The organism is Ruegeria sp. K11 (assembly GCF_056531905.1).
The window spans coordinates 168285-275358 of record NZ_JBQFMP010000006.1; the positions used below are offsets into that span (position 1 = coordinate 168285).

General features: G+C 56.5%; 135 protein-coding genes and 3 tRNA genes (1 of these 138 running past the window's edge). 58 read left to right on the top strand and 80 right to left on the bottom strand.

Features of this window, described 5'->3' with window-relative positions; genetic code table 11:
* Positions 1–251, bottom strand: the 5' portion of a protein-coding gene (locus ACR0K4_RS11535) for a lysophospholipid acyltransferase family protein (protein WP_480854058.1). 628 nt of this gene lie to the left of the window's left edge; 251 of the gene's 879 nt are visible here — the first part of the coding sequence; it begins with the start codon at positions 249–251; its stop codon lies beyond the left edge, outside the window.
* A 75-nt stretch (positions 252–326) separates the two neighbouring features.
* A complete protein-coding gene (locus ACR0K4_RS11540; RefSeq protein ID WP_480854059.1) occupies positions 327–3746 on the bottom strand; it encodes an indolepyruvate ferredoxin oxidoreductase family protein in 3420 nt (1139 codons plus the stop codon).
* Between the two features lie 169 nt (positions 3747–3915).
* Between ACR0K4_RS11540 and ACR0K4_RS11545 the strand changes: the two genes are divergently transcribed.
* From ACR0K4_RS11545 to grxD, 5 genes are all read left to right on the top strand, one after another.
* Positions 3916–4824, top strand: a complete 909-nt coding sequence (locus tag ACR0K4_RS11545; protein ID WP_480520229.1) for a LysR family transcriptional regulator — start codon at positions 3916–3918, stop codon at positions 4822–4824.
* A 271-nt stretch (positions 4825–5095) separates the two neighbouring features.
* A complete protein-coding gene (locus ACR0K4_RS11550) occupies positions 5096–7336 on the top strand; it encodes a mechanosensitive ion channel family protein (RefSeq protein ID WP_480854061.1) in 2241 nt (746 codons plus the stop codon).
* 174 nt (positions 7337–7510) lie between these two features.
* Positions 7511–9670, top strand: coding sequence for a phosphoribosylformylglycinamidine synthase subunit PurL (purL, locus tag ACR0K4_RS11555; protein ID WP_480854062.1), 2160 nt, complete (start codon positions 7511–7513; stop codon positions 9668–9670).
* A 125-nt stretch (positions 9671–9795) separates the two neighbouring features.
* Positions 9796–10032, top strand: coding sequence for a BolA/IbaG family iron-sulfur metabolism protein (locus ACR0K4_RS11560; RefSeq protein WP_170354080.1), 237 nt, complete (start codon positions 9796–9798; stop codon positions 10030–10032).
* Between the two features lie 252 nt (positions 10033–10284).
* Positions 10285–10647 carry a Grx4 family monothiol glutaredoxin gene (gene grxD / locus ACR0K4_RS11565; RefSeq protein ID WP_480854063.1) on the top strand — a complete coding sequence of 121 codons (363 nt, stop codon included), beginning with the start codon at positions 10285–10287 and terminating at the stop codon, positions 10645–10647.
* On the opposite strand, the gene ACR0K4_RS11570 is transcribed toward grxD, so the two are convergent.
* From ACR0K4_RS11570 to ACR0K4_RS11580, 3 genes are read right to left on the bottom strand one after another with little or no spacing between them, the layout of a single operon-like run.
* A complete protein-coding gene (locus tag ACR0K4_RS11570; protein WP_480854064.1) occupies positions 10648–10998 on the bottom strand; it encodes an MliC family protein in 351 nt (116 codons plus the stop codon).
* Positions 10995–11390 carry a cell division protein ZapA gene (locus tag ACR0K4_RS11575; RefSeq protein ID WP_480520221.1) on the bottom strand — a complete coding sequence of 132 codons (396 nt, stop codon included), beginning with the start codon at positions 11388–11390 and terminating at the stop codon, positions 10995–10997. Before ACR0K4_RS11575 ends, ACR0K4_RS11570 begins: the two co-directional genes overlap by 4 nt.
* A complete protein-coding gene (locus ACR0K4_RS11580; RefSeq protein ID WP_480854065.1) occupies positions 11390–12187 on the bottom strand; it encodes a hypothetical protein in 798 nt (265 codons plus the stop codon). The genes ACR0K4_RS11575 and ACR0K4_RS11580 overlap by 1 nt, the downstream gene beginning before the upstream one ends.
* Positions 12188–12422: 235 nt before the next feature.
* Between ACR0K4_RS11580 and tkt the strand changes: the two genes are divergently transcribed.
* Together tkt and ACR0K4_RS11590 are read left to right on the top strand one after the other, a co-directional pair.
* On the top strand, positions 12423–14444 hold the full coding sequence (tkt, locus tag ACR0K4_RS11585; protein ID WP_480854066.1) for a transketolase: 2022 nt from the start codon (positions 12423–12425) through the stop codon (positions 14442–14444).
* Positions 14445–14600: 156 nt separating this feature from the next.
* The gene (locus tag ACR0K4_RS11590) at positions 14601–14951 is read left to right on the top strand and encodes a hypothetical protein (protein WP_480854068.1); all 351 of its coding nucleotides are present in this window, start codon (positions 14601–14603) and stop codon (positions 14949–14951) included.
* 18 nt (positions 14952–14969) lie between these two features.
* Here ACR0K4_RS11590 and ACR0K4_RS11595 read toward each other — a convergent pair whose 3' ends face one another.
* Together ACR0K4_RS11595 and ACR0K4_RS11600 are read right to left on the bottom strand one after the other, a co-directional pair.
* Positions 14970–15257, bottom strand: coding sequence for a hypothetical protein (locus ACR0K4_RS11595; RefSeq protein ID WP_480854069.1), 288 nt, complete (start codon positions 15255–15257; stop codon positions 14970–14972).
* Positions 15258–15396: 139 nt separating this feature from the next.
* Positions 15397–16368: a DUF808 domain-containing protein gene (locus ACR0K4_RS11600; RefSeq protein ID WP_480854070.1), complete on the bottom strand. Its 972-nt coding sequence runs from the start codon at positions 16366–16368 to the stop codon at positions 15397–15399.
* Positions 16369–16550: 182 nt separating this feature from the next.
* Here ACR0K4_RS11600 and gap (ACR0K4_RS11605) point away from each other — a divergent pair, with 182 nt between their 5' ends.
* The 3 genes from gap (ACR0K4_RS11605) to gap (ACR0K4_RS11615) all read left to right on the top strand — a co-directional run bounded on the left by gap (ACR0K4_RS11605) (position 16551) and on the right by gap (ACR0K4_RS11615) (position 18855).
* The gene (gene gap / locus ACR0K4_RS11605; RefSeq protein ID WP_480854071.1) at positions 16551–17552 is read left to right on the top strand and encodes a type I glyceraldehyde-3-phosphate dehydrogenase; all 1002 of its coding nucleotides are present in this window, start codon (positions 16551–16553) and stop codon (positions 17550–17552) included.
* A 73-nt stretch (positions 17553–17625) separates the two neighbouring features.
* A complete protein-coding gene (locus tag ACR0K4_RS11610) occupies positions 17626–17769 on the top strand; it encodes a hypothetical protein (protein WP_480854072.1) in 144 nt (47 codons plus the stop codon).
* Between the two features lie 81 nt (positions 17770–17850).
* Positions 17851–18855 carry a type I glyceraldehyde-3-phosphate dehydrogenase gene (gene gap, locus ACR0K4_RS11615; protein WP_480854073.1) on the top strand — a complete coding sequence of 335 codons (1005 nt, stop codon included), beginning with the start codon at positions 17851–17853 and terminating at the stop codon, positions 18853–18855.
* Here gap (ACR0K4_RS11615) and coaD read toward each other — a convergent pair.
* The 3 genes from coaD to ACR0K4_RS11630 form a co-directional block, all read right to left on the bottom strand.
* Positions 18847–19338 (bottom strand): pantetheine-phosphate adenylyltransferase, encoded by a 492-nt coding sequence (gene coaD / locus ACR0K4_RS11620; protein WP_480520203.1) that lies wholly within the window; start codon positions 19336–19338, stop codon positions 18847–18849. The two genes, gap (ACR0K4_RS11615) and coaD, sit on opposite strands and share 9 nt — an antisense overlap.
* Before the next feature lie 85 nt (positions 19339–19423).
* Positions 19424–19861 carry a CBS domain-containing protein gene (locus ACR0K4_RS11625; RefSeq protein WP_480520201.1) on the bottom strand — a complete coding sequence of 146 codons (438 nt, stop codon included), beginning with the start codon at positions 19859–19861 and terminating at the stop codon, positions 19424–19426.
* A 60-nt stretch (positions 19862–19921) separates the two neighbouring features.
* Positions 19922–20824, bottom strand: a complete 903-nt coding sequence (locus tag ACR0K4_RS11630; protein ID WP_480854074.1) for a LysR family transcriptional regulator — start codon at positions 20822–20824, stop codon at positions 19922–19924.
* 104 nt (positions 20825–20928) lie between these two features.
* Here ACR0K4_RS11630 and ACR0K4_RS11635 point away from each other — a divergent pair, with 104 nt between their 5' ends.
* A complete protein-coding gene (locus ACR0K4_RS11635) occupies positions 20929–22428 on the top strand; it encodes a CoA-acylating methylmalonate-semialdehyde dehydrogenase (RefSeq protein WP_480854075.1) in 1500 nt (499 codons plus the stop codon).
* Positions 22429–22620: 192 nt separating this feature from the next.
* Complete coding sequence (locus ACR0K4_RS11640; protein ID WP_480520582.1) at positions 22621–23205, top strand: L,D-transpeptidase; 585 nt, start codon at positions 22621–22623, stop codon at positions 23203–23205.
* A 72-nt stretch (positions 23206–23277) separates the two neighbouring features.
* On the opposite strand, the gene ACR0K4_RS11645 is transcribed toward ACR0K4_RS11640, so the two are convergent.
* Positions 23278–23754 carry a fasciclin domain-containing protein gene (locus tag ACR0K4_RS11645; protein ID WP_480520195.1) on the bottom strand — a complete coding sequence of 159 codons (477 nt, stop codon included), beginning with the start codon at positions 23752–23754 and terminating at the stop codon, positions 23278–23280.
* 77 nt (positions 23755–23831) lie between these two features.
* Positions 23832–24677 (bottom strand): class I SAM-dependent methyltransferase, encoded by an 846-nt coding sequence (locus tag ACR0K4_RS11650; protein ID WP_480854076.1) that lies wholly within the window; start codon positions 24675–24677, stop codon positions 23832–23834.
* A gap of 136 nt (positions 24678–24813) precedes the next feature.
* Between ACR0K4_RS11650 and ACR0K4_RS11655 the strand changes: the two genes are divergently transcribed.
* The 5 genes from ACR0K4_RS11655 to ACR0K4_RS11675 all read left to right on the top strand — a co-directional run bounded on the left by ACR0K4_RS11655 (position 24814) and on the right by ACR0K4_RS11675 (position 29609).
* Positions 24814–25929: a carboxylate-amine ligase gene (locus ACR0K4_RS11655; protein WP_480520191.1), complete on the top strand. Its 1116-nt coding sequence runs from the start codon at positions 24814–24816 to the stop codon at positions 25927–25929.
* A gap of 107 nt (positions 25930–26036) precedes the next feature.
* A complete protein-coding gene (locus ACR0K4_RS11660) occupies positions 26037–27179 on the top strand; it encodes an acyl-CoA dehydrogenase family protein (protein ID WP_480854077.1) in 1143 nt (380 codons plus the stop codon).
* Between the two features lie 7 nt (positions 27180–27186).
* Positions 27187–28227, top strand: coding sequence for an enoyl-CoA hydratase/isomerase family protein (locus ACR0K4_RS11665; RefSeq protein ID WP_480854079.1), 1041 nt, complete (start codon positions 27187–27189; stop codon positions 28225–28227).
* A gap of 2 nt (positions 28228–28229) precedes the next feature.
* Positions 28230–29102, top strand: coding sequence for a 3-hydroxyisobutyrate dehydrogenase (gene mmsB, locus ACR0K4_RS11670; protein ID WP_480854080.1), 873 nt, complete (start codon positions 28230–28232; stop codon positions 29100–29102).
* Positions 29103–29210: 108 nt separating this feature from the next.
* The gene (locus ACR0K4_RS11675) at positions 29211–29609 is read left to right on the top strand and encodes a hypothetical protein (RefSeq protein WP_480854081.1); all 399 of its coding nucleotides are present in this window, start codon (positions 29211–29213) and stop codon (positions 29607–29609) included.
* 6 nt (positions 29610–29615) lie between these two features.
* On the opposite strand, the gene uvrA is transcribed toward ACR0K4_RS11675, so the two are convergent.
* From uvrA to ACR0K4_RS11695, 4 genes are all read right to left on the bottom strand, one after another.
* Complete coding sequence (gene uvrA / locus ACR0K4_RS11680) at positions 29616–32474, bottom strand: excinuclease ABC subunit UvrA (RefSeq protein WP_480854082.1); 2859 nt, start codon at positions 32472–32474, stop codon at positions 29616–29618.
* Between the two features lie 107 nt (positions 32475–32581).
* Positions 32582–33148, bottom strand: a complete 567-nt coding sequence (locus ACR0K4_RS11685; RefSeq protein ID WP_480854083.1) for a methyltransferase domain-containing protein — start codon at positions 33146–33148, stop codon at positions 32582–32584.
* Between the two features lie 101 nt (positions 33149–33249).
* Positions 33250–33326 (bottom strand) — tRNA-Asp (locus ACR0K4_RS11690).
* 52 nt (positions 33327–33378) lie between these two features.
* Positions 33379–33455 (bottom strand) — tRNA-Asp (locus tag ACR0K4_RS11695).
* A 339-nt stretch (positions 33456–33794) separates the two neighbouring features.
* Here ACR0K4_RS11695 and ACR0K4_RS11700 point away from each other — a divergent pair.
* Together ACR0K4_RS11700 and ACR0K4_RS11705 are read left to right on the top strand one after the other, a co-directional pair.
* Entirely contained in the window at positions 33795–34523 is a 729-nt protein-coding gene (locus ACR0K4_RS11700) for a hypothetical protein (protein ID WP_480854084.1), read from the top strand.
* Between the two features lie 109 nt (positions 34524–34632).
* Positions 34633–34707: transfer RNA gene (locus ACR0K4_RS11705), tRNA-Val, on the top strand.
* Positions 34708–35053: 346 nt separating this feature from the next.
* Here the strand turns inward: ACR0K4_RS11705 and ACR0K4_RS11710 are convergent.
* From ACR0K4_RS11710 to ACR0K4_RS11790, 17 genes are all read right to left on the bottom strand, one after another.
* Complete coding sequence (locus ACR0K4_RS11710; RefSeq protein ID WP_480854085.1) at positions 35054–35557, bottom strand: hypothetical protein; 504 nt, start codon at positions 35555–35557, stop codon at positions 35054–35056.
* 587 nt (positions 35558–36144) lie between these two features.
* Positions 36145–36417 carry a phage fiber-tail adaptor protein gene (locus ACR0K4_RS11715; RefSeq protein ID WP_480854086.1) on the bottom strand — a complete coding sequence of 91 codons (273 nt, stop codon included), beginning with the start codon at positions 36415–36417 and terminating at the stop codon, positions 36145–36147.
* Positions 36417–37973, bottom strand: coding sequence for a hypothetical protein (locus tag ACR0K4_RS11720; protein ID WP_480854087.1), 1557 nt, complete (start codon positions 37971–37973; stop codon positions 36417–36419). Before ACR0K4_RS11720 ends, ACR0K4_RS11715 begins: the two co-directional genes overlap by 1 nt.
* 1 nt (position 37974) lies before the next feature.
* A complete protein-coding gene (locus ACR0K4_RS11725) occupies positions 37975–38460 on the bottom strand; it encodes a hypothetical protein (protein ID WP_480854088.1) in 486 nt (161 codons plus the stop codon).
* Positions 38461–38462: 2 nt separating this feature from the next.
* Positions 38463–39785, bottom strand: a complete 1323-nt coding sequence (locus tag ACR0K4_RS11730; protein WP_480854089.1) for a right-handed parallel beta-helix repeat-containing protein — start codon at positions 39783–39785, stop codon at positions 38463–38465.
* Positions 39786–39827: 42 nt separating this feature from the next.
* A complete protein-coding gene (locus ACR0K4_RS11735) occupies positions 39828–40235 on the bottom strand; it encodes a hypothetical protein (RefSeq protein ID WP_480854090.1) in 408 nt (135 codons plus the stop codon).
* Positions 40236–40286: 51 nt separating this feature from the next.
* On the bottom strand, positions 40287–40427 hold the full coding sequence (locus tag ACR0K4_RS11740) for a hypothetical protein (protein ID WP_480854091.1): 141 nt from the start codon (positions 40425–40427) through the stop codon (positions 40287–40289).
* Positions 40428–40451: 24 nt separating this feature from the next.
* Entirely contained in the window at positions 40452–40586 is a 135-nt protein-coding gene (locus ACR0K4_RS11745) for a hypothetical protein (protein ID WP_480854092.1), read from the bottom strand.
* Complete coding sequence (locus ACR0K4_RS11750) at positions 40583–40786, bottom strand: hypothetical protein (RefSeq protein ID WP_480854093.1); 204 nt, start codon at positions 40784–40786, stop codon at positions 40583–40585. The genes ACR0K4_RS11745 and ACR0K4_RS11750 overlap by 4 nt, the downstream gene beginning before the upstream one ends.
* A complete protein-coding gene (locus tag ACR0K4_RS11755) occupies positions 40783–41043 on the bottom strand; it encodes a hypothetical protein (RefSeq protein ID WP_480854094.1) in 261 nt (86 codons plus the stop codon). Before ACR0K4_RS11755 ends, ACR0K4_RS11750 begins: the two co-directional genes overlap by 4 nt.
* An 11-nt stretch (positions 41044–41054) precedes the next feature.
* Positions 41055–41552: an N-acetylmuramoyl-L-alanine amidase gene (locus ACR0K4_RS11760; protein ID WP_480854095.1), complete on the bottom strand. Its 498-nt coding sequence runs from the start codon at positions 41550–41552 to the stop codon at positions 41055–41057.
* Between the two features lie 61 nt (positions 41553–41613).
* Complete coding sequence (locus tag ACR0K4_RS11765; protein ID WP_480854096.1) at positions 41614–42210, bottom strand: hypothetical protein; 597 nt, start codon at positions 42208–42210, stop codon at positions 41614–41616.
* A gap of 13 nt (positions 42211–42223) precedes the next feature.
* Complete coding sequence (locus tag ACR0K4_RS11770) at positions 42224–42571, bottom strand: thermonuclease family protein (protein WP_480854097.1); 348 nt, start codon at positions 42569–42571, stop codon at positions 42224–42226.
* A gap of 17 nt (positions 42572–42588) precedes the next feature.
* Positions 42589–42966, bottom strand: coding sequence for a hypothetical protein (locus ACR0K4_RS11775; RefSeq protein WP_480854098.1), 378 nt, complete (start codon positions 42964–42966; stop codon positions 42589–42591).
* Positions 42966–43955 (bottom strand): pyocin knob domain-containing protein, encoded by a 990-nt coding sequence (locus ACR0K4_RS11780; protein ID WP_480854099.1) that lies wholly within the window; start codon positions 43953–43955, stop codon positions 42966–42968. The genes ACR0K4_RS11775 and ACR0K4_RS11780 overlap by 1 nt, the downstream gene beginning before the upstream one ends.
* Positions 43955–44872, bottom strand: coding sequence for a hypothetical protein (locus ACR0K4_RS11785; RefSeq protein WP_480854100.1), 918 nt, complete (start codon positions 44870–44872; stop codon positions 43955–43957). The genes ACR0K4_RS11780 and ACR0K4_RS11785 overlap by 1 nt, the downstream gene beginning before the upstream one ends.
* Positions 44872–47973, bottom strand: coding sequence for a hypothetical protein (locus ACR0K4_RS11790; RefSeq protein ID WP_480854101.1), 3102 nt, complete (start codon positions 47971–47973; stop codon positions 44872–44874). Before ACR0K4_RS11790 ends, ACR0K4_RS11785 begins: the two co-directional genes overlap by 1 nt.
* On the opposite strand from ACR0K4_RS11790, the gene ACR0K4_RS11795 reads away from it, so the two are divergent.
* Complete coding sequence (locus ACR0K4_RS11795; RefSeq protein WP_480854102.1) at positions 47950–48693, top strand: hypothetical protein; 744 nt, start codon at positions 47950–47952, stop codon at positions 48691–48693. The two genes, ACR0K4_RS11790 and ACR0K4_RS11795, sit on opposite strands and share 24 nt — an antisense overlap.
* Before the next feature lie 4 nt (positions 48694–48697).
* Complete coding sequence (locus ACR0K4_RS11800) at positions 48698–49417, top strand: hypothetical protein (RefSeq protein ID WP_480854103.1); 720 nt, start codon at positions 48698–48700, stop codon at positions 49415–49417.
* 231 nt (positions 49418–49648) lie between these two features.
* Here the strand turns inward: ACR0K4_RS11800 and ACR0K4_RS11805 are convergent, their stop codons facing one another.
* The 6 genes from ACR0K4_RS11805 to ACR0K4_RS11830 form a co-directional block, all read right to left on the bottom strand.
* Positions 49649–50710: a hypothetical protein gene (locus ACR0K4_RS11805; protein ID WP_480854104.1), complete on the bottom strand. Its 1062-nt coding sequence runs from the start codon at positions 50708–50710 to the stop codon at positions 49649–49651.
* Entirely contained in the window at positions 50707–51072 is a 366-nt protein-coding gene (locus ACR0K4_RS11810) for a hypothetical protein (RefSeq protein ID WP_480854105.1), read from the bottom strand. Before ACR0K4_RS11810 ends, ACR0K4_RS11805 begins: the two co-directional genes overlap by 4 nt.
* A 218-nt stretch (positions 51073–51290) precedes the next feature.
* The gene (locus ACR0K4_RS11815) at positions 51291–51500 is read right to left on the bottom strand and encodes a hypothetical protein (RefSeq protein ID WP_480854106.1); all 210 of its coding nucleotides are present in this window, start codon (positions 51498–51500) and stop codon (positions 51291–51293) included.
* Complete coding sequence (locus tag ACR0K4_RS11820) at positions 51500–51886, bottom strand: hypothetical protein (RefSeq protein WP_480854107.1); 387 nt, start codon at positions 51884–51886, stop codon at positions 51500–51502. Before ACR0K4_RS11820 ends, ACR0K4_RS11815 begins: the two co-directional genes overlap by 1 nt.
* An 86-nt stretch (positions 51887–51972) precedes the next feature.
* A complete protein-coding gene (locus ACR0K4_RS11825; protein WP_480854108.1) occupies positions 51973–52725 on the bottom strand; it encodes a phage antirepressor KilAC domain-containing protein in 753 nt (250 codons plus the stop codon).
* A 66-nt stretch (positions 52726–52791) separates the two neighbouring features.
* Entirely contained in the window at positions 52792–52965 is a 174-nt protein-coding gene (locus ACR0K4_RS11830) for an Arc family DNA-binding protein (protein ID WP_480854109.1), read from the bottom strand.
* Positions 52966–53067: 102 nt separating this feature from the next.
* On the opposite strand from ACR0K4_RS11830, the gene ACR0K4_RS11835 reads away from it, so the two are divergent.
* Together ACR0K4_RS11835 and ACR0K4_RS11840 are read left to right on the top strand one after the other, a co-directional pair.
* Positions 53068–53457 carry an Arc family DNA-binding protein gene (locus ACR0K4_RS11835; RefSeq protein ID WP_480854111.1) on the top strand — a complete coding sequence of 130 codons (390 nt, stop codon included), beginning with the start codon at positions 53068–53070 and terminating at the stop codon, positions 53455–53457.
* 340 nt (positions 53458–53797) lie between these two features.
* Positions 53798–54496 carry a hypothetical protein gene (locus ACR0K4_RS11840; RefSeq protein WP_480854112.1) on the top strand — a complete coding sequence of 233 codons (699 nt, stop codon included), beginning with the start codon at positions 53798–53800 and terminating at the stop codon, positions 54494–54496.
* Positions 54497–54549: 53 nt separating this feature from the next.
* Here ACR0K4_RS11840 and ACR0K4_RS11845 read toward each other — a convergent pair whose 3' ends face one another.
* Positions 54550–54723 (bottom strand): hypothetical protein, encoded by a 174-nt coding sequence (locus ACR0K4_RS11845; protein WP_480854113.1) that lies wholly within the window; start codon positions 54721–54723, stop codon positions 54550–54552.
* On the opposite strand from ACR0K4_RS11845, the gene ACR0K4_RS11850 reads away from it, so the two are divergent.
* The 3 genes from ACR0K4_RS11850 to ACR0K4_RS11860 all read left to right on the top strand — a co-directional run bounded on the left by ACR0K4_RS11850 (position 54722) and on the right by ACR0K4_RS11860 (position 56079).
* Positions 54722–55354, top strand: coding sequence for a DUF4145 domain-containing protein (locus ACR0K4_RS11850; RefSeq protein WP_480854114.1), 633 nt, complete (start codon positions 54722–54724; stop codon positions 55352–55354). The two genes, ACR0K4_RS11845 and ACR0K4_RS11850, sit on opposite strands and share 2 nt — an antisense overlap.
* 56 nt (positions 55355–55410) lie before the next feature.
* Complete coding sequence (locus ACR0K4_RS11855; protein WP_480854115.1) at positions 55411–55713, top strand: hypothetical protein; 303 nt, start codon at positions 55411–55413, stop codon at positions 55711–55713.
* Between the two features lie 111 nt (positions 55714–55824).
* Positions 55825–56079, top strand: a complete 255-nt coding sequence (locus ACR0K4_RS11860; RefSeq protein WP_480854116.1) for a hypothetical protein — start codon at positions 55825–55827, stop codon at positions 56077–56079.
* 98 nt (positions 56080–56177) lie between these two features.
* Here the strand turns inward: ACR0K4_RS11860 and ACR0K4_RS11865 are convergent, their stop codons facing one another.
* From ACR0K4_RS11865 to ACR0K4_RS11945, 17 genes are all read right to left on the bottom strand, one after another.
* Positions 56178–56474 (bottom strand): hypothetical protein, encoded by a 297-nt coding sequence (locus ACR0K4_RS11865; protein ID WP_480854117.1) that lies wholly within the window; start codon positions 56472–56474, stop codon positions 56178–56180.
* 137 nt (positions 56475–56611) lie between these two features.
* Complete coding sequence (locus ACR0K4_RS11870) at positions 56612–57073, bottom strand: hypothetical protein (RefSeq protein ID WP_480854118.1); 462 nt, start codon at positions 57071–57073, stop codon at positions 56612–56614.
* An 85-nt stretch (positions 57074–57158) separates the two neighbouring features.
* Complete coding sequence (locus ACR0K4_RS11875) at positions 57159–57608, bottom strand: hypothetical protein (RefSeq protein ID WP_480854119.1); 450 nt, start codon at positions 57606–57608, stop codon at positions 57159–57161.
* A 58-nt stretch (positions 57609–57666) separates the two neighbouring features.
* On the bottom strand, positions 57667–57975 hold the full coding sequence (locus ACR0K4_RS11880; protein WP_480854121.1) for a hypothetical protein: 309 nt from the start codon (positions 57973–57975) through the stop codon (positions 57667–57669).
* A gap of 15 nt (positions 57976–57990) precedes the next feature.
* Positions 57991–58404, bottom strand: coding sequence for a phage tail terminator-like protein (locus ACR0K4_RS11885; RefSeq protein ID WP_480854122.1), 414 nt, complete (start codon positions 58402–58404; stop codon positions 57991–57993).
* Positions 58401–58847: a hypothetical protein gene (locus ACR0K4_RS11890; RefSeq protein ID WP_480854123.1), complete on the bottom strand. Its 447-nt coding sequence runs from the start codon at positions 58845–58847 to the stop codon at positions 58401–58403. The genes ACR0K4_RS11885 and ACR0K4_RS11890 overlap by 4 nt, the downstream gene beginning before the upstream one ends.
* Positions 58847–59848, bottom strand: a complete 1002-nt coding sequence (locus ACR0K4_RS11895; RefSeq protein WP_480854124.1) for a hypothetical protein — start codon at positions 59846–59848, stop codon at positions 58847–58849. Before ACR0K4_RS11895 ends, ACR0K4_RS11890 begins: the two co-directional genes overlap by 1 nt.
* Positions 59849–59892: 44 nt before the next feature.
* Positions 59893–60282, bottom strand: a complete 390-nt coding sequence (locus tag ACR0K4_RS11900) for a hypothetical protein (RefSeq protein ID WP_480854125.1) — start codon at positions 60280–60282, stop codon at positions 59893–59895.
* Complete coding sequence (locus ACR0K4_RS11905; protein WP_480854126.1) at positions 60279–60545, bottom strand: hypothetical protein; 267 nt, start codon at positions 60543–60545, stop codon at positions 60279–60281. Before ACR0K4_RS11905 ends, ACR0K4_RS11900 begins: the two co-directional genes overlap by 4 nt.
* On the bottom strand, positions 60542–61054 hold the full coding sequence (locus ACR0K4_RS11910; protein WP_480854127.1) for a DnaT-like ssDNA-binding protein: 513 nt from the start codon (positions 61052–61054) through the stop codon (positions 60542–60544). Before ACR0K4_RS11910 ends, ACR0K4_RS11905 begins: the two co-directional genes overlap by 4 nt.
* Position 61055: 1 nt before the next feature.
* On the bottom strand, positions 61056–61349 hold the full coding sequence (locus tag ACR0K4_RS11915) for a hypothetical protein (RefSeq protein WP_480854128.1): 294 nt from the start codon (positions 61347–61349) through the stop codon (positions 61056–61058).
* A gap of 68 nt (positions 61350–61417) precedes the next feature.
* Positions 61418–62374 (bottom strand): major capsid protein, encoded by a 957-nt coding sequence (locus ACR0K4_RS11920; RefSeq protein WP_480854129.1) that lies wholly within the window; start codon positions 62372–62374, stop codon positions 61418–61420.
* Positions 62375–62391: 17 nt separating this feature from the next.
* Entirely contained in the window at positions 62392–63093 is a 702-nt protein-coding gene (locus ACR0K4_RS11925) for a hypothetical protein (protein WP_480854130.1), read from the bottom strand.
* A gap of 43 nt (positions 63094–63136) precedes the next feature.
* Positions 63137–64477 (bottom strand): DUF4055 domain-containing protein, encoded by a 1341-nt coding sequence (locus ACR0K4_RS11930; RefSeq protein ID WP_480854131.1) that lies wholly within the window; start codon positions 64475–64477, stop codon positions 63137–63139.
* Entirely contained in the window at positions 64474–65748 is a 1275-nt protein-coding gene (locus ACR0K4_RS11935; RefSeq protein ID WP_480854132.1) for a phage terminase large subunit, read from the bottom strand. The genes ACR0K4_RS11930 and ACR0K4_RS11935 overlap by 4 nt, the downstream gene beginning before the upstream one ends.
* A 65-nt stretch (positions 65749–65813) precedes the next feature.
* The gene (locus ACR0K4_RS11940) at positions 65814–66341 is read right to left on the bottom strand and encodes a terminase small subunit (RefSeq protein ID WP_480854133.1); all 528 of its coding nucleotides are present in this window, start codon (positions 66339–66341) and stop codon (positions 65814–65816) included.
* A gap of 189 nt (positions 66342–66530) precedes the next feature.
* Entirely contained in the window at positions 66531–67292 is a 762-nt protein-coding gene (locus ACR0K4_RS11945) for a class I SAM-dependent methyltransferase (protein WP_480854134.1), read from the bottom strand.
* A 396-nt stretch (positions 67293–67688) separates the two neighbouring features.
* Here ACR0K4_RS11945 and ACR0K4_RS11950 point away from each other — a divergent pair, with 396 nt between their 5' ends.
* The gene (locus ACR0K4_RS11950) at positions 67689–67853 is read left to right on the top strand and encodes a hypothetical protein (RefSeq protein ID WP_480854135.1); all 165 of its coding nucleotides are present in this window, start codon (positions 67689–67691) and stop codon (positions 67851–67853) included.
* A gap of 270 nt (positions 67854–68123) precedes the next feature.
* Here ACR0K4_RS11950 and ACR0K4_RS11955 read toward each other — a convergent pair whose 3' ends face one another.
* The 9 genes from ACR0K4_RS11955 to ACR0K4_RS11995 all read right to left on the bottom strand — a co-directional run bounded on the left by ACR0K4_RS11955 (position 68124) and on the right by ACR0K4_RS11995 (position 73581).
* On the bottom strand, positions 68124–68813 hold the full coding sequence (locus tag ACR0K4_RS11955; protein WP_480854136.1) for a VPLPA-CTERM sorting domain-containing protein: 690 nt from the start codon (positions 68811–68813) through the stop codon (positions 68124–68126).
* Positions 68814–69196: 383 nt separating this feature from the next.
* On the bottom strand, positions 69197–69733 hold the full coding sequence (locus ACR0K4_RS11960; protein ID WP_480854137.1) for a transcription termination/antitermination NusG family protein: 537 nt from the start codon (positions 69731–69733) through the stop codon (positions 69197–69199).
* A 357-nt stretch (positions 69734–70090) separates the two neighbouring features.
* Positions 70091–70642 (bottom strand): hypothetical protein, encoded by a 552-nt coding sequence (locus ACR0K4_RS11965; protein WP_480854138.1) that lies wholly within the window; start codon positions 70640–70642, stop codon positions 70091–70093.
* Positions 70639–71205: a hypothetical protein gene (locus ACR0K4_RS11970; protein ID WP_480854139.1), complete on the bottom strand. Its 567-nt coding sequence runs from the start codon at positions 71203–71205 to the stop codon at positions 70639–70641. The genes ACR0K4_RS11965 and ACR0K4_RS11970 overlap by 4 nt, the downstream gene beginning before the upstream one ends.
* Positions 71202–71588, bottom strand: coding sequence for a hypothetical protein (locus tag ACR0K4_RS11975; protein ID WP_480854140.1), 387 nt, complete (start codon positions 71586–71588; stop codon positions 71202–71204). The genes ACR0K4_RS11970 and ACR0K4_RS11975 overlap by 4 nt, the downstream gene beginning before the upstream one ends.
* The gene (locus ACR0K4_RS11980) at positions 71585–71839 is read right to left on the bottom strand and encodes a hypothetical protein (RefSeq protein ID WP_480854141.1); all 255 of its coding nucleotides are present in this window, start codon (positions 71837–71839) and stop codon (positions 71585–71587) included. The genes ACR0K4_RS11975 and ACR0K4_RS11980 overlap by 4 nt, the downstream gene beginning before the upstream one ends.
* Positions 71840–72375: 536 nt before the next feature.
* Positions 72376–72924, bottom strand: coding sequence for an HNH endonuclease (locus tag ACR0K4_RS11985; RefSeq protein ID WP_480854142.1), 549 nt, complete (start codon positions 72922–72924; stop codon positions 72376–72378).
* A 118-nt stretch (positions 72925–73042) separates the two neighbouring features.
* Positions 73043–73366 carry a hypothetical protein gene (locus tag ACR0K4_RS11990; RefSeq protein WP_480854143.1) on the bottom strand — a complete coding sequence of 108 codons (324 nt, stop codon included), beginning with the start codon at positions 73364–73366 and terminating at the stop codon, positions 73043–73045.
* Positions 73363–73581: a carph-isopro domain-containing protein gene (locus ACR0K4_RS11995; RefSeq protein ID WP_480854144.1), complete on the bottom strand. Its 219-nt coding sequence runs from the start codon at positions 73579–73581 to the stop codon at positions 73363–73365. Before ACR0K4_RS11995 ends, ACR0K4_RS11990 begins: the two co-directional genes overlap by 4 nt.
* An 85-nt stretch (positions 73582–73666) precedes the next feature.
* On the opposite strand from ACR0K4_RS11995, the gene ACR0K4_RS12000 reads away from it, so the two are divergent.
* The 25 genes from ACR0K4_RS12000 (at position 73667) to ACR0K4_RS12120 (ending at position 86985) form a co-directional block, all read left to right on the top strand.
* On the top strand, positions 73667–74392 hold the full coding sequence (locus tag ACR0K4_RS12000) for a S24 family peptidase (RefSeq protein ID WP_480854145.1): 726 nt from the start codon (positions 73667–73669) through the stop codon (positions 74390–74392).
* Between the two features lie 90 nt (positions 74393–74482).
* Positions 74483–75271, top strand: coding sequence for a hypothetical protein (locus tag ACR0K4_RS12005; RefSeq protein WP_480854146.1), 789 nt, complete (start codon positions 74483–74485; stop codon positions 75269–75271).
* 363 nt (positions 75272–75634) lie between these two features.
* Positions 75635–75925 (top strand): hypothetical protein, encoded by a 291-nt coding sequence (locus tag ACR0K4_RS12010; protein ID WP_480854148.1) that lies wholly within the window; start codon positions 75635–75637, stop codon positions 75923–75925.
* Between the two features lie 286 nt (positions 75926–76211).
* Positions 76212–76529, top strand: coding sequence for a hypothetical protein (locus tag ACR0K4_RS12015; protein ID WP_480854149.1), 318 nt, complete (start codon positions 76212–76214; stop codon positions 76527–76529).
* Positions 76526–76726, top strand: a complete 201-nt coding sequence (locus ACR0K4_RS12020) for a hypothetical protein (RefSeq protein ID WP_480854150.1) — start codon at positions 76526–76528, stop codon at positions 76724–76726. The genes ACR0K4_RS12015 and ACR0K4_RS12020 overlap by 4 nt, the downstream gene beginning before the upstream one ends.
* Entirely contained in the window at positions 76723–77016 is a 294-nt protein-coding gene (locus ACR0K4_RS12025; protein WP_480854151.1) for a hypothetical protein, read from the top strand. Before ACR0K4_RS12020 ends, ACR0K4_RS12025 begins: the two co-directional genes overlap by 4 nt.
* 428 nt (positions 77017–77444) lie before the next feature.
* The gene (locus ACR0K4_RS12030; RefSeq protein ID WP_480854152.1) at positions 77445–77600 is read left to right on the top strand and encodes a hypothetical protein; all 156 of its coding nucleotides are present in this window, start codon (positions 77445–77447) and stop codon (positions 77598–77600) included.
* Between the two features lie 278 nt (positions 77601–77878).
* Entirely contained in the window at positions 77879–78028 is a 150-nt protein-coding gene (locus ACR0K4_RS12035; RefSeq protein ID WP_480854154.1) for a hypothetical protein, read from the top strand.
* 13 nt (positions 78029–78041) lie between these two features.
* Positions 78042–78791 (top strand): ERF family protein, encoded by a 750-nt coding sequence (locus tag ACR0K4_RS12040; RefSeq protein WP_480854155.1) that lies wholly within the window; start codon positions 78042–78044, stop codon positions 78789–78791.
* Positions 78784–79398 carry a lambda exonuclease family protein gene (locus ACR0K4_RS12045; RefSeq protein WP_480854156.1) on the top strand — a complete coding sequence of 205 codons (615 nt, stop codon included), beginning with the start codon at positions 78784–78786 and terminating at the stop codon, positions 79396–79398. The genes ACR0K4_RS12040 and ACR0K4_RS12045 overlap by 8 nt, the downstream gene beginning before the upstream one ends.
* A gap of 246 nt (positions 79399–79644) precedes the next feature.
* Positions 79645–79983: a hypothetical protein gene (locus tag ACR0K4_RS12050; RefSeq protein WP_480854157.1), complete on the top strand. Its 339-nt coding sequence runs from the start codon at positions 79645–79647 to the stop codon at positions 79981–79983.
* A gap of 38 nt (positions 79984–80021) precedes the next feature.
* Positions 80022–80297, top strand: a complete 276-nt coding sequence (locus ACR0K4_RS12055) for a nuclease domain-containing protein (protein ID WP_480854197.1) — start codon at positions 80022–80024, stop codon at positions 80295–80297.
* Positions 80298–80355: 58 nt separating this feature from the next.
* The gene (locus tag ACR0K4_RS12060) at positions 80356–80895 is read left to right on the top strand and encodes an ASCH domain-containing protein (protein ID WP_480854158.1); all 540 of its coding nucleotides are present in this window, start codon (positions 80356–80358) and stop codon (positions 80893–80895) included.
* Positions 80892–81617, top strand: coding sequence for a DNA cytosine methyltransferase (locus ACR0K4_RS12065; RefSeq protein WP_480854160.1), 726 nt, complete (start codon positions 80892–80894; stop codon positions 81615–81617). The genes ACR0K4_RS12060 and ACR0K4_RS12065 overlap by 4 nt, the downstream gene beginning before the upstream one ends.
* Positions 81614–82360 carry a hypothetical protein gene (locus ACR0K4_RS12070; RefSeq protein WP_480854161.1) on the top strand — a complete coding sequence of 249 codons (747 nt, stop codon included), beginning with the start codon at positions 81614–81616 and terminating at the stop codon, positions 82358–82360. Before ACR0K4_RS12065 ends, ACR0K4_RS12070 begins: the two co-directional genes overlap by 4 nt.
* Positions 82361–82382: 22 nt before the next feature.
* A complete protein-coding gene (locus tag ACR0K4_RS12075; protein ID WP_480854162.1) occupies positions 82383–82847 on the top strand; it encodes a hypothetical protein in 465 nt (154 codons plus the stop codon).
* On the top strand, positions 82844–83911 hold the full coding sequence (locus ACR0K4_RS12080; RefSeq protein ID WP_480854163.1) for a hypothetical protein: 1068 nt from the start codon (positions 82844–82846) through the stop codon (positions 83909–83911). Before ACR0K4_RS12075 ends, ACR0K4_RS12080 begins: the two co-directional genes overlap by 4 nt.
* Entirely contained in the window at positions 83911–84153 is a 243-nt protein-coding gene (locus ACR0K4_RS12085) for a hypothetical protein (protein WP_480854164.1), read from the top strand. The genes ACR0K4_RS12080 and ACR0K4_RS12085 overlap by 1 nt, the downstream gene beginning before the upstream one ends.
* Positions 84150–84392, top strand: coding sequence for a hypothetical protein (locus ACR0K4_RS12090; RefSeq protein ID WP_480854165.1), 243 nt, complete (start codon positions 84150–84152; stop codon positions 84390–84392). The genes ACR0K4_RS12085 and ACR0K4_RS12090 overlap by 4 nt, the downstream gene beginning before the upstream one ends.
* 1 nt (position 84393) lies before the next feature.
* Positions 84394–84567 carry a hypothetical protein gene (locus ACR0K4_RS12095; protein WP_480854166.1) on the top strand — a complete coding sequence of 58 codons (174 nt, stop codon included), beginning with the start codon at positions 84394–84396 and terminating at the stop codon, positions 84565–84567.
* A 12-nt stretch (positions 84568–84579) separates the two neighbouring features.
* Positions 84580–84912 (top strand): hypothetical protein, encoded by a 333-nt coding sequence (locus tag ACR0K4_RS12100; protein ID WP_480854167.1) that lies wholly within the window; start codon positions 84580–84582, stop codon positions 84910–84912.
* A 236-nt stretch (positions 84913–85148) separates the two neighbouring features.
* Positions 85149–85463 (top strand): hypothetical protein, encoded by a 315-nt coding sequence (locus ACR0K4_RS12105; RefSeq protein WP_480854168.1) that lies wholly within the window; start codon positions 85149–85151, stop codon positions 85461–85463.
* A complete protein-coding gene (locus tag ACR0K4_RS12110; RefSeq protein WP_480854169.1) occupies positions 85460–85822 on the top strand; it encodes a hypothetical protein in 363 nt (120 codons plus the stop codon). Before ACR0K4_RS12105 ends, ACR0K4_RS12110 begins: the two co-directional genes overlap by 4 nt.
* A complete protein-coding gene (locus tag ACR0K4_RS12115; RefSeq protein WP_480854170.1) occupies positions 85823–86107 on the top strand; it encodes a helix-turn-helix domain-containing protein in 285 nt (94 codons plus the stop codon).
* A gap of 101 nt (positions 86108–86208) precedes the next feature.
* Positions 86209–86985, top strand: coding sequence for a tyrosine-type recombinase/integrase (locus ACR0K4_RS12120; RefSeq protein ID WP_480854171.1), 777 nt, complete (start codon positions 86209–86211; stop codon positions 86983–86985).
* Between the two features lie 315 nt (positions 86986–87300).
* Here the strand turns inward: ACR0K4_RS12120 and ACR0K4_RS12125 are convergent, their stop codons facing one another.
* From ACR0K4_RS12125 to ACR0K4_RS12145, 5 genes are all read right to left on the bottom strand, one after another.
* The gene (locus tag ACR0K4_RS12125) at positions 87301–87951 is read right to left on the bottom strand and encodes a hypothetical protein (protein WP_480854173.1); all 651 of its coding nucleotides are present in this window, start codon (positions 87949–87951) and stop codon (positions 87301–87303) included.
* Between the two features lie 84 nt (positions 87952–88035).
* Positions 88036–88539, bottom strand: coding sequence for a hypothetical protein (locus ACR0K4_RS12130; protein WP_480520174.1), 504 nt, complete (start codon positions 88537–88539; stop codon positions 88036–88038).
* A 32-nt stretch (positions 88540–88571) separates the two neighbouring features.
* Positions 88572–90980 carry an endopeptidase La gene (gene lon, locus ACR0K4_RS12135; RefSeq protein ID WP_480520172.1) on the bottom strand — a complete coding sequence of 803 codons (2409 nt, stop codon included), beginning with the start codon at positions 90978–90980 and terminating at the stop codon, positions 88572–88574.
* A 213-nt stretch (positions 90981–91193) separates the two neighbouring features.
* Positions 91194–92324, bottom strand: a complete 1131-nt coding sequence (gene tgt / locus ACR0K4_RS12140; protein ID WP_480854174.1) for a tRNA guanosine(34) transglycosylase Tgt — start codon at positions 92322–92324, stop codon at positions 91194–91196.
* Positions 92325–92386: 62 nt separating this feature from the next.
* Complete coding sequence (locus tag ACR0K4_RS12145) at positions 92387–93298, bottom strand: nucleoside hydrolase (protein WP_480854175.1); 912 nt, start codon at positions 93296–93298, stop codon at positions 92387–92389.
* Between the two features lie 175 nt (positions 93299–93473).
* On the opposite strand from ACR0K4_RS12145, the gene ACR0K4_RS12150 reads away from it, so the two are divergent.
* The 3 genes from ACR0K4_RS12150 (at position 93474) to ACR0K4_RS12160 (ending at position 95100) form a co-directional block, all read left to right on the top strand.
* A complete protein-coding gene (locus ACR0K4_RS12150; RefSeq protein ID WP_480520166.1) occupies positions 93474–94364 on the top strand; it encodes an SPFH domain-containing protein in 891 nt (296 codons plus the stop codon).
* Positions 94364–94642 carry an NfeD family protein gene (locus ACR0K4_RS12155; protein ID WP_480854176.1) on the top strand — a complete coding sequence of 93 codons (279 nt, stop codon included), beginning with the start codon at positions 94364–94366 and terminating at the stop codon, positions 94640–94642. The genes ACR0K4_RS12150 and ACR0K4_RS12155 overlap by 1 nt, the downstream gene beginning before the upstream one ends.
* A 95-nt stretch (positions 94643–94737) precedes the next feature.
* On the top strand, positions 94738–95100 hold the full coding sequence (locus ACR0K4_RS12160; RefSeq protein WP_480520162.1) for an SUF system Fe-S cluster assembly protein: 363 nt from the start codon (positions 94738–94740) through the stop codon (positions 95098–95100).
* 410 nt (positions 95101–95510) lie between these two features.
* Here ACR0K4_RS12160 and ACR0K4_RS12165 read toward each other — a convergent pair whose 3' ends face one another.
* Positions 95511–95840 carry a hypothetical protein gene (locus ACR0K4_RS12165; protein ID WP_480854178.1) on the bottom strand — a complete coding sequence of 110 codons (330 nt, stop codon included), beginning with the start codon at positions 95838–95840 and terminating at the stop codon, positions 95511–95513.
* Positions 95841–96047: 207 nt separating this feature from the next.
* Between ACR0K4_RS12165 and ACR0K4_RS12170 the strand changes: the two genes are divergently transcribed.
* Positions 96048–96413: a HesB/IscA family protein gene (locus tag ACR0K4_RS12170; protein WP_480520158.1), complete on the top strand. Its 366-nt coding sequence runs from the start codon at positions 96048–96050 to the stop codon at positions 96411–96413.
* Here the strand turns inward: ACR0K4_RS12170 and ACR0K4_RS12175 are convergent.
* A complete protein-coding gene (locus ACR0K4_RS12175; protein ID WP_480854179.1) occupies positions 96410–97324 on the bottom strand; it encodes an isopenicillin N synthase family dioxygenase in 915 nt (304 codons plus the stop codon). The genes ACR0K4_RS12170 and ACR0K4_RS12175 overlap by 4 nt on opposite strands.
* A gap of 120 nt (positions 97325–97444) precedes the next feature.
* Between ACR0K4_RS12175 and tpiA the strand changes: the two genes are divergently transcribed.
* Positions 97445–98194 carry a triose-phosphate isomerase gene (gene tpiA / locus ACR0K4_RS12180; protein ID WP_480520155.1) on the top strand — a complete coding sequence of 250 codons (750 nt, stop codon included), beginning with the start codon at positions 97445–97447 and terminating at the stop codon, positions 98192–98194.
* A gap of 9 nt (positions 98195–98203) precedes the next feature.
* Here the strand turns inward: tpiA and ACR0K4_RS12185 are convergent, their stop codons facing one another.
* From ACR0K4_RS12185 to ACR0K4_RS12210, 6 genes are all read right to left on the bottom strand, one after another.
* Positions 98204–98515 carry a DMT family transporter gene (locus tag ACR0K4_RS12185; RefSeq protein WP_480520153.1) on the bottom strand — a complete coding sequence of 104 codons (312 nt, stop codon included), beginning with the start codon at positions 98513–98515 and terminating at the stop codon, positions 98204–98206.
* Between the two features lie 160 nt (positions 98516–98675).
* Positions 98676–100052 (bottom strand): TRAP transporter large permease, encoded by a 1377-nt coding sequence (locus tag ACR0K4_RS12190; protein ID WP_480854180.1) that lies wholly within the window; start codon positions 100050–100052, stop codon positions 98676–98678.
* Positions 100052–100729 carry a TRAP transporter small permease gene (locus ACR0K4_RS12195; protein ID WP_480520149.1) on the bottom strand — a complete coding sequence of 226 codons (678 nt, stop codon included), beginning with the start codon at positions 100727–100729 and terminating at the stop codon, positions 100052–100054. The genes ACR0K4_RS12190 and ACR0K4_RS12195 overlap by 1 nt, the downstream gene beginning before the upstream one ends.
* Before the next feature lie 115 nt (positions 100730–100844).
* Entirely contained in the window at positions 100845–101846 is a 1002-nt protein-coding gene (locus tag ACR0K4_RS12200) for a DctP family TRAP transporter solute-binding subunit (RefSeq protein ID WP_480854181.1), read from the bottom strand.
* Positions 101847–102203: 357 nt separating this feature from the next.
* Positions 102204–103433: a sigma-54-dependent transcriptional regulator gene (locus ACR0K4_RS12205; protein WP_480520145.1), complete on the bottom strand. Its 1230-nt coding sequence runs from the start codon at positions 103431–103433 to the stop codon at positions 102204–102206.
* Entirely contained in the window at positions 103430–105163 is a 1734-nt protein-coding gene (locus ACR0K4_RS12210) for a sensor histidine kinase (protein ID WP_480854183.1), read from the bottom strand. The genes ACR0K4_RS12205 and ACR0K4_RS12210 overlap by 4 nt, the downstream gene beginning before the upstream one ends.
* 47 nt (positions 105164–105210) lie before the next feature.
* On the opposite strand from ACR0K4_RS12210, the gene ACR0K4_RS12215 reads away from it, so the two are divergent.
* The gene (locus tag ACR0K4_RS12215) at positions 105211–106392 is read left to right on the top strand and encodes a cytochrome P450 (protein ID WP_480854198.1); all 1182 of its coding nucleotides are present in this window, start codon (positions 105211–105213) and stop codon (positions 106390–106392) included.
* 12 nt (positions 106393–106404) lie between these two features.
* On the opposite strand, the gene ACR0K4_RS12220 is transcribed toward ACR0K4_RS12215, so the two are convergent.
* A complete protein-coding gene (locus ACR0K4_RS12220) occupies positions 106405–106872 on the bottom strand; it encodes an Lrp/AsnC family transcriptional regulator (RefSeq protein ID WP_480520141.1) in 468 nt (155 codons plus the stop codon).
* Positions 106873–107074: the final 202 nt, after the last annotated feature.

The window sequence follows — 107074 nt, forward strand, 5'->3', positions numbered from 1 at the left end:
ATGATCGGGCCCTCTTTGGGAATATTGCTGAGCGCGCCACCCACCACGTCCAGAGTCAGCCCATACCGTTCGACCATAACCGCCCAGAAATCCCGACCCCGCGCCACATCCCGCTCGTACCCGTCCGCGCGCTTGATCAACCGCAGGCGACCTGTGGTATTTTCCATCAACTTGATCACCATGCGACCGCCTTTGGTTTCGGCGGAATACGCATATGAGATGTCACGGGCGACATGGTGGCGCGAGGGCATTTTGGTCTCCGAAAACTTGCCTGTCTTTTTATAGGCGAATTTCCTGCCCAAGAAACGTGACAAGCCTGTGAAACGTCATTCAGCCGCAGCTTGCAGCTGAGGTCCGCCATCGCGGATGACGGCCAGCAATTCTTCCCGTCGCTTTGCCGCCTTGGCCTCGCTTTCCACAAGGACGGGTCCGAATCCCCGGATGTCCAGCGGCAACCGGGCCAGCGCGGCTATCGCGTCGCGGGTCTGTGGTGTCAGTTTTGGAAGGACCTCTTTCATGTCCTTTTCATATTGCCGGATCAGCGCGCGTTCCATCCGGCGCTCGACGCTGTAGCCAAACACATCCAGCGGCGTGCCGCGGATCGCTTTCAGCTTTGCAAGCACCTTCAGGGGACCAAGGAACCATTCGCCAAAAGCGCGCTTTCTTGGCCGGCCATTGTCACCCTTGGTGCCCAAAGCAGGCGGGGCGAGATGGAAGGTCATCTTGAAATCGCCGTCAAACTCGGCCGCAGCCTTCTCGCGACTGCTGAGCAATAGCCGGGCGACCTCGTATTCATCCTTGTAGGACAAGAGTTTATGATAGCCTCTTGCCGCAGCCTCGCGGGTCTTTTCATCTTCGATATTTTCAACCAGCTTGCGATAGCGTTTTGCCAGTCGGGCGTTCTGATAATCTGTCAGATGCCCCGCCCGGAAGTCGATGATCTGATCCAGCGTCTTCGGCAAATCGGCCACCTTGTCTGACAAAAGCCCCGCCGCATCTTCAGGGTACAGGACAGCCCACCGACCGACGTCAAACGCGCGCTTGTTGCGCTCGACCGCGGTGCCATTCAACTCGATCGCTTGCATGATCGCATCATAGCTGATGGGCAGCAAACCGCGTTGCCAGCCTGCGCCAAACACCATCATGTTTGAATAGATCGAATCCCCCATCACCACACGTGCCAGATCGCTGGCGTCGAACAGACTGACACCGTCTTTCAACCGCGCCTGCAGCGCCAGTTCCAGCTGATCGCTGGGGATCTGGAATTCCGTATCGCGCGTGAAATCACCGGTGATGATTTCGTGATTGTTGACCACAGCACCGGTTTGACCTTCCCGCGTCAGCCCCAGCGTCTTGGCCCCGGCCGAGACCACCAGATCACCGCCGATCAGGGCATGGGCCTCACCTGTTGCGACCCGAATGGCGCTGATGTCCTCGGGCCTGTTGGCAATCCGGCAGTGAATATGAACCGCTCCGCCTTTTTGCGCGAGACCCGCCATTTCCATCATTCCGGCACCCTTGCCGTCGATCTGTGCGGCTTGCGCCAGAACTGCACCAATGGTGACAACACCGGTGCCGCCAACGCCGGTGATCACCACATTATGCGTGCCTTCGATCCCTGGCAGGTCGGGTTCCGGCATGTCGGGAAGTTCAAGTTCAATCGCGGCCTCTTTGCGGACTTTGGCACCTTCCAGCGTCACGAATGAGGGGCAAAAGCCGTTCACACAGGAAAAATCCTTGTTGCAGCTGGATTGATCGATTGTGCGCTTGCGTCCCAGTTCCGTCTGTTTCGGCACGATGGATACGCAGTTCGACTGCACACCGCAATCTCCACAGCCTTCGCAGATGTCGGTGTTGATGAACACGCGTTTATCCGGGTCAGGAAACGTACCGCGCTTGCGGCGCCGGCGTTTCTCGGCTGCGCAGGTCTGGACGTAGACAATGACCGAGACACCCTCGATGTCGCGGAATTTTTCCTGAACCTTCATCAGTTCGGCGCGTTCATGCGCCTCGACACCCTCGGGCATCGCCTTCAGGTTCACGTCTTCTTTTTCGTCATAGACGAGGGCGACGTGCTGAACACCCATGGCCTTGACCTCGCGAATAATACGTTCGGCGCTCAGACCACCTTCGTTACCCTGTCCGCCCGTCATCGCGACCGCGTCGTTGAACAGGATTTTGTAGGTGATATTGGTGCCCGCAGCCAGCGCTGCGCGGATCGCCTGAACTCCGGAATGGTTATAGGTGCCGTCACCCAGATTCTGGAACACATGCTTTGTGTTCGAGAACGGTGCTTCCCCGATCCAATTCGCGCCTTCACCGCCCATATGGGTAAAGCCTGTCGTCTCGCGGTCCATCCACTGAACCATATAGTGACACCCGATCCCGGCATAAGCCCGGCTGCCATCGGGTAACCGGGTCGAACTATTATGCGGGCAACCCGAACAGAAATACGGAAGACGCTCTGCGATTTCCTGCGCGTTATCGGCCCGGCGTGCGTCTGACAGGCTGGCCAGACCGGCGCGAACACCATCGGTATCGCGCCCCTCTTCGATCAGGATATCGCCCAGCTTCTCGGCAATCATGATCGGATCAAGCGCACCTCGGGTCGGGAACAACTCTTCACGATGCAAGGTGCCTGCCCCACCTTTGTACCAGCCATAAACACGCCGCCCACGCCGGTCGTCAAAGATCGCTTCTTTGACCTGAACTTCAATCAATTTGCGCTTTTCCTCGACGATGACGATCAGATCCAGACCTTCTGCCCAGTCGTGGAAACCCTTCATATCCAACGGGAATGTCTGACCAACCTTGTAGGTCGTGATCCCCAGACGCTCGGCCTCGGCCTCGTCAATGTTCAACAGTGACAGCGCATGCGTCAGATCCAGCCAGTTTTTACCGGCAGCTACCAGTCCGATCTTGGCCCCCGGTTTACCCCAAATCCGTTTGTCCATCCGATTGGCATGCGAAAACGTCTCGGCAGCGAAACGCTTGTAATCGATGACCCGCGCCTCTTGCAGATGAGGGGTATCGACCAAACGGATGTTCAGGCCGCCCTCGGGCATTTCGAATTTGGGAGTGACGATCTTCATGCGATCCGGGCTGCTATCCACGACCGAAGTGACCTCGATCGTGTCTTTCATCGTTTTCAACCCAACCCAGACACCCGCGAAGCGACTGAGCGCGAACCCGTAAAGCCCATAGTCCAGGATTTCCTGAACGCCCGCCGGGCTGACGACTGGCATATAAGCATCCACCAACGACCATTCCGACTGATGCAGCACAGTCGAGCTTTCACCGGTATGGTCATCCCCCATAGCCATCAACACGCCGCCATGTTCTGCCGTTCCGGCCATGTTGGCGTGGCGCATCACGTCGCCCGATCGGTCAACGCCGGGGCCCTTGCCATACCAAAGGCCGAACACACCATCGAACCTGCCCTCGCCGCGCAAACCGGCTTGCTGGCTACCCCACAACGCGGTGGCGGCCAGATCTTCGTTCAGACCGTATTGGAAAGTGACATCACTTTCCGCCAGTTGCTTCTCGGCCCGAGACATCTGCAAATCGACTGCGCCCAAGGGCGAGCCGCGATATCCGGTTACCAGACCCGCCGTATTCAGGCCCGCCGCCCGGTCGCGCGCCTTTTGCATCAGCATAAGCCGCACCAGCGCCTGTGTTCCATTCAACAGAACCGGGCTTTTGGACAGATCGAAACGGTCGTTCAGAGTGATTTTTGGCTGACTCATCAGACGCCTCCCCACGTCGGATTAGTGTGCTCTACTTTTCACCATTTTAGGTCAAAAATACTGACCTGCATAGTAATTTTCCTCGTTTACGCAACGATTTCCGGGTTCGAATGTAGAATTTGTTACGTGTTTCATATAGGGCTGCGATTGGATAACGAAAGTTGCGACAATGGATTGGGACAAGCTCAGAATATTTCACGCGGTTGCGGATGCAGGCAGCCTCACGCATGCGGGGGACAAGCTCAATTTGTCTCAATCCGCTGTGAGCCGTCAGATTCGCGCGCTGGAAGAATCGCTGGATGCGACCCTGTTTCATCGTCATGCACGTGGGCTGATTCTTACGGAACAGGGCGAGTTTTTGTTTGATGCCACGTCAGCCATGTCCAAACGCCTTGACGCCGCCGCAGCGCGCATCCGCGACAGCGAAGACGAGGTGTTTGGCGTATTGCGTGTCACCACCACCTTCGGCTTTGGAACATTGTGGCTGGCCCCGCGCCTGCCCAAGCTGTACGAGCAATATCCCGATCTGAACATCGACCTGATGCTTGAGGAGCGGGTTCTTGACCTGCCCATGCGCGAAGCCGACGTTGCCATTCGCATGAAAGAGCCCAGCCAGGCCGATCTGGTGCGCAAACGCTTGATGACAGTGCAGATGCAGCTATACGCCACCCGAAAATATCTTGATACACATGGTGGCGCGCCGCAAACGCTGGACCAGATTTCCAAACACCGATTGATCTGCCAGACCCCGTCCGCCCCGCAAGTCGGCGCCGGTGCCGCGATGGTGCGGCACCTGATGACCCACAATCCCGCATCGCTCTTGACGGTGAACAATTATTTCGGCGTTTTGCAGGGTGTGCTGCATGATCTCGGTATCGGTGTTCTTCCCGATTACGTGACCGAGGACTTTTCTCACCTTGTGCCAGTTCTGGCCAATACGGAAAGCGCAGATGTTCCCGTCTACCTGGCTTTCCCGGAAGAATTGCGTCATTCCAAGAGGATAGCGGCGTTTCGCGACTTTGTGCAGGATGAAATCATTGCCCATCGCAAGCAATTGCGACAATTGGGTAAACTCTAGCCATGCACTGTCCGCATAGCGGCCATGACATAGTTAAGCTGTAAAACACCTTGATCGTTCACAAACTGATCCCTAAATGAGCACTCGAAGGCGATGATGCTGTAACGCTCATCATCTTCATACCTCCCTGTTGGACTACGGCCGAGCTTAGTGCTCGGCCTTTTTTTTGGCTGCAGTGTCTCATCAATGGGGCGAAAGCGCTGGGAAAACCACGCGCATGCGCCTATGATCCCGAAAAAGCGATTAAAATTTCGTGATCGAGGGCAAATTCATGTATCATCCACTCCGCCTTTTGGTGGCGCTGGTCGCTGCACTATTCCTTGCAGGACCACTTCATGCGCAAGACTCTGGCACCGCATCCACCGTAACCATCCCCGAGGATTTGACACCTGAACAGGTCGACGATCTGGTTGCCCGGATGTCGGATGATCAGGTGCGGTCCATCTTGTTGGAGCGTCTGGATGCTGTGGCCGAGAAGAATGCGGCTGAAGCGGAGGAACGTGAAGATCCGATCACCGAGATCAATGAAATCTGGGCTGAGATGGTGGCCTCGTGGACGCAGGTCATCACCACCTTGCCCAATATCTTCACGGCACAGGCCAAGGCGGTTTCGAATTTCGTAACCAAGTTCGACGGCACGGGCGCTCTGGTCCTGATCGGGCTTGTGCTCAGCGTTCTGGTCGTGGGCTTCATCGCAGAAAAGCTGTTCGGCCTGCTGACCCGTAAATGGCACAACAAGACCGAGGTCGCGGATGAGAACGACCTGTGGGGCGCGGTGCGGTATCTGTTTGTCCGCTTTTGCCACGAGATCGCCGGTCTGGTCGTGTTTTACGTGGTCATTCGCGCTGTGGGCCGGGGGCTTCTGACACCCGAGCAGATCGTTTACGCGGCGCCCTTTGTCTTCTACCTGATCTGGATTCCGCGCCTGGGTGCGGCGGCCTCGCGCTTTGTTCTGGCCCCAAACAAGTCCCATTACCGTCTGGTCAATGTGGATGATCACTGGGCCAAATACCTGCACCGCAACCTGATCGGCCTGCTGATCCTGATCGGCTTCACCTTGTTCCTGCTGCATTTCAACCGCCTGAACGGCATCACCGGCGGCGAGACGCGCATCGGGTTCTGGCTGAACGCAGGCATCCATATTTATATCGGCGTGATCGCCTGGAAAGCGCGCGATGGCCTATCGCAGATGATGCTGGGATCAGACCCTGACCACACCAAGTTCGACGAAGAGGTGGCGCATTATTATCCCTATTTCGCCATTGGCGTTTCGGCGGTGATCTGGTTACTGGTCGAGTTCATCGTGGCGCAGCGGAACCCCACTTCGCTGGCGCTGCTGGTTCAGGGCGCGCATTTCACCACCATGTTCTGGCTGCTGATCGCGCCCGCGCTGGATACGCTGATCCGGGGGCTGGTGCGGCACCTGCAACCTCCGATGCAGGGGGATGGTGCGGTGGCCGAGCGGGCCTATAGGTCGGCCAAACGCAGCTATATCCGCATCGGGCGCGTTCTGGCGGGCATTCTGGTCATCCTGATGATCGCCAACGCCTGGAACCTGAACCTGCAGGAAATCGCCGGCGGCGACGAGGAATCGGGCAGCAAGCTGGTCCAGTTCTTCCTGATCATCGCCGTGGGCTATATTCTGAACGAGGTCGTCTCGCTGTGGATCAACCGCCGACTGGCGAAAGAGATGACCGCGTCCGAGCAAAGCCCCGATGAAGAGGCAGGCGAAGGTGGCGGCGCGGGCGGATCGCGGCTGGCCACTGTGCTACCCTTGTTGCGGGCCACGGCGCAGATCACTATCGCCGTGATCTTTGGATTGCTGGCGCTTGGGGCTTTGGGCATCAACATCACACCGCTTTTGGCCGGTGCCGGTGTTCTGGGTCTGGCCATCGGCTTTGGCGCGCAGAAACTGGTGGCGGATATCGTCGGCGGCATCTTCTTCCTGATCGATGACGCATTCCGGGTCGGTGAATATGTCGATGTGGGCGGCACCATGGGCACGGTCGAGAAAATCTCGATCCGTTCCATGCAGCTCCGCCATCACCGCGGACCGGTGCACACCATTCCTTACGGCGAGATTCAGAAGTTGACCAATTTCAGCCGCGATTGGGTGATCATGAAGCTGAAGTTCACTGTGCCGTTCGATACCGATCCCAACAAGGTCAAGAAAATCTTTAAAAAGATCGGGGCCGAGATGATGGCGGACGAGGTCCACAAGGATGGCTTCCTTCAGCCCTTCAAATCGCAGGGTGTGTTCGACTTTGACGACGTCGGCATGATTATTCGCGGCAAGTTCATGGCCAAGCCTGGCAAGCAATTCACCTTGCGCAAGGAAATCTTCAACCGGGTGAAAGCAGCCTTTAACGAGAACGGTATCGACTTTGCCCGCCGCGAAGTGCGTGTGGCCATTCCCGGACTGGACGAGGTCGAGAACCTGACCGAAGAACAGAAAACAGCTGTCGGGGCCGCCGCCGCGGACGCAGTTAACAAGGGCGAGGCCCCGGCTTAACCCGACTGAGGTGCCTCCGGTTTGAGGCAAAACAAGCCATACAAACGGAATCGGCCCTGTGCCGGTTCCGTTTTTCTTTGCCCAAAAGGCCCTGCGCTGACTTGGCCCTTCCCACGGACGCGCCCTTGCCCTAAAAGGCGCGCAATCTCGGCCACCCTTGGACAAGGACAGACGATGCAAGAGCCCGCCATCACACCCGATCTGATCGCCGCACATGGGCTCAAGCCCGAAGAATACGACATGATCCTCGAGATCATCGGGCGCGAGCCGACCTTTACCGAGCTTGGCATCTTCTCGGCCATGTGGAACGAGCATTGCTCCTACAAATCTTCGAAGAAATGGCTACGCACCCTGCCCACCTCTGGCCCTCAGGTCATCTGCGGCCCCGGTGAGAATGCGGGTGTAGTCGATATCGGCGACGGTCAGGCGGTGGTCTTCAAGATGGAAAGCCATAACCACCCATCGTATATCGAACCCTATCAGGGTGCTGCGACCGGCGTGGGCGGTATCCTGCGCGACGTCTTCACCATGGGCGCGCGCCCCATCGCGTCGATGAACGCGCTGTCCTTTGGCGAACCCGGCCACCACAAAACGCGCCAACTGGTCAACGGCGTGGTCGAAGGCATCGGCGGGTACGGCAACTGCTTCGGCGTGCCTTGTGTGGGTGGTGAAGTGCGTTTTCACCCCGCCTATAACGGCAACTGCCTTGTGAATGCCTTTGCTGCAGGTCTGGCCGACAGTAACAAGATTTTCTATTCCGCCGCGTCTGGCGTCGGTATGCCAGTCGTCTATCTGGGTGCCAAAACCGGCCGCGACGGTGTGGGCGGTGCGACCATGGCCTCGGCCGAGTTCGACGACACCATTGAGGAAAAGCGCCCCACCGTACAGGTCGGCGACCCCTTCACCGAAAAACGCCTTATGGAAGCCACGCTAGAGCTGATGCAAACCGGGGCCGTGATCTCAATTCAAGACATGGGCGCAGCAGGTCTGACCTGCTCGGCTGTTGAAATGGGAGACAAAGGCGGTCTGGGTGTGCGTCTGGACCTCGAAAACGTACCCCAGCGCGAAGAGAACATGACGGCCTATGAGATGATGCTGTCTGAATCTCAGGAGCGCATGCTGATGGTTCTCAAACCCGAGCTTGAAGCCGAAGCCCGCGCCGTGTTCGAGAAATGGGATCTGGATTTCGCAATCGTCGGCGAGACAATCGCCGAAGACCGCTTCCTGATCATGCACAATGGCGAGGTCAAAGCCGATCTGGTCCTGTCCAAACTTTCATCAACCGCGCCGGAATATGACCGCCCGTGGGAACCGACACCGGAAGCCGAGGCGCTGGAAGATGTGCCTCAGATCGACCCAATCGATGGTCTGCGTGCCCTGCTCTCTTCGCCCAACTATGCGGGCAAGCAATGGGTCTACGAGCAATACGACACCATGGTTATGGCTGACAGCGCCCGCACACCGGGTCTGGGTGCCGGTATGGTGCGCGTCCACGGCACTGACAAGGTGCTGGCCTTTACCAGCGATGTGACCCCGCGCTATGTCCGCGCCAACCCGGTCGAAGGCGGCAAGCAAGCGGTGGCCGAGGCCTATCGCAACCTGACCGCCGTGGGTGCGACACCGCTGGCGACGACCGACAACCTGAACTTCGGCAACCCCGAAAAGCCTGAGATCATGGGCCAGTTCGTCGGGGCCATCCAGGGTATCGGTGCAGCCGTCGACGCGTTGGACATGCCCATCGTTTCGGGCAACGTCTCGCTTTACAATGAAACCGACGGTCAGGCGATCTTGCCGACGCCGACCATCGGCGCGGTTGGCCTGCTGTCGCACTCGGATGAGATCATCGGCAACGAGGTCCGCGAAGGCCATGTTGCGCTGGTCATCGGCGAAACCACAGGCCATCTGGGTCAATCTGCCCTTCTGGCCGAGGTGTTCAACCGCGAAGACGGCGACGCCCCCCATGTTGATCTGGATGCCGAGAATCGCAACGGCAATTTCATCCGCGCCAACCGCGAGATGATCAAGGCCTGTACCGACCTGGGTGACGGTGGCCTTGCACTCGCTGCGTTCGAACTGGCCGAAGCTGCAGGCGTCGGCGTTTGCCTCGACGATGCCTCGACAGAATTCCTGTTCGGCGAAGATCAGGCCCGCTATCTGGTTGCCTGCAACTTTGATCAGGCCGAAGCATTGATGATCGCTGCTGGTCAGGCCGGGGTCCCGCTGGTCTCGGTCGGTCGCTTCACCGGCGAAGCGGTAAAAATCGGCGGCTCTGAGGCTGCACTGGAGGATCTGACTGCAACGTTCCGTAGCAGCTTTGCCGAGGCAGTTGCCTGAATTCAACCTCGCCCATGACATCAAAGCCCGCGCCTTGATCGGCGCGGGTTTTGTCGTCTCAGGACCACTTGCGCGCCCCGCTTTGGCGCTCTACATCTTTGGAAAGACCTTCAGGAGTAACCTACATGCCGATGAGCGCCCACGAAATCGAACACCTGCTGCGCGAAGCCTTTCCCGATGCGGAGATTCAGGTCGGCGGCAGCGATGGCGTGCATATGTCCGCCATGGTCGTGGACGAAAGCTTTCGCGGCAAAAACCGGGTTCAACAGCAGCGTGCGGTCTACGCGGCCTTGAAAGGCAAGATGGACGGCCCAGATGGAGAGCTGCACGCGCTTGCGTTGACGACGAAAGTACCGGAGTGACATGGATCTTGGAATTGGCGTTTTTGTTGGCATTGCGGCCGTAATCATCTTGACGGCCCTGTTGGCGCGAAGCCGATCCAAAGATGACACTCAATCCAGACGAGGAACCCTTCCCGGATTAGGATATCGAACGATTTTTACAATCTATGATTCCGGCGGGTCCGGAGGTGGACATTCCACGCAATATCGTGTCCCGAAAGATCCTCAAGACTACGCCAAAGCGATGATGCCGAAGAGCAAAGGAAACGCGAAATGACTGACGTGAAAACCCAGATCGACGAAACCGTAAAAGCCAACGACGTTGTGCTGTATATGAAAGGCACCAAGGAAATGCCTCAGTGCGGGTTTTCCTCGCGCGTGGCTGGTGTGCTGAATTATATGGGCGTCGAATATGCCGACGTGAACGTTCTGGCCGATGAAGAGGTTCGTCAGGGCATCAAGGATTATTCCGACTGGCCGACCGTGCCGCAGCTGTATGTCAAAGGCGAATTCGTCGGTGGGTGTGACATCATCACCGAGATGACGCTCTCGGGTGAGCTTGACACTTTGTTCGATGACAACGGCGTTGGCTACAACAAAGACGCAGCCGACAAGATCCGCGAAGCAAACGCCTGATCAACGGCTGAAACAATCCCGGAACAGAATACGTTCCGGGGCTGTGTTGCCAGCGCCCTGGAAAGTGATCGAAGCTTCCCAACCTTTCGAGCGGAGGGTGTATGACCCTTCTCCCCCAACAGACTCGTAGCGAATACCCGACCCGCTTGGCGCTTGCTTGAGTGCGATCAATTGACCGTCGATAAGCATGGCAGCCGCGCCGGATCCGTCGGTGGCATTGAAGTAAGACACAGGAATTGTCACACCGTTTTCACAGTTGAACGTGACCGACAGAACATCGATTTCCGCAGCCGCCGCGCCGCTCATCACGGTCAGCGCCACAGTCAGAGCGACGGGCGCGCGCAGCCTCATGCGCCCGACTTTTCTTCGACCACCGCCGCAAGCGCCTCGGCCCGCGCGGCCATTTCGGCCAGCGTGTCCGTCACCGATGGCGGCACAATCGCAACCTCAACGCGTTCGGGTTCGGGCGGCGGCGCGTTGCGCAACCTGTTCAACTCAGCCTGAGTCTCGGCCAGTCTGGCCTCGGCGGTCTTAACCCGGTCTTCTTGCGCGGCAGCTTTGTCGGCCAGCATCAGTCCGGCCATCAACAGCATACGCGCCTCGGGCATACGCCCGATCTGATCTGACAGAACCTGCGCCTCATCATCCAGCAGTTTGGCGGCAGCATGGAGAAACTGTTCTTCCCCATCCTGGCATGAGACATCAAAGCCACGGCCACCGATATGGATTGTCACTTCGGGCATTATTCCACCTCTCCTTCGGCCAGATTGGCGTGGTTCAGCAACGGCTCTAGCCGGGCCAGTACCGCATGCGCTTCGGCGGCATCAGATGCCCGCGCGGCCCGCGTCGCCTCAAGTTCGGCGGCGGTGGCGCGGTTCAGCAAGTCCGCATCCGACACACCCTTTTCCGCCGCAGCCCGCAGTTCGTCCACAGCACCGCGCAGCTGTTCATTGGCCTTTCGAAGGCGCTGCAGATCATCCTCGAGCCGGGACATGGCAGCCCCATGGCTTGTGCGTTCGGCCCGTAGCATCTCAAGTTCCGAACTCAGATCGGCCAGCTTTTCGCTGTCGGCCAGTTCTGCACGCAGTCGCCCAATCTCGGCCCGCATGGCTTCGGCGGCAGTTGCAGAGGCCCGCAGCGTTTCAATCTCGTCTTTCAGCGCCGAGACTTCGTCGCTGTTCTCCAACGCCGCTTTAGCTTCGGCCAGCTCGGACCGCGCTGCCTCGACGGTTGCCAGCTGCGCTGTTGCCTCGGCCAGTTTCTCACGCAGGTCAGTGGTCTCGGCCTCTTGCACAGGCTGTGAGCGCAAAGCATCGAGATCACCGCGCATGGCGTCAACCTCGGTCTCGTGCCGCTGCTTCAGGGTTTTCAGACGTTCTTCCAGCTGCGCATTTGCCAGACGCTCTTCTGCGAGGGCCGCGCGCAGGCTCTGATCTTCGCCACTGGCCGCCGGGGTTGCATCGCTCAGCGCGTCAACGCCAGCATCAATCCGCTCCATCGCGGCGATGATACGTCTTTGCAGGTCTTCGATTTGGCTCATGCCCCTGTCACCTCTTTATCAAGGTTCTTTGCTGTTCTGTGCCCACCGAATCAATCCGGGCAGCTCTCAGGCTTAGTCTAACGGAATGTCGCAGAAAATACCCACTCTTTGCTTTCAAGTACTTGGGCCGCGCTCTTGAACCGGTTCGGTTGCCGACCGCCGGGTTCTGCTTGCACTTTGACGGACGGATGGTATTCAGCGGCCCATCTGCCTGTAATCCAAAGGAACAATGCCCGTGGACCTGACTGCGCTGCGCAATGCCAACCCCGAACACTGGGACAAAGCTGCGGCCATCCGCACCCTGACCCTGGACGCCGTCGCCGCCGCCAATTCCGGCCATTCCGGTATGCCGATGGGCATGGCCGACGTTGCGACCGTTCTGTTCGAAAAGCATCTGAAATTCGATGCCACCGCCCCGAACTGGCCGGACCGTGACCGGTTCATTCTGTCCGCGGGTCACGGGTCGATGCTGATCTACTCGCTGCTGTATCTGACAGGCCATGCTGATGTAACGCTGGATGAGATTAAGAACTTCCGCCAGTTGGGTGCCAAGACCGCCGGTCATCCGGAAAACTTCCTGATCCAGGGCGTCGAGACCACAACCGGTCCTTTGGGCCAGGGCATCGCCAACGCCGTCGGGTTCACCATGGCCGAGGAAATCCAGCGCGCGCAGTACGGTAAGAAGGTCGTCGATCACTATACTTACGTGATCGCAGGCGACGGCTGCCTAATGGAAGGCGTCAGTCAGGAAGCCATCACGCTGGCAGGCCGTCATGAGCTGAGCAAGCTGATCGTCTTCTGGGACAACAACAATATCACCATCGACGGCACCGTCGATATGGCCGACCGAACCGATCAAGTGCGCCGCTTCGCAGCCTCGGGCTGGCATGTCATCGAAGTCGACGGCCATGATCCGCAGGCAATTGACGCTGCTATCGTCGACGCGAAAAAGTCGAACAAGCCGACCATGATTGCTTGTGAAAGTCATATCGCCTTGGGCCATGCGGCGCAGGACACCTCGAAAGGTCATGGCGCGCTGACGGATCAGGAACAGTTGAAAGCCGCCAAGGAAGGTTACGGCTGGCCGCATGGGGCGTTTGAAGTCCCCGCTGACGTGAAATCCGCATGGGAAGCCATCGGTGCACGCGGAGCTGCCGAACGTGCCGCCTGGGAAGGCCGTTTCGCACAACTGTCCGAGCGCAAACAGGCCGAATTCAACCGTGCCTATGCCTTTGAAACGCCCAAAAAGCTGGCGGGTGCGATCCGGGCCTTCAAGAAACAGATGTCCGAGGACCAGCCCAAACTGGCCACCCGCGCCTCGTCGGAAAAAGTTCTGAACGTCGTCAACCCGATCATGACCGAGACCATCGGCGGTTCGGCGGACCTGACAGGCTCGAACAACACCAAATCCGCCGATATGGGCGTGTTCCTGCCGGAGAACCGCAAGGGTCGTTATATCCATTACGGTATCCGCGAACACGGCATGGCGGCTGCGATGAACGGCATGGCGCTGCACGGCGGCATTCGCCCCTATGGCGGCACGTTCATGGCCTTCACCGACTATGCCCGCCCGTCCATGCGTCTGGCTGCGTTGATGAAGGTGCCAACGGTCTTCGTGATGACCCACGACTCGATCGGTCTGGGTGAAGACGGCCCGACCCACCAGCCGGTCGAGCATCTGGCAATCTCGCGCGCGACGCCCAACACCTATGTGTTCCGCCCCGCCGACACGATTGAGACGGCAGAGGCGTGGGAACTGGCGCTGACCTTCAAGGACAGCCCCTCGGTTCTGTCGCTGACCCGTCAGGGCGTTCCGACCGTGCGCAAGGATCACAAGACCAAGAACCTTGTCGCACAGGGTGCATATGTCTTGGCCGAAGCCGAGGGCAAACGTCAGGCGATCCTGATCGCCACCGGGTCCGAGGTGTCGCTGGCCATGGAGGCCAAGGCGCAGCTTGAGGCCGAAGGGATCGGCACCCGCGTCGTCTCCATGCCCTGCATGGAACTGTTCGCACAACAGGACGAGGCTTATCGCAAGCGCGTCCTGCCGGGCGGCGCTGTCCGCGTCGGCATCGAAGCCGCCGTCCGTGCCGGAGGCTGGGATCGCTGGCTTTTGGGCGAACGTGGCCGCGAATCCAAAGCCGGTTTCATCGGCATGTCCAGCTTTGGTGCATCGGCCCCCGCTGGTGAGCTATACAAGCATTTCGGCATCACCGCCGACGCTGCCGTTGCGAAGGTCAAGGAACTGCTAGGTTAACCGCACCAAAAATGCACAGACAAAGGCGGCCATATTGGTCGCCTTTTTGCCCCGGGCCTCTCACAGACTGGTGAGCAGTTGTGAGGTCGCCCGCCCTATTCGCGATTTCCATTCGATTTACCTGCAGCGCGATCCAATCACAAAGGGAAGTCACCCATGAAAATCCGCGCCGCAGTCGTTCTTGCCGCACTCAGCATGGCCACCTCGGCCACAGGGGCTGAGTTCGCCAGCAAACAAGACATCCAAAACGCCATGAGCGATCACACCTATCAGGGCGGCATGTTGTCGGGCGCGTTCACCGAGTATTATGCACCTGACGGGACGATTAAAGGCGACGGCTACACCGGGAACTGGAAGGCGACGGATAATGGCATGTGCTTCCAGTATGGCACCGATCCTGAAAACTGCTGGGACCTGAAAATCGAAGGGGCCGCCGTAACGCTGTTCAAGGACGGCAAAGTTGACGGGTCCGGCGTTGTGGTCAAAGGCAACACGAACAACTACTGACGGGCACCAGGGCTGCACTCAAGGCGCCTTGGCCAGTTGACCTTGCACCTTGGAAAACGCCCGTTTTGCATAGTCTAGTCGCAGTTCATAGTCACCGCGCGGTTCAATACCCTCGGGTATCTGGCCCAACACAAGGGCCAGACACTGACGCAAATGGGTTCCATACAACGGAACATACTGGGCGGATTCACCGGACAGAGCGTTGTACAGACGTCCTCCTACCCAGTTGCCTCGCTTGCCGGCGTCGTCTGCGGTTTGGATACGAAACTGCAGAAACCTGCTGAGATCGCGCGGCGAAAGTGGCATTTCTTCCGCACCGATGTTCAAACTACTCAGGACGCGGGCTTTTCGCGCCTTCGCCCGCCCGTACAATTGGCTCTTAAAGCGTTTCACTACTGGTCGATAGATCGGCAAATCTGAGTTCGTCATGCTTTGTTTATGCGTCTCAATGTGTCGATGGCTTGCCTGATCGTCGCGCCAAAAGCGGAGCGATGAGTTTCGTTGCAACAGGGATCAGGACCAGACCCCAACCAAGCCCGAATACCCCGTCCATCGTGGCCTTGGCGATCCACTCGACTGCTGCCGCCCACTGGTCCGAGACCATGTGGCCCACAGCATAAGCCCAATCGTGAATGTGATGGCCTAACCAGCCAAAGCCCAGAACTTCAAGCCCGTGTATGATGATCGAGCCACCGACCCAAAGCATCGCCGCCGTACCAACGGTGGACAGTATTTTCAGAACATAGGGCATCGCCTGCACCAAACCGCGTCCTACGCCGCGGCCAATGGGCGTCGGTGCATTACGGGCCAGAAACAAGCCTACGTCATCCATCTTCACGATCAGCGCGACCGAGCCATAGACGGCCACCGTCACGCCGATACCGACCACCGCCAGCGTCGCAGCCTGCATCCACACGTTCGGAGCCTCAATGGCTGCCAGAGCAATCGTCATGATTTCAGCGGACAATATAAAATCGGTTTTGATCGCGCCCTTGACCTTCTGTTCCTCCAGATGACCCGGGTCACGGTTCTTCATGTCCTCATCAATCACCTTGCTCCCATGCGGAAACAAGACATGAAAGATCTTCTCGGCCCCTTCAAAGCACAAATAAGAACCGCCGAGCATAAGCAGCGGCGTAATCAGCCACGGCGCAAAATTGGCCAGTAGCAAGGCAACCGGCAACAATAGAATGATCTTGTTGAAAATGGACCCACGCGCGATGCGCCAGATGATCGGCAGTTCCCGCGCGGGCGCGAAACCCTGCACGTATTTCGGCGTCACCGCCGCGTCGTCAATGATCACGCCTGCCGTCTTGGCCCCGGCCTTGCCCGCGGCCGCCACCACGTCATCAACCGAAGACGCCGCGACCTTCGCTATGCCTGCCACGTCGTCCAGCAGGGCCAACAGACCACTCATCGCGTTTCCTTTCCATTCATCTGCCCCGACCGGACCCTACCTGATCCAACGGCTAGCGCAAGCGTTAGCGCAATCGGCTCAGGTTTGCGCTAACACCTTAAAAATATGCCATTTTTGCCCTTTTGAGATTCCACTTTCGCGGCTATATGCCCTCCAACACAAGCGCAGTTTGGAGACGTCGGATGACCATTAAGGTCGGTATCAATGGTTTTGGCCGCATTGGCCGCTGTACCCTGTCGCACATCGCCGCATCGGCGCGCAACGACATCGAAGTGATCAAAGTCAACGCCACCGGCCCGCTGGAGACTTCGGCGCATCTGCTGAAATATGACAGTATCCACGGACGTTTCCCGCGCGATGTGTCCATCGAAGGCAACACCATGGATCTGGGTCGCGGCCCGATGGAGATGTTCTCGACGTACGACATGAACGAGCTGGACTGGGAAGGCTGCGACGTCGTTCTGGAATGCACCGGCAAGTTCAATGACGGGCTGAAGGCCAAAACGCATCTGGAGCGCGGCGCCGAACGTGTTCTGCTGTCGGCCCCCGGCAAAAACGTCGACAAAACCATCGTGTTCGGCGTGAACCACAACAGCCTGTCTTCTGAGGACCGAATGGTCTCGAACGGGTCGTGCACCACCAACTGTCTCGCCCCGCTTGCCAAGGTTCTGGACGAAGGTGTCGGCATCGAGCATGGCATCATGACCACGATCCACGCCTATACCGGAGACCAGCCGACACTGGACCGCCGTCACAGCGATCTTTACCGCGCGCGCGCAGCGGCCATGTCGATGATCCCGACCTCGACCGGTGCTGCCGCAGCCCTGGGTGAAGTTCTGCCTAACCTCAAAGGCCGTCTGGATGGTTCGGCCATCCGCGTGCCGACCCCGAATGTTTCGGCTGTCGATCTGTCTTTCCGCGCCTCGCGCGATGTAACCGTCGAAGAGGTCAACGCCATCGTGGAAGAGGCCGCCAAAGGCCCGATGCAGCGCGTTCTGGGGTATGAACCCGCGCCGCTGGTCTCGACCGATTTCAATCACACCGAGGAAAGCTCGATCTTCGCGCCGGATCAGACCCGCGTCGTCGACAATCGCATGGTGCGCGTGCTGGCGTGGTATGACAACGAATGGGGCTTCTCGGTTCGCATGGCGGACGTGGCAGTTGCCATGGGTCGACTTAACTAACCGTTTGCACATCGCTTGTACCCTAGTGCCCGCTCAGGTTATCTGGGCGGGCATTTTCGTTCAGGGCACATCCATGACCAATCAAATCGCCATATGGCTGGGATTGCTGATATTTGGCGGCCTTATGCTGGACGTGGCCCTTGTCGGCTCGGAACATCTGCTGTTCCTGGGCAAGAAACTCTACGACTTTCTGGACTGGCTCGCCTTCTGGCGATGACAGAGGTTTTGCTTGACTTTCGCGTTCATCTGGCTTTGTTAGCGCTAACCAAATATCGACGAATTTCTGACGGAGCGCATCATGACACTCAAGCTGGCAATCAATGGTTTTGGACGGATCGGGCGCGGCGTTCTGCGGGCGGTCACTGAATCGGGTCGCACCGACGTTGAAATCGTCGCGATCAACGATTTGGCAAAGCCGGAAATGAACGCGCATCTGTTCGAGTTTGACAGCGTTCATGGCCGGTATTCAAAACCCGTGACGCTCAGCGATGCCGGTCTGGACGTTGGTCACGGCCCCATCCGACTGAGCAGCGAGCGGGACCCCGAGGCCCTGAACTGGTCGGATGTGGATGTCGTGCTGGAATGTACTGGCGTGTTCCGCACCCGCGAAGCGGCCGAGCGGCACTTGAAAAACGGCTCCAAGAAGGTTCTGATCTCGGCCCCGGCGCGCGGTGATGGCGGCGTGAAAACCGTGGTCTTTGGTGTGAACGATCAGGAACTGACGGCAGATGACATCATTGTCTCGAACGCGTCCTGCACCACCAACTGCCTGTCTCCGGTCGCGGCCGCACTGGATGCGGGCCTGGGCATCAAGCACGGGAACATGACAACGATCCATGCCTATACGGCCAGCCAACCCGTGCATGACACTGCCGGGAAAGACCCCTATCTGTCGCGCGCGGCGGCGCTTTCGATGATCCCCACAACCACTGGCGCCGCATCGGCGGTTGGTTTGGTTCTGCCTCAGCTTGCAGGCAAACTGACCGGACAGGCGATCCGGGTACCGACCCCCAATGTCTCGGTCGTCGATCTGGTCGCCGAGGTGTCTCGTCCCACGACAGAAGAAGAAGTCAACGCGCTGTTTACCGAAGCGGCTGCAAAAATCCCCGGCGTATTGGCAGCAGAACATCGCCCCTTGGTTTCAGTCGACTTCAATCATGACTCCCACAGCTCGACTGTTTCGCTTGCGGAAACAAAAGTGACCGACGGCACGTTGGTTCGCGTCCTCGCGTGGTATGATAACGAGTGGGGATTCTCGAACCGGATGCTGGACACTGCCGTTGCGATGGGCGCGTTATCCTAAGCGTTCACGCAAGGCCTGATTGACACGGGGCGTGACGAATTTCGACACGTCCCCATTCAGCCGGGCAATCTCTTTGACCAGTTTGGACGCAATCGCCTGATGACGGGCTTCTGCCATCAGAAAGACCGTCTCAATCGAATCGTCGAGCGCCCGGTTCATGCCGACCATCTGGAATTCATATTCGAAATCAGCCACCGCACGCAGGCCCCGCACGATGATCTGAGCGCCAACATCCCGGGCGCAATCGATCAGCAGGTTCTCAAACGGATGAGCGACGATTTCGGTCCCTGTCTGCTCGGTCAGATGCGCACATTCTGCTTCGATCATGGCCACACGCTCTTCCAGCGTGAACAGCGGACCCTTGTCCCGATTGATGGCAACGCCAATGACAAGCTTATCCACCAACGCCGCCGCCCGGCGGATGATGTCGATATGACCCATTGTGATCGGGTCGAAGGTTCCGGGATATAATCCGACGCGCATCGGGCTCTCCTGCGCAACAATATTTCGGCGCAAGCAAACATAACTTTGCTGCAGGTGCAAGAGGCAGAGCCAGAGCCCTGCCCGTTCAGTGGCCCATAATCATGCCTTCAAGCGCGTCTTTTTCCATCGCCAGTTCAGCCAATTGCGCTTTGACGGCGTCACCCAGTGTCACGATGCCCACCAGCTTGCCATCTTCCAGAACCGGCATATGGCGAAAACGGCCCTGGGTCATCCGCGACAGAATGTTTTCGACCGTGTCCTGACGGCTGGCTGTAACCAGATCGCGCGTCATATACGCGCTGACTGGTTTGGTCAGGCAGCCGCTGCCGCTGGCCGCAAGTTCGCGCACAATATCACGCTCGGACAGGATACCGGCTGCTGTCTCACCGCCATCCTCGGACACGACGACTGTCCCGATCCGTTTGGTCGCCAATATCTGTGCAGCATCCGCAACGGTTAAGGAAGGCTCGACCGTTTCCACCCCTTCTGTGGCTTTCGACTTGAGAATAGCCTGAACGAGCATATGCAAAACCTCCGAAATAACTTTACGTTTTACAAAGCGTTGCCGGAATGTCCGAACCTGTCAAGATGAAGCTTCGGCTTCAAGCTGCGCAACCTCGTCGCGGATACCGCGCGACAGCGCCTCGGCGAAGCGGTTCAGCCGTTCATTACGTTGATCGCCCTGATGGCGCACCAGATAGAAGCGGCGCGTCAGACTGACCTGATCCACCACGATTTTCCGCAACTCGGGATGAAACGGCAGCGTGAAATCATGCGCCACGCAAACCCCACTGCCGAGGGAGACCTGGCGCAACTGAACCGAGACGGAATTCGACGCCAAAGCGACACGGTCAACACCTATGTCGTTCAGATAATCCAATTCCCGATCAAAAATCATGTCAGGAATGTAGCCGATCATGCGGTGACCCTGCAGATCCGAGATGGTTCTGATCTGCGCATTCTGGTCCAGATACGCGCGACTGGCCACAAGATGCAACCGGTAATCCGATATCTTTTTCACCAGTAACTTGCCCGCGTTCGGCGCGCTGACCGAAATCGCCATATCCGCTTCGCGTCGGGACAGGTTGATGAGCCGCGGCAGCGCCAGAATCTGAATGTCGAGTTCCGGGTTGGCATCGCTGATCCGTGCACAAACTTGCGGCAGCAGATAGTTCGCACATCCATCGGGTGCACCGATCCTGATTTGACCGCTCAGTGTTTCTGTCGAACCTGTGATTGCCCCGGTCGCCGCCCGCATCGCCTCTTCTGCGTGCAGGCCATGGTCCATCAAGCGGGTTCCGGCAACGGTCAGAACATAGCCTTGCTGCGATTTGGTAAAAAGGATCGCGTCGAGCTCGGCCTCGAGTCGCGCGATCCGCCGACCAACCGTCGCAGGATCCAGTTTGAGGACCCGACCGGCGGCTGACAGGCTTTCTTCACGCGCCACGGCCAGAAAAACACGCATATCATCCCAGTTCGGGTTCATGCCCACACCTTTGCATTTTTGCAAAACAACTTTGGAACATTGCCTCTGTTCAAGGGATTTACGCAAGTCTATTCTGCGCCCAAACCCATTCGGAGGATTAAGCGATGAACGATCTGACCCACTTTCTAAATGGTGAAATGACGGCTGGCACGTCCGGTCGGTTTGACGACGTGTTCAACCCGGCGACAGGCGAAGTTCAGTATAAATGCCCCATGGCCAGCGCCGCCGAAACAACCAAAGCCATCGAAGACGCTGCGGTCGCTCAGGTCGAGTGGGGGGCCACCAACCCGCAGAAACGGGCGCGGGTGATGATGGCGATGGTCGGCCTGATGAACCGCGATATGGACAAACTGGCCGAGGTGCTCAGCCGTGAACACGGCAAGACGGTTCCGGACGCCAAAGGCGACCTGCAGCGCGGGTTGGAAGTGATCGAATACTGCATCGGTGCTCCGCAGATGCTGAAGGGCGAGTTCACCGACAGTGCGGGTCCGGGCATCGACATGTATTCGATGCGTCAGCCTTTGGGCGTGGTCGCCTCGATCATGCCGTTCAACTTCCCCGCCATGATGCCCCTATGGCATGTCGGCCCGGCCCTGGCTTGCGGCAACGCGGTTGTCCTGAAGCCTTCGGAACGCGACCCGTCGGTCCCGCTGATGCTGGCAGAGCTGTTTGTCGAAGCGGGCCTGCCAAAAGGCGTGTTCCAGGTCGTGAATGGCGACAAAGAAGCCGTGGATACTCTGCTGGACAGCGAGATCATTCAGGGCGTTAGCTTTGTGGGCTCGACCCCGATCGCGCAGTATATCTATTCCCGCGCCACTGCGAACGGCAAGCGTGCGCAGTGTTTTGGCGGTGCCAAGAACCACATGATCGTTATGCCCGATGCGGACATGGATCAGGCAGCCGACGCGCTGGTTGGCGCCGGTTACGGTGCGGCGGGCGAACGCTGCATGGCGATCTCGGTTGCGGTCCCGGTTGGTGAGGCCACTGCAGACGCGCTGATCGAAAAGCTGATCCCGCGCGTGGAAAAACTGAAGGTCGGCCCTTATACCGCAGGCGACGATGTGGACATGGGCCCGGTTGTGACCGGGGCTGCTAAGGAACGCATTCTGGGCCTGATCAATTCGGGTATCGAGCAAGGTGCCAAGCTGGTTGTCGATAACCGCGATTTCAGCCTGCAAGGTTATGAGGATGGTTTCTTTGTTGGCCCGCATCTGTTTGACCACGTCACGCCCGACATGGACATCTACAAACAGGAAATCTTTGGTCCGGTTCTGTCCACCGTCCGCGCTGGTTCATATGAAGAGGCGCTGAAGCTGGCGATGGACCACGAATACGGCAACGGCACCGCGATCTTCACTCGCGACGGAGATACGGCCCGCGACTTCGCCAGCCGGATCAATATCGGTATGGTCGGCATCAACGTCCCGATCCCGGTGCCGCTGGCCTATCACACCTTCGGCGGCTGGAAGAAATCCATGTTCGGCGACCTGAACCAACACGGTCCCGACAGCTTCAAATTCTACACCCGAACCAAGACCGTGACGTCGCGCTGGCCCTCGGGCATCAAGGAAGGTGGCGAGTTCAACTTCAAAGCCATGGACTGAGCGAGCTTCATCCTGTTTCACCATTTCCGAAAGCGGCCCCGAGTGGGCCGCTTTTTTTGGTCCGAGACCTAGGAATCTCACGAGAAATTCAAATCCGACCCTCTGGAAAAATATCTCGTTCACTCATATTTTACCGGCAAATCCGATACCGAGCAGTTCATATACCCGGAGGCTTCTTTGTCCCAGTACCGAATGACCCGCCGCTCTGCCCTGTTGGGCGCTGCATCCCTGATCGCGACGCCCGCATTGGTGCGTGCGCAAAGTCTGGATGCGTTCCCACAGGACGAAGAAGCGATCAGCACGCAATTGCCAGTGCGCCGGAATACATCGTCTTTCTCGCAGCAGAACTGGCAGGATCACTTTGATGAACTGGGTGTAGGGGCGCTGCTGGCCGATATCACCAGCCGCGCGGTGCATTATTGGGGGCCGGACGGGACATACAAGCTGTACCCCAGCTCAGTTCCCATGACCGAGGAACTGACCAAACGCGGCTATACAGAGGTCGTGCGCAAGACAGAAAACCCGAGCTGGACGCCCACCGCGTCGATGCGAGAACGCGACCCTTCGCTGCCGGTCCGGATGGAAGGTGGTGAGCCCGGAAACCCGCTGGGCACCCGCGCAATGTACCTGACATGGCCTGCCTATCTGGTGCATGGAACGCACGACACGCGCAAGATTGGCCGCCAAAGCTCCTCGGGCTGCATTGGGCTGTACAATCAGCATGTCGAAGAACTGTATCCGCTGGTGCAGATCGGAACGCAGGTCCGGCTGGTCTGATCCAGCGGCACAGTTCAAACAAACAGCCCCGGCCAACGCGACCGGGGCTTTTACGTAGATCGGAAGCCTGAATTATTCGGGCAGAATTACCGCGTCGACCACATGGATCACGCCGTTGCTGGCTTCGATATCGGCCTGAATAACCTCAGCATCATTCACCTTCACGCCGCGCTTGGCGTTCACGCTCAGACGGTCGCCCTGTACGGTCAGAACCTTGGCGCGCTTGCCGGCAATATCGCCTGACATCACTTTAGCGGGCACCACGTGGTACGTCAGAATCTCAACCAATTGATCTTTGTTCTCAGGCAGCAGCAGGGTTTCCACAGTGCCTTCGGGCAAAGCAGCGAATGCCTCATCCGTGGGCGCGAAAACCGTGTAGGGGCCTTTCCCTTTCAGAGTATCCACCAGACCTGCGGCCTGAACGGCGGCTACCAGCGTGTTGAACGACCCTGCCGAAACGGCCGTGTCGACAATATCAGCGGCCTGCGCCTTGGCGGGCAGTGTCAGGGCAAGTGCGGCGGCGGCCCCCATAAAAGTGCGACGGAACATGGCTGTCATCTCCTCTCCAGCGTGTTATGGAAAGGGGTACGGCGTCAGGATCAGACCGGATCACAAAGGGTTCAACTTTATTTGATCTGAACCCAGATACTCTGCGCCCGTCCGACCTTCAAAAACGGCAGGGCTTCTCGCGCGTCAGGGCGTTCCTGCTGCAGGTAATACCCGGGCCAAAGCATTGAAAATGAACCGGATTGCAGCATCGCGTGCAAGATATACTGCTCTCCCCAGCCGGGGCAGTCATAGAAGAATCGCTTGGGGTATTCATAGGGCAAGAAAACATCGTGCACGTGAATGACCACGCCCGGTTTCAGGGTCGGAATGATCCGACAGAACAGATGGGCGACATCATTGCTCATCCGGACCACATGGCTGGAATCGATGAACAGGATGTCCCCAGCCTCCAACTGATCGAACAGCGCCGGATCAACGTCTTCCAGCCGTTTTTGTTCAAAGTGATCCACGACATGTGCGATATCGGCGCGCGGATATGGATCGATCGCGGTGATCTGTGTTTGCAATCCACCATCCAGAATGGCTTGCCGGGTCACGCGGGTTGAGTTCCCACACCCCACTTCGATCACCCGGCGCGGCTGGAACCGCCTTACCATCAGGTAAAGCGCATCCGCGTCCGGGCTGTCGTAATACCCGTTTCCAATACGATAGCCCGTCTGATTACGGGCCGGATCTTTTAGTGCCTGCAGAGCCTCGGCATGGTGTTCGAACTCTTCCACCAAAGGCGCGATATCGAAACCCTCCATACCCGGAGATAACGCGTAGGCGGGGCGGGTCAGACCCCCTGCCCGTTCGAACGCCTCCAGCCGTACCCGTTCCTCTCGCTCGGTGACCTTGTCGACCAGGCGCACGTCCAGCTCATCCAGGGCGGCGTTGATCTGAGGGAATTTTCTGGGTTTCACAGGGTGGCTCCACTAACGACTGTCACATCGGTCCTTACAGGGGCAAATGGGGGCTTCGCAAGCGCCTGCATCCCAAACCCTTGGCAAAAGGGAAATTTCCGTATTCACTGGTTTTACCAGAACCGCGAGGGCCGCCATGCAGCAGGAATTTACGCTGGGAATCGAAGAAGAATACCTTCTGGTCGATCAGGACAGCCTTCAACTTGCACAAGCCCCAACCGCCCTGATGGAGGCCTGTCAGGCCGATTTCGAAGGGCAGGTCAGCCCAGAATTCCTGCAATGCCAGATCGAGGTTGGAACCCGGCCGCACAGTACCATCAAATCAGCGCGCGAGGACCTCAAGCGTTTGCGGTCCTGCGTCGCCAAGCGGGCGGCGGAATATAACCTCGCCCCGATTGCGGTTTCCTGTCACCCCTTTGCCAATTGGAAGGACCAGCATCATACCCGCAAAGAACGTTATGACGCGCTACAACACGCGCTTGGGGGTGTTGCGCGGCGGATGCTGATCTGCGGCATGCACGTCCATGTCGGCGTTGCCGACCCCGCTTTGCGGTCCGATCTGATGCCGCAACTGTCCTACTTCCTGCCGCACCTTCTGGCGCTTTCCACTTCGTCCCCCTACTGGAACGGCGAGGATACCGGACTGTCCTCATACCGCCTGACGGTGTTCGACAACCTGCCCCGCACCGGCCTTCCCCCCGTATTCGGCAGTTGGGCCGAGTACGAACGCACCACGGGCATTCTGGTCGAACTTGGCGTGATCGAAGACACTTCGAAAATCTGGTGGGATCTTCGCCCGTCACATCGTTTCCCGACACTTGAAACCCGGATCATGGACGTACAACCGCGTTTGGAACATACCCTGTCGCTGGCCGCTATGGTGCAGGCCCTGACACGCATGTTGTGCCGCCTGAAAGATCGCAATCTGCGCTGGCGGCAATATGACCGGTTTCTGATTGGTGAGAACCGCTGGAGGGCGCAGCGCTATGGCGTCGGCGAAGGAATGATCGATTTTGGTGACCGCTCGATCAAACCAATGCCCGAACTGATTGGCGAGTTGATGGGAATGCTGGCTGAAGATACCGAAGCGCTGGGCACCATGACCGAACTGGCCCGCCTGCGCCAAATCGCCGAGGGCGGAACCTCGGCCACGCGTCAACGCCGCGTCCACGCCGAAGCCGTCGCACGCGGTCAGGATCCCGGGATGGCTGTTGTCAGACACCTGATCGAAGAATTCCACGCCGATCTCTAGCCTCGGTTTCCGCCCGAGTCCAAGGTTTGCCGCGCCTGAAAAAATTCTGTAAGGATTGAAGAATAAAACGCTTGTTCAATTCTTCAGACCACAAGGGACACACCGCCATGGATTTCGCGCTGACCGAGGAACAGACAGCCATTTTCGACATGGCCTATGCCTTTGGGCAGGATCATATCGCCCCCCATGCGCGCCAATGGGAAACCGATGGTACAATCCCGAAAGAGCTGTGGCCGCAAGTGGGCGAGCTGGGTTTTGGTGCGCTCTACGTCTCCGAAGACAGCGGCGGATCAAATCTGTCGCGCCTGGACGCAACCCTTGTATTCGAAGCACTTTCAATGGCCTGCCCCTCGGTCGCGGCATTCCTGTCGATCCACAATATGTGCGCCAAGATGCTGGACAGCTTCGCAAGTGAAGAGCTGAAAGCCCGGATCATGCCCGATGTGCTGAGCCTGAAGACCGTGCTCAGCTATTGTTTGACCGAACCGGGTTCAGGCTCGGACGCGGCGGCGTTGAAGACACGGGCCGAGCGTTCAAACGAGGGGTATACGCTGAACGGAACCAAGGCGTTTATCTCGGGCGGCGGATATTCCGACGCCTATGTCTGCATGGTCCGCACCGGTGCGGACGGGCCCAAAGGGATCTCGACCGTATATGTGGAAGACGGAACGCCGGGTCTCAGCTTTGGCGCGCTGGAGCAGAAAATGGGTTGGAAAAGCCAACCGACGGCTCAGGTGCAATTTGATGATTGCAAAATCCCGTCCGGCAATCTGGTCGGCCAGGAAGGCGACGGCTTTAAATACGCCATGATGGGTCTGGATGGCGGGCGTCTCAACATCGCCTCGTGTTCTCTGGGTGCGGCGCAAAATGGGTTGGACATGACTTTACAATACATGTCGGAACGCAAGGCATTCGGCCAATCGATCGACCAGTTTCAGGCCCTGCAGTTCCGTCTTGCAGATATGGAGATCGAACTGCAGGCCGCGCGCACCTTCCTGCGTCAGGCGGCTTGGAAGCTGGATCAAGGGGCGCCGGACGCCACAAAATTCTGCGCCATGGCCAAGAAATTCGTGACCGAGACCGGGTCGAAGGTCGTGGACCAATGTCTGCAATTGCATGGCGGTTATGGCTATCTGGCCGATTACGGGATCGAAAAACTTGTGCGCGATCTGCGGGTGCATCAGATATTGGAAGGCACGAACGAAATCATGCGAGTCATCGTCGCGCGTCAGATGCTGACCAACCGCTGAGGACCCAATGCCAGACATCGACATCCGAACCACTGGCCGCGCCGGACGCATCACGCTGACACGCCTCCGCGCCCTGAACGCACTAAGCTATGAGATGTGCATGGCGATAGACACTGCGCTGCGGAACTGGCGCGAGGATGATGCCGTCGACCTGATTATTCTGGATGCCGAGGGGGAAAAGGCGTTCTGCGCCGGCGGAGACATTGCCGAGCTTTATGATACCGGGATCAAGGGCGATTTTGCCTACGGGCAAACCTTCTGGCGGGATGAATATCTTCTGAACGCCCTGATCTTTGAGTATCCAAAGCCGGTCATCAGTTTCCTGCAGGGATTCACCATGGGCGGCGGTGTCGGTATCGGCTGTCATGGCAGCCATCGGATCGTTGGCGAAACCTCGCAAATCGCCATGCCGGAATGCGGCATCGGGCTGGTCCCGGATGTTGGCGGGTCTTTGATGCTGGCTCTGGCCCCCGGACGTCTGGGTGAATATCTTGGCACAACCGGGCATCGCATGAACGGCGCAGACGCGATTTATGCCGGTTTTGCAGATCATTTCATTCCACAAGACATCTGGCCGTCGCTGATCGAACAGTTGGAAGCCTCGGGCGATGCCGATGTGATTGGGCGTCACGCCATCACACCGCCGGAAAGTCAGCTGGAACAGATACAGGGGCAGATCGACCACCTGTTTGACGGCGAAACCTTGGGGGACATTCTTAACCAACTGCGCAGCGACACGAGCGAATTCGCCGCGCAAACGTTGACCAGGATCGAACGGAATTGCCCGATATCAATGGCTTGCGCGATCGAGATCATCCATCGGCTTAAGGGCCCTTCGCTGACCCAACGCAAGGCGTTGGAGCTTGAATATCGCTTTACCTATCGCGCGATGGAGCACGGGGATTTTCTGGAAGGCATTCGCGCCCAGATCATCGAGAAAGACCGCAATCCGAAATGGCAGTTTGCCGATTTGAACGTTCCCGGTGTTGCCGTGTCGAACATGCTGAGACCACTGGGGCAAAACACTTTGAAATTTGAGGAGGACTAGGGATGAAGATCGCCTTCATCGGCTTGGGAAACATGGGCGCGCCCATGGCCGCCAATCTCGCCAAAGCCGGGCATACCGTTACAGGTTTCGATATGGCCGACGTGTCAGTCGACGGGGTGACACTGGCCCCGTCCGGTGCCGAGGCGGCAGCCGGTGCTGATGTTGCCATCACCATGCTTCCCAATGGTCAAATCCTGCGCGCCGTCGCTGATGAGATCATTCCGGCCATGTCAGCCGGTGCGGTACTGGTCGATTGTTCAACGGTTGACGTGGACAGCGCTCGCGAAGTGGCAAAACAAGCTGTGGATGCGGGTTTGCTGGCGGTTGACGCCCCGGTTTCGGGCGGTATTGGTGGCGCGGCTGCCGGGACCCTGACCTTTATGGCCGGTGGATCAGAAGCCGCCTTTGCAAAGGCCGCCCCGTTGTTTGAAATCATGGGTCAGAAAGCGGTGCATTGTGGCGAGGCCGGTTCTGGTCAGGCGGCGAAGATCTGCAACAATATGATCCTCGGCGTGACCATGATTGCCACATGCGAAGCTTTTGCGCTGGCCGACAAACTGGGCCTAGACCGGCAGAAGATGTTCGATGTCGTCAGCACGTCGTCTGGTTATAGCTGGACAATGAATGCCTATTGTCCCGCACCGGGTGTCGGCCCTCAGAGCCCTGCGGATAACTGCTATCAACCGGGTTTCGCGGCCGAGTTGATGCTGAAAGACCTGCGCCTTAGCCAGCAAGCCGCCGACAGCGCCGATGCCGATACGCCGATGGGCCACGCCGCGACCGTATTGTATGAGCAGTTCGTTGAGCACGAAGACGGCTTGGGTCGCGACTTCAGTGCCATGCTTCCAAGGTTCGAAACGCGCCGCAGATCATAAGGTCCAGCGGCGGAAGTTCGCACAGGCCTCAAAATCGCAAGGAGCTCCCCCTATCTGATCAGGGTGAAATGTGCGATTGATAGATTACCTGTTTTGGAGACTGAGTGAATGAAAACCCTGACCTGCCTGACCGCGATTGCCGTTTTTGCTGCCGCTCCTATTGCCGCATGGGCCGGAAACGGAAATGGCAAAGGAAAAAACAAGAACAAGGTTCAGGTTGAGCGGGTCTCACCCGATTATGGGGTCAGGACCGGGGCGAAGGCAGGTCATTGCCCGCCCGGTCTGGCCAAGAAAGCGGTGCCCTGCGTGCCCCCCGGTCAGGTGAAAAATCGCTATCGCGTCGGCGACCGCATCTCGGATGATTACGTCTGGATCAATGACCCCTACCGCTATGGATTGCGCCGGGGCGGAGATTATGTCCGAGCCGGGGATTACGTCTATCGCATCGATCCCGAAACCCGGAAAGTTCTGAACCTGATCGGTGCCGTCGCTGACATTTTGTATTGATCACACCTATTCGGCAGCGACCCGTTTGGAATCAAACATCGGCTTGAGGTAACGGCCTGTGTGGCTGCGTTCACAGGCAGCCACTTGCTCGGGCGTGCCCTCGGCCACGATCTGACCGCCACCATCGCCGCCTTCCGGACCGATATCGATGATCCAGTCGGCGGTTTTGACCACGTCCAGATTGTGCTCGATCACGACAACGGTATTGCCCTGGTCAACCAGTTCATGCAGCACTTCCAACAGTTTGCGCACGTCTTCGAAATGCAGACCTGTCGTAGGTTCGTCCAGAATATACAATGTGCGCCCGGTGGACCGTTTCGACAACTCTTTCGACAGTTTCACCCGCTGCGCCTCACCGCCTGACAGGGTTGTCGCCTGCTGGCCGACTTTGATATAGCCCAGTCCAACGCGGGCCAGCGCATCCATCTTGTCACGGATCGACGGCACAGCCTTGAAGAAGTCCTGTGCGTCTTCCACCGTCATATCAAGCACATCTGCGATGGATTTGCCCTTAAACTTGATCTCCAACGTCTCACGATTATACCGCGCACCCTTGCAGGTCTCGCAGGTCACATAAACGTCTGGCAGAAAATGCATCTCGATCTTGATGACACCGTCACCCTGACACGCCTCGCACCGGCCGCCTTTGACATTGAAGCTGAACCGACCGGGCTTGTAGCCGCGCGCCTTGGCTTCGGGGAGGCCCGCAAACCAATCGCGGATTGGGGTGAAGGCCCCAGTGTAAGTCGCTGGATTTGAACGCGGAGTTCGCCCGATCGGTCTCTGGTCAATATCGATGACCTTGTCCAGATGCTCCAACCCCTTGATCGTCTCACAGGGCGCAGGCGTCTGTCGGGCACCGTTCAGACGCATCGAGGCTGTCTTGAACAGAGTTTCGATGGTGAGGGTGGATTTCCCGCCCCCCGAAACACCGGTCACACAGACAAACTTGCCAAGCGGGAACTGCGCGGTGACGTTTTTGAGGTTATTGCCCGTCGCCTTAACAACGGTGACTTTTTTCTTGTTGCCTGCCCGGCGTTCGGTCGGCACAGCAATTTCCCGCGTACCAGACAGGTATTGGCCGGTGATCGACGCCGCGTCGTCTGCAATATGGTCCGGCGTACCGTGGCTGACCACTTGCCCGCCATGCACACCCGCCCCCGGGCCAATGTCGAACACATAATCCGCCTCGCGTATGGCTTCTTCGTCATGCTCCACAACGATCACGGTATTTCCCTGATCACGCAGATTTTTCAGCGTGCCCAACAGACGGTCATTGTCGCGTTGATGCAATCCGATCGACGGTTCATCCAGCACATAAAGCACACCAGTCAAACCCGAGCCAATCTGGCTGGCCAGACGAATACGCTGGCTTTCTCCACCAGAGAGGGTGCCACTTGAACGTGACAGCGTAAGATATTCCAATCCAACGTTATTCAGGAATCCAAGCCGCTCCCGGATTTCCTTGAGGATTGCTCGTGCGATTTCGTTTTTCTGAACGCTCAGATGCTTCGGAGCATCCTCGACCCAGGCCAGAGCCTCTCGAATCGACATCTGAACCACCTGCCCGACGTGCAGACCGGCAATCTTGACGGCCAGAGCCTCAGCCCGCAGGCGGAATCCTTCGCAGGTGCCGCAAGGGCGGTTGTTTTGGTAACGTTCGAACTCTTCCCGAATCCAGGCGCTATCGGTCTCACGATAGCGGCGCTCCATGTTGGGGATGACCCCTTCAAAGGTACGGGTGACCTGATAGACCCGCCCGCCTTCGTCATAGCGGAACTGAATTTCTTCATCACCCGAACCGCGCAAGAACACCTGCTGCACCTTCTTGGGCAGATCCTTCCATGGTGTGTTCTTGTCGAACTCATAGTGCCGCGCGATGGCTTCGATGGTTTGCAGGAAATACGGAGATTTTCCTTTGCGCCACGGTGCCAAAGCGCCGTCGTACAGCTTCAGCGTCTGATCTGGCACGACCAGCCGTTCGTCAAAGAACAGTTCAACCCCCAGACCGTCACAATCCGGGCAGGCCCCGAAAGGTGCGTTGAACGAGAACAGGCGCGGCTCGATCTCAGGGATGGTGAACCCACTGACCGGACAGGCAAAATTCTCACTGAAGGTGATCCGCTCGGGGTCGCCTTCCCTCGGCGCCGTTTCCAGAATGGCGATCCCATCCGCCAGATCCAAAGCCGTGCGCAGGCTGTCGGCCAGCCGGGTTTCCATCCCCTCGCGGACCACGAGCCGATCGACGACCACGTCGATGTCATGCCGGAACTTCTTGTCCAGCGTCGGCGGTTCGTCCAGTTCGTAAAACGCACCGTCTACTTTGACCCTCTGGAAACCCTGCTTGCGCAGTTCCAGAAACTCTTTCTTATATTCGCCCTTGCGGTCGCGCACGATCGGAGCCAGCAGGTAACCCCGCGTCCCCTCCTCCATCGTCATAATCCGGTCGACCATATCCTGCACCTGCTGCGCTTCAATAGGCTGTCCGGTGGCTGGGCTGTAAGGCGTACCGGCGCGGGCAAAAAGCAGGCGCAGATAGTCGTAAATCTCGGTCACGGTCCCTACGGTCGAACGCGGGTTTTTCGAGGTCGTCTTCTGTTCGATCGAGATCGCCGGGCTTAGCCCGCTGATGTGATCCACATCGGGCTTTTCCATCATATCAAGGAACTGACGGGCATAGGCCGATAAACTCTCGACATAGCGGCGCTGCCCCTCGGCATAGATCGTGTCAAACGCCAGCGAGGACTTGCCCGAGCCCGACAATCCGGTGATCACCACCAGCTGGTCACGTGGAATGTCGACATCAATGCCCTTGAGGTTATGTTCGCGCGCGCCGCGCACCTCGATATTCTTCAGCTCAGCCATTCTGGCCCCCAACTCAAACGTTCTTCAGAAATAGGCGAGCGGCGCTGAGTCTCCAACCGAAAAGTTAGAACAAATGTGGAACAGGCGGATTTTCCACCACCCTCCGCTTATTCGACCGATTTCCGGGCCAATGCCCATGCACAAATCGGAAAGTCAGGATCGTTTGTCAGATCGTCCCTTTCTGGATCGTAGCTTGGTGGCCAGTCCAACTCGAGATTGCGCAGGGCTGCCTGACGATTGCCCCATTGTTCCGCCCGTATGCCCGCCGGATCGAACCCGCATTCGGTCAGAAGGTTAACCAACCCGCGCGCGGACCACCGGGAACAATCGTTGGGTGCCGCATGGAACGGAATAAAGAACGGCACCGCCAGCCAAAAATACCCGCCGGGTCGCAACATCTCGGACACGTTCAATGTCGCTTCATAGGGGCGATCCAAATGTTCCCAAACCTGATTGGCCAGGATCAGGTCGAATGCTCGAACCGTGCCCTGTTCATCCGTTAGTGGGCCCAGACAGATGTCGTGTTGCCGTCGCCAGGCTCGCGTATAGGTCTTAAAGGCAAACTGCTTACCCCAAGATCCAGAGATTTCAAACGCATTCAGAGATGGCGGGTCCAGTTTCCGAATCCAGTCCCGGCTGCGGCGTGCCATTACGATCCGGTTCAGACTGGTCACGGGGGCTCTCTCGGGTTGGTCCTGTCGCGTCGGTCATGCCAGACCGGAACTGGCCCTGCAATGCCTTTGCACCAATGCCAATTTTGATCATCAGGGGAAAATGGCGCGGTTGACGGGGCTCGAACCCGCGACCCCCGGCGTGACAGGCCGGTACTCTAACCAACTGAGCTACAACCGCGCATTTAGGGTCTCTGTGCGATCCGTTTGCCCGGATCAAAGGCTGGCAGTGATGGCGCGGTTGACGGGGCTCGAACCCGCGACCCCCGGCGTGACAGGCCGGTACTCTAACCAACTGAGCTACAACCGCCCACTGCCCGTTCATTGCTGAACGTTGGGGTGTATTATGGCCACGGTCGGGCAGCGTCAAGCGGCGTTTTCAAATTTTCTCTCAAAACTGGAATTTTGAATTTCCGCCGAGTTTGACAAGACACCGGGCGGGTTTCAAATTCCCCGCCTTCTCTTTGTTTTTCCAGACATGCGGGCGTACGCACCCGAAAGCGCAACCCAAGAATGTGTTACGGCAGCAACAGCCGGTTCTTTTTGCCCCAATCAAATACACATTCCCCCCATTTGGGCATAGGGCTGGCCGGGCTCATGAGGTCTCATTTCGACCCTAGCATAATCAAAAAACACACGGAGCAGACACGTGAAAAAACTGTTTATTGCCAGCGCAGTAACCGCAATTTCCATTTCCAGCCAGGCGCAGGCGGTTGAACTGGCCGGCGCATATATCGACTTGGGTTATTCGACATTCACCGACAGTGATTTGGGGGATGTGTTCAACCTGAACGGGTCGGCCGAAGTTGCTTTCACCCGCATGTTCAGCACTCAGTTGGATCTGGGCGGATATCGCTTCGACAATCCGGACGATACGGCAACCAGCTGGACCTTGCATGGCAATCTTCACAGCAGCCAGAACGCGTCCTTCGGGGCGTTTTACGGTGAGGAAGAGCTAGACGGCACCGATTTCGACTTCTACGGCGTTGAAGCAGGTTTTGATGTTGGCGAGGCAGATTTCGAGGCCTATCTGGGTCGCCAAGAACTGTCTGATTTCTCGGACATCGACGGAACCCTCTTTGGGATTTCAATCAGCGCAGATCTGGCCGACCGGTGGGAGTTGAAGGCCAGCTATGATCTGGTCGATAACGTTCTCGGTATTCTCGATTACGATCTGTATGCTGTCGGCGCAAATTACGCCGCGACCGACTATGCGCAGGTCTATGGTGAAATCGGCGTGGCCCATATCTCGTCTCCCATCATCTCGGGCAGCACAAACGAAGCATATGTCGGCGTCGGAGTCCGCTTCACCTTCGGCAACGAGCGCGCCACGACCTTTGGTCGTCGAGGAGTATTCGACAAGCTTCCCGGACTCTAAAAACAAGGCCCCGGGACCCCATCCCGGGGCTATCTGTCCTATGCCTGACTCTGTCGGCTGATAGTTCCTCTTGCACGGGATCAAAACAGGCTGTAATAGCCGCCTCTACGGGTGATTAGCTCAGTGGTAGAGCGCTTCGTTCACATCGAAGATGTCAGGAGTTCAAATCTCTTATCACCCACCAATCTTTTCAATGGGTTACGAGAAAATAACGAAGTGACCCTTAGTTCCCTGAACCTAAAAAGCAGAAAATGCGCGCCAAAGACTTCCCCTTACCGACTGTAGAAATCCAGTGCGACTACTGCGGTAGGTTCGGTCGATACAGCAAAGAACGGTTTGTGGAGATCGTGGGCGAGGACACGGAACTGCCGCAGGCGCTGTCTATCGTTGCCCACGATTGCCCAGAGGATAGGGTTACAGCCGATAATATGCGAGGAAACTGCAGGCCATACTATCCGCAGAATTGGCGGTCGTAAAAACAAAAAAAGCCCGACCACACGGGTCGGGCCTCTCACAACACTCTTTCAATATCAGGCAGGCGCTCCATTTTGATCATGGGCCTCCGGAGGGTTTATCGAAAACACAAGATGAAGAGCCCGGCGCGCTGAGCGACCGATCGGCAAACGCAACACCATGAGGACAATCGCCTCAATTACGAAAAAGACCATGCAAAGAGGGCTGTTTGCAAGCATGCATAAAATTCCCTCTGAGTACACACGCGCGATATCACGGTGACGTGGATGCGCGCGAATTTGACCCGGATCAAATTTCCTGCCTGTAAGCGCGTAGAAAACACCAACAGGATAGACGACAACGATCAACCAGGCAGCAGCGCGGCTAAGCAGACTGTTTCCAAGCCGATCCAACTCGGTACGAACAAATTCAGGGATTGTATCATCAGCCAACAGCTCTTCTATGTTCTCGGCCACCTTCACGCGAAGGGGCTGGAACGTGCGAGACAGTTGAACAGCGAAATAGGTGTACCCCACCATAACCAGCAGGGCGATCCCAAATATCGTGTACATTTCCGTCATTTTTTTCGCCTCGGTTTCTTTTTTCTATCAGGCGAGCGTCCCAGAGACGACCGCTTTTTTCTTCGTTTGTTCTGAATCTGCTCCTTTGCCTTTTTGCTGTGGGGGTAAATGACAACCAACCTCAAGATGCAGGTAACGATCACACAAAGCAGAACCCCGATGGGATAGTGATATAGTATATCCAATCCCCGAGTGAAAACATCGGACAATAACGTGAGCGTCCGACCGCCGATTTTGGTCTCTTTGATACCAGGAACGTCATCGATGATTCCGGCAATCAAACCCAACAAACCTAGTACACCAATTATGCGGGCAAGTACCCATACCGTCGCCTTGACGAAAAACCACATACAACCTGCCTGTAACCAATATGCGCCGCAAAAATTAAGAATAGATTGCAATTCAATTACCTTCAAAGTCCAGAGAAGATTCGCGATCACAAAAAAAGCCCGCCAGCGCGAAGCTGACGGGCTAAGTCGTAGGGACAGAAACAAGTACCAGCGGGCACCTGTTCGAGATATTGAAACTAGGCTGGAAGCCCTTTCTCTGTTTGGGAATACGCGCCTGAGACCCCCGACGCCGGGGTATCATCGATCCTGAATAAGCAACCTGATCTTCCGGCTGACTATGCGGCCTGCGGCTGTGGTGATGGTGCAGTCGATGATGTACTCTACCTCAGCACTGCCACCTGACACCCAGACAGTAACCACGCCGCCTGTTCCGCTGTCAGAATCCTTGGTCAGGCCGGTGGTCACTGTGACGACGTAGGATGCAATCGTATCCCCGTCCGTTGCCAGGTATTCAGTCCAGTCGAAAACATAGTCCAGCTTTGAGGCTGGGTCTTTGATTAATCTATTCATCAGGCAACTCTCAGTGTTCGATCTTCGGCAGGGATTTTCAGAACGCGGCTCTCAGCGGTGATCTTGAAGACGCGCTCATCTGGCGTGACCAGAACAAAGGCCGCGTCCTGCACCACGCCTGAGCCAAACACATCCGCGTCCAGATGCAGGCTGCCAGCAATGACAACTGGCCCGGTCTGCAGTATTCCGCCACCAAAGCTGTCAGGATCATCAAAGCGCAGACCGGTAATCTGGATGCTGCCAACCGCAATCAGGCCTGAGCCAAACGTGTCCAGATCGACGAAATGCCCGCCTCCGATAGTCACGGGCCCGGTCTGAAAGGCCCCTGCCCCGAAAGTATCCGGATCAGAGAACGCGGTGCCGCCGAGGTTCTGCGGTGGTGGTCCGCCCTGACTGACAATTCCTGATCCGATCTGATCGGGATCAGCGTAGGCCGTACCCGTGAGCGTCACCGCGCCTGGAACTGCCACACCAGAGCCGATTGTATCCGGATCGCTGTGCAGCGTCCCAACAATAACCACCGGGCCAACATCGATCGCGCCAGAGCCAATCGTATCGGGATCAGAATGACCTGAGCCGGTGATGCCTTGGCTAGGTGCTCCGCCTTGCGATGCCGCCCCGCTGCCAATTGTGTCCGGGTCCGTGTGGGCCTGACCGCCAATAGTGACAGCACCGGCATCCAGAACGCCGCCAAAGAAGCTGTCCGGATCAACGTGCAGGGCACCTGTTAGCGTGACTGGCCCGGACGAGGCTGTCCCCGCGCCTGTCGTGTCCGCATCGCTTAACAGGCTGCCTGTGATCGACACAGCGCCCGCGGCAATGGTTCCGGAGCCAATGGTATCCGCGTCAACGTGGTCCGAGCCGGTAATCGTCTGGGCACCGCCACCACCACCCGCATTGAAGATGATCTCGATGGCGGCGCGGTTGACGCGATCACTGCGGTTGAAGGTGAAAGTACAGTCGTTCGCGCCGACCGTGGACATGGTTTCCCATGCTACGCCGCCGCAGATGTCCGACGAACTGGTTGATCCGCCGTTGACCCGGCCCTCATAGATCTCTGTCGCCCCGGATGTGGTGATCGGTGTGCCGTCACCGGGCTGCGATCCGACATACAGGCCAACCGAATCCGCGATGGTGCTGGTCAGGTTGGGGGTGACGCTGTTTCCAACTGTTCCACCGCCCACCCCAGAACTTGACGCGCCGGTTGGTGTGACCTGATCGACGTCATCAAACTCCAACGCCACGATGATGCAGGACCGCATCAGGTGGCTGAACTGAACCTGTACCGCAGACGCACCGGATGCCGGGTTCTTCAGGACCGCAATGCCGCACCAGTCTCGACCATTCGCGGACGGTGACACCTTGATGGGCATATCCACGCCACCAAGGGTCGCAGTGAACGTGATCGCGGCCCCGGTGCTGCCCGACGATGCCATGATCGCAAGCGCAACAGCCCTGTCGGCGGTGCTGCCAACAACAATGTCCGTGGTGCTGTTGTAGGTCGATGCGTTGGCCGTGGTATTCAGGACCTCGACGACCTGAATAGGCGCGCCCATATCAGGCTCCGATAGATTCGAATTCGGTGATCAGGTTCGCCAGCTCTGGACTTTGGCGCAGCGTGTCAGCGATGGCTGACGGCATGACCTCAGGGTAGTGCAGCATTTCATATTGCAGACCGGCGGGACCGCGCAGCGCCAGATCAATCAACTGATCGACAGGCATCGCATGAATGGCCGTAATCGCAGCCTGATGAAATGCATCCGCCATCGCCGTGATCGTGCTCGCCTTCGTGAAGAACTCTGCCATGGTCAGGTTGAGGCCCTGCGCAGCCATCTGCGCCTCGGCATTCGTTGGCTGCTTATTGCCCTCAGTCAGGGCTTGGGCCGTAGCGACCTTTGCATTCCCAAGCGCACCTTGTGCCCGATCAATCAATGAAAAGCTCATGTCGCCAGTGCTGTCGCGCAGCGCGCGCAAGGCAGTTGCAGCGTCAACCGAAGTGCGGCCCGCCTTCTGGAAGGCCTCAGGAAATAGAGAAAGCGACATGATCAGCCTCCGAAAAAATGGGCAAAGCGTGGATCGGCCTGCGCTGCGGCGCGCTGTGCGACCTCATCAAACATCACTTGCGTGTTTCCGGCTGGGGTTGCGCCGTTGAGGCTGATGCCGGGTGCTTGGTTGCCGGTCATGGTCGCCTGACCAGTGATGCGGATGCGCGGTGTCTCAGCGCCCGCCTTGTTCGCGACACGCGGGATCGGCACCAGAATGTTGCGGTCGATCTCGGCATTCGACAAATGATCACCGGCGATGCAGTTGGTGTGGCTGTTCAGGATGGTGTTGTCGCTGATCACCAGCCCCTGATGCGCGTGCGACGGATCGTTGCCGTCACCCTTGTCCAGACCAAACCAGATGCCCTGCGTATAGCTACCCTGGTTCTGATCCAGTAGGTTGTTGATGATGTGCAGATCAATGCAGCCCAACTGTGATGAGCGCTGAATCTGGATCATGTCGCGGTGGTCACCGGAACCGAACAACCCACCGAAGTCATGCAGATAGTTGCCATCTACAACACCGCCGTCGATCCGACCGAAGTTCATGCCGTCAGAGCGAATAGAATGGACATCGTTGCGCAAAACCCGAATGCCGGAGCTGTTGCCGATGCTGAAGCCTTTCCACCATGTATGGAATTCGCAATCGACAAGCACGAAGTTGGTGCATCCGTCCGCCTTTAGGCCACGCCCGGTGCCGGTGCTGTTGCTGTCAACATCGCCTTCAAACAAGCAATCTCTGATCACGACATTGCGGCTGTTCAGCACGTTGCACGGGGTTGCGCTTTCTTTCTTCCCGGCCACGTAATCATACTTGAAATGAAGACCGTCCAGAGCGATGCCATCCCGACCGGAGATCGACAGGCCCGAGAACTTGGGCTTTTGAGCCGGATCAGCAGCCACAAGCGCCACGCCGTCTGTCGGGATCGACAGCACGCCGTAGTCACCCGGCGCAAGGCGATAGGTGCCCGGCGTCTTGACCGCCTGTGCAAGCTCTGCGGCGTTGGTCACATCCGCCGTGGGGGTTGGTGTAGGCGTCGGCGCAGGTGGCGTCGGGGCTGGGTCTGGGTCGGGTTGAGGTGCCGGATCAGGATCAGGCTGCGGCGCAGGATCGGGGTCCGGCTGAGGCGTGGTGTCCGTGTCGGGATCAACAACCGGATCATCGTCATCGGAGTCCAGATCGACGACATAGAGCCGCTTCCATTCGCCGTCATCATTGGACGCATAATAAGCGCCGTCCTTGTGCAACATTGCGTTGTCGCCCAGGCGAACGACCCGTCCTTTCTCCGCATCGCGAAGCTCAAAGTTCGTGATCTTCTTAGGCATGACTGCCTCCGGTGATTTGAGGGGGGGGTGGTGCGGTCGGGCTTAGATGGTGAACCAGCCCGCCGCATCGACGGTGTAGTTGATGTCGCCCGTGTTCGGCGTGATCGGGAACCCGGTCTGGTTGGTGTCCAGGAACAGAACCAAGCGTGAGGTCGCCTCAACACCCGTATCGATGTAGAGAATGACCGCTTCGCTTTCGTCGCCTGTGGCGCCTACCCATGCGACGTTATCGGAATCAAAGGTTCCGTCCGTTGCGGTTTTGCCGGTCAGGTTTGCCGAGGTCTCGACACGCGCAGCCGCAGGCAAGTCGGTCAGAAACTCATGGGCAGCCGAATAGGTATAGTCGGCCAGATCGACGAGAACGGCCTTCACATTGCCGCCAATCATGTCGGTATTGGCCCCGCCGCTCAGCAAGGCCTGCTTGTAATTCGGGTAAATGGCATTGGCCATGTCCGATCTCCTTCAGTGGTTTTGGATTGATGCGCCTACCCGGCGCGGGGATTACATCGGATCGCCTTTGGGCGTGTTCCGAGGAATTACTTGGAAGAAATCAGTGCCGACCGCCACGACGCAGCTTTTGCCGTTCGGGTGGGTGATCAGAATCGTGTAAGAACCGGTTTCACGCGAGGTCCAGACTTCCATGACCGATTGTCCGTTGCGGGACTTCTACAGCCCACCGAACGCCAGTTCTTCACCGTAGTTGTCCTGCAGCTTGGTAATGACATGATCCCGCAGCCCGCAGGATTGCTGCGCATGGGCTGGGAAGGCCAGCAACAGCAGTATGAGCGTGGCGCGGATCATGGTTTCGGGTCGGTCTCGGGCTGGTTCGGGATGCGCCAGACTGCGTACACCAACCCAGCAACCGCAGCGGCAGTTCCTGCAGCCTCTGGTGACAACGGGATAAAGATACCCCCATCAGTCACCTGAACATTCTGGGTTACCCATGCGATTGCACCGCCAGCGAAGGCAACAATTGCTTTTGCATATTTTGCCGGGTTCATTTCGCAGCCTCCTGCACCACTTGGCATACCTTCGCAGCGTCAGCGGCATACTCGGGGTAGAACACGTCAACGAACCGGCACCCGCGCGCCAGCATCGCCAGTTCGTCATCGTCGAAGTTGATCGGATCGAAGCCCTCGGCATTGGCTGCTTGGATTTCGCCAACAAGGAAGTCAGCCGCAGCTTGCTGGCGATCTTCCGACCAGTCACACGCGGACACGAAAAGAACCGCCAGAACGGCGGGTAGTACAAGTTTCATGGGATGTCCTTTCATCCAAAGATGTTGCGGAAGAACTTGATCAGACCGCCGAAGGGGCGATTCTTGGGCTTGGGTGCATGGCTGCGGAGCCAGATCGGTACATTAAAACCGGGACAGGCCTTGGCCGCATACTGGTTGTGGCCCGTTACCTCGGTGATCGTGGGGTGCTGACGTTTCAGATCGCCAATGAACGACCACAGCGCCTTGTCTTGCGCGATGGTGAAGTTGTCACTGAAATCATCGTCCGCGCTCGATCCGTGGCCGCCGATCAGGCAGATTGCGATTTTTCCCCTGTTGTGTCCTTTGATATGGGCTCCTGTCCGCTCAACGGGCCTCGCAGCCATGATCGTTCCGTCGCGGTCGATTACGTAATGGTAGCCATTGCCAGACCAGCCGCGCGCCTTATGCCACCTCGTGATCTCCGCAACCTTGTCTGCAGTCGGCTTGCCCTGCATCCATTCGGGCCGTGTGGCTGCGCAGTGGATCGCGATTTCGTCGAGATATCTCATGGGCAATCTCCATTGCAAAAGACCCCGCAGGCGGGGCAAAGGGCTGGGTTGTGTGGTGTGGCTATCGGGTGCTTGGAACTGTCACGCGCAGTGGAAACCAAGGTGTCCAGCGTGGGATAGGCTCCCCGCGGCCGGGACATTTCGGATAGACCAGCTTCGCGGCCCAACTATAGTCACCTTCGGCGCGGTGGCGCGGGATTCTCAGGTGAACATCGAAGTCAATCGGGGTGCGCGTCAGCTCCACCTCCGACATGTTTTCCTCATCAAAGAGGATCGGCATGGACCGGCCATCCGTCGCGTTGCGCAGAAACGGTGTAATGGTCGGCATGCCGCATGTTTCGCCGTAGCGTGTCCGTGCGCCGTTCAGGGTATAGACGCACCGATCTGCTGTGCATGTTCCCCGCTGGCGCGCCATGGCTTCGTTCCATTCGACCACCGATGGCGGAGGGACATTGCGCTCCAGCTCATCCAGCCTGACCGAGATTTCGGTTATGCCAAGAAAGTCCTGAGCAACTTCCCGCACGCCGTCACCAACGAACTGCACCCACAGCGCCGTTATAACGGTGCCGAACAAGATCAGCGCGCTGACAATCTTCCGCCAGTAGTCGATCTGCTCGCCGACGCGGGCACTCAGTTTGCCGATCTGCTGTTTGGTCATGCCGCCCTGCCCCTTAGTATGAAGCCGCTTCGGCCAGCCCGAGGTTGACCATCTGGTCATTCAGACTGACGCGCTCGTTTTCGTGACTGAACACGGTGCCCAGCCAGCGGCCATATTTGCCCTTCTTGTCCCTGTAAGTGCGAAGGATGATATCCTTGCCAAGGATGCGCTCGCTCAGCCAATCGCGAGACTGGAGGCCTTCCGGACGCTCAGGGCCGCGGACCTCTGGCGCGTTGATCCCGTAGAGGCGGACCTTGACGCCACGCACCCATGTTTCGAGGCCCAGGTCGATATCGACTGTGATTGTGTCCGCGTCATAAACATCAACGACGTGAGCACGATACGTGTAGAGGCTGATCATCGCTGCGCCGCCCTCTGTCACGTGATACCAAACAGGGCATCAATCCCCGCGTCATCGGTTCCGAAGGCCTGTGCAGCACCCGGCATCCACCTGCTGTTACGCCGGATCATCCTGCGCGCCATGATGTCGAAATAGGCCTGTCCCTGCTCAGACGCGTCAAGGCCATTGTACATGGTCTGGATCGCGGCAGGCATGGCGTTGCCGTTGCTCCAGTCTGTCGCCTCCTGAAACGTGACGAACCCCGCCTGTGCGGCGGCCAGAGCGAATGCCTCGCGCTCCATTTCGGCCCGCTTACGTTTTTTAATCCGACCGTCATACGCGGCTATCTCAGCCTGCTTTGCGGTGATTTCAGCCGGTGTCAGCGGGATCGCTTTCCCATCGATGATCTTCTGCATCACACAATCCCCGTTACTGTCACTTCACCGCCGCCAATGGTGTCCCCGGCAAAGTAGATTTCGAGATAGTTGTCGGCTTGTGTCGCTTCCCGCCTGCCAGAGTGAAAATGCTGAACCAGCAGGTTCGCGATATTCCGGTGCACACCCCACGTCCGAAAAGTTGTGCGCAAACTTGAATCCGCTGCGTCCCAAACCTCGACATAGCCGGTCCACTTGGACTGATCCGCCTGCCCGACGCCGAAAGAGAACTCAAATTCATTGTCAGCGGGGTCCTGTCCAGGAGAGAACGTTCCGTCAGACATGCCAAATCTGATCCAACTGTAGTCGCTGGCACCCTGATCCATGTTTGATCCACCGTCGGAACTAGTGCGCAGCGCCAATGATGAGTTGTTTGTGGTCGGGAACAGGCCGGTTAGGTCGATAAGATGACGCCGAAATCCCGACGGTAAAGAGACGCCAATCACCGTTGTCGCGGCAGAGATAGTGGCCTTCGAGATCACGCCCGGTCCCAGCCAATCACTCCACCCTGCGGCGTCTGTTGTCTTGAGGCGCGTCACTGTCTGCGGTGCTGCAGGGTTTAGGCTGGTGGCGCGCTGGACGATGTACTCGCTTGCGCCGCCGAGGCCGTGGTTCTCGACCGACAGTGTGAAAGGACCGTTCAGGTTGGGGAACGGGTTGGTGCCTGCGGTCGCGCTCACATGCGCTCCACCATAGCCGAAATAGTTACCATAGGTGGTGCGGTTGTTGATGTTGCCCGAATCCAGCGGAATGCCGATGCCAAACGCGCCGACTGGCATCAGGTTGCCTGCCTCCAGCGCGTCTGGCGCACTTTGGACGGCAAAGAATACTGAGGGATCAAGGTTTTCCCATTCGTTGTTCACAAAGTTGGCTTGCCATGCAACGAAAGCGGCGGCTAGTTGCGCGAAGTTGGCCGGATCAGCCAATGAAGGCGGCGTGGGTGGGGGCGTTATTCCTGCTGGTGCTGCCATCAGATCAAACCTTCAATTTCAAGAGTTGCGAATGATGTTCCGCTGTGATTGAGCGGAATGCTGAAATCCTGGAAGAAGCCGAACACGATGGTCCCGAATTCCTCCAAGCCCTCCCCGGCAAAGTAGACAGACGGGTTGGCGCGCAACTTCGACAGAGTTCGCTTCACGCGCCGTGCATCGCCTGTCGGAAGTTTGAACGAGAAATCTACCGTGTCGGCAAAAGGCCTCTCGACCAGGATAGCGTTGCCGAACTGATCCCGGTCTTTGGTCGAAAAGTCCTCAATTCCGGTTTCTGTCCCGCTCAGCGTCTCACCCAGGCTGACCATCTCGCCCAGCACGATTTGACCGATCTTTGCCGTTCCGGCGGGCGCAGAAATGGTTATGTCCACCTCGTACCCGGTATAGGCCGGCACTCCGGTGAAGATGGTCTCAGTGTCGAACTCAGGGTCCCACGTGTAGAACGTGAACCAGTCCACGATCTCTGTCGTGTCGATCAGATCCCGCATGACAGTGAAAATCTGCTGTGCGCTGGCATCCCTTACAGTCAATGTCAGGCTTTCCGCCTCAAGCCCAAAGAATGCAATGCCGGTCAACTGCGATGGGGCCGCTATGGTGTAGGTGATCGATCCTGATTTCTCGGCAGTATTTGATATCTTGCGGTCGAAGGCCGAATACTGCTCTGTCGCGCCAATCTCGATCCAATGCGTTCCATCGTCTGTCTCGGGATCGTTGTTCAGGTTGCTGTTGCTGACAGACTCGTAAATCAGTTGGAACGGCTTGCCCGAGACACCCTCTTTAAAAGCCCGATCCCCCTGATTGTAGCTTGTGACAGCGTCCCATTCCGGATGAGCGGTCACAGGAAGATTGGTGGCCGTCAGCACGCTGTCGGTCACTGTGATAGGTATGATGACTTTCACTAGGTCTGCTCCGCTGGAAGGCCGATCCGGTCCCACTTGTTGGTGATTTGCGCCTGCTTCTTGGAGTAATGGTTCTGGCTCAAACCAAGTTGGCGTTGTTCACTCCGAAATGCGGCAATCTCCGCTCTGAGCGCGGCCAGTTCCTCGCGCAATTCCTGGCTGCTTCCGCCGTTCATCATCGATCGCGTCTGTGCCGCGCTGTAATAGCGCGCTGGTCCAGTGACCTCGTATTCCGGGCCGTTCTCGCCAACAATCCGGCCACCGCCGGTGTGAAACCCACCCATGGCAAACTGAGGAATGACACCATTTGCCAAATCGGCCATGTCAGCCAATCCGCTGATCTGCGCCAACACGCGGGCCGCGCTGCGCCGGTATTCTTCTTCAGACCGTGCATTCGCGCGCAGGCTGTTGAGGTATGTGCGGGCGTAACCTGTGACCTGCTGGGCCGCTGCTGAATCTCCTGCGGCGGCCAGATCAACAGCCATGTTGAAGCGCGACCTGTTTGCGGCCAGCACCTGCGATCCGGATGCGGGTGTCAGGTTTGTGTTCAGTATCTCATCCAGGAACGTGCGGAACTGGTTCAGGAACTCCGGGAAGGCAAAGGCCATCGCATCAGACAGGCCGATCAGATCGGTATAAAGCTGACGGCCACTTGCGCTGGACAGGTCGATGCTCTCTACAAGCTCACGGAATTGCGCCCGGCTTCGAGGCATAGCCACACCAAGAGCAGCCATCTGCATGTTCAGGGATTTCAGGGTGTGAGCGCGCCGTTCTTCTTGTGAGTAAAATTCCTCATAATATCCGGTCACTGACGTGTTCAGTTGATCCAGTCCACCGAACCGCCGCACCAGATCGGAAGCCATACCAGCCCCGGTCAGGCTTGCCATGAACGGCATCTTGCCCATGGCCTCGAACAGATCATTGACGCTGGTCAGATGCGTGGACAGACGCCGCAGGGTGTCATAGGCCCGCTCGCCCGAGCGCGAGAACCTGTTTGTGCCAAGAACCAACCGCGCCATGTCATCAGCAGTGTTGAGAATCCGGCGATCAATGCGGCGCTGGATTTCTTCCGGGCTCTTGTTCTTGGTCCAAATGCGGAACTTCCGGCCCCGGAATCCGCTCAGGCCGTTGGTAGAGAGACCAAGCGCATCTGCGCCCTCGCGGATCGTCGCCACGCGCCCCAGAATGGCATCGTCCAACGCCCGCTGAAAGCTTGCCTCAATCGGTCTTCGTTTGCGGGCATCCGACCGAAACAAACCACCGCCGTAGTGATCGACATAACGGGCATTTACGCCGCTTCCCGTCACCCGGCCACGAAGGCTGGTGCCCTCGAATTCCCGGCTGAACGCGTTCTTCAGGAACAATCCTGCACCTGCAATGACACCCAGGGCCGGAATGGCCGCCCCGATGGCACCTGCGCCACCCACAGACCCGGAAAGCAACCCACCGAGGTTGGCAAAGGAACTGCCGGTACCACCACCGGACAGAACGCCCCCGATGCCCTGCCCCACGCCGCCGAGAAACCCGCCGACGTTGGCTGCGGCAGTACCCAGCAAACCACCGCCAGAGGTCAGGTTGGCAAGCCCCACAGCCGTAGACGCGCCCTGCAGGGCCGCACCACCGGCGACGATACCACCGAGACCCAGAATGCTCGTGACTGAGGCCACCACCGGGAGGACGATCCGCGCGGAGGCAAATTGCAGTGCGATGTCTCTCAACATTCCCTTGACCACATCCCGCAAATTGCCGCCTTCGAACGCCGTTCGCGTGATTTGTTGGCTCCACTGCTCCTGCAAGCCCAAAACGTTCCTCATCGCGGCTTCGGTGTTTTCGAGTTCCACAACCTGATCGGCCAGCCCATTGATCTGAGATTTTGTCAACTTGGATGCGTCTTTGCCAAGACGGCGCTGAACATCATAGACCGCCTGCAAGTGCTGGCGTTCACGGCCGGTGACGTTCAGGAGCATTTGGCGCTGGGATATCTCACGACGCAGGGCGGCGATGGTGGAGGTGGCGCCTGATCGCGCTGCATTCCCGGTCTTTCGGTTAACTTCTGCCAAGGCTTTCTTTCGGGCAGTGAGCACACCCGTTGCCTCAATGGCGTCTAAATCCAACGCATAACGCGCCTCTGCGGCAATACGATCCTCACCAGCCGCAATTGCCGCATCACGGACATTCTCTGCCCTGATGCGCTTTAGCTCAATCTGACTGGCTATGGCGGCGTCTGCACCGCCTTCCAGCGCCTTTATCTCTGCCTCAAGAACGCGAACGCCGTCTTCAAGTCCGGCAGAGAAGCCAGCAGCCGATTGCAGGGCCGACGCAAGGTTGCGGGCAGCAAGTTCAGCATCGCGGAGGGCTTCAGTAGTACTATCAACCTCCCCTGCTGCTGAAGCCAATACACGGTTCAGTACACCGCTCTCTTTTGCTGCATCCAATAGGGCTTTCGAGACTTGTTTTCCTATCGGCCCGCCAATGTCTGAGGCAATAGTCCGCGCGTTGGCCAAACCTGACACCAAATCTTCAGTTGATCGGGCCGCGAAAACTGCCTCCATGGCTTCGTCAAGCCTTACAAACTCGGGATAAGCGATGCCCGCCTGTTTGATAATCTGCTGTATCTGAGCCAAGTACCCGGGATCGATGCTGCCCGGATTCGTGAAGTCCTCCCAGAAGACCTCAAATGCACCACTTAGTCTTGTCAGGTCGCCCGTAACCAACTCGAACTCGCGGCGAATTTTGTTTGAGATAACACCAAACTCCGCCGCCCGCAGATCGTCTATGAGTGCTTGCACATCTCTCGAAAGAACACCGAATGTATCTCCCAAGTATTTTTGGATGTCAGCGCCTGAGGCTTGCGATACGCCAGCGAGACGATCTACCGCTTCAGCAAGGTCCTCAATATGATCTTTCGACTTTTCAGATTCGTCACCTGCTCCGAGGATGCTCTCTATCAAAGGCACGAAAGCACCTGAAGCAACGCCCAATACGGCGCCCATTGTTCCGAATGGCAGCAACAGGTCAGCAGCCTGGATGGACAATGCACGCGCCGCCGAGGTTCCCGCAATCATTTGCTGACTAACTTGCCCGAGCTGGACGGCGGTCATGCGGAACCGATGCGAGTTGCCGAGCGTAGAAAACAAGTCCTTAAAGGACTTACTTGCCTTTGTTGTTCGCCCTGCCAACGGACCCATAGCATCCTTGGCCTTTTGGGATGCCTTTGCGAGCTCATCGGCGGCTCCGGCACTATTTTTGAAACCAGCCGCAACTTGGTTTGCCGCGCTTCCCGCCTTAACAAAACGCCCACTTGCATCTCGGACGCGCTTGTCGACACGCTCTGCAGCTTGAGCTACCCGTTCAAGCGCGATCTCGCCTTTTTGCATGCCGCGAGTGTCAGCTTCCATTACCAATCGGGGGAAATCGACCAAGGGTTGTCCTTTCAGGGTAAACGCCGCAATCTCCATTCAATTCTGAAGGAGTGGTTTTCGATGAAGATTTTGGCTTGGATTGCGTATGCCGCTTGGGCTCTCGCAGCGTTCGTCTTGTTTATCGCGCTTGATGGCGCGGAACTCTATTTGATCACCGTGGCCATCTCTTTGGCGATCTCAGGTGTTTTGTTTTTCGCGTTTGAGCGAGTGATTTCCTTACTCACAGACATCAGGGATACACTTCGATCAGCCCCACAAGACGAAGCCACCAGAGAAGCATCAGATACACCCCAACCACGTCCGGTTGATGAGATAACTGCCGATCTTGAGCGGTTGAAAGAGAAGCACCCCAGAGACGCTCAGGAAGAAGCGTGGCAAAGATTGGAAGAAAAAGGTTAGGACATTGATCCCCGACAACGAACGTCTTGCATTAGAGGCGTTAATCCAACGCCTTGAGGAAACCCCTGTTCTTTCCGAGTTGGACCGTTTTTACAAAGAGCGGCCAAGAAAGAAACGATGCCCTCCCGGTGAAGATTGGGATCGGTTTCACGCCCAGTTGAAGAAGGATATAGAGCGAACAGCGTCAACCGCCGCACACCCGCAAAGAGACAAAAACCATCCGGTATATGGTGACACCAACTATGCCCTTGGTTTTCATGTAAACCACCTGAAAGCGCATCTGGATGACTGGTTTGCTTGGGCTCATTACCCATCAGCCAGTATGAGCAAACGCATTCCGATCATCTTGAAGCGCGCAAAAGAAGTTGAACTTCGGGATCGCTTCATTGCGGCCTATGACAAGCACTTTCGAGACTATTGGAAGCCCAATCTGCATCGCGAACCGTCAGGGGACAAATTGCAGGATGTTCTCCAAATGAGTATTGAAAGGCTAAACGTCAACGTGAAAGAAGTCACCGACGATAGCCAGGGGAACGTTACCTACTCCTTCGAGTTTCACTGCTGTGATTGTGGCGGTTACATCCTTGAGATGCCGGAAGACAATAACCCAGACGGTCCTGTTGTTTGCAAAGCCTGCCGCCAGGTATTCGGAATTCGTCGCGACCTAGAGCGCTTTTGTAAGCACATCGGCGACAAGAAGTTGATCGAACTGGGCTATGGATAGAGACAGCCCTTAGCGGGCTGCCCCATTTCACTCACGCATCTACTGCGGCCCGCAACGCATCCGAAACGCATGCAATGTCGCCGTGGAACCGTTTGAATAGAGATTGAAACTCCGGATCATTCGCAAACTGATCTTGATCGAAGTATTTGGCGTCCAAGTGATCCAACATATCCACTGCCGATTGAATTGAAGAAAGCATGTCTCGGAACAAGGGGCTCTCGGTTGACACCATCATAACTTGCTTCCTTCGATCACATCGAACTGAACATCACGCTGGAATTTCATCTCGATTGCCTCGGCCATGTCCCTGCACATACGAGCGGTGTTGGCCGCCGTTTTTGTGAGCACATCGCCATGGTCATGCTCCATGGTGCTGATAACGCCAAGTTCTCTGGTCAGCGTTCGCGTGATCCCCTTTAGCGCGCTATCGACTTGCTCAGCCTCATGCGTAGCGGCTTCTTTGCTGGCCAGAAAATCGCTTAGATCATCCACCTTTTCCTGTAAGAAATCCTTACGCCGGACCAGCCCCTCAACCGCTTTCTCGGCCTCCACCTTCCGCTTGAGTGCTTTGTCCAGTTCGCTTTGTACCTGATCTTGCTTTTCCTGAATCAGGCTTTCCGCTTCAGCTTGTATCTTTCTCGTAGCGGCATCCGCAGCATCTTTGGTGGCAGTCTCAAGCTTTTGCTTGCTTTGCGAAAGTTGGTCTTGCAACTCGCGAATCTGACCGTCAAGTTTTTCCCGCTCTGCTCGGCTGGCCTCTGTCTTGGCTTTTTCCACCGCCTCTTGTTGGCCATCCAATGCAGCTTCTGCGCGGCGTTTATGGCGCTCAGACTCAGCTTCGGCCTGCTCGGCCCTCGTATTTGCGGCGCGGGTCTCGCGAACCATACGCTCCACTTCTGCCGCAGTCGTGGACTCTCCACCTTCAGCCTTTGCCTCAACGCTATCCCTGACCTCCTGTGGTGTGGATGGTGCGGCAAGCGCTCTCAAAGTCCTGAACGACAACGCCTCGATGATCTTGGGTCGATCTCCATACTCTTTGGCCACATGCATGTACCGAAGGGCTTCTTTTTGGTGGAGACCCGGTAGTACTTCTTGACGCCACGAACCAAATTCCTGATCGCTAGAAAAAATCTCACGAGCTTCCAATAGCGCGCGACCCGCAAATATCCGAGACGCGTTGGCCATTGTCGAGAAATGAGCGATCTCCGTTGCAAGATTAGCTAGCCGATCAACCTCGGCTTCGGTCAGGTCGGACCCTTGGGTCCGACCGCCTTGTACGATGTCCCCGCTCAATGTTTGGATTCCTTCTTAAAGTATTCGCGGTCCAGCAGGCGATGGTACTGATCGGCCATTTCAGACACCAAAGTCTGGAATGCCTTCTTGATCTCAGCGCGAGACACTTCGTTGTCCATTCCTTCTTTCAGCAGTTCAGCGCATGCATCTTCAATGAAGCTCAGCGTATTGAGCAGGTGCACGTCGAAATCGTCGCGACCGTGAAGGAGTTCTTCGGCCTTGGCCTTGTTCAACCCAAGCGGCGCGTAGATCGAGCGTGTGAAGTTCGAGAACGCACGCTCCGGGCAACTGGATTTCTTACCTTCCGGATCAACATACGTGGTGAAGCGCAGGATTTGGTCTGTCAGCTTGACGCGGGACATCTTCCCGGCTTCCCGTGCAGCAACCCGATATCCTTCAAACCGAGCCTGCGCGGGTAGTGATTTACTTGCCGAGGTCGGCAAGTTTGTCTTATTGGTTTCAGCATTCATCGGTGAGGGTCCTTTCCTCATTGGTGGGACCGCTCCGTGCGTCAACACGGTCGGTCGATTCAGGCAGCGGGGAGCGTCGCTAAACTGTTTCCCCGCTGCCGCCCTGCGGTTCAGATACCGCTAAAATTCTTCATCGCTTCCTGAATTTCCTGCTCCAGAGCCATCTTCCCGTAAGGCACCAAAACCTCAGGTCGGTTGGCTTTCACCAAGCTGCATGCCAGTTCCGAGATAGCTTCTACGTCATCCATGCCTGCCGCGACCAAGCCGCGAACAACCTCATCAAGGATTGCTTCGGCTTCGGTGATATCCATCTCGTCCATCAAGCCACCTCCCCGCTCAGCAACCGGCGCGCTGAATTGCTTAGCCCTTGACCGCCATCTTCACTGCCGATGCCGTCACACCGGGATGCAACGATGACTTGCACTGCCAAGTCCTTAAAGTTCTCCGGCTCAGCACCCATGATTTGATCTTCCAGCTTCAGGAAAGCGTCCTGAACTGGTTCGACCGACTTGTGAAAGTGCGCGCTTTCCGCCGCAGAAGCCTTGGGGTTTCCCCTGTCCTGCTCCCGAACCAAGACAGCGCTGTTTTCGTCAAGCAGGTTTTCGTATTGGGCCAGAAGTGGCCCCCATTGCTCGAACAGCATTTGAATGGGCGTTTCGGTCTCCATGTCGCTGACCTTCTTCCACCAGTCCGGCAGATCGGGCATTTCAGCCTCTTTGACGGGCACCTGAAACGCTGTTGCTGCAGACGCCGGTGCAATTGCGAGGGCGGCTGCTACGAAATCTCTCCGTTTCATGCCATCACCTCCCGAGCCACACCGGGAATGAGCTTGGCCAAGCGAGTCAGGCCTTTTGCAGTGACACGAACCTGCTCTGTGACTTTTTCGGAACCATCCGGGCGCAAAACGGTCGTTGTCTTGTGCTCCAGCAACCCCATGTTGCATTTGCTTTGATAGCCAAGCCAAGCAGAGCCGCCCGGGCGCTTATAAATCCAGCCGTTCTGGCTCAACCATGTAAAGGCATCCTTTGGACGAATGCCGAGGTTCTTCGCTAGCTCCGTAATAGTCAGGCTGCCGTCTGCGCTAGCAATCCGGTCCAGTGCGTTTACATCGGCCTGCATGGATTCGATCTGCTTGTGTTGATCCGCTGCCAACTGCAAGGCTTCACCGAACGTTTGAGGAACCGAAAAGCCCCCAGACGCCTTGATCTGCTCTTCCATCACATTGAAGGCTTCGAGGAACTTGATCTTCCAAGCCATCGCCTTCTTACCCGTGAAGCCCATGACAAGCATAGAGTACCCGTCGCGGGTCATTTCAAACATTTGGTAGGTCTGACCGTTCTGTCCATCGACATATGGGGTCTGCTCAAAATTGAGCGCACCCCAATCTGGCTGCCCTTTAATGAGTTCGCGAATGTCGCGCATGACATTGCGGTGCTCTTTGCCGAACTTCTCGGCAATCACACGCGAAGTGGTTTTCAAGTCGTTGTTGACCAGATCAAAATGGTCTTGGTTGTATTTCACTACTTTCGGTAGTAAGTTCTCCATAAGAGAATTCCTTTCGTGAGGTTTTTCTTAGAAGGCCGTCAGTTCCGCCAAGAACTCTGACGGCCTTCACTTTTCCGAAGCTTGCTCAGCCTCCTTTGCCATGGTCATCACGATCAGCGTGTTGACGCTCTGACCGCGCTCGCCAGCGACGTTCTTAAGCTTGTCCCTCAGGCTAACCGGCAACCGGACAGCGACTTGCGCAATGCCCTCGCCTGGTTTTCCCTGAATGTTGCTTACCATTTTAAGTGTCTCCATAATGCTATTGATACGCTTACAATTAATTCAATAGCAATTGACAGTCAACCGCGAAAATTAAATTGATTGCAAAAAAGGACTCACATCATGGTTGCCCGCAAAACTGGCGATGCAGTTGTTCAAATTGCGCTTCGAATTTCCCCCGAGCTAAGAGATCGGATAAAATTGGCGGCAGAAAGCAACGGTAGATCAGTCAACAGCGAGCTTGTTGAGGTGCTTTCAGAGAAGTACCCGGAGCCAGCACCTAAGGAACTGATTGAAGATGTTATTTCGTTCCTTGAAAAGCTCCCAAGCCAATATGACAAAATCGAGAACCCAGAGGACAAAAGGCAACTCATCAAAGAATTCCTCACTATCATGGTTGAATACGGCGACGTGGATACGGACGCGATGGTGGAATTCGTCATGAAGGACTTTGATCCTGACGCTCCGCTTATTGGCAGCCTGCCAAAGGTGAAAGCGCCCGGTGAAGACTAACCCCCGCCCCCAAAAAGCGGTGACGGGTAAGTCAGGGGTGACTTATGGCCATCGGATTTGCAGATAGCGCTTACATTCGGGTAACGTGACCTAGATTTTAAAACGAGTGACATTTGATGACGCGGAAAGTGAAGGACCCGATTGCGACCCACAATGAGCGCATCAAGTTGTTTGCAGGCCTTATTTCTACCATTGCGTACGCAATCATAGTCGCAGCTTTCGCGGACAAGCTGAAAGACTCAACCAAGTCCGTAAATGGCCTACTCTTTGTTTTGGGCTTGATGCTTTGGTGGATTTCTCCTGCTATGATGCGGTTTCTTCGCAAAGAAGGTAAACCCGAGTGACTGGATTTGAACAAATTGGCTTCTTACTTGTAGGTGCTGGCCTGCTGACCGCCGCCGTTGGTGTTATCTTTGCGATCTACTCTGATCGGCGTCTTGACGCAAACGCTGCTGGCAGCTCCTCCAAAGTTGCAGAGAATGACCCTGAAACTGATGTTCAGCGACAGTTCCTCACGACGCTAGTGCAAAACCTTGCCCAAGAAACGGACACCGCTGATTTATCGAAGTTTAGGTCTTCGCTTCCATCTGGGTTTGACATAAGCGAGAAAGAACTAGAGCGTGCCAAAGCAGCCTTTCGCAAGGCGGTAGCGCAAGCCAAGCAAAAGGAGGCGGAGCGCCAAACGGTTGAGGAGAGATCCGATCCAAAAGAGCAAGACTTGCTTGGCTGGTTGGAGAATCCAGCTTTGTATGCTCGTACTTTTCCAAAACACGAAGAGATCGTCCGAGACTATGAGAAAGCGTGTCTTCAAATTCTACTTCTCCCCACCAGAGAACTTAGACAGCTGAACGAAGCTGGAAGAGCTGCGTTCAATAGACCTGATCTCGATGACTTCCCAGAAGTCCAGGAGATGCTGAGCAAAACCTTCCACATTCACCTGACGATGGTTGCTCGGCTGAAGCGTGAGATTGCAACGAAAACCGGTGAGCAAAGACGGCCACGGTTCAACCCTTCCAAACAAGAAAACCAGGCGGAGTAAATGACCCGCTCGAAACTCTCAGTCCAGTATTTCTTACCCTCCTGATCCAGATACTAGGCAGCGGCTGCTTCCATTCCAACTTCGGTGATGAGCGCCAGAACGAACAGGTCTCTTTCTGCGTCATTCAGGTTTGTATAGTGTTCGGTCAACAAGCGCCCGAGGTCTGCTGCGGACTTTGTGTTTCTGCGAGCGCTTCTGAGAAACGCCATTTGAGGATTCTTGAGCATGGGTCTGATTTCCTACGATTGCCCGCACGAAGGTTGCAGGGTGAAAAACACCGGCTTCGTCACACATATTGCCAAGGCGTCTTTCGAAAACGAGGTCGGCGATCTCTTTGCGACATGCTCCCAATGTGGCCAAGGTGTGCTGTTTCGAATATTCCGGCAATCGGGGGAAACAATTGAGGCAGCCAACAATTACTCAGGCCAAACCTTCCTGGACAAATTTACAATTGCCGGTGTGTGCCCGTCTCCCCCAACCATCGAGACGGTAGACTTCCTAGAAGACCACATCTCCGAAACCTACCTCGAAGGTGAGGCCAACTTTGCCGACGGGCGTATGCGCAGTGCTGCGGCAATGTACCGAACCACTGTTGAGCTATCGGTCAAACACCTTGATCCAGATGGTAAGGGATCGCTCTACAAACGCATTGAAGCAATGGCCAACGCGAATGCCCTACCCCCGACTCTAATTGCCCTGATGCATGAGGTTAGATTTCTGGGCAACTACAGTGTCCATGACGCAGTAGAAGCCGAAGACGTTCAGCGAGGTCGGGAGTTTATTAAGTTATTCCTCGTTTATGTTTTTGAGCTTCCCAAGAAGATCGAGTTAGCTGCGAAGAAACGAAACGGCGAGTAAGTCAGGGGTGACTTAGGTTTGCCGGAAAGTTAGTAACACCCCAAGGATCTCTGTATATGGATTTGAAGTTCCCGATAAACCTCGTTGGCTCCGACGAGTGGATGGACAGCGTTTACAAGCCGGAACTGGCGCAAGGCGATGTGATTACCAACGACGGCATAGTCCTCGGAACTTGGCGGGTGGTCGATTATGATCCCGAAGACATGTATTCAGGTGGTCGATTTGAGTTCATCCCGGATGGTGAGGAAGAGGTTAAGTTCTCTGAGGGCTTCGATATGCTCGATGTCCGGGTTCACCGTGGAGCGGCAATGTCACGCTTGTGTAGGGCCATACGGGAATGGCACGACCAAGCTGATTGATGCCACACTCCGAAGGGCTGCCTTAGGGGTGGTTGGGTGGGTAGCCGCTATCCTTGACTCACCATCCGATTCCCGGTGACCGTTGCCCTCATTGATTTGAGGAGATTGGTTATGGGTGAAGATCCGAACATCACACGATTGAAGATAAAGGCTGCGGTTATGGATGCGCTGGCTGGGTTTCTGTTCAAATTGATAACCAGAAGCCCGAACGCGCCCGCAGATTCTGGATTCAAGATTATTGAGGGCTTCCGAGGGACCTTGGACGCAAACACGCCCAAATACGCTTCATCCATTGATGTAGATAACCACGTAAACCAATACTTGGACGAATTCCTCCAAAAATATGGTCAAGATCATCCTGAGTAGGTTCCCACCTTATGCTCTCCAATTTCTTGATCCAGTCATCGACGGCCATCGGATCTAGTTCGTTCTGGTTCATCCCCTACCCCCTCTCACTCGGCATCTTACTGGACGGGCTTACTGAACCCTGACTTGATCTGGTCTGATATGCGCTTTCGTTCCAGTGCGATGCCGGGGTCTTCATCCGGTTTGGATAAAAACGCTGGCGAAACCGTCATTGGTTGCATCCCCCGTGCGTAGCCGGAGACATAGGCAACGCTGATCAGGCGAACTTGCTGCGCTTCCCATGGCTCCATATGCATCTGCGTAGACCGCGAGAACGCTTCGATCTCCATCCAGTCCAGCGGCTCAATGCCCCCAATTCCGGCCGATTTGTACCAACCAAGGCACTCAGGACTCATCCAGTCAGCGATGTAGTCCAGCCCACCCAAGTTTGGCAGAGCCAGATCGATACCCGCCTCAGTCCATAGTTTTCGCCGGTTGCAGTGCCAATCCTCTGGCTGCGCGTCCAGAAATCCTGTTTGCCTGGCGTAGAGCGTCAGGCGCTCAATGCGTTTCCCAAGTAGTTCGCCCGAGATGTAGCGAACAAGTTGACCTGTTCAGCAAAGGACGCCTCACCTTGCCGCCCGTTGATCCGGTTCAGGTTCAGGAACCATTCAACGTCTTTTGGAGCAGTAGCGGACTTGGTGCCATTGCTGACATTCTCGAAACCGATGATCAGGCGCGCTGCGATCTCGCAGATACGATCATTCAACTCGTCCATGTTCATTTCATCGTCTGATGCGTTTTCGTCCGTCGCACGAGCTTTCTGCTGCTCCCGCACCGCCTCACGCACGGACGGGGCCTCAGAGCCACGCACGATGACCACACAGGGCTTTCCGTTGTCCTCGGTCGGATCATCAGGATTGTCATACAGCAGAGCACCTGTGGCGGGGTGCTTGATGTGCATCTTGGCCCCTTTTTCAGAGGAGCTGACGGAATCGAATGAATTGAAGTCCATAGTTGATTGCCTTTGGTTCAGTGGTTCATATCGGGCCGGTGGACTGAACCAAATCCGCCCGGCCCTACCGCTCGGTCAGAACGGGTTACGGTGCCGCTTTCTCAATGATGGCATTCGGCGAAATCTCGATAGACGTGTTGGCCGTCACAACGTCATCAACGCCGCCAATGTTCGGCTTGAACATCATCACCAGACCTTCGAGGTAAAAGATCGTTCCATCCTGCAGTGTGACCGCGAAATAGGCGTTGTTGTCGCTGGCCAGCGCCGTTTTCATTGAGGTCTGCCCTGCATCGCCAGGATCTAGAGCAAGGTTCGGGCTCAGCACGCCATTGTTATAGGAACCTTTGCCCTTTTTCGTGCCGCGTGTGTCGAGCGGGTTGTGCGTGACCAGCGCCCATTCGATACCGAACTCACCTATGTTGGTGATTTCGCCAACGGTGGTAAATGTCAGGGCATCAAAGCCCGCTTCGTCATGGGTCAATGGGGCCGGGATCGAAATACCGAGCGTCACCCCTGATGCGGTTTGGTGTGCCATATTGGCTTCCTTTCACTTTGGAAAAGCGCCTCAGGGGCGCGGGTGGATAGGCCTCGGCCTATTTCGTCTGAACAGGTGTCAGCCCGTTCTTGAACTCTGCAATCACCTCGCCATCAACCTTGATGGAATCCGAGACTTCGCCGACATAGGTCACATCATTGGAGAGCGTGAATTCCAGCAAGTCGCCCGCGGCAGGCTTTGCGCCTTTGAAGCGCGCCACAGGATGCGACGGCTGGTTCGGCTTCATCGGAAGTCGGTCTAATCGAACGCCGCTCACCTTCTTTGCTACAACAACCTTTACGTCCTTTCCGCGAACTGCCTGAGCGCGCGCTTCAAAGGCCGCCGGGGCGGTTTTCTTGTCTGACATGATGTGGTTCTCCGATTAGGCCTTCATGGCCGTGAAATCGATGCGCACCGGCGTGCGCCACGACGAGTCGTCCGGGTAACCCTGCTGGACGAAGGTATCACCCAAGGTGATCTTCAATCCTCCGGTCTTGATGATCGCCTTTGCAGGGGCAGATCGGTCAAACACGGCAGCAACGGATTCTGCGATGTGCTGGGCTCTTGTCTCGTATTCTCCCAACTCCGAAACGACCGTGACCTGCAGAAAGCCTCGGGTAATTGGACTACCACCCCTGAGAGACCGGTCTCTGCGGCTGGCAGGGACGAATTCAACGACAAGGTAAGGTTTCGGCAGGCCTGAACTGTAATGCCGGTTGGACCAGACAATCGGATAGCCGAGATTAGCAGCTTCGATCTGCACCATCAGCGCGTCGGAAATCACGTCGTTCGTCATTGCGCGCGCACCTTTGCGGCGCGCTTTTCAACGAATTCCTCAAATCGTGCGACATTCGCGCCAACAAAATGTCGCCCAGGCACGTTGTACTTGCGGCCCAGTTTGTCCTCTCCCGTAAAGCCAAACTCAATTCGTCTGGCATATTCTTGCGTCCATTCGAACTGCAAGATATCGCCGATCTCAAATCCATCGATCGCCACAGTGAAGCTTGTAGGACCCTTTGCCACCACCGATCCGTTGATCTTGGTTTCCAGAGACTTGATCAGATCAGCGCTATCAACTGGAATTTTGCCCTCGACAAACGAGCCACCTGTTTGCTTCACACTCGGTTGGGATGTCTGCGCATGCTCAACAACGTCCTGAATTGCATGGCCCCCGATGTACTTCAGGTCGGCCTTGCGAGCATTGATGGCTGCGCGCGCCTGATCAGCGTATTTTCCCATTACGATCTCCTGTAATGCAACCTGTAGAACGCGGTGCATCGACAACCGATTGTATGCCTCGCAGGTGCGTTGACATCGAATGGATGCCGCATCCGTGTGCCGTCCGGGAATTCGAAGGATTGGCCGAGATCAATGACGGTTCCGTTCATGGCCACGTGATCTGTCCGAGGCTCAAGCGAGTGGTTGTGCTGCCAGCGAACCGAAATTCTCTCTACGTCTGGGCGTTCCAACGCCTGTCGCATACCTTCCTCTTGTCCTGCGGCCAGCGCTCTATGCGCCTCATGTCGGGAAATAACCCTCCCCCGAAACGTCAGGGCCTTTGATCGATGCGCCTCCATGATCCCAGACAGCCGCTTGCCAGTGATCGGCTTTCCTTCGTCAATCGCCTTGCGGATTAGACCGTCAAACCGCTTATCGCGCTGCTTGAGCGACAAATACTGGCGCATGAGCTTTGGATCGCCACTGGCAAGCTTTGCCCGCCCTGAGGCTATGCTCTGGGCCTGTTTGGTGGTCAGGCCAATGTATCCCCCAACCCGCTTACGTCCGACACGGCGTCCGACAATCTCTCGGGCTACTGCCGATGATCCTCTGCCCTCTTCAAGTCCGGTGCGCACGATCTGACGCGTCATTTCGATCTGCTCAGCCTGAATACCCTGTATCAGATCGCCAACGTGACCACGCACCCATTCCTCGGCCCTGTGATGACGCCCATTGAAAGAGAACGTCCCGCGCAAGCCTCTTGGAAACACCCGCTCGGCCAGTTCACCGCCCTCAAAGAAGGCAGTGCGAATTTCCTCACCAAACCGAAACAAAGTGCTGTCGTCCAACCGCACTATCCGGGCCGCTTCCGCCAAGTCATTTCGGTCCAAGGCTTCAATCAGCGCGGTTTCGTCAATCATCTGCGCGGCCCGCTCAATCGCCCGCAGGAAGGCATCTCTGATACTCGGCTGGAATCGACGAAGGGCGCGCTCAAGATCGCGCCTCTGGGTGTCTAACGGCATTGTGTCCCCTCATGTGATGAGAGAGTATGAGAAGACGGCAAAATCTACCGCGCCAAATCCACTTCGTACAATACCGCCACGCCGCCCGGTGCGAGGGGCCTGACCTCAGTGATACTGTCAAACTTCGTGAACATTGTCACGTCAGCACGGGCAACGCCGACAGCAATCTTGTCCTGCTTCTCAGGTATGGCACCGGTCGCATCTATGGTCAGTGTGCGCCGGGTCTCACCAATCAGGGTGCCGGATTGATCTCTGATCTGCTTGTAATCCTGCACCGCGATCACTTCGTGCAGCGTTGGTTCCGGTTCCGCCCTTTTGTCGTGTGGGCTGGTGGGTCCGAAGCCCTCGGGAAGCTTGCTTAGGGTGCACTTGAACCCAAACCGCTTGATCAGGCGTTTTGCGGTGTTCTGCGCGCGCTGATAGTCGAAGGTCATTGTTCTTCCAAAACTCCGATATCTCGCATCAGATCGAGTTTCGATGCCTCGACCAACCCAACCATCTCCAAGGCACGACCCCGATAAATGGTGGTGCTAATGAAATCCGAAACGTTCATATCAGCCAACACCAAAAACATCCGGTTTGCGCTCCGCTGGCCTGACTTCAAATCAGCCACAACGCTCTCCAGCACCTGAATGATGTCCTGTTCTTGCGAAGCGGTCTTTGCGACCTGCCCACCAACAACTTTGATCTCAGTCATGCACGCATCACCAATTGTGTGTTGCCGGACGACGTTAACAGGATCGACAAGATGTCATTTACAGCAGTGAGAACTGTTCTCTGATCCTCGACCGCCCCGCTGTTAACGTACTCGGTGTCCATGGGCCCGATCTTTTCGCGCTTCGCGATCAAGCCAGGAACGATTTCTGGTGCGAGGTCTGTTCCTGATACCGCGTGCCGTGTGGCCAAAGCATGAGATTTCAGGATTTCGCGAGGGATCGCATCTGACACCACAATCTGCCCTTCCCGATCATAAACACCGACCCGTGGCCATATCCGGGCCTGATTGCGCCCATTGACCCTGTACCCGCCGAACCGATGCCCGAAGACGCCGTCCAGCCAATCCGTCGCTTGTCTGGCGGCAACTTCGATCTGTGGATCAGACAGGCTCGAATAGTCGAAGCCCAAGTCATCCCACACCAGCTTCAGATCGGCGACATCGCTGTAGCTGTCGCTGTCTGCGCCGCCGACTGTGGTATCCAGCGCCATCTTATTCGCCTACGAACATGACCTTTTTCAAGGCCTCTTTCAGGTCCGGAACATTCCCGGTCGGGTTCTCGACGCCGTGCTTTTTGAGCAATGTCTCCAGTTCAGGCTTTTTCAGTTTGTCGATATCCTCAGGTGACCCCGGGATTGCGATTTCGGGCTCTGCGCCACCCATGTCAATGATCTCTGCGCCATCAGGAGCAAACTTGGCATCAACAATCCGAGCACCCTCTGCGCGCAGTTCCGCCTTTTGCTTTTGCGTGATCGGGTGCTTCACATAGGTGATTTTGTCAGACATGATTTTCTCCTCTGAACGCTGACCTTGAGAAAGGGGCCGCACGAAGCAGCCCCTCAGAAAGGTCAGATTTATTGGGTGTTCAGCAGAACGCCGGCAGTGTCCTTGTCGTCGGTCGCGATCTTGTCCCAGTTGCTGCCGGTTCCTAGGGCCGCATCATTGGGGGACGCGCCGCCGTTCGCCTTGTCCCAGGTGTAACCTTTGACCTTGGCATTGAACGAATACTCAGCTTGCCAGACGCGCTGAATGTTCTCATCGCCGGTCTTTTCTTCCACCAAGGTATCCAGATCGCCGTTGTCTTCGACGGATACAGCGCCTTCCACCAGACCAAGCGTGTGGTAGGTGTCTGGAACTCCAGAGGTGACCAAATCAGGACTGTCTGTCATGATCAGCAGGCGGCCCATACCGTCTTCCATCACCGACACCGTACCAATGTCGAAGAGACGATTGGTGTTGGTGATATTCTCGGCGAAGAGGTCATGCATCGGCTTCGAATGCATTGCCCAAACTGCAATCGACTGAGAACGATCACCAAAGCGCGCAGAGGCGGAGACAAAGCCAGTGCGGGTGATTACGCCCGCAGTATCATCCTCGACCAAAGCCGCCTGGTTGCCAATTGCAGCCCGCGCGACACGCAGACCGGTATTCAGCTGGTCTTGAACGATGCCAATCCCCAACTGTTCTCCCAGAACAACGCCAGCTTCTTCCGGGTTCTTCTGAATCCATGTGAACTGGACGTTGGTCATCTCTACTGGGGGCGTGCCACCAGCAACTTTGACCGAAGTCATGGAATCTTGCGACAGCGCGACAGGAGCCACGGCCCCGCTACCGTATGCGTTACGACGGCGCATCAGGCCGGGGACAGATTTCCAGAACGTTTCGGACGAATAATCACCTTCATTCATCTTCGCAACAAGGGTAATCGCGTTGCGCGATGCCGCGTTGAACAGATCAACTTTTTGAGCAATGGTTTCCGTGGCTGCCCCGTAGGCGTATTCCTCAAAAACCTGCATGTCACTGAGTGCCATTGGGGCGCTCCTTTCAATTATTCAAGTTTGGATTTGATCAGGGCGACCTTCTCCAGCGGAGATTTAGCTTCGCCCCATGATTTGGGTGCATCAGACCCACCACCCTTACCGCCCGTGGCATCGCCGCCGGACGGGCTGGGAATGGCCCATGCCCCTTCTTTCGCAACCCACGTTTTCGCGTAGTCGCCCAGTGTCTTTGGACCCATGGCAGTTTCGATGATCACGTCATCACCACTGACCTCGACCTTCTGACCATCCATCATTGCCAGTGCCGCCGCCTTCCGAGGTCCCTCAGGGACTTTGTTGTCGGCCAGGGCAGTCATCACTGCATCGCGGATGGTCTTTTGCTGAATTTGCCCTTTCAGGCCGTCCAGCTCGGTCTTGTAGCCGTCCCGTTCTGTCTCCAGTTCGGTACGAACCTCGGCAATCTTGGCCGCCATCGTAGCGTCATCGATGTTGCCGGATTTCGCCCGTTCCCAGATATCTTTGTCGAAATCTTCGGGGAAACCATCCAACTGCAGTTTCAGCGCATCGCGCTCGCTGGTGGCCTTGGTCTTATCGACCTTCACCCGCTCATACGCGGTCTTAAGGCTGGCAACTTCGGGGTGATTGTCGATCCCTTCAACATCGAGAACAAACGTCCCGTCGTTTTCAGAGTACAAAGGCTTGATTGCGTCATCGACACCATCAAGGGTTTCCAGAACGGATTTGAGGGCCATCGGCCAAACTCCACTGATTGTTAAAATGCGGCATCGCCGCGGATTAAAGGGCGTCGCCCTCGTCATCAGAGACGAGATCCTGACCGGCGATCAGTTTCCACTCGTCATCGTGATCTCGTTCAGCCGAAGCGATGCCGCCCCGCTGAAGGTTTTCGTAATAGGTCTGCCAGCTCATGCCACCGTCGGAGAAGATACCGAAAAGAGATGATGCCCCTTCTGGCGACATGACCGTCTCAAGCAGGTCCGCAGGCGGCGTAACAACGATGTCAGCCTCATCGAGACCCTTTAGCAACGCGACATTTCGAAGGGCTTTTTCAAGCAACGCGCATGAGTTCTGAGCAACGGTCATTAGTGTCGCCGTTTCGGATTTGTACCTCAGGCGTTTCGCTTCGCCACTCTCCTGAGATTTCTGCTCTTGCCGATGCAGTCTCGCCCCGGATTCTGCCGCAGCTTCCCGATACTCCTGCTTTGCTTCTTTGTGGGCGTCGATACCTGCACATGTTGGGCTGACATAGAAAACATCAACTTCCACCTCCTCAGGGCCGATGATCTGGTGAACCGCGCCTGCACCGACAAAACTTGGCGGCTCGCAATTCTTGGCGATCAGCGTTTCCTGCCCAGACATGAACAACTGATGTCGATAGTCGGCATCCAACTGGTAAATCGCTTTTGCTGCACGGGAAATCCCGATCAAAGGCGGTGTGATGATGTCAAGTGACTGATCGACCGCGTTGGCCACAGAGAACGGGATGCGCCCAACTCTTTCGCCACCCAGGACCGTAGGTTCGATCTGGCGCGATGTGTCGTCGGTGTAAACGGTCTGGATGTATCTGCCATCAACGACCTCGAGAACCCGGAATTGCTTGACGACTTTCCACTCGAACCCGTCCCGCTTGTTGTGGGTTTCGTCGAGAACATAGAACTGTTCATCCCAATTGATGATCGATGGACCAATGTACCCCGCAAGATAGGGGTCACCACCTGCCTCAGGCGCATCAGCCAAGACGCCATAGCGACCGATCAAAAGCAGATTACGCGTGATCCGGCGATGAAATGCCTCAAGGCTCATTCCGTCTGCTGTTGCCGCTTCTGTCAGGTAGGACAGAGCGTTTGGCAGTTCGATCTGCATTTCCTGCGAATGGATGATCCCGGTCATTGCCGAAAGCGACGGCGTGAGGATCTCGGGAAATTGCGCACGCGCCCTATAAGCATTGTACATGGCGCGACCGCCATCTTGGGCGGCCTTGAACCCGTTTGGCTTAGGCAGGTATTTTTCAGCCGCCTGCTTGATTGCGCTTTCGCCTTCGGCAGCATCCAGCATCAACCGCCATTCATCCGATCGGCTTTGCGTGATCTCCGGGTGGAGGGTGCTTACGTCTGTCAATATAGCCCTCCAACGTAGCTTGTTTCTGATGTTGTTTCGCCCTTGAGCATCAACTCTGTGAGCGCCCACACGAGGGCGTCTGCGCGGTCAGGCGAACCCTCGCCCACGTAGCCAGACGCCGTGAAGTTGCACATCTGATCCTCAAGATCAGGGAAGACGCCAACGTGGCTCACCTTCCCTTGCTCATAGAGCGCGCTTATCGGCTCCGCTCGAACTGCCTTGCCTCGCGAGGCGTGAACCTCTTTGAAGGCTGCTTTCTTGCCCGCCGTCGCGACGGTAAAGCGCACCATGTCGCCACCAAAGTTTCTCTCACCAAGGATACGATCTGCCCGCCAGTTATCGTACCGCTCAACAGCTCTACGACCCCAACCTTCGGGCGACATCTGGCAAGTCGCATCTTCCAGAACGTAGCCGCGCCCATCAAAGCCCAGCCCAGCCACGATGATGCCGATATCGTCACCTCCGTCATCGCCTCGCGTCCCGGATGGATCGACCGCGACGACGATCCGTTGCATGTCTGGTGCTTCGGCAACCCGACCAGCATCAATGCCGGGCATGTTTTTGCCGTCTGGCGCGATTCTGTCCTCCAGCGCCCAAAGCGCGCCGTTGACTTCGCTGGCCCATTCCCCGGCCTCAAATCTCAATCTCTTGGCGGCTGACATGCTGGCCAGAACATCAAAATACTCTTCCGGCAAGTTGTCTGCGTTATCGACCGGGTTGACCAGCATCTCAGCATAGTCATCCGGGTTCGGTAGTGCTTCCTTGGTTCCCGGCTTCAGCTTCGACCGAAACATTTGATAGGACCAATGCAGTTTCGATGGAGGGTTGCAATCGTAATACGCCTTGAGCGTCAGGTGATCGCGATTGGTCGATTTTGCAATTTCAGGCGCTAGGTCGCACTTTTGCGCCAAGCGAGACATGGCCGTTTCAACCGATCCCCATGGAATCTGACTGCTCTCGTTGAAGTACAGCGTAGCGTATTCCTGGCCGAGGATCTTCTCAACGCGTTCCTTGTCGTCCAGACCACCAATCCAAATCTGCGACCCATTCGGTAGTTCGATGTAGAAATCGGTCTTATCAGGCCGATACCGCAACCCCGGAAAGCACAGCTTGAGTACCTTTGGCAGCGTATCCGACCAGACCGAGGTTTTTGCGTGATTGAACCGAAACCGGAATATCGCGTGCCGGGATTCAGGTGCGTTAATGGCCCGTTGGACAATTGCCCGTACCAAAACAAAGGTCTTGCCTGAGCGCGATCCACCACGAAGCATGATGTTTCGTGCAGGACTTGCCAGTAGTCGATTTGCCTCCCGCTGTTTGGCGGTCAGAACTGCAGTCAAAGTTTGGCATCTTCCGGCAGGACGTTCAGGCTGATACCCCCGGAATGCTCCACCTGCTCCCTGAACGCCTGAACGCTGACATGCTTGCCGATCAGTTCGATCCGCTTCACCCGATCAGATATCTTGATCTTCTTCAGGTGACCGATCTGCCTCTTGCTTTCGCCCTGCCCCTCAAACAGCGCCTCGACCTCGATACCTGCCACCAATCCCTGTCGCCAGATCGTCGGCCACTCTTTGACGGGCAGTAGATTTCCGTCGTCATCGTAGATGTCCGCAAGGTCCGCTTCGGCCTCGTCATGCAGTCGAGTCAGAACCCAATCGGCAGTGATTTCGGTACGTTCGGAGCGGGCTTTCTGGCGTTCTTCAATGACCTCTTTGACCTTACGGTTTGCTAATAATTCAGCACCCCGAACTGTCGCACCTTTTTCGCTGTATCCAGCCCGGATGGCTGCTTGCGTCGCGTTCAACTTTGCGTCTGAAAGATACTCTTGAACGAAACGCTCCTGTTTCGCCGTGAGCGTCATGGAGTTCTCCTGAAATTGGGTCGTGTCAGGAGCCCCTGCTGCCAAAGGAGTGCCTCCCGCCCCTTATCCAAAGCCCGCCACAGGAAGTGGAGTGTCTACTCGCCAGCTTTGAATTTGGTGGTTGTTTTTCTGATTGAGTGATCGAAAAGGTTAAACTCTTTACCTGCCGCACATTTCCCCAAACTCTGCTCAGAAGAATATCTGTGATCCCTTGTAGACTTTCCCGTAGCGCGCGCCGTCAGCCCTAACCTCCAGGTCGCGCGGCAACCAATTCTTGATCCTCTCGATGTCGTTGAAATCCCAGGCGAGATCATCAAGGTTGAGAGTGTTGCGCTTTGCACTGCAAATCACAGAGATGTTGTATCCGTAGACAAAAGCCTTTGCGTCTGAGCAGTCGAACCCCGCGAGAACCATGCGGTACAACAACAAGGCGGGCGTCCAAAGTGTTACGTGACCTCCGACAAATTGAGATTTTGCAGGCGGCACCGTAATCGCGACGGTGCCGTTTTCGCCTGCCGTGGCTAGGATCTTCTGCAAAAACCCATGAGTGTGAACAGTGTGCTCCAAGACATGTGAGGCCCAAACCAGATCATAGGTTGCATCAAAACTGTGTTCGAGAAAGTCCCCAATTATCACCTTAGATGTATCGGTGAAGGCCCTTGATTTCCCGAAGTCAAACCGGGTTACAGTTTTTCCTGCGCGCTCGAAAACCTCGGCATGTTTGCCGCTGCCGCTACCGATATCCAACACGGTCGAGAATTTCTCTTTTTTAAGAACATACCCCAACGCAAGCCCCGAAAGTGGAAATTCTTCAGACATATCGTATTCCGGCAGATCAAGAAGTTCAGGCTCAACTGCTTCGCTATTGATGACCGGATTTACAGGCTTTTTTTGAGCCATTCTCTTGGTTCTTTTGGTATTTTTTCTAAGCTTTTTTAAGAACTGTTTCATTGATCGACCTTGCAAAGAAACTCAGTCTCGGATTACTCGAGTGCCTCGCCATGATCAACGGTCTAAGTTTATGTAGAGTCCGGCAGGGAGAGCCCCCGCAATCCCTTAGCCGATAGCAGTAGCCCTGCCGCGCTCATGGCGTGATGTGCTGAGCCATCCAGGCATGACTGCCTCATTGGTTCATAGAGAGCGAGACAGAACCACCTGCTGCCACTGATGGTCCTGTCTCTGTCAAAGCCGGTTCGGTGTGACCTGAGGGGGAAACTTCCGGTTTGTGATAGGAACTGGCTTTGAATGGGTGACTTCTACTTGTGCAGTTCTTGACGATTAGTGCCATTGGCACTATATTGACTGTATCGGAAGGGCAATGAAGCCCGCCAGTTTAGGAGACCCGATATGACCGCAGCAGAACAAACACTCGCCGACGACAAGATGCGCGCTGAGATTGCAAAACTCACCGCCGAAACCTCCGAGATTAACCAGAACATGAAGTACCGCTTTTGGGTGCTCATGGCCGCTTATGTCGGCGCTCTGGGCGTTCTGTTGAAGTTGCTCGGATGACACCCCAAGAATTCAAAGAGGCTCAGCTACGGCTGGGCCTTACCGACTCCGAACTCGGTGCGATCCTGAATACCGACCCTTCTACTATTCGGCGTTGGAAAATGCCGTCAGACAAGAAAACAGCACGGCCCCCCAACCCAGTTGCAGCCAAGGTGCTTGAATGGATGCTGGCCGGGTTCCGACCTCCTGAGTTTCCTGTGAAGTGAAAACCCGTCAGCCTTAGCCGACGGGCTGTCGTGCTAAGCTAGTCCACGTTGTATCGTTTGAAACTTAAGCCAGTTGCGCGTTGCCACTGATGCCGGACTGTACACCCTTCCGACGCTTGCGGCGAAAGGCCACTAACGCGCCGATCCCGCTGATCATCAGCCATGCGCTTGCCGGTAGCGGAACAGGTGCCGGTGCAGCCTGGGTTGTTAGGGACACCTGATTGAACCCAGACCCTGCCAACGATACTGATGTCCGGTCAGAAAGGCCCAGAACAAAGTTAGCACGAGACACATCAGTCAATTGAGACGTACTTGTCGGGATTGTCCCTATAGGCAAACCAGGCGTCAATGGAAACACAATAGAAAAAAACCTGATAGTCTTGGCAAACAGAATTGTATTGCTGAACTGAGCGCCGTTAAAACTCGACCCGTTGTTTATCGCTGAATAAGCCACGCCATTGGGGATTGAGGAATTGTCTTTGAAAACCTGAAAACCACCGCCAACAAAGGAGAGTGTTTGGGATCCGAGCGTAATCGACCCATTGATACCCGCATCATGCCAATCAGAAAATCTGGAAGCGGCAATTCCTGGAACAGTTGGGTCAAAGTTATAGGTGAACTGGAAAGCTTCAGATGTTGAGCCTCCGAGGCCACTGGCATCCACCGTGCCGTCAATGGTGATCGTCGAAGTCAACGCACTGGCTAGAGATGGCAGAAACGCAAAAACGAATGCAATGGAAGTCAGTAGTCTCATCGGTCAACCCCTCACCAATTACTTAACAATTTATGAATGGCTAGCATGGTTGGGGATTCGAGGCAAATATTACCCTGTGAACCACGCTCAGAACGATGCAGCACCCGAAAGGAGTCTCTGCGCATTTCGCACACCCTATCCTGAACATCTGGCCAGACTGACAGGCATCGGGCTCGGTTGTGACCGCAGCGTCGGCTGTCTCGGTCATGTAGAACCGAGGTGGAATTCAGATTGCTTTGGACACATTAACGCTATGCAGCATGTTGTCGGCTTTTGCCTGTAAACACACCAATCGGACCATTTTGCGCTGTCCTTGCAGCCGACCGCCGCTGGGCTGGTGCGACTTGCGCTTTGGGTAGACCATACCACAGATAGCGTAAGTATCAATAGTTTGCGTCTCTGACGTCCAGCGGGTCTAATTCAGCCCGAACAATCCGCCCGAACATTTCCATCTCGGCAACCACACGCGGATAGAGGTCATGCGACCGCTGAACCATGCCTCGGAAAGTGAGCAGCGTGTTGGCAAATTTCGGGTCCAGAGACTGCAGCGCCTGTCCTGCCTTGTATTCGCAAATGGCCTCCTGATTTTGGGATATGCGCTGAGCAGTCGCGTATTCCACCTCTACCTCAGCCCTAAACAGGCCCAGAGAGCGAACGTCAGCCGCGCAGAGCGGGGTAAACGTCTTCGCAAGGGGTCTGACGCCTGTGACCTCGAAAAGCCTCTGTGACGGAATTTGAGCGAATATGTAGTTCTGCAGGTAAGGGTACTCGACGGGCTCAGCCCGGCGCTGCTTGCCGCGACGTTTGAATTCGATCTTGTGGCCGCACCAGACATTGAGACCAAGGCCTTTGATTTCTTCCTCCGCCTCGAACTCGCGCCCGGTCTTTGCGTACAGCAGATACCACGGTACTTCACTCACTTCCCGCCCCCTTTCCGCTTCGTTGGCCTGTCTGCGTCTGTCATTTCCGTGCCCTCATCTTCACGATGTACCGCTCCAGGATCGCAACGGCCCCACCCCAAGACCCAGCCAAGTGCTTGCTCCCGATGCTCTCGCACACGTCTTGCGGCAACATGCCCCTCTCCCTGCACCAGCAGCAGTGCTCCAAGGCCTCGTCAAACGCTTCAATCTCGGGCTCGTCCTCAATCACCTCGAAAACGGGCTCGGGGCTCGGGCGGGGACGCTTTGGCACATCGGCGGGATAGAGGTCACTGCCGCCAACTTGCCAGCCACGAGCGGAGCCTTGGCATTCGACGCGGGCGAGTTCCTGCATAGTGGTCATTCCGCTGCCTCCACAGATGGCAGGTACGGCAGAACCACGGCACCAAACCGCTCGGCTATCATTTGGGATGCGTCGTCTCGATACGCGGCTTGCCACTGCCTGACGCTGGCTCTGCGGTACTGCTCCAACGTATCCCGAGAAACGAGGTTTGCGTTTACGGCGCGAGTCCCGATATCACCCCAGACGACTTGCTCAGAAACGCCCTCACCTGTTTCCATTTTGCGGGCTGCAAGCTCAACTTCGTCGGCTCTGAACATTTGCAGCGGCGCGCGCCCATTGCCCCGATTGGTCGGAATACTGTCCACAAAAACACCCTGCGGGGGCCAAGCGTAACTGCTGTGAGTGTCAGCTACCTTTTCCAGCGCCTTTTCAAGATTGGCGGTGTATTCGTCCCTACCTGTGACCGGCAGGCGGCGGGCCATGGCCTCGGCAATTGAAAGCACCGAGGCGTCTTGTGCGTCCTGCGCCATGCCACGAGGCGGGGTGTAGCGCTCAAGGAATTTGCTGATTTCGACAAGCGCTGCGTCTCTGCGTTCTTCGAATTTCATGACGTTTCCTTTCCGGCTGCAAGTTTGGCTTGAATGCGTCGGAGGGAATCTTGGGAAGCTGAGAAGCCAGACCTCCTAACCCCCTTCCTTGCCCCCCTTGGGGGGTTGGGGGGCTTAGAATTGTTATCCTTGCTAAGGTTGTTTTTCTTAAGGGGACTGATTTCACCGCCAGCGGTGTTTACCGGCGGCGGGTTTTTCAGGCCCTCGGTGACCGGGGGACGGGTTTTCAGGCCCTCGGTGTCAACATCTTGTGCCTTCGGGTCATCGTGAATTTCCCAAACCGTGCCGTCAAAACGTCCGTCCTCGCCGTGTTTGTTTTTGATTTCCAGATACCCGGTTTCTTGCAATTCCTTAACGATTTTGCGATACTTATCTCGCCCGAAGCCTGTTACTTTCATTAGGTAATTTCGGCGGAACACCCACCCTTCTTTCATTGACATAATGAGGCCAAGAAAGCCACGCGCCTCCATCGAAAGACGATTGTCACTGAACACCGCATTGGGCACAGCGGTGTAACCAGATCGTCTAGATATTGTGTTGGTGCATTCGCTCGGTTCACTCACGATATCGCCCCCCGAAGATCTACCTCGACAACTGGCGGTAAAATGTGGAACACCACGTCGGCGGGCTTGCGCGTGCCTGCAAAGACGGTCGGATAATCCACTTTGAAGCCGCCATCATCACAGCCCATGGCGTCCGCGATCCCGTCTATGTATCCCTTCATGGCAGATGGGCAGTTTTGCGGATCACCGCGCCTTGTAGGCGGGTAATATTCGATTAAGATCGTCGCATTGGGCCAGCACCCTACCCCGGCCTGCTTTGCCATTGTATGAGCGACCTGACGAGCTTTCTTCGTCCGTCCGGCTATGGTAAGGCGGCTAGCACGGGAATTGCTGTGAAGGTCTTTGTGCGGCCACGGCAAGGTGATTGTGACGCGTCTGGTCATGACACCTCCATCGGCGGCTGATCGTCATCACTCAGACCAGCCTCAAGGTCATCGAAATGATGGGCCAGCCGCCGCGCCTGAGTTCCCATGCCCTTTTCTATGTGGCCGGTGAACAATGGTTTTTTCTCTCCACCCTCGACGTCTGGATAGAGCGCGAATGTCTTGCCGTTTTCGCGGTGATCCATGGTGCGCACGATGACGTGGCCGAGGCGGAAATATTCCTGACTAAGGATTTTTGGACGGCTTCCCATTCACCCCTCCCGTAAGAAAAGCGCCCGGCCCTCAGGCCGAGCAAGGTTCCAACAGGAAGAGTCCGTGCAGTCCCCGGCACGGTCGGGGTGGATCCACGATCTTACGCGAATTGTCGTCCAAGCATGGCCTCGTAGAACAATTCCGGCGCAGAAGGCATGAACGTTTGTAGAAGTTCGGGGGTCGCATTTAGGCTTTTCCGGCCCGACTTGGGGTGTTGAAGAATAATCTTCCCCGGCTCCCCTGCCCGTTTCGACTCCGTCATACTTATTAACTTGCAACGGCTGTACGGCATGCCCTTGGTCCGCCGCCCGCCGCGCGTTGAGCGAGGAACTGGCTCCCCGACTGCGTAGATTGGGCCGGTGTGGCCTTGCGCGTCCAACTGCTCTTTGGTCTTTGCCATGGTTGTTGTCCTTGCTTGACTGAAAATTGCTCCACGGTCTTTGGCCACCCTGACCGTGGAAAGGGGTGGCGACAGAGTTACGGCGGGAAGGACGTGATAAACCCGCCCCCTGCTGGCCTGTTGTGAGTGGTGGTGTCATGTCGAACGCCCCTCTAACGGGAGCAGCCCCAGCATTGCATTGGTGCGGGCGAATTTTCCGTGCAGATGGAGGGCGGCTGCGTCATAAGCCAGCGCAGCTTGTAGCTCAGAAGAGAACCCTGACCCGGTAATGCGCTGACCCTGAGTAAAAACCTGAAAAGACCAAAGGCCGGTGCTCTTTTGCAGGAAGACACCTTTGTACTGAGAAGCCCCGCCCAATGATGCCTTTTGGTTGGCAGTGTTTTCGGCTTGGCTGCAGACACGAAGATTTTGCCGCCGGTTGTCTAGGGTATCTCCATTGATATGGTCCACCACCCGACCAGTCGGTGCCCTAACGACCTTGCGGTGCATCGAGACCTTGTTTTCGCCCCGGCCAGATTCTGCGTAAACATGGCGACGTTTGTTGCGGGTTCGGAACCACTTACGACCCTGCACCCATTCAAGGTCATCTGGATCAAACAACGCCACCTTTCCGCCAGTCAAACCGACAAACCCATGATCGCCACAGTTACAAAGACCAGCGTCTCGAAAGTGTTCAACGGTCATTTCTCAATCCCCAACTTGGTGAAAAATTTTTCCGCCTTTTCCTTTAGTCTCAGATATTTGGAGTAAGCCCGCTGTGAGCGGGCTTCACACCATCGCGCCATGACGTAAGTGAAGACTTTCAATTTCCGCCCCCGATGTGACCGAGACCGAGTTCCACACCAGCAATGAGTGCAACGGCGGTTACGTACTTCAGAGAGGCATCGTTGTTGCAGCGCAACCAATTCCGGACCTGCCGAGGAGAAACGTCGAGAACCCGAGCGGCTTTATCCGCTACTGCCGCCTCGGAGTCGGCTGGGAAAGCCCGCCAAATCAGGGCCGCGAACCAGCGTCGTGATTTTTTTTCGTGGTCAAGTTCATTTCTGGCAAAACTTTTCACAACATGTGCTCCATATCTCTGCTGTGCATCAGAGACTTGAACAGAGGACATGGGAGCGGAGGTCATTGGGTGGCCTCCGTTTTCTTATCGTGCGGGAAAAAGTCTTCGGGACCGATAGCGATGGATCGCGTTTCAGCACAGGCCAAAACTTCTGCTTTGTTGCTGTCAGGGATTGTTCCCCGAGCCTTCCAGCTCTGAACCGTGGACGGCGGCTTGCCAATGGCAGCGGCCAACGGCCTTACGCCCCCGAATGCTTCGATGATGGGATCAACATAACTCATGTGCGCAATATGCGGCTAATGTGTTTGCATTTCAAGCGCTATTTGCGCACACATACGTTAATCGTTTTGTGCTCTATCTCCGCACATGGATAATTCAGAAGCACTAAAGGCCGAACTCAAGGCGCTGAGAACCGAGGCCAGAATGTCTATTCGGGCGATGGCAGATGCCCTTGAAATAAGCAGTTCTGGCTACAATCACTACGAAACAAGGTTCAAGGAAAAGTACCTTCCCGTAGACGTCGCCCAAAGCATCGCTGATGTACTAGAAAAAAGAGGCATAGATCGTAAGCGCGTCATGGCCCTGTCTTATCCTCAGGAAATCCAAGGCTCTGCGCACATCAATAAAAACATCATTGGCGGCACCGTCAAAAAAGTCGATTTGGGTGAGGATGCCTCTGACAATGGCGCCCTGGTGCCTGTTTTTGATGTCTCAGCAAGCGCAGGTTACGGCGCTGTGAACGAGTATGAGCCACAGACGCACAGCCTCGCCTTTCCACCAGATTACCTAAAGAAGCTCACCAGCGGGTCACCTGCGAACCTCGCAATAATCAGCGTCAAGGGTGATAGCATGGAACCTACCCTGCTGGACGACGACATTGTTCTTCTGGACACCAGCAAGAAGCACCTCGGATACGACGGCCTGTTTGTGCTGCTGATGGATGACGTTCTGCACGTGAAACGGATCGGACGGTCATCGAAGACCGGGCATGTTAGTGTCATTTCGGACAACCAGACATTTCCGCCGTTTGATCGAGAGATTGAAAGTATAGAGCCGGTTGGTAAGGTGCTTTGGTATGGGCGAAAAGTATAAGCGACGCTCGCGTTAGTCGACCTCATACGAACCGCAAAAATCAATCAGTTGCAACCAAAATGCTAGATTTATTTTTCCGAAGAAGGCTGGATGAGCAGTAGTTTTCGAGACTTTTTTTCCTCCCGCTCTGTACGCTTCTCCGGCTTCAGTGCGCTCGGGTTATTGTCAATCAGCACTGTTCACTACATTGGATTTACTGATGACTTCCCTAGCGAATGGCCTTTGCGACTGATATTTGATTTAGGGCCAAGTATTTCATCAGAACTTATCTTTTCTTTAGTAATTTCCGCTGGTTTCGCAAAACTCGCTGCGGAAACGTTGAAGCACATTACGCCAACTATAGTTTCCCCGCTTTTGCTATTTAGAAAAACTCGGCGTTGGGTCGATATCGTTGGCTCCACAAGTTCTCGGAAGTCGTACGCGCCTGGCTTGTACATTGGAGCATTTTGGGCGTCATTTTCTGAAATATACCTTGATGGATTCATTGCTTACTATACATTGCTTTTTGCTGCCGCATTGCTAGTTCCATTTCTCACTTATCCGTATTTCTATACAATGAGATACAGCATAGCACGCGCCAGAATTCGCAGGGAATTACGCCAATTTAAACGAGGTGTCTTTCGTGGCTTCCTTATGCCAACGGCGATATTTTCCCTTCTAGCGCTTTCCTACGCATTAGGCTCGGAACGATTTTATGCCCTGATGTCTCTGCCCGCCGTTGAAATCAAAACCGCTGAGGGCACCGAACGAGGCTATATAGTATCTGAATTTGCCAACGGGATAGTTTTTGCGTCAGACTACCAAACTGACCGCAACGGATATCCGGCGATTATCGTTTTTCGCGGTGAATACTCAGTCAGTAGTGCGGATGTCGACTAGTCCACTGCCACTATAAATTAGCGACATCATAAACCAGATATAATCGGCTAGGTCGTCATTCTGTTGCCTCTAGCACGCAATCAATCAGAGCTGTCACATTCCAGCCCCGTGATTGCGCCTGCTCCTCCGGGCTCATGCGGGCCTCCTGTGAGGTGGGCGGGCTCCCTACTCCGCCACGCGGTCCAGCTTTACCTGCTGCCTACAGCCGGGAGATTCACTGTGTTTCACCCCACGTCCGTATAGCGCGGACGTGGACGTGATTCTATTGTGTGCGCACGGTTTTTCATTTTGTGCGCATTTTGCGCTTGAATATTGTGCGCACTATGCGTACATTCTCCTCATATCCAGAGGAGGACGGACGCAATGGACACCATCTACACAGCCTATGTTTATCCCGATGGACTGAGCGCTGCTCCGGTCAACGTCAGCGATGACAAAGTAAGCTTTGATGATGTGCTTGATAACGCTGTTTCTCCGGTCTGGAGCGATGCGCCTTTCCGCATGTTCCGCATGGACTTCGACGTTGAGAACGGTGCGCTTGAAGCAGCGACAGAGGTAACCGAACGCGCCCTGAGCGTCATTCAGGAACGCAGCGAGGAACGTGGCTTTGATCTTCCCGCATGGATGATTGATGCGATCCGGGAGGCGGCGTGATGTGGGGTCCTTGGATAGAGCATGACGGTAAAAGGTGCCCGTGCAGGGGCGAGTTTGTCCATGCTGTCGCAGACCGTGAAGGCATTAGACCAGATGGCACATGGGCAAAAGAAGCCAAGTTCATTGCTACCGGTGGTGCAAGTTGGTTTTGGGATCGGGAAGGCGTCAACATCATCCGCTACCGCATTCGCAAGCCCAAGGGCCTGCAAATCCTCGAAGCAAATCTCAAGACACTAGACACAGACCGCACCCCCGCTTCGGTGCGTGTCGCTGCGGAGTGAGAGAGATGGACGACGTGACCCTCCAAGCCCTCAAGGACAGTATTGCGAAGTGGGAGAAGAATTCCACAAACCCTCGGGTCAACGAGGTTCTGATCGGTGTGGAGTATTGCCCGCTGTGCGTTTTGTTCCACGATAGTTGGTGCGAAGGCTGTCCAGTGGAAAAGCAAAGCGGACAAGTTCAATGCGTCGGCACACCCTTCACGCAAGCGGCTGAAAAATTGTTCAAAGCGTGGGACGGAAAAATCCCACCTGAGCAATTTCACGAAGCCGCCCGTGCCGAAGTCGATTTCCTCAAATCCCTTCTGCCGGAGGCCCAATCATGACCGCCGTCCTTCCCCTTATCCCCGCCGATTACCGCCCCGCAGATGACCGTGAACGCGCCTGCATTCTGCAGGGACCGCACAGCACCATTCAGGGGCCAGTTAAGAGCCGCCTGCCCGGCAACAAGGTCGTTATCGAATGCAATGGCCAGACCCACACGGGACAGGACGTGCGGACGATGAGGAGGGCGGAAGGATGACTTTTGATGACCTGGAATTTAAGTCCAGAACAAGCAAGCCCCTGTTTTCTGAATATGGGTTCTGCGGAAGTACCGCGCGACTGGATTTCCCTAATGGCTACGGTGTCAGCGTGATTGATGACGGCTACGGGTCTGACAAAGGGCTCTACGAACTCGCGGTCTTGAAGGGTGGGAGTTTGACCTACGACACGCCGATTACGGACGATGTTCTGGGCTATCTGACCAAAGAAGATGTCACGCGACACATGGCAGAAGTTGCCGCGCTTCCAACCACCGAGTCCTCATCATGACCCGCTCCACCCATTACCCGCTGCCCATCGAGCAGCAAGACCCGGTAGGTCTCACCTCTAAGGCCACCACTCCGATCCCCAATGGTCGGACCTGCCGGGAAGATTTCGACGCAACAACGAGTGAGAAAGGTAACCAGTATGCGTCAGAGGCTACTCCCCAGCCCCGGAGGGTGGAAGGCCCTTCACCAGTTTCAAGAATCCCTGCGAAAGGCAGCGGAGGCCGGGAAGGAGACTACCGGCAATCAGAGGGGGATACCCGGCATTTATCCCCCTCGAGGCTTGCAGGCTCCGGGCGTCGTGGATGCGGCGTCCAGCATGGACAACCTGCGCGGTGTGCCGGCACTACCAGCGCCGAAAGCGTAGAGGGTCGTTTGCTCGGCTCACAGGGGGTGGAAATCCCCCACACCATTCCACATGCGTATGAGCGCATGAACGCGCCCCAGATGCGCCGGGACAAGCGCGAAGAACGGTCATTCAGGATGATGATCTTGACCGGTCTGATCGTTGGCTTGCTGGCCGTCTGCGCGGCCCACGTGAAGCTCACCAGTGACATGAAAGCGAATTGGGAGCGGATCAATGAGTGATAAAGCGACTTGTCGTGGATGCGGGAGGGTCTTGAAGGGGCACCCGTACTACACCGGAAAACCCGCCTTCGTGGACTCCCGGAGATACGGGTTGGTCCCGGTTCCATCTTGCCACTATGGCGGTCACGTCTGCTCCGAGCGATGTGATCGTAACGCCTGCCATGAGCTTGAGGGATCAATGCCGGGATGTCGTCCGAACGGTCGCCTAATGGGCAACCTGAGTAATGAGATTTCTCGCAAGTGGGATTCCCTACGCCGTGAGTATCCGGGGGTATTCTATGACTGACGCCCTCCTGTTCTTCTCCGCAATGATAACCGCAGCCCTTCTGCAATCGCCCGTGTCCGTACCGGGTGATCAAGGCCTCGGCGCGCACGTCCTATCCACCTCAATTGCCGCCGAGGCCACCTATTCACCGTTTCAGCCCTGAAAGGAGGCGCGAGATGAACAAAGTTGCGAAAGTAGAAACCGATAACCTGCTGCCCGCCGATTCTATGGTCTCCATGATTGAGCGTGTAGCGATGGACCCAAACGCCGATATTGACAAGCTGGAACGAATGCTTGCCATGAAAGAGCGTCTTGAGGATAAGGCAGCAGAGACGTCTTTCAACGAAGCAAAAGCTGCGGCCCAGGCAGAAATGCCCGCCATTGCGGCGCGACACGACAATGACCAAACCCGCAGCAAGTTTGCAAAACTGAAAGACATCTACGACGAGTGCAAACCCATTCTGGCTAAGCATGGTTTCAGTTTCAGCGCTGTACCGGTGATCGGCGGTCGAGACGGGTACATCAACATGCGGTGGACGCTTAGCCGCGCGGGCCACTCCGTTAGCGATGTGTCAGAGGTGCCGATTGATGATCGAGGCATGAAGGGCACAGCGAACAAGACACAAACTCATGCATACGGAAGCACCACGTCATACGGTCGCCGCTACCTGTTCTGCGCCGTGTTCGACATCGCTATCGGGGATGACAATGACGGGAATGGCGCTCCTGCTGCGCCGGTCACCGCTGAGCAGTACGTAGCGCTTCGCAATAAGTTGGAAGAAAGCGGCATGGAACCTCGAAAGTTCCACTTGGCTTTTGGTCACAAGGAACCTGACAGCGCCGATTTACAGCAATTCCCTGCCAGCCTGTACGACGACGCAATCAAGCGTCTCAACAAATATATGGAGGCCAAGGCCAATGGCTGAGCAGGGAACCCCAGAATGGCATCAAGAGCGGCTAGGCAAAGTCACGGCTTCGCGGATCAAGTCTGTAATGATGAAGCCGTCTACCAAGGGCTACCAGGAGTATCGCGCCGAATTGATCTGCGAACGGCTGACCGGGGAAAGCAAGGACTTCTTCACCGGGATATCTATGCTGCACGGCACGGAGACTGAGCCTCAAGCCCGAGCGATGTACGAGCTTCAAACCGGTCTTGAAGTAGATGAGACTGGATTCATTGACCACCCAACTCTGAAAGGCAGCGGAGCCAGTCCCGATGGGCTGGTCGGCACGCAAGGATTGGTTGAGATAAAATGCCCTGCCCCGCACACCCACATCGGCACTCTTAGCACTGGAGAAATAGAAAAGGACTATCTGTTGCAAGTGCATTGGCAACTGATTTGCACAGAGCGCAGGTGGTGTGACTTTGTTTCGTTCTGCCCTGCCCTGCCTTCGGATCTGCAAATGTTCATCAAGCGCGTTGAACCTGATGCCGGGCTTTCTTCGAAGATTGTCGAAGCGGTCACAAACTTTATCGCCTCAGTGGATGAGATGACGTCCACACTTGGAAAGATATCGGGGAAAGCCGCATGACTCTCCTTGAGCAAATGAGGGCAGACGCGGTTCTCTGCAATCGGAAGCTGCGCCGCACAACCGCCGCCGGACCTATGGGTCATCACTTGATGAACCGAGGCAGGACACCCGCCGTAGCGCAGCGCCATAATGCCCTACGCCAACTCATGGGGCGCGGGCACTCTCAGCAACAGCTAGCCGAAATGCTGGGCGTCAAGATAGGCACCATCAAGAGCGACATGGCAATCATCAGATCGGAGGACGCCCATGCACGCTCTTAATGGCCCCATCACTCAAGAACGCGCTGAGAACTCCACCGAATGGCTCGTTCACAACGCTAAGCCCATCGCAGTAGCAAAGGCCCATCGTGATAGATGTGAGAACAGACTGCGCGTCATCAAGTCCTTGGCAATGAAGGCCAGCGGTGAGAAATCCGCAGCAGCGCAAGAGCGGGAAGCGTACGCCAGCACCGAGTACCAAGATGCCATTGATGAGCTTTACCATGCCACCGTGGAGCATGAGGAGTTGCTGGCAACTCGGCTTGCAGCCTTGGAAGTAATCAACGTCTGGCGGTCGATAAACTCAAACCTGCGAGGCGCGGCATGAATCTCATGAACAAGCCCCCTCTCGGTCAGCGCGTTGAAATGCTCGTTTCGCCTGATCTGCGCAAGTTCGCCAGAGGCAAGGAATGCCAGATGAAATCGCAGTGGTGCAACGGCAACACAGAGACAGTGGTCCTGTGCCATTCGCGCCGGGAAACCGGAACAGGAGCCGCGCAAAAGCCCCATGACTTCTGGGCATATCACGGTTGTTCCGACTGTCACGCAAACGAGGGCAGGGTCTCAACAGACGATCTGTACCGCGCCATCCGACGCACTCAGTGGGCTGTTTATGCGCACTTCGGGACGCTGACCCCATGACCCGCAAGATCAACGGCACCACCGTCCTACGCGATCAGGACTGACCCAGGAGACGGATATGACCCAACAGACCAAGATAGAATGGGCGGACTTGCCAACCAAAGCCCTTTCTGTGCGCCAACCGTGGGCATGGGCGATTATCTTCGCGGGTAAGGACATCGAAAACCGAAGCTGGCAGGCCGTGAACCATGGGTTGGCTGTGCGTGGGAGGATCGCCGTTCACGCAGCCAAGGGCATGACCCGCGAAGAATACGTCAACGCCGCTGCGTTTATGGATGAGATCGGCGTGAAATGCCCTCCTGCAATAGACTTGTGGCGCGGCGCGATCATTGGCTCGGTCGAGGTGATCGATGTCGTGAGCGATAGCCTGTCGCCATGGTTCTTTGGTCCGCGAGGCTTGGTTTTGCGTGATCCTCAATCATGTATTCCAACGCCGGTTTCTGGCGCTTTGGGCTACTTCAATTGGCAGGAACGGCGCGTATCGGGTTTCCCAGAGCCCGCCAAATGGATGCTTCCAAAAGAGGCAAAACCACCAAGAGCACAAACTCAAGACCTGTTCACCGCCCACCCCCACAACATCGATGCGGAGGGCGCATGACCCTGCGAGTTCTCGACCTGTTCAGCGGAATTGGCGGATTCAGCCTTGGACTAGAGCGCACGGGTGGATTTGAAACCGTGGCGTTCTGCGAAATCGAGGAATTCCCCCGCAAGGTATTGGCGAAACACTGGCCTGAGGTCCCCATTTATGAAGATGTCACGACTGCCGAATTTGACGCTATCGGACCCGTGGACTTGGTTACGGGCGGCTTTCCCTGTCAGGACATATCACTCGCTGGAACGGGTTCCGGACTATCCGGGGACCGTTCAGGACTCTTCTGGCATATCTTACGAACCGTTTGCATGGTGGGACGCCCCAAGTTGCTGCTGGAGAACGTGGCAGCTTTGCTTGATAGAGGGCTGGGGGCGGTTCTCGGGGCCATGGCCCAGATCGGGTATGACGCGGAGTGGCATTGCATACCGGCTTCCTACGTTGGTTGCCGCCAGCTTCGGGACCGAATTTGGATTGTGGCCGACCCCCAATGCGACGGCATTCAAGGGTGGCCGGCTATCGCCGCGGCGTGGCAAGAAAAATCCCGAGAGGAACAACTGGCAGGACTGGTGCAGCCTCCGGCTTGGCCAACGGTATCCGGTTCCAGAGACCGCGGAACAGGTCATGGGATACCCGACGGGATTCACCGAAATAAGGCAATCGGAAACGCCGTAGTTCCCCAAATTCCTGAATTGCTTGGGCATGCCATTCTCGAAAGAGAAGCCGCATGACCCCCTTCACCCCCAGCCAGAGAAGTGCACCAGTTTTCTCGCAGCGAACCGTTGCAATGAAAGGAGGACACCATGCGCCAGTAATCCGGGCCGGTTGCACGGAAAAGATGGCTAATCCGACGCAGGGAACGCCGCTCAATCAAGGCGTGACAGAGGGAGAGAGAACCCCGCCGCCCGAACGGAGAACAAACGCGAGCGGGTATCAGGTTCGAGGACTGATGCCCCCAGCCAGAGAGGATGAGATAATGGGCCGAGAAGTTCGAATGGCTCCCCCAGATTGGAAGCATCCAAAGAATGAGAAGGGTTTTTTCAAACCTTTGCTTGACGGCTCATTTTCCGAGCGGTTAGCCGAGTGGGAAGAGGGTAAAGCCCAATGGAATAAGGGCTTTCGAAGCGACTACAGCGGCGGCTGGAAACCCAAAGACAAGGATATGACTTACCCCTACGAAGAATGGGATGGCGAATGCCCTGTCAAAGAAAGTTACATGCCGGATTTTGCTCCGGGAACTGCGACCCATTTCTGCATGTACGAAGACGTCAGCGAAGGGACTCCGATATCGCCTGTTTTCGAGACGCCGGAACAACTTGCGCGCTGGTTGGCTGACAACGGGGCGTCAGCATTTGGCCGGATGACGGCAACATACGAACAGTGGTTGCCGATATGTCGGGGCGGTTTTGCGCCATCGATGGTTGTCTCCGGTGGCCGGATCATGAGCGGTGTCGAAGCCGCAACCGAATCCTAACCCCACTCCACAGGAGAACTGCATGGCGGATCAACTTCACTGGTGGCTTACCAAAGACGGCGATCTGTCATGCCTCAAAATGTACGAGAGGCACTATTCAGCTTATGAATACAAGGACGGACGAAAACGGAAACTATTTTGCGGGCCCGGTCAGAAGATCGTCCTCAGAACGCTATCCGCTGATGCGCTCTTTGTTTGGCGAAAGTTCATCGACGCCAGCGGACAGACGGGCGTCAACTGTGCCGTGTTCAGAAACGAAAGCCCTATCCTCTCCTCAGAGCTTATCCGACAGGCTGACGCTATCGCTGATCTCTGCTGGCCTGGTGAACGGCATTACACATACGTCAATCAGAAGCGCATCCGTCCCGGCCGACCGGGTTACTGTTTTGAGTGTGCCGGTTGGACCCGGTGTGGACGCACCAAGGGTGGATTGCTTGTGTTTGAGTTGGCTCGTGAACGCAAACCTTCCATTGGAGTAGCAGCATGACGGATATCAGCGTAGAGGCAGTAGAGGCGATTTGTGAGCGCCTTGAGTACCCCGTTTCGGCAATGCGCCCGACGCTATCAGACGGGAAAGAAGCGGCGACCACGTTGCGCGCCCTCTCAGCCCGCGTTCAGGAGTTGGAAGCGGAATTTGCCCGCGCCACTCCTAGCTGTGAGGAGATGCAAACAGGGTTGACGCGCTTTGAATATATCGGGCTGGACGGACGAGAGATTACGCTTTACGGCACCTTCTCAGCCAGCTTTCAGGATGACAATCGCACGCTCAAGGTGTTCGGAGACAAGCGCGCCCTCACCCCCTCAGATGTGGCCGATCCGCAGAACGGGGACGACGTAGGACATTCGGCCCGTGTGCTTTCTGAGTTTCTACAGCAACGGGAAACCAAATTGCCGGTCAATCTCGACGATCTGTGGGAGGCAGTTTATCGGGCGAAGGGCTTCGAAGCCGTTAAAGCCTTCCTGTCTGTTTTATCTGAGGCTCTACCACCCACCCAAAAATCCGACCTTCACCGCAGGGCCGACGAAGAAGCCGAAGCGTCACGTATGCGCCCAGAGGTGCTTGATCCGCAGAACGGGTGGCGGGATATGGATGATAACGGGTTTGAGATTGGCACGTGTCAATTCACAGTTCGATACCGGGTCACGACCTATACGTCTGGCAACGAGTTGAGAGGCCCTGCAGTTTTTTTCGGGGATTACGCCAGTGACCGCGACGCACGACAGGCATTAGCTGACTGTGGATTTACCAACGGCCAATTTGGTTGGAGGCGAGGCCCGTCGGACGCGACAATTCAACGCGTTGTTGACTACGGTGAACCAATCAACGCCCCCACCCCACACCCCGCAACGGACGAGGCTGCGGTGCAGGAGGCGGCGAACAGCGTAGACCACCAGCAACAGCGCGGACAGGCTTGGGACATCATAGACGAAGCAATCGCCGAGTATGACGGCTGGATGCTGGATGACGATTACAACGCGGATCGCATTCTAACCTCGATCATCAGTCGGATGAAGGAACGCCGCGCCCTCTCTCAGAAGGAGCAAGGGTGATGACCAAATACCTTGTCGCGTTGTACGTCGATGAAGACGGCTCAACCGCCTACGAGCGCGAGATTGAAGCTATCTTTGCCAGCAGCGCCGCAGAGGAATGGGCAGCTTGGTACTGCGCTTTCACTGCCGAATATGACAGCCCATTCGAGTGCTATGTGAATGAGGCTGGCGGTGAATGGAAGAAGTACGAAATCGAGATTGAGCCGGTCCCCTTCTATCACGCATCGGAGGTCACCCCATGACACCCCTCAAGGAGCTAGAAGCGAAGATGACGCCGTGGCTGGATAATCCGCCAGATAATTCAAACGTTAAAATCGATATCTTACCGGCCTCATTCGATCCGCAGCAATCCAACTGCACCATGTGCGGAGGAACACTTCAAACAGGTTGGGAGTGCATGCGCTGCAGGGCCGATCATTGGCCTGCTGTCGAACGCCTCCTGAACAATGTCGCCCTGATAGCCCAAACCGAGGAGGAGTGAGATGCGACGTGAAAGCAAAGCGCCAATCGGTAACGGACTCTGGGATCGCAGAGAGGGTCAATCCTCTTGGTGGGAACAACGAGACGGTGAGACCGAAGAAGAAAAGCTTCGTCGCTGGAACCATGCGGCTTTCATGGCCTTCGATCCTGACGAATCCGATTTGATTTTGGACTGAGGAGGACCCCTCATGAATACAAAAGCTGCTGAGCGTGACGCGATTGAACGGTTCGAGCCGATTATGGTTCCAGGCTTCGATCTCTCAAGATGTGAGTATACAAAAGAGCCTGAAATGGCCCCGCACCATTCAGGGCGATACGTCCGATACGAGGACTACGCCACCCTCCAAGCAAAGCTGGAAGCCGCAAGGACGGCGCTTAAACAAATCGACCGAGCCGTAAACTATGAACTGAACCTCGGAAATTACGACCACGATGATGTTTGCCCGTTGGACGCCGACTGGATCGAAGTTGGCAACATTGCCGAGACAGCGCTGTCCTCTCTCGAACAGGAGGATGGGTGATGCAGCCATTGCGAATATCCAACGCAACACGCGTCCTTGCTGAGTCCCAAGACGAATACTACGCGCTCGCGATCAAAGATGAGGTGATCGACGGCGTGGACCATATGACGTCCGTATGGGAGCCGACACCGAAGGAGTTAGCTGAACTGCAATCTGGCGGGGCTGTCAGGCTCACCATTCTAGGCGTCGGTCACCCACCCGTTCAAATCACAACGCAGCCAGCACCGGAGTAGACAATGCCAAGCATCGACAAAATGACCCGGAATCAAATCCGTAAAATGGCACGCCGTGGAAAACTGATAGACGAGTGCTTCAAGGTGTTTGCCGCGCACGTCTACCCCGGTGCCGGACCAGAGCAGATGAATGAGATGCGTGTCTGCTTCTTCGCTGGTGCCGCTGAGTTGTTCGCCGTCGTGAACGCTGGCCTCGATGATGGGATCAGCGAAACCGACGGAGACCTAAAATTCATGGAGCAGTGGGTGGATGAAATCGAACGTTTCCATCTGAAAACGATGGCAGCAATGGCGGCGGCGGAAGGACGCCCCCAATGACTGACACCAAGCTGATAGAGCGGATCGACAGCATTATTCTGGACATCGACAGGATGGATGGTCGGAGCCTGTACGTCGCGAAGGAAAAGCTTCGCGCCCTAAAGCCTGACCTCACAGCCGCACAGAAGCGGATAGAGGAGTTAAGTGCAAAGCTTGTATCAGAACGCGAAGAAAACCTTTGGAACGCGTACAACGTGGGTCACGAGAGAGACGGAAGGTGGCACCACAATTTCATGAGCGATGGCGAATGGCTGGCGACAGAATGCGGCATGGATGCAAAGGCGGGTCAGTACGATGCGCAGTCAATCAAAGATGCAATACCGAAAGTCGCCCGCGCCGCGCTACGGGAGAGTGAGTAGATGATACCAGCAAAACCCTACACCCCGGAAAGCTTGGCCGATCATTGGGATTGTTCGAGCGAGACCATCCGCCAACTGTTCAAACGTGGGGAGTTGCGCGGTTTTCGAGTTGGACGCATGATCCGCATACCTGTGGACGCTGTGAAGGAGTATGAGTCGTGCCAGACATCAAGCTTGGAAGACTGCGCGGCGGATTCTGCGTCTACTGGAACGGGCCAGACGGCAAGAGAACCCGCCATCAGCTTAACGCACGCACGCGAAAGGAAGCCGAAGCAGAGGCAATAGACCTTTACCGGCGCAAGGCACACCGAGACACCGGAAGCACTATCAATGACCTTTGGAGTGCCTACGTTAAAGACCGCGAAGACCGACCTATTGCCGAGACAATGAAGTACACAGGCAAAGCGGTCTTGCCACACTTCGGGGCGTTGAGGCCCGATCAGATTACCGTCGATGACAGCCGTTCTTACGCCGCCCTTCGGCGCAAATCCTCAATTGCTGACGGTTCAATCTGGACTGAACTTGGGCATCTACGCTCAGTTGTGAACTGGGCTTATAAGCATGGCATGATTGACCGCGCACCAGTCATAGAGCGCCCATCCAAGCCCGCCCCCAAGGAAAGGTATCTGACGCGAGACGAGATCAATCGCCTACTCTCGGTCAAGTGTGAACCCCATATCAAGCTGGCCATGATCCTGATGCTTTCAACTGCGGCCCGCGTTGGGGCTCTGCTGGAGCTAACATGGGATCGGGTAGATATGGACCGAGGCCAGATTAATTTACGTGCAGGCGACACACAGACGCGCAAGGGGCGTGCGGTGGTTCCGATCAATGCGGGCCTTAGAGCAGCACTGCAAGAGGCCCGCAAAGCTGCGCTCAGTGACTATGTGATTGAGTGGGCCGGTGGGCCGGTAAAGAGCATCCGCAAGGGCATCGTAAATGCCGCCAAGCGCGCAGAGGTCGCAGAAGTGAGCCCGCATGTCTTCCGCCATACCGCCGCCGTTCACATGGCCGAGGCAGGCGTGCCGATGAGTGAGATTAGCCAATATCTCGGGCACTCGAATGTTCAAGTCACGGAGAGGGTGTATGCGCGCTACAGTCCGGATCACCTCCGCAAGGCTGCGGACGTGGTGGACTTCACGGCAGTTCGCGGAGTGAAGTGATCCCAAAAAGAAGTGTTCCCTAGTTCAATGAACTGGAACACCTTGGACAAACCCGGAATCCTTGGCGAACATTCCCGTTAAGAAGAGGGCCTTTGACGAGAGATCAATAACTTGGCTAGGGCCATCTTTTTTCACATCGAAGATGTCAGGAGTTCAAATCTCTTATCACCCACCACTTCCCTTGATCACGCGTGTTTACGCATCTTGCTGACCTTTTGGTGCATTCGCTTTGCTGACCATTGGCCCGTCGGCTGCTTCTGGTCCGAAGGTACCGGAGCGTTCCATGCTGCGTTGGGGATTATTCTATCCTCCAAATTACCGAAATAGCGACTGCAACTTACCGAGAACTGCTTTGGTTTTATTTGACCAATGCCGCTTGTCTTTACGTCCCATGCTTTGATCAAACTTGGCTTTGGCCAATTGCAACACCGCCTCCTTCCGCTCCGAATTATAGGCGCACAATTGATCGATGCGCGTTATCTGCAAGGCTTGACCTGATCGAAGCTGCGCAATTCCGTAGTCGATGTCATCAAACTCCAAACCATACTTGTCACGAAGCAAAGGTAGTTCTTTGCACTGTGAAGTGATGTACTCAACGACCTCCGGTCGGAGATTAGGTTTTGTGGGAAAATCAATTGCCTGATCCGCTTGGAAAACGGCATCGAGTCGCTTGCGTTTCAGTAGTGTCTCTTCCTTGTTACGTGGGCTTTCGCTGGGTGACAACTCGTGTAAAACAGCCATGCCTTCGGCGGAAACGCTTTCGTTGCTATTCACCTTCGGAAGCTCATCAAATGGGATCGGTAGTTTGGACCAATCAAGAAAGTCTGCGACGATATCCCGCTCCACCAATCTTTCTCTCTCGAAAGCACGTACTTTTACATCTTGATCAAAAATAAGCCGATAAGAGTCCAGCGTTTTCGCAATTGACGTGCCGTGGGGTTGAACGATTTGGTTTCGGGATTTCAAGGCTTGCTGAACACTCGATAAATACCGCTTAACCGGGCTGCGAATGTAGGCCAGAACCTGAATCTCATCTGCTATGCTTGGTAATTACTGCCGCGCCCTTGCGATCTCTTGTTTCGAACAAGTTTTGAAAAGTACTTCGCTACTCAGAACCAGGTATTCCGGCTTCTTCGCCTTCAATTGCTTTAGAAGGTTTTCCCACTCTTCGAGCGCTTTTTCTTTGGCAGATTCGGCCGTAAACCCCATTCGTGCCACGACAGAAGAATCCGGATTCAAATCGGTGTAAACCAGCGGCTGCAACCAATGGTGGCGTGATCTGATGTAAATTGGCTCAGGATACATGCATCCGTATTTCTGAATGTTTTCCCTCGCGGCGTAAAGGCTATCTTGAATTGAAGTCGACCCAGCCTTTGCCATGCCAATGTGAAGAGTGAGTTTCAATTCTAGCCCTATACATTCTCTCAGCGTCGCGCCGGTATTTGCATTGCCGCAAAAACAACGACCACATTCCAGTGCTACAAAATCACACGGCGCTGTATTGTGATAGTGTTTCCACGTAGTTTCTGTTGAAACAAAAAATAGGCGAGCCAATGGCCCGCCTACATGTCCTCAGAAACAGCGAGTTAATGCGCCGTCGCCGACGTTCCACTGCTTCCCGCCGCTTTCGCGGCGGCAGCCGCAGCTTCTTCTGCTGCCTCATCCCATTCAATGGACTCGGGAGTGCTAATAAGCGCCTGCTCCAGGACTTCAGAAACATGTTTGACCGGAATGATCTTCAGACCTTCCTTCACATTGTCCGGGATGTCAGCCAGGTCCTTTTCATTCTCTTCAGGAATGAGAACCGTTTTGATCCCGCCGCGCAGCGCCGCAAGCAGCTTTTCTTTCAAACCACCGATGGGCATGGCATTGCCACGCAATGAAACCTCGCCTGTCATGGCGATGTCCTTGCGCACCGGAATACCCGTCAGGACCGACACGATCGAGGTCACCATCGCAAGACCCGCCGAAGGACCATCCTTGGGCGTCGCGCCATCCGGTACGTGGACGTGGATGTCCAACGTATCGAATTTCGGCGGTTTTACCCCGATCTGAGGTGAAATCGACCGCACATAGGACGAGGCCGCATCGATGGATTCCTTCATCACATCGCCCAGCTTACCGGTGGTCTTCATCCGACCCTTGCCGGGCAGTTTCAGAGCCTCGATATGCAGCAGATCTCCACCGACGGACGTCCACGCCAGACCGGTTACGACACCAACCTGATCGTCCTGTTCGGCCAGACCATAGCGGAACTTGGGCACGCCAAGGAAATCATCCAGATTGTCCGGCGTCACGGTGACTGATTCAGCCTCTTTCTTGATGATCTTGGTCAGCGACTTCCGCGCCACTTTGGCGATCTCACGTTCGAGGTTCCGCACCCCCGCCTCGCGGGTATACGTGCGAATGATCGATTGCAGCGCCTCATCGGTCAGTTCAAACTCCTTGGCCTTCAGACCATGGTTCTTGACCTGCTTGTCGATCAGATGCTGCTTTGCGATCTCGCTCTTTTCCTCTTCGGTGTAACCGGCCAGCGGGATGATCTCCATCCGGTCCAGCAGAGGCCCGGGCATGTTATAGCTGTTCGACGTGGTCAGGAACATCACGTTGGAAAGGTCATATTCGACCTCGAGATAATGGTCCATGAACGTGTTGTTCTGTTCCGGGTCCAACACCTCCAGCATCGCCGAAGCCGGGTCACCACGGAAATCCTGCCCCATCTTGTCGATCTCGTCGAGCAGGATGAGCGGGTTCGTGGTTTTGGCCTTTTTCAGCGCCTGAATGATCTTGCCGGGCATCGAACCGATGTAGGTCCGACGGTGGCCGCGAATCTCAGATTCGTCGCGCACACCACCCAGGCTAATGCGAATGAACTCGCGCCCTGTGGCCTTTGCGACCGATTTACCCAGCGAGGTCTTACCCACGCCCGGAGGGCCAACAAGGCACAGGATCGGGCCTTTCAGCTTTTTCGAACGCTGTTGAACCGCAAGGTACTCGACGATGCGTTCCTTGACCTTCTCAAGCCCATAGTGATCAGCGTCCAGAATATCCTGCGCGCGGCCAAGATCCTTTTTGACGCGCGACTTGGTGCCCCACGGCAGCGCCAGAATCCAATCCAAGTAGTTGCGCACGACGGTGGCTTCAGCCGACATCGGGCTCATGTTGCGCAGCTTCTTCAGCTCGCCTTCAGCCTTTTCGCGCGCTTCTTTCGACAGCTTGGTTTCATTGATCTTGGCTTCGATTTCGGCAACTTCGTTGCTACCGTCCTCGCCATCGCCAAGCTCCTTCTGAATGGCTTTCATCTGCTCATTCAGATAATACTCGCGCTGCGTCTTCTCCATCTGGGATTTAACGCGGGTCTTGATCTTTTTCTCGACCTGCAGGACCGACATTTCGCCCTGCATCAGGCCATACACCTTCTCAAGCCGTTCGCTGACACTGAGCGTTTCAAGCAGTTCCTGTTTTTGCTCGACTTCGATACCCAAATGGCCCGAGACCAAATCGGCCAGCTTCGCCGGTTCTGCGGTTTCACCAACAGCGGTCAGCGCCTCTTCGGGAATGTTCTTGCGCACCTTGGCATAGCGCTCGAACTCATCCGCAACGGTGCGCAGCAAAGCCTCGGTCGTTGTGACGTCGCCGGGGATTTCGGTGACATATTCCGCCCGGGCTTCGAAAAACTGATCGTTCTCCAGAAACTCAGTGATCTGCACCCGTGCCTGTCCTTCGACCAGAACCTTGACGGTGCCGTCGGGCAGTTTCAGCAATTGCAGAACATTGGCCAGAACACCGGACTTATAAATTCCGTCGATCTCGGGATCGTCGTCACCCGGATCGATTTGGCTGGACAACAGAATTTGCTTGTCATCCTGCATAACCTCTTCCAGCGCGCGGACCGATTTGTCACGGCCCACGAACAGCGGCACGATCATATGCGGGAACACCACGATATCGCGCAGCGGCAGGACGGGGTATGAGGAATTCAGAGGCTCTTGCATGCTCTATCCTTATCATTGGCAAGACGGCAGCGGTCCCTGATTCAGGCAACCTTTGGCCATCTCCTGTTTGGACGATAAAGGTGGGGCACCTGTATCCCCTTTTCAACCTTTCCGCCGTGTATCGCAGCGCACAATGACCCGAGGTTTCGGGGACCGCAAGGTATCCACGGGACATATCCACGGATTTTAGCACAGTATTGGGATCAATGCGCGTTAAAGCGGTTCAATGTCGCCCTGCGCGCGTGTTGCGTGGAACTCAGCCTGCCAGTGCGCGAAGGTGCCCGCAGCAATCGCATCGCGCATTTCCTGCATGATCTGTTGGAAATAATGCAGGTTGTGCCAGGTCAGCAACATACCCGAGATCATCTCATTTGCGCGGAATACATGGTGCAGATAGGCGCGGGAATAACTTTTACAGGCCGGACATGTGCATTGTTCGTCCAGTGGACGTGGATCATCTGCGTGACGCGCGTTCTTGATATTTACGACGCCGTTGCGGGTGAAAACCTGCCCCGTGCGCCCCGAGCGCGAAGGCAGCACGCAATCCATCATATCAACACCGCGCGCAACCGCGCCGACGATGTCATCGGGCTTGCCAACCCCCATCAGATATCGCGGTTTGTCTGTCGGCAGAAACTCTGGTGCATAATCGAGGCAGTCAAACATCGCCTCCTGCCCCTCACCCACGGCCAGACCACCAATCGCATAGCCCTCAAAGCCAATCGCCTTAAGCGCGGCGGCGCTTTCTTCCCGCAGGTCCTTTTCCAGACCACCTTGCATGATACCGAAGAGGGCATGACCGGGACGATCACCAAACGCCTCGCGCGAACGCTCGGCCCAACGCATCGAAAGGCGCATCGACTCGGCGATCCGGTCACGGTCGGCTGGCAATGCCGGGCATTCGTCAAAGCACATCACAATGTCCGAGCCCAGCAGGCGTTGAATCTCCATTGACCGTTCGGGCGACAGCTCGTGTTTCGAACCGTCGATATGCGATTTGAAGGTCACGCCCTTTTCGGTCAGCTTGCGCAGGCTTGCCAGTGACATGACCTGAAACCCGCCCGAATCCGTAAGAATGGGCCTGTCCCAGTTCATGAATTTGTGCAATCCGCCCAACCGATCGATCCGTTCTGCCGTTGGTCGCAACATCAGGTGATAGGTGTTGCCCAACAACATATCGGCACCGGTCGCGCGCACGCTTTCGGGCATCATCGCCTTGACTGTGGCCGCAGTTCCCACCGGCATGAAGGCCGGTGTTCGTACCTCGCCCCGAGGAGTTTGAATGACACCCGTGCGGGCGCGTCCATCTGTGGCGTTCAACTGGAATGAAAATCGCTGGGTCATGTATTTGCCTCGGGACTGCAACCGCGCAGGCTTTGCCGTATCTGCTGCATCAATGCAAGCGATCAAGGAAGCGTTGCGACCGTTTCGGTAAACAACCGCACGACCCCTGCCCCATCCACATCGCGGCAGACCTGTATGGCGGGTCTGGACGTATCAACCCGGGTCGCGCCAACTTCGGGTCCGTCCTGGACCACATGAATTCCGGTCAAAACAGTGTCGAACATTGCATCATGCGTGCAGGCAATCACTGCTGTTGAATCGTGCAGGCCACAGCCTTCCAACCCACCGAGCTCGCGGTAAAACCTCAGATAAAACCGAGAGATGTCGCGTAGAAATCCGCCAATATCGGGTGATCGCCGCGCCAGCGCCTCGAAATCCGCGCCCTCATAGAGCGTTTTCAGCGTCACATCCAACCCGACCAGAACCGATGGTAACGGGGCTGAAAACACTGCATCCGCAGCCTGTATATCATGGTAGATATTGGCCTCGGCATGAGGCGTCACATTGCCCTCGCAAAACACCGCACCACCCATGATCACCAGTTTTGCCAGGTTAGAAGAGAACGCGGGATCCAGCCGGATCGCATCGGCGATATTGGTCAAGGGTCCCACTGCGCAGACAACCAGTTCTCCCTTATGCGCACGCGCCATCTGGACCAGATACTCGGCGGCTGGCAAGGCATGGTTCTCGCCAATCTGAGGGATGTCTATAACATCGCCAAACCCTTCTGGACCGTGCACATGCTTGGAGGGGGTATGACAATCTTGCCCCCAAGCAAACGGGGCCCCTTCGGCGACCGGAACATCCAACCCCAGTTTGGCCTGCAAAAACCGTGCGTTGCGGCTGGATTGGTGGACATGGGTGTTGCCGAAGATGGTCGTCAGACCCACCAGATCAATACCCGTCGCAGCGGCGGCATACGCGATCGCTAATGCGTCGTCGATACCAGGGTCTGTGTCGATAATAAGTTTCATCCCGGTGCGATACCGCAAACGCAATGGGATGCAAAGCTGTCACAGCCTGCAAATTGGATGCCGGGTAAAGACGTTCACACATTCCAATTCATACCCGTACAATCCATACCTGAGTTGCAATCAGGCGACTCAATTCCCAAATGTATACTGTCGTACACAATAATAGAGGACAGACATGACCGAAGAACAGATTATCGGACTGCTGACATCAAATCTGGTATACCTGCTGGCGGCCGCCTTTGTTATCGCGGTCATCTTCAAGGGGATAAAGATCGTCCCGCAATCCGAGAAATACGTCGTCGAACGCTTTGGGCGGTTGCATTCTGTTCTTGGACCTGGAATCAACTTTATCGTTCCTTTTCTGGATGTTGCACGACACAAGATATCCATTCTTGAACGCCAATTGCCAAATGCCACCCAGGACGCGATCACCAAGGATAACGTTCTGGTCCAGATTGATACGTCGGTCTTCTACCGCATTCTCGAACCGGAAAAGACCGTCTACCGTATCCGGGATGTTGATGGCGCAATCGCCACGACCGTCGCCGGGATCGTGCGTGCCGAGATCGGCAAAATGGACCTGGACGAAGTGCAATCAAACCGCGCGCAACTGATTGAACGCATTCAGGAAAGCGTCGAAACCGCCGTGGACGACTGGGGCATCGAAGTAACCCGCGCCGAGATTTTGGACGTCAATCTGGATCAGGCGACGCGCGATGCGATGCTTCAGCAGTTGAACGCGGAACGTGCTCGTCGGGCGCAGGTGACCGAAGCCGAGGGCCAAAAACGCGCGGTCGAATTGCAGGCTGATGCCGAGCTTTATGCCGCCGAACAAACCGCCAAGGCCCGCCGCATTCAGGCCGAGGCCGAGGCCTTTGCCACAAGCGTTGTCGCCAAGGCGATTCAAGATAACGGGATTGAGGCCGCGCAATATCAGGTCGCGCTGAAACAGGTCGAGGCGCTGAATACGTTGGGTGGCGGGACTGGCTCTCAGACTATCGTTGTGCCTGCCAACGCGCTCGAAGCCTTTGGCGACGCGTTCAAGATGCTAAAGGGAGGCAAGTAATGGCAGATCCGTTCTGGCTGACCTGGTGGATTTGGCTGGCGGCTGCGTTGGTGCTGGCCATTGCAGAGGTAACTCTGCCGGGCTTCATATTTCTGGGCTTCGCGATCGGGGCCGCCATCACTGGGTTACTATTGCTGATCCCCAGCATGGTCCCTGTGCTTCCAGTACTGCTGTTGATCTTTGCCGTATTGTCACTTGTCGCATGGCTGGTGTTGCGAAAAATCTTTGCCCTACCCCATGGCCAAGTGAAGACCTTTAACCACGATATCAACGACTGATCGAACATCACACGGGACCGGGGCGCCACGGCACCTCTGGACGGTGCCCGGGTCTTTCCCTATATAAACTCTCAGGTAACAGACCCGAGGCTTCAATGACCCATCCGAGTGAACAGTTTGAAGGCAGCCCGCTCATCGCGCCTTCAACGATCGAGCATCCTCTGTACGAACCCGTTGTGGACGCTTGCCGGACGGTCTATGACCCTGAAATCCCAGTCAATATCTACGACCTGGGCCTGATCTACACAATTGACATCACCGCCGAAAACTCGGTCAAGGTGATCATGACACTGACGGCCCCCGGCTGTCCGGTCGCAGGCGAGATGCCCGGCTGGATCGTTGAAGCCATCGAACCGGTGGCAGGTGTCAAGGACGTGGACGTCGAACTGACATGGGAACCGCCCTGGGGTATGGAGATGATGTCCGACGAGGCCCGTCTGGAATTGGGTTTCATGTAAACCGGCGCGTTTACCAACAGACGTTTTGGCGATCAGCTACTGACCCCGGAAAACGCGGAAGAATTCGGGATTGCAGCGACCCGTACCGGTACAGCTGGGGTGGAGTGCGGCGCTATTTCGCAAAAGATCACCACCTGACCTACCGTCATGCGCAGTATGATCTGCAGATGAAAATCAATACTCTGCCCGCCGGAACAATCGCGTCAATTCCGGTCGACATCGCCGGGCATCTCTCCGCATAGTCCACCAACGCAGTGCTGAATGTCACACACGCCTGGACATCGGCGTTGATTGCCAGCCCATCAAAGGCATGAACGTATCTTTGGCAAGAACGCTAATGCAGGCTGCTGACGCAATCATCCGGATCGCGCCAGCGGTATGGACCACTGTAATCCCAAAGCGCCGCCGTTCTATTTCACATCGCAAGTCGATTTGATTTCAGCCGCGCGCTGATCGAGCTGCTTGACGTAGTCACCTGACAACATTTTCAGTCTCTTGTGCTCGGTTCCAGTCACCAATCCCAGCAAAGCCCCTGCAGGTGTCACGGCAATCACACTTTCCAACTGTTTGTCCTGCGCATGTTTTTTTTCGGCGGCTATGGCGCGCAAATCTCCTTCGGCGGTGGCGCAATTGACCGGATGTCTCTTCTCTGTTCCCTCGGCATATACCGTGGCGGCATTGCACATAGCTATCAATGGCAGCAAGACGCACAAAGTAATATCTTTATACTTCAACGACATACAATGCTCTCCTCAATCATTTGCCGCAACTGAACGCCCCGACCCATAAGGCAAGATTACGTTCAACGCCTAAAAGCTGGCAACTGTTCATCCGTGCGTCCCAAACCATAAAGGTCAAAAACTCGAAGCGTCCAAATACCGCAGAGCCTTGAGCCCGACCGCCATGACGCCTAGATTACAGACAAGACGCGAGAACGGAGCCCATCCATGTTTGGCATTCCCGGCAAACAAGCCGTGACCATAACACCAAAAGCTGCACAGCAGATCGTGCGCCTGATGGAAACTGGCGGTCATGCCGGTTTGCGGATCGGCGTTAAAAAAGGCGGCTGTGCCGGTATGGAATACACCATGGACTACGTCGATGAGGCAGACGCCAATGACGAGGTCGTGGAACAGGACGGAGCCCGCGTGATGATCGCGCCGATGGCGCAAATGTTCCTGTTTGGCACCGAGATCGACTATGAAGTCTCTTTGCTGGAATCGGGCTTCAAGTTCCGGAATCCAAATGTGGTCGATGCTTGCGGATGCGGAGAGTCCATCAAGTTCGACGAAAGCCTTGAGGCACCTCGTTAACCCGCTGTTTTCAGATGCACGTAAGTCTCGTGAAAGCGTCGGGTCAGATGATCACCGGCGCTGATCGTTTTTTCGGATCCGGGCGGCGCAACATTGGTGTCGTATGACGGGTTGAAAAACAGCGGTACGGAAATCCGCTCCTGTGATCCGCCTTTGACCCTGTGCAACGTAGCCTTGACCTCTCCGGCGGTCCAAAACTCCAGCATTTCGCCAAAATTGATGATGAACTGTCCCGGCTCGGCCTGAACCGCCTGCCATGTGCCATCTGGCAGCAGCGCTTCCAGTCCCGGCGCGCCATCCGTTGCCAACAGCGTCAGACAGCCATAGTCAGTATGCGCTGCAATCCCAAAATCCTTGGCCCCCGCCCAATCCGGTCGGGTCGGATAGAAATTACCTCTCAGCAGCGCCATCGGCGTATGGAAGGCGTCGTCAAAGCTCGTCTCATCACGCCCCAGTGCAGCCGCTATAGCCCGCAGAACCCGCATGGCGACATCGCAGGCATCGGTATAGTAGGCCTGAACAGTCGTCCGAAATGAGTCCGCGCCGGCAGGCCAGAGGTTTGGGGCGTAGACGCTCAGATCACGGCCTTCATAGGGGCTTTCGGGTGGCAGTTCGTAACCGCAGTCAAAGACTTCTTTGAAATCCGGATTGGCCGTGGGATCGACCTGCTCGGATTGGGGTGCCCCCCATCCACGATTTGCGCCCGTATCGGCCATATCGACGGTGCGCTTTACGTCTTCAGGCAGATGGAAGAACTGTCGGTAAGCCGAAATTACGCGGCCCACGCGATCCGCATCAAGCCCGGTGTTCGAAACGGTCAGAAACCCAACTTGCCCGACCGCGCGGCGCAACTTGGTCAACTCCTCCGGATCACGCTGATCCAGTTTTCTCAGGTTCAGGTTATCAATCATATCCACCTCGGAAATCTGCGCACGGCACGACCCTGCAGCGCAGCGACTGTTAGCTGAATTGTCATGGCGCGACCACAGTGTTATCGGAAACAGGCAACGACAAAAACCGGAGGAACACCAATGCGGCGCAAACTGGCAGCGGGTAACTGGAAAATGAACGGAACCAGCGCGGCGTTGGATGAGCTTGCAGAGCTTTCTGTTTCCTTCCCCTCGGCGTCCGTCGACATTCTGATCTGCCCTCCGGCCACCCTGTTGCATCGCGCGGCGGACAAGGTTGAAGGGACGGCGCTGTCGGTCGGCGGGCAGGATTGCCACGCCGCCAAATCGGGCGCGCATACCGGTGATCTGAGCGCCGAAATGCTGGTAGATGCGGGCGCAAGCGCTGTGATCCTGGGCCATTCCGAACGGCGCGAGGATCATGCAGAACAAAACGAAGACGTCCGCGCCAAGGCGCGCGCTGCGATGGATGCCGGGCTCAAGGCGATCATCTGCGTGGGCGAAAGTCTGGAACAGCGCGAGGCGGCCAATACGCTGGATATCATCGGTGGACAGATGTCGGGCTCTATCCCCGATCAGTCGACCGGCGAAAACCTGATCATCGCCTATGAGCCGATCTGGGCCATCGGCACCGGCAAGGTCCCGACGCTGGAAGAGATCGGCGAGGTCCATGACTTCATCCGCAACCGGCTGGAGCGCCGCTTTGGCGAAGGCGTCGGCCGCTCGGTGCGACTGCTATATGGCGGGTCGGTCAAACCGGGCAACGCCGCCGAGATCTTTGCCGTCTCGAACGTAGACGGCGCACTGGTCGGAGGCGCGAGCCTGAAGGCGCAGGATTTCGCGGGCATTATCGACGCGCTGCAATCGGCCTGAGCAACGCGCTCAGGCCAGTTTCATGGTCACCAGCCCCGCCACGATCAGAGCCGCCGCGAAAACGCGCATGGCCGTAACGGCCTCGCCCAGAAGCATGATCCCGACAAGAAACGCGCCCACCGCGCCGATTCCGGTCCAGATGACATAGGCCGTGCCCAGCGGCAGTGTCCGCATCGCCAGCGCCAACAGGCCGAACGACCCGATCATGGACACGCCCATGATCGCCGTTGGCCACAAACGGGTGAAACCTGCGGACTGTTTCATGGCCACAGCCCAAACTATTTCCAGAAGACCAGCAAAGAGAAGATATATCCAGGCCATTTGAGAACCCTCACATCACTTCGGGTCGTCCCGAATGATCATCCATGATGGAGAGGTCGTCCTCGCACCTTTACGTAAGAACTCCCGCCCGCCGTTCAACAGATGACAAAAAAAACCGGGCAGCGACGCCGCCCGGTTTCAATGCTCGATTTGGTTTGGCCTAGTTTGTTATGATCTCTGGCCCCATGAACGTGTTGGGCAGGAAGGTCGATATCCATGGGATATACGTGACCATGATCAGGAAGACGAACAGCACCGCTAGGAACGGCAGCGCCGCGCGCACAACACCCATCATCGGCATACCGGCAACGCCCGAGGTCACGAACAGGTTCAGACCGACCGGAGGCGTGATCATCCCGATCTCCATGTTGACCACCATGATGATGCCCAGATGGATCGGATCGATGCCCAGTTCGATGGCAATCGGGAACACCAGCGGCGCGACGATCACCAGCAGGCCCGAGGGCTCCATGAACTGACCGCCGATCAGCAGGATCACGTTAACCACGATCAGGAAGGTCACCGGACCCAGCCCCGCCGACAGCATGGCGCTGGCGATGTGCTGAGGCACCTGCTCGTCGGTCAGCACGTGTTTCAGGATCAACGCGTTGGCGATCACGAACAGCAGCGTGACGGTCAGCTTGCCTGCCTCGAACAGTGTATGCTTGGTATCGGGGTGGAAGAACGCCGTGACCAGCGCATAGGGCTTCTTCATCAGCGGCAGGTTCGGCGTGCCCTCTTCGGTGCTGAGCGGCCCCATGTCCTTGTAGACAAAGCTGGCGATCAGGAAGGCGTAGACGGCGGCCACCGCAGCAGCCTCGGTCGGGGTGAAGATACCGCCGTAGATGCCACCCAGAATGATGACGATCAGGAACAGGCCCCAACCGGCTTCGCGCGCCGAGGTGAAGATTTCGCCCCAACCCTTCCAGTCGCCTTTGGGCAGGTTCTTGACCTTGGCCATGATGTAGATGGTGATCATCAGCATCAGACCGGCCATCAGGCCCGGAATAACGCCTGCCAGGAACATGCGTCCGACCGACACCTCTACAGCCGCGGCATAGACGACCATCACGATGGAGGGCGGGATCAGGATGCCCAGCGTGCCTGCGTTACAGATCACACCGGCGGCAAATTCCTTGGAATAGCCCACCTGACGCATACCCGCGATGACGATGGAACCGATGGCCACAACGGTTGCCGGGGACGAGCCAGAAAGCGCTGCAAACAGCATACAGGCGAACACACCCGCAATCGCCAGGCCGCCGGGCAAATGCCCCACACAGGCAATCGAGAAGCGGATGATCCGCCGCGCCACCCCGCCGGTCGTCATGAAGGACGAGGCCAGAATGAAGAACGGGATCGCAAGCAGGGTAAAGTGCCCCTCGAACGCCTCGAACAGGGTGCCCGCCACCGAGGCCAGAGAGCTGTCGGAATAGATCAGCAGGAACAGGGTGGAACTGAGGCCAAGCGCCACCGCAATCGGAACACCGATCAACAGCAGGCCGATGACCATCGAGAATAGAAGTACAACATCCATCAGTCATGCATCCCTTGCTGAGCGCGGACTTCTTCGATCTCGTCCTCGACTTCGTGGCTGGCGACAAGGCGGTCGGTTTCACCGCGCCAGATTTGAACGGCAACTTGCGAAAAGCGGATCACAAGCAGCACCATCGACACCGGCAACACCAGATAGGGCACGACTTTGGGCAGCTTTTCATAGCCCTCGCCATAGTTGATCATGTCCTCCAGAAAACGCAGCGGTGCGACCATGGGGATGTCGTCGACTTCATAGAAGCTCTGGCTGCGCGCACCGGTGTCGAACCCGGTCGGGAACCAGCGGCCCGAGGTGGGCGGCAAGTCGGCGAACACGGCCCAGTAGTCATACGAGCCCTTCAGCAGCAACAGCGAGAACACCAGACAGCACGCCACCGCAATCAGCGCCAAAACGCGGCGCGGTGCCGGGGCAAGCATGTTCAGGATTGCATCCACACCTAAGTGAGCGTGCTTCTTCACCGCGTAGGATGCGCCCAAGAGCACCAGCCAGCCGAAGGTGAAAACTGTCAGCTCAAGCGCCCACAGGATGTTGGAATTAAAGACGAACCGCGCGATCACGTTGGCAAAGGTGACGACTGTCATCACCCCCAACAGCAGCGCGATCATCGTCTCTTCGATATGGTCGACCAGCCCGCCAGAGCCGGGTTTCGCACCAGACATCTCATTGTCCCCGCAATTTGTGTGATGAGAGTAAGAAGTGGCGGGCCTTGATGCGGCCCGCCCGGCCTGCACGTCGATAACTCCCCAGTCCCGCGACGCGCGGCCTCGACCGGGATCAGAACCCGGCGTTGATCGCCTGAGCAGCGTCGATCTTGTCCTGACCGACATCGCCTGCGAACTTGTCCCAAACGGGCTTCATCGCATCGACCCAGGCCTGACGCTGATCCGCGTTCAATTCGCGGATGGTGCCGCCGGCATCGATCACCGACTGCTTGGCCGCTTCGTTCACAGCAAAGGCTTCCTTGTTCCGGATCTCGGTTACCTCGGACAGGATGGTCAGAAACTGATCGCGTACTTCCGGCTCAAGGCTGTCCAGCCAGTCAACCGAGGTCACGACCAGATAGTCGATGATGCCGTGGTTGGTCTCGGTGATGCCGTCCTGCACCTCAAAGAACTTCTTGCCGTAAATGTTCGACCAGGTGTTCTCCTGCCCGTCCACAACACCTTGCTGCAGCGCGCCGTAAACTTCCGAGAACGCCATCTTCTGCGGGCTGCCACCGATGGCCTCCATCTGTGCAACCAGAACGTCCGAGGACTGAACACGGAACTTCAAACCATCCGCATCTGTGGGCTCAACCAACGGCTTGTTCGCCGACATCTGCTTCATACCGTTGTGCCAGAAGGCCAAGCCCTGCAGGCCATGACGCTGCATGCTGTCCTTCATCGCCTGACCGGCATCCGAGGCCTGGAACGCATCCACGGCATCGACATTCTTGAACATGAACGGCAGATCGAACAGGCGGAACTGCTTGGTGAACTTCTCGAACTTTGACAGCGACGGAGCGGCCAGTTGCACGTCGCCCTGCAGCATCGCCTCAAGCACCTTGTCGTCATTGTACAGCGTCGAGTTCGGGAATACTTCCACACACATCACGCCATTCATCTCGTCATTGACGCGCTGTTCCAGCAGCGAAGCGGCGATGCCCTTGGGATGTTTGTCGGTGTTGGTCACATGCGCGAACTTGACGACAATCTCGCCATCGTCACAGGCGGCCATGCCAGCGGTTGCGGTCACTGTCAGCGCCAATGCGGTCGCAGCTGTTGTCAGGAATTTCATCAGTCTTTTCCTCCCAGACTTCCTAATCGACGCGCAAATCGCGTCTCACGAAGCGCAGTGAACCGAATCACAGATTTCAGCTCAACTTTTTGTTTTGATATCAGTCGGGTTCAAAATTCGTGTTTATTTTCATTGCATTGCGAACCCAACCCGCATGGCGAAATTTTCGGTGAGCCCAAAGTGTGCGGAATCCCACACGGCCCGTCGCCAAGTTGTGCGGAATTCCGCACTGTTTCGAATCATCCGTGGCGAATCGCGCGCACCAGTTCCGCATTCCAGCCGCAGCCCGCGTCAGCGGGCTGCCACGCCCAACGGTTTTTGCTGCATGAAATGCAGGTCAAACCGGCGGGAGCCCCCTTAGCGCCGATAGTCTTCCGGACGGATCTTGTAGCGCGCCAGCTTGTCATAGAAAGTCTTACGCGGCAGCTTAAGCGCTTTGGCCGCTTCGGATGCCTTACCGTTGTGACGGCCCAACGCGGCCACAAGCAGCGAGCGTTCGACCCGAGCCACGTGTTCCACCAAACCCAACTCAGTCGCCTCGGACGCCTCCTCCGGCATGCCCAGAACAAAGCGCATGGCCGCAGACATCAATGATCGCGCATTACCAGGCCAGTCCTGCGTCATAAGCGAGGCAAGGTGTTCAGACGTCACTTCGGGCGGAGCGATTCCCGCCTGCTCGGCGGCCTGCGCAACATAGTGGCGAAAGATCACCGGAATATCCTCGGGCCGTTCCGCCAAAGACGGTATGCGCACCTGCATGACATCCAACCGGTAGAACAAGTCCGGGTTAAACCGCCCCTGCTGTGCCAGCTCAGCCAGATCGGCGGTTGTCCCGGCAATGATGCGCGCCTCCTGACCTTTCTCGATCAGTTCCAAAGCGGCATATTGCGTCGCTTCCGGCATCGCTGAAACCTCGTCCAGAAACAGCGAGCCGCCGCCTGCATCAGAGCAGGCCGTATTCAGGTCATCTGCTGACAAGCCCGAGGCGGGACGTTTGATGAAAGGACCCTGTCCGACCGGCGACATCAGATGAACCACCTCGGCCACTTTCGAGATACCACTGCCCACAGGGCCCGTCACCAGAACCTCGGCGCGCGTTGCGGCCACTGTGCGCACGCGGGCGCGCAGGGTTTCAGCTTGCTGAGACAGACCAAAGAGCATGCGGGCAGCCGGGTCGCCGCGCTCCAGCTCTTGTTTGTGCGCGCGCTGCTCCAGTACGTCGGCGCGGTCGGCAAAAGCACGGCCAAGCACCTCAAGCAGATCGGCCGAGGCGCAGGGCTTTTCCAGAAAGTCATAGGCCCCCTGCCCCATGGCCTGAACCGCCATGGGAATATCGCCCTCTCCCGTTAATAATATAACGGGCAACTCGGGATCCATCTCGCGAGCATAGCTTAACAAATGAAACCCGTCGCGGCCCGGCATCCGAATGTCCGAAATCACGACACCTGCAAAATCCCGGTGAATGTGATCTTTTGCGGCGACAAAAGAGCCCGCAACGAGCGGTTCAAAATCCGCCAGTTCCAGCGTCTGCGCCAGCGCTTCGCGCACGGCGGCGTCATCATCAACCAGAAGAACCTTGCGGATCATGCGGCCTCTTCTTCCTTGTAATGCTCAAGCTCAACGGTGAACACGGCACCATCTTGCGTGTTTGATCCCTGAATATGGCCCCCAAAGCTTTGAACAAGGCCATATGAGATGGACAACCCCAACCCCATCCCCTCGGACGACCCCACGGTCTTGGTGGTATAGAACGGTTCGAAGAGTTTTTCCGGGTCCTCGATGCCCGGACCAATATCGTTGACCGTCACCGACAGACGGTCGCCCTTGCTGAGTTCGATCCAGATGCGTCTGTCCTCCTGCCCGCTCATCGCGTCTGCGGCATTGTTGATGAGGTTCACAAAGACCTGAACCAGACGCACCTCGCCCCCCCAGGCATAGACCGGCGTGGCATCGGGCTGCCAATCCAGAATGACCGCATCTGTCCTAAGGCGGGCCTCAGTCAGTTCGACGGCCGTGCTGATGACCTGAACCAGATCGACCTTGCCCATCGGTTCGCTTTCGTTGCGCGCAAAGGCCCGCAGGTTCTTGATGATCCGCGCCATCCGGGCGGCCATCTGCGAGATTCGGCCCAGATTCTCGCGTGCCCGGTCCGTCTTGCCCCGCTGCATGAAGGCCGAGCCGTTATCGGCAAATTGCTGAATGGCCATCAACGGCTGGTTCAACTCATGACTGATGCCGGCCGACATCTGCCCAAGCGCGCTGAGTTTTCCGGCCTGAACCAGTTCGTCCTGCGCTTTTTTCAGGGCGGCTTCGGCTTCTTCGCGTTCCGACACTTCGCGGCGCAGAGCCGCATTCGCAGCGGTCAGGGCATGCGTACGTTGTTCGACGCGGCTTTCCAGAACAGCGTTGGCCTCGGCCAGAGCGCGTCGCCGCTCGGTTGCCATGAACAGCAAGGCTCCAAACGCAAAGCAGATGGCCGCAACTGATGCAGCCTGCAACCCCGCCAACCGACGCGCGGGCGCCACATCGACCAGAACCTCGGCCGTCATGTCGATCACCGGCAGATCAAGCGTCAGATGCAACGCGTGGCGCGGCAGGTATCGCCCCCAGTCCAGTTGCCACAGCTCATGCCCGCCGACGAGGGTCGAGGTGAAATTGACCTCAGCGCCTTCAGGCGGTGTCAGACCCAGTTGCCCGGGCTGACGCTGCCAGAACAACAGGTCTGACCGGTTCGAGATAAAGACGATACCCTCTGCATCCACGAAGAAGACCGCTTCGGTGCTGCCCCGCCATGTCTGTTCGACGTCCTGCACGTCCGCCACAACCATCACCGCGCCCTCGACCTGACCATCTGGACCAAATGCCGGGGCTGCATAGGTATAAATCCGGTCGCCACTGCCGGGCTCGACGCCATGCGCGCTGCCCAGGGCTCCCTGCAGGGCGCGCGCAAAGGCTGGATGTCCGGCCATGTCCTGATCAGGAACCGGCTGCGCCGCTGCCAAAATCCGCCCGGTTCGATCCAGATAGATCATATTGACCGCAGCAGTTTTGTCAGCGACATCCAGCAGCATTGCCTGCGCCGTTTGTTTTTGCGTCGCCGTATCAAGCGCACCCAGAACCGGATGATCCGCCATCAGAACCGCCAGTTCCTGATAGACCTGCATTTGTGTGCTCAGCCGGTCAGCCGCCAGTTCAAGATCGGCCTCGGCCTTTTCGCTCAGTTGCGACAGGGCCTGACGGTACCCGTAGGTCCAGACGCTGACCGTCAGAAGCCCGACGGCGCACAGAAACCCCAGAATGATCCAAATGCGTTGCATGTCTAAGGGTCTTGCATTCAACACGCGCCATGGCAAGTCTGCACGGCATGAAGACGCTGAGCCAATCCCCCACCGATCCGGATTTTGTGCAGAACCCATACCCGTTCTATGACATGGCCCGAAGCCACGGGGATTTGTTTTGCTGGTCCGAATATGACATGCCCGCTGCGGTATCATATAGCGCCGTCAGCGCCCTTTTGCGCGACCGCCGCCTTGGACGCGAAATCCCGCCCGAGCTGGCCAAGTCAGGCCCTGCCCATATTGCGCCATGGCTGGCGGTCGAGGCACATTCGATGCTGGAGCTTGAGCCGCCGCGTCACACGCGATTGCGCGCCCTTGTCCTGCGCGCTTTTACCTCGCGCGCGATTGCCGAACTGGCCCCTTCCATCACCGATTTGTGTCACGACCTGATCGCGCAATTCCCCGATTCTCCGTTCGATCTGCTGAATGCCTATTGCACGCAGGTGCCCGTCATCACGATTTGCCGCCTGTTGGGCGTGCCCGAGGCTCTGGCCCCTGACCTGCTGCGCTGGTCACATGACATGGTCGCGATGTATCAGGCGAGCCGCACCCGAAGGACCGAGGACGCCGCTGCACAAGCCGCGCTGGAATTCACTGCGTTTCTGGACAGCTATATCGAACAGCGGCGACAAGACCCAAGGGACGATCTGATCACCCGGTTGATCGCCGCCGAGGAAGACGGAGACAAGCTGTCGAAGGACGAATTGATCACAACCTGCATACTGCTGCTGAACGCCGGTCATGAGGCGACAGTCCACGCCCTTGGCAACGGCGTCAGGATGCTGTTGCAGACCGGTCTTGGTGCTGAGGTCCTGGCTTCCGACACTCTGGATAACGTGATTGAGGAGATTCTGCGCTTTGATCCCCCGCTGCATATGTTCACGCGCTATGTGTACGAAGATGTGGAACTGTTCGGCACGCAATTCAAACGTGGCGATGAGGTCGCTTTGCTGTTGGGCGCCGCCAATCGTGATCCCGACATCTGGCAGGACCCCAACCGGTTTGATCCGCATCGCAAGGTCGTCGCGAATTCCAGCTTTGGCGGCGGTTTGCATTTTTGTGTCGGCGCGCCTCTGGCTCGGCTGGAGATGCGGATCGCGCTGCCGATCCTGTTCCAGAGATGTCCAAAACTGCGGCTGGCCGAACCGGCAGAGTTCGCCAACAGCTATCACTTTCATGGCCTGACCGAACTGTTGGTCGAAACCTGAGCTTTGGCTTGGCTAGGCGCTTAGCGGAAGCATGGTGGTCGACTTGATCTCTTCCATCGACAACAGGGCAGTCACGTTGTGCACCCGCACTTCGGAAATCAGGGATTGGTAGAAATTGTCATAGGCCCGCGCATTCCGCACGCGCACTTTCAGAATATAGTCGATATCGCCTGCCAGACGGTGCGCCTCCTGCACCTCGGGTCTGTCGCGCAGCGCTTTCAGGAATTTGCGCTGCCAGTCGGCTTCGTGTTCGGACGTGCGGATCAAAACGAAGAACGTGGCCTCCAGACCCAGCGCCTCGGCATCCAGCAAAACGGTCTGCTGACCGATGATCCCGGCCCCCTTCAGTTTCCGAATGCGATTCCAGACCGGTGTCTTGGAACTGCCCACACGAGCCGCGATTTCGTCCAGCGACTGGCTCGCGTCCCGCTGAAGCTCGGTTAGAATTTTCCGATCCGTGTCGTCAATGCGCACCGACATTCCAATTATCCCTTTATGACAGAACAGATGTTCCACTTGTCGATCTCAGTAGAACAGGCGTCCTTATTTGGCCACCCATATAGCGAATAAGTGGGAATATTTCCTATATAGGGTGTTAAGTCAAACAATGCTGCAGAAGACGCAAAGATGCAAAACGGACCACATTCACACCGGCTTCATACCCAGCCTGCCATTGGTGGAC

Coding starts and splice junctions, on each gene's coding strand:
- ACR0K4_RS11575 (WP_480520221.1), bottom strand. CDS start 11,390: ATGCCCGAAGTGACAATCCATATCGGTGGCCGTGGCTTTGATGTCTCA.
- ACR0K4_RS12070 (WP_480854161.1), top strand. CDS start 81,614: ATGACCCCCTTCACCCCCAGCCAGAGAAGTGCACCAGTTTTCTCGCAG.
- ACR0K4_RS12170 (WP_480520158.1), top strand. CDS start 96,048: ATGTTTGGCATTCCCGGCAAACAAGCCGTGACCATAACACCAAAAGCT.
- ACR0K4_RS12000 (WP_480854145.1), top strand. CDS start 73,667: ATGGATAATTCAGAAGCACTAAAGGCCGAACTCAAGGCGCTGAGAACC.
- ACR0K4_RS12060 (WP_480854158.1), top strand. CDS start 80,356: ATGACCCAACAGACCAAGATAGAATGGGCGGACTTGCCAACCAAAGCC.
- ACR0K4_RS11850 (WP_480854114.1), top strand. CDS start 54,722: ATGGGTCTGATTTCCTACGATTGCCCGCACGAAGGTTGCAGGGTGAAA.
- ACR0K4_RS11725 (WP_480854088.1), bottom strand. CDS start 38,460: ATGTCGCTTTCTCTATTTCCTGAGGCCTTCCAGAAGGCGGGCCGCACT.
- ACR0K4_RS12145 (WP_480854175.1), bottom strand. CDS start 93,298: ATGAAACTTATTATCGACACAGACCCTGGTATCGACGACGCATTAGCG.
- ACR0K4_RS12025 (WP_480854151.1), top strand. CDS start 76,723: ATGACTTTTGATGACCTGGAATTTAAGTCCAGAACAAGCAAGCCCCTG.
- ACR0K4_RS11875 (WP_480854119.1), bottom strand. CDS start 57,608: ATGGCACACCAAACCGCATCAGGGGTGACGCTCGGTATTTCGATCCCG.
- ACR0K4_RS11885 (WP_480854122.1), bottom strand. CDS start 58,404: ATGACGAACGACGTGATTTCCGACGCGCTGATGGTGCAGATCGAAGCT.
- ACR0K4_RS12050 (WP_480854157.1), top strand. CDS start 79,645: ATGCACGCTCTTAATGGCCCCATCACTCAAGAACGCGCTGAGAACTCC.
- ACR0K4_RS11910 (WP_480854127.1), bottom strand. CDS start 61,054: ATGGCGCTGGATACCACAGTCGGCGGCGCAGACAGCGACAGCTACAGC.
- ACR0K4_RS11895 (WP_480854124.1), bottom strand. CDS start 59,848: ATGCCGTTAGACACCCAGAGGCGCGATCTTGAGCGCGCCCTTCGTCGA.
- ACR0K4_RS11820 (WP_480854107.1), bottom strand. CDS start 51,886: ATGCCCGATCTGCCGGACTGGTGGAAGAAGGTCAGCGACATGGAGACC.
- ACR0K4_RS11580 (WP_480854065.1), bottom strand. CDS start 12,187: ATGAGCCAAATCGAAGACCTGCAAAGACGTATCATCGCCGCGATGGAG.
- ACR0K4_RS12080 (WP_480854163.1), top strand. CDS start 82,844: ATGACGGATATCAGCGTAGAGGCAGTAGAGGCGATTTGTGAGCGCCTT.
- ACR0K4_RS11915 (WP_480854128.1), bottom strand. CDS start 61,349: ATGTCTGACAAAATCACCTATGTGAAGCACCCGATCACGCAAAAGCAA.
- ACR0K4_RS12150 (WP_480520166.1), top strand. CDS start 93,474: ATGACCGAAGAACAGATTATCGGACTGCTGACATCAAATCTGGTATAC.
- ACR0K4_RS11815 (WP_480854106.1), bottom strand. CDS start 51,500: ATGGACGAGATGGATATCACCGAAGCCGAAGCAATCCTTGATGAGGTT.
- ACR0K4_RS11570 (WP_480854064.1), bottom strand. CDS start 10,998: ATGAGGCTGCGCGCGCCCGTCGCTCTGACTGTGGCGCTGACCGTGATG.
- ACR0K4_RS12205 (WP_480520145.1), bottom strand. CDS start 103,433: ATGATCCGCAAGGTTCTTCTGGTTGATGATGACGCCGCCGTGCGCGAA.
- ACR0K4_RS12095 (WP_480854166.1), top strand. CDS start 84,394: ATGCGACGTGAAAGCAAAGCGCCAATCGGTAACGGACTCTGGGATCGC.
- ACR0K4_RS11870 (WP_480854118.1), bottom strand. CDS start 57,073: ATGGACTTCAATTCATTCGATTCCGTCAGCTCCTCTGAAAAAGGGGCC.
- ACR0K4_RS11720 (WP_480854087.1), bottom strand. CDS start 37,973: ATGGGCGCGCCTATTCAGGTCGTCGAGGTCCTGAATACCACGGCCAAC.
- ACR0K4_RS12055 (WP_480854197.1), top strand. CDS start 80,022: ATGCTCGTTTCGCCTGATCTGCGCAAGTTCGCCAGAGGCAAGGAATGC.
- ACR0K4_RS12105 (WP_480854168.1), top strand. CDS start 85,149: ATGCCAAGCATCGACAAAATGACCCGGAATCAAATCCGTAAAATGGCA.
- ACR0K4_RS11955 (WP_480854136.1), bottom strand. CDS start 68,813: ATGAGACTACTGACTTCCATTGCATTCGTTTTTGCGTTTCTGCCATCT.
- ACR0K4_RS11845 (WP_480854113.1), bottom strand. CDS start 54,723: ATGCTCAAGAATCCTCAAATGGCGTTTCTCAGAAGCGCTCGCAGAAAC.
- ACR0K4_RS12220 (WP_480520141.1), bottom strand. CDS start 106,872: ATGTCGGTGCGCATTGACGACACGGATCGGAAAATTCTAACCGAGCTT.
- ACR0K4_RS11890 (WP_480854123.1), bottom strand. CDS start 58,847: ATGGGAAAATACGCTGATCAGGCGCGCGCAGCCATCAATGCTCGCAAG.
- ACR0K4_RS11545 (WP_480520229.1), top strand. CDS start 3,916: ATGGATTGGGACAAGCTCAGAATATTTCACGCGGTTGCGGATGCAGGC.
- ACR0K4_RS11540 (WP_480854059.1), bottom strand. CDS start 3,746: ATGAGTCAGCCAAAAATCACTCTGAACGACCGTTTCGATCTGTCCAAA.
- ACR0K4_RS11920 (WP_480854129.1), bottom strand. CDS start 62,374: ATGGCACTCAGTGACATGCAGGTTTTTGAGGAATACGCCTACGGGGCA.
- ACR0K4_RS11550 (WP_480854061.1), top strand. CDS start 5,096: ATGTATCATCCACTCCGCCTTTTGGTGGCGCTGGTCGCTGCACTATTC.
- ACR0K4_RS11640 (WP_480520582.1), top strand. CDS start 22,621: ATGACCCGCCGCTCTGCCCTGTTGGGCGCTGCATCCCTGATCGCGACG.
- ACR0K4_RS12155 (WP_480854176.1), top strand. CDS start 94,364: ATGGCAGATCCGTTCTGGCTGACCTGGTGGATTTGGCTGGCGGCTGCG.
- ACR0K4_RS11950 (WP_480854135.1), top strand. CDS start 67,689: ATGACCGCAGCAGAACAAACACTCGCCGACGACAAGATGCGCGCTGAG.
- ACR0K4_RS11665 (WP_480854079.1), top strand. CDS start 27,187: ATGCCAGACATCGACATCCGAACCACTGGCCGCGCCGGACGCATCACG.
- ACR0K4_RS11735 (WP_480854090.1), bottom strand. CDS start 40,235: ATGGCCAATGCCATTTACCCGAATTACAAGCAGGCCTTGCTGAGCGGC.
- ACR0K4_RS11660 (WP_480854077.1), top strand. CDS start 26,037: ATGGATTTCGCGCTGACCGAGGAACAGACAGCCATTTTCGACATGGCC.
- ACR0K4_RS11830 (WP_480854109.1), bottom strand. CDS start 52,965: ATGGTAAGCAACATTCAGGGAAAACCAGGCGAGGGCATTGCGCAAGTC.
- ACR0K4_RS11740 (WP_480854091.1), bottom strand. CDS start 40,427: ATGGAAGTCTGGACCTCGCGTGAAACCGGTTCTTACACGATTCTGATC.
- ACR0K4_RS11790 (WP_480854101.1), bottom strand. CDS start 47,973: ATGACCGCCGTCCAGCTCGGGCAAGTTAGTCAGCAAATGATTGCGGGA.
- ACR0K4_RS12100 (WP_480854167.1), top strand. CDS start 84,580: ATGAATACAAAAGCTGCTGAGCGTGACGCGATTGAACGGTTCGAGCCG.
- ACR0K4_RS12215 (WP_480854198.1), top strand. CDS start 105,211: ATGAAGACGCTGAGCCAATCCCCCACCGATCCGGATTTTGTGCAGAAC.
- ACR0K4_RS12185 (WP_480520153.1), bottom strand. CDS start 98,515: ATGGCCTGGATATATCTTCTCTTTGCTGGTCTTCTGGAAATAGTTTGG.
- ACR0K4_RS11855 (WP_480854115.1), top strand. CDS start 55,411: ATGGATTTGAAGTTCCCGATAAACCTCGTTGGCTCCGACGAGTGGATG.
- ACR0K4_RS11770 (WP_480854097.1), bottom strand. CDS start 42,571: ATGATCAGCCTCTACACGTATCGTGCTCACGTCGTTGATGTTTATGAC.
- ACR0K4_RS11880 (WP_480854121.1), bottom strand. CDS start 57,975: ATGTCAGACAAGAAAACCGCCCCGGCGGCCTTTGAAGCGCGCGCTCAG.
- ACR0K4_RS11780 (WP_480854099.1), bottom strand. CDS start 43,955: ATGGCAGCACCAGCAGGAATAACGCCCCCACCCACGCCGCCTTCATTG.
- ACR0K4_RS11900 (WP_480854125.1), bottom strand. CDS start 60,282: ATGACCTTCGACTATCAGCGCGCGCAGAACACCGCAAAACGCCTGATC.
- ACR0K4_RS11625 (WP_480520201.1), bottom strand. CDS start 19,861: ATGCTCGTTCAGGCTATTCTCAAGTCGAAAGCCACAGAAGGGGTGGAA.
- ACR0K4_RS11905 (WP_480854126.1), bottom strand. CDS start 60,545: ATGACTGAGATCAAAGTTGTTGGTGGGCAGGTCGCAAAGACCGCTTCG.
- ACR0K4_RS11990 (WP_480854143.1), bottom strand. CDS start 73,366: ATGACCTCCGCTCCCATGTCCTCTGTTCAAGTCTCTGATGCACAGCAG.
- ACR0K4_RS11940 (WP_480854133.1), bottom strand. CDS start 66,341: ATGACGCTCACGGCGAAACAGGAGCGTTTCGTTCAAGAGTATCTTTCA.
- ACR0K4_RS11775 (WP_480854098.1), bottom strand. CDS start 42,966: ATGCAGAAGATCATCGATGGGAAAGCGATCCCGCTGACACCGGCTGAA.
- ACR0K4_RS12015 (WP_480854149.1), top strand. CDS start 76,212: ATGGACGACGTGACCCTCCAAGCCCTCAAGGACAGTATTGCGAAGTGG.
- ACR0K4_RS12005 (WP_480854146.1), top strand. CDS start 74,483: ATGAGCAGTAGTTTTCGAGACTTTTTTTCCTCCCGCTCTGTACGCTTC.
- purL (WP_480854062.1), top strand. CDS start 7,511: ATGCAAGAGCCCGCCATCACACCCGATCTGATCGCCGCACATGGGCTC.
- ACR0K4_RS12085 (WP_480854164.1), top strand. CDS start 83,911: ATGACCAAATACCTTGTCGCGTTGTACGTCGATGAAGACGGCTCAACC.
- ACR0K4_RS12165 (WP_480854178.1), bottom strand. CDS start 95,840: ATGTCGTTGAAGTATAAAGATATTACTTTGTGCGTCTTGCTGCCATTG.
- ACR0K4_RS11675 (WP_480854081.1), top strand. CDS start 29,211: ATGAAAACCCTGACCTGCCTGACCGCGATTGCCGTTTTTGCTGCCGCT.
- ACR0K4_RS12075 (WP_480854162.1), top strand. CDS start 82,383: ATGGCGGATCAACTTCACTGGTGGCTTACCAAAGACGGCGATCTGTCA.
- ACR0K4_RS11655 (WP_480520191.1), top strand. CDS start 24,814: ATGCAGCAGGAATTTACGCTGGGAATCGAAGAAGAATACCTTCTGGTC.
- ACR0K4_RS11710 (WP_480854085.1), bottom strand. CDS start 35,557: ATGACGGAAATGTACACGATATTTGGGATCGCCCTGCTGGTTATGGTG.
- ACR0K4_RS11755 (WP_480854094.1), bottom strand. CDS start 41,043: ATGAAACTTGTACTACCCGCCGTTCTGGCGGTTCTTTTCGTGTCCGCG.
- ACR0K4_RS12120 (WP_480854171.1), top strand. CDS start 86,209: ATGAAGTACACAGGCAAAGCGGTCTTGCCACACTTCGGGGCGTTGAGG.
- ACR0K4_RS11825 (WP_480854108.1), bottom strand. CDS start 52,725: ATGGAGAACTTACTACCGAAAGTAGTGAAATACAACCAAGACCATTTT.
- ACR0K4_RS12040 (WP_480854155.1), top strand. CDS start 78,042: ATGAACAAAGTTGCGAAAGTAGAAACCGATAACCTGCTGCCCGCCGAT.
- tpiA (WP_480520155.1), top strand. CDS start 97,445: ATGCGGCGCAAACTGGCAGCGGGTAACTGGAAAATGAACGGAACCAGC.
- ACR0K4_RS12020 (WP_480854150.1), top strand. CDS start 76,526: ATGACCGCCGTCCTTCCCCTTATCCCCGCCGATTACCGCCCCGCAGAT.
- ACR0K4_RS11610 (WP_480854072.1), top strand. CDS start 17,626: ATGACCAATCAAATCGCCATATGGCTGGGATTGCTGATATTTGGCGGC.
- ACR0K4_RS11560 (WP_170354080.1), top strand. CDS start 9,796: ATGCCGATGAGCGCCCACGAAATCGAACACCTGCTGCGCGAAGCCTTT.
- ACR0K4_RS11810 (WP_480854105.1), bottom strand. CDS start 51,072: ATGTCCCGCGTCAAGCTGACAGACCAAATCCTGCGCTTCACCACGTAT.
- ACR0K4_RS11985 (WP_480854142.1), bottom strand. CDS start 72,924: ATGACCGTTGAACACTTTCGAGACGCTGGTCTTTGTAACTGTGGCGAT.
- ACR0K4_RS12110 (WP_480854169.1), top strand. CDS start 85,460: ATGACTGACACCAAGCTGATAGAGCGGATCGACAGCATTATTCTGGAC.
- ACR0K4_RS11600 (WP_480854070.1), bottom strand. CDS start 16,368: ATGAGTGGTCTGTTGGCCCTGCTGGACGACGTGGCAGGCATAGCGAAG.
- ACR0K4_RS12115 (WP_480854170.1), top strand. CDS start 85,823: ATGATACCAGCAAAACCCTACACCCCGGAAAGCTTGGCCGATCATTGG.
- ACR0K4_RS12035 (WP_480854154.1), top strand. CDS start 77,879: ATGACTGACGCCCTCCTGTTCTTCTCCGCAATGATAACCGCAGCCCTT.
- uvrA (WP_480854082.1), bottom strand. CDS start 32,474: ATGGCTGAGCTGAAGAATATCGAGGTGCGCGGCGCGCGCGAACATAAC.
- ACR0K4_RS12190 (WP_480854180.1), bottom strand. CDS start 100,052: ATGGATGTTGTACTTCTATTCTCGATGGTCATCGGCCTGCTGTTGATC.
- ACR0K4_RS12045 (WP_480854156.1), top strand. CDS start 78,784: ATGGCTGAGCAGGGAACCCCAGAATGGCATCAAGAGCGGCTAGGCAAA.
- lon (WP_480520172.1), bottom strand. CDS start 90,980: ATGCAAGAGCCTCTGAATTCCTCATACCCCGTCCTGCCGCTGCGCGAT.
- ACR0K4_RS12195 (WP_480520149.1), bottom strand. CDS start 100,729: ATGTCTGGTGCGAAACCCGGCTCTGGCGGGCTGGTCGACCATATCGAA.
- ACR0K4_RS12065 (WP_480854160.1), top strand. CDS start 80,892: ATGACCCTGCGAGTTCTCGACCTGTTCAGCGGAATTGGCGGATTCAGC.
- ACR0K4_RS11925 (WP_480854130.1), bottom strand. CDS start 63,093: ATGGCCCTCAAATCCGTTCTGGAAACCCTTGATGGTGTCGATGACGCA.
- ACR0K4_RS11995 (WP_480854144.1), bottom strand. CDS start 73,581: ATGAGTTATGTTGATCCCATCATCGAAGCATTCGGGGGCGTAAGGCCG.
- ACR0K4_RS11860 (WP_480854116.1), top strand. CDS start 55,825: ATGGGTGAAGATCCGAACATCACACGATTGAAGATAAAGGCTGCGGTT.
- ACR0K4_RS11750 (WP_480854093.1), bottom strand. CDS start 40,786: ATGAACCCGGCAAAATATGCAAAAGCAATTGTTGCCTTCGCTGGCGGT.
- ACR0K4_RS12210 (WP_480854183.1), bottom strand. CDS start 105,163: ATGCAACGCATTTGGATCATTCTGGGGTTTCTGTGCGCCGTCGGGCTT.
- ACR0K4_RS12010 (WP_480854148.1), top strand. CDS start 75,635: ATGGACACCATCTACACAGCCTATGTTTATCCCGATGGACTGAGCGCT.
- ACR0K4_RS11760 (WP_480854095.1), bottom strand. CDS start 41,552: ATGAGATATCTCGACGAAATCGCGATCCACTGCGCAGCCACACGGCCC.
- ACR0K4_RS11730 (WP_480854089.1), bottom strand. CDS start 39,785: ATGCCTAAGAAGATCACGAACTTTGAGCTTCGCGATGCGGAGAAAGGA.
- ACR0K4_RS12030 (WP_480854152.1), top strand. CDS start 77,445: ATGAACGCGCCCCAGATGCGCCGGGACAAGCGCGAAGAACGGTCATTC.
- ACR0K4_RS11865 (WP_480854117.1), bottom strand. CDS start 56,474: ATGAGTCCTGAGTGCCTTGGTTGGTACAAATCGGCCGGAATTGGGGGC.
- ACR0K4_RS11980 (WP_480854141.1), bottom strand. CDS start 71,839: ATGGGAAGCCGTCCAAAAATCCTTAGTCAGGAATATTTCCGCCTCGGC.
- ACR0K4_RS11935 (WP_480854132.1), bottom strand. CDS start 65,748: ATGCTTCGTGGTGGATCGCGCTCAGGCAAGACCTTTGTTTTGGTACGG.
- ACR0K4_RS11765 (WP_480854096.1), bottom strand. CDS start 42,210: ATGACCAAACAGCAGATCGGCAAACTGAGTGCCCGCGTCGGCGAGCAG.
- ACR0K4_RS11975 (WP_480854140.1), bottom strand. CDS start 71,588: ATGACCAGACGCGTCACAATCACCTTGCCGTGGCCGCACAAAGACCTT.
- gap (WP_480854071.1), top strand. CDS start 16,551: ATGACCATTAAGGTCGGTATCAATGGTTTTGGCCGCATTGGCCGCTGT.
- tgt (WP_480854174.1), bottom strand. CDS start 92,324: ATGACCCAGCGATTTTCATTCCAGTTGAACGCCACAGATGGACGCGCC.
- ACR0K4_RS11745 (WP_480854092.1), bottom strand. CDS start 40,586: ATGATCCGCGCCACGCTCATACTGCTGTTGCTGGCCTTCCCAGCCCAT.
- ACR0K4_RS11945 (WP_480854134.1), bottom strand. CDS start 67,292: ATGAAACAGTTCTTAAAAAAGCTTAGAAAAAATACCAAAAGAACCAAG.
- grxD (WP_480854063.1), top strand. CDS start 10,285: ATGACTGACGTGAAAACCCAGATCGACGAAACCGTAAAAGCCAACGAC.
- coaD (WP_480520203.1), bottom strand. CDS start 19,338: ATGCGCGTCGGATTATATCCCGGAACCTTCGACCCGATCACAATGGGT.
- ACR0K4_RS11965 (WP_480854138.1), bottom strand. CDS start 70,642: ATGAAATTCGAAGAACGCAGAGACGCAGCGCTTGTCGAAATCAGCAAA.
- ACR0K4_RS12090 (WP_480854165.1), top strand. CDS start 84,150: ATGACACCCCTCAAGGAGCTAGAAGCGAAGATGACGCCGTGGCTGGAT.
- ACR0K4_RS12200 (WP_480854181.1), bottom strand. CDS start 101,846: ATGAAATTCCTGACAACAGCTGCGACCGCATTGGCGCTGACAGTGACC.
- ACR0K4_RS11635 (WP_480854075.1), top strand. CDS start 20,929: ATGAACGATCTGACCCACTTTCTAAATGGTGAAATGACGGCTGGCACG.
- ACR0K4_RS11835 (WP_480854111.1), top strand. CDS start 53,068: ATGGTTGCCCGCAAAACTGGCGATGCAGTTGTTCAAATTGCGCTTCGA.
- ACR0K4_RS12175 (WP_480854179.1), bottom strand. CDS start 97,324: ATGATTGATAACCTGAACCTGAGAAAACTGGATCAGCGTGATCCGGAG.
- ACR0K4_RS11715 (WP_480854086.1), bottom strand. CDS start 36,417: ATGAATAGATTAATCAAAGACCCAGCCTCAAAGCTGGACTATGTTTTC.
- ACR0K4_RS11595 (WP_480854069.1), bottom strand. CDS start 15,257: ATGCCACTTTCGCCGCGCGATCTCAGCAGGTTTCTGCAGTTTCGTATC.
- ACR0K4_RS12160 (WP_480520162.1), top strand. CDS start 94,738: ATGACCCATCCGAGTGAACAGTTTGAAGGCAGCCCGCTCATCGCGCCT.
- gap (WP_480854073.1), top strand. CDS start 17,851: ATGACACTCAAGCTGGCAATCAATGGTTTTGGACGGATCGGGCGCGGC.
- mmsB (WP_480854080.1), top strand. CDS start 28,230: ATGAAGATCGCCTTCATCGGCTTGGGAAACATGGGCGCGCCCATGGCC.
- ACR0K4_RS11590 (WP_480854068.1), top strand. CDS start 14,601: ATGAAAATCCGCGCCGCAGTCGTTCTTGCCGCACTCAGCATGGCCACC.
- ACR0K4_RS11645 (WP_480520195.1), bottom strand. CDS start 23,754: ATGTTCCGTCGCACTTTTATGGGGGCCGCCGCCGCACTTGCCCTGACA.
- ACR0K4_RS11630 (WP_480854074.1), bottom strand. CDS start 20,824: ATGAACCCGAACTGGGATGATATGCGTGTTTTTCTGGCCGTGGCGCGT.